We start from the raw sequence: 115,003 nt of genomic DNA, 5'->3' as shown, positions 1-115,003 counted from the left end.
GTCGTTGTCCACGGTCTTGGGCACGCCGATGCAGGTCAGCGGGTAGTCGTAGGCCCGGGCCAGTTGCGAGACCTTCCAGGCGGTGTCGGCCGAATCGTTGCCGCCGTTGTAGAGGAAATAACGCACGTCGTGGGCCCTGAACACTTCCAGCAGGCGCTCGTACTTGGCCGCATCGGCCTCCAGCGACTTGAGCTTGTAGCGACAGGAGCCGAAGGCGCCGCCTGGGGTGTGGGCCAGGGCGCGGATCGCGGCGGCGGACTCCTTGCTGGTATCGATCAGGTCCTCGCGCAAGGCGCCGAGGATGCCGTTGCGGGCGGCCAGGACCTTGACCTTGCGGGCCCGGGCCTCGGTGATGACGGCCGAAGCGGAGGCGTTGATGACGGCGGTGACGCCGCCGGACTGGGCGTACAAGAGGGTGCCTGCAACCATGGTCGGGTTCGTTCCGGAATGGGGGGATGCGGTAAGCTGCACTTATGGCGCGGTGCAGCGCTGGCGTGGGGAAAGTCTAACGCCGCCTGGAAGCCACTGGTTATTCATGTTCGGGAGTAAGTGGATGCGACTGGTTCTATTGGGCCCGCCCGGGTCAGGCAAGGGCACGCAAGCGGCGCGGCTCAAGGAATATCTGCAGGTTCCGCACATCTCCACCGGAGACCTGTTGCGGGCCGAAGTGGCCGCCGGCAGCCCGCTGGGCATGCAGGCCAAGGAAGTGATGGCACGCGGCGATTTCGTCAGCGATGCGATCCTGCTGGGCATGCTGGAAGACCGTTTCGCCCGCCCGGATACCGCCGGCGGTTTCATCCTGGATGGTTACCCGCGCAACCTGGCCCAGGCCGACGCGCTGGGCGTGCTGTTGAACAAGCTCGGCCAGCCGATGGATTACGCGGTGCAGCTGGAGGTCCCCGACGAGTTGCTGGTGGAACGCATCGCCGGCCGCGCCGCCGCCGAGGGCCGCGCCGACGACACGCCGGAAGTGGTGCGCAACCGGCTGCGGAAGTACAACAACGAAACCGCGCCGGTGATCGATTATTACCGCCAGCATGGGCAGTTGACCGTGGTCAATGGCGTCGGTTCGCTGGACGAAGTCCTGAGCCGCCTGATCGAGGCGTTGTCGCCGGCCAAAGAGGTCGGTTGAGCGGATTGATCAGCGCTATCCATGAAAAAAACGCCCCGGCTTACCGGGGCGTTTTTTCATGCGCCAGCTGGAGCCGTCAGGGACTGGTGACCAGCGTCAGGCCATAGGCCGACAACAGCGGATTGATGGGCTGGAAGTAGCTGTTGCCACCGCCCGGCTTGCCGCCCTTGCCCTTGCAGTTGCCGCTGCCGCCTGACAGCACGCCCTGGGCTTGGCCCGGTGCGGTGATGAACGAGCCGCCCGAATCGCCGCCTTCCGAACAAGCGGTGGTCTGGGTCAGGCTGAGGATGGTTTCCCCGCTGGAGTAGTTGACGGTGACGTTCTTGGCCCGGATCGCGCCGCAGCGCCACTTGGAGGTGCGCCCCGAACGGCAGATCGCCGCGCCCACCGCCGCTTCAGTGCTGCCGTGCACCGTGACGTCGGCGCTGGTGTAGCCCTCGACGGTCGGACGCGGGGTGTGGCCGGCGTCCAGTCGGACCCAGGCGCGGTCCGGACCGGTCTGGCCGGGGTTCGGGAAGTTGGAGGCTGCGTAGGTGCCCAAGCGCACGCCGAGCGTCCACTGCGAGGGTTCGTAGTAGGTGATTTCGCCCGCATTGCCGCAGTGGCCGGCGGTGGCGAAGCCGGGTGCGCCGTTCTGGGTGACCGAGAACCCGACCGAACAGGCGTACAGGTAGCCATCGCCCGGATTGCGCAGGATGCCGTAGCCGCCCAGCACGTCCATGCGCAGGCTTGGTTGCTCGTCAAGGGTCTCGAAACGCACGGTGGCGGCATCGATGCCGCTGCGGGCCACGAAGTCGATACCGGCCTTCTCCGCGCCGCGGGCGATGCTGACGGTGACGCTGTTGGTGGGCAGATGCACCGACCATGCGTACACGTCCTTCGGCGCCTTGGCGCCCTGGGCGATGAACATGTCGAGCCGCGCCTTCGACGCATCGAGCTCGGCGAGGCTGCGGCGCGCCCGGCGCATTTCAACGCCGGCCGCGGACTTGCCGCTGCGGGTGCTGGCTACCACGAAGCTGTAGGAGCCATCGCCTTTGCGCTCGATCCAGCTACCGGCGTAGCTGGCGCCCAGTTGCTTCTGCAACGCCTTTTCCTGCTGCGCGGCGATCCGTTCGGTCTGCAGGTACTGCGCAAGCTGCTGGCCGGAAAGGCCCAGGTCGCGTTGCATCGCGGCTTGCAGGGCGGGTTCGACGTCGGCGGCGGAGGCGGAACCGGCGACCATTGCGACCGCAAGTGCGAGGGGGGCCGAAACAACACGTATCAAGGATTTGGTCTTTCGCATTCGAAGAACTCCTGATGGTTAAGGTTGGCTGGAACGGTCGATGCTGGCCGGTTGCGCGTCGACGGGCGGAAAGCTTTGTCGTCCTGTCAATGCCCCCCGGGACCGCGAGCCGACCCTATCACGGCGTCTGCTACTGGCCGGGAAATTATTGGGAGAGGGCCAAATCGGTCACAATCGCCGCATGAGCAAACTACACATCCTCGGCATCGCCGGGACTTTCATGGGTGGCGTGGCCGCACTGGCGCGAGAGCTTGGGCACGAGGTCGAAGGCAGCGACCAGGCGGTGTATCCGCCGATGTCGACCCAGCTGGAACGGTTGGGCATCGCATTGCAGCAAGGGTATGCGCCGGAAAATCTCTCGCCGGATTGCGATGAAATCGTGATCGGCAACGCGCTCTCGCGCGGCAACGCCGCGGTCGAAGCGGTGCTCGATGCAGGCCGCAAGTACACCTCCGGCGCGCAGTGGTTGGCCGAATACGTGCTGCCGGGCCGCGACACGCTCGCGGTTGCCGGTACCCACGGCAAGACCACCACCAGCACCATCCTCGCTTACCTGCTGGAAGCGGCGGGCCGCGATCCGGGTTTCCTGATCGGTGGCGTGGCGGAGGATTTCGGTGTGTCGGCGCGCGTCGGCAAGGGCCGCGAATTCGTGGTGGAAGCCGACGAATACGACACCGCGTTCTTCGACAAGCGCAGCAAGTTCGTGCACTACCGGCCGCTGGTGGCGATCCTCAACAACCTGGAATACGACCACGCCGACATCTTCCCCGACATCGCCGCGATCCAGCGCCAGTTCCACCACCTGGTGCGCACGGTGCCGCGTCGCGGCCGGCTGATCGTCAATGGCGAGGACCAGCGCCTGGCCGAAGTGCTGGCGATGGGTTGCTGGACGCCGGTGGAACGCTTCGGCCTCGATCAATCGCTGGAATGGAGTGCGCGCCTGGTCAACGAAGACGGCAGCGCTTTCGCCGTGCTCCACAACGGCACCGAAATCGGCGAAGTGCAGTGGCCCATGCTGGGCAACCACAACGTGCTCAACGGACTTGCGGCGCTCGCCGCTGCGCATGCAGTGGGTGTGGATATCGCGATGGTGATTCCATCGCTGTCCGAATTCCACAGCGTCAAGCGTCGACTTGAAGTCATCGGCACAGCCCACGGCATCACCATCTACGACGACTTCGCCCATCACCCGACCGCGATCCAGACCACGCTGCACGGCCTGCGGGCGAAAGTGGGCGCCGCACGCATCGTGGTGGCGATGGAGCCGCGCAGCAATTCCATGCGCCTGGGCGCGCATGCCGAGGCGCTGGCGCCTTCGCTCGACGGCGCCGATGCGGTGGTGTTCCTGCATCGTCCGGAACTGGCCTGGGATGCGGGCAAGGTGGTGTCGGCGATCCGTGGCGATGCCCGCACCGTCGCCGACGCGGACACGCTGATCGAGGCGCTGCGTTCGATCGCGCGACCCGGCGACCATGTGGTGTTCATGTCCAACGGCGGCTTCGACGGCGCGCCGCGGCGGTTCCTGGCGGCCCTGGGCTCCGGCTAGCGTCGCTCGCTGGCGCTGGCCGCGTAGCCCATCGCTGCGGAAATACTCGCCGAGGTGCGCAACAGGGCTTCGACGTGCTCCGGGTGGGGCGTGCTCGGCAGGTAATGGATGGAGCCGATGATGGCCACGGTGCCGAACAGCTCGCCATTGGCTTGCAGCAACGGCGCGGCCAGCGCATTGACGCCTATATAAAGCTCCTCGGGAGCGTCGGCCCAGCCACGGCGGCGGACCAGCTCGATCTCGCTTCTCAGCCGCTCCGGATCGGTGATGGTGCGTGGCGTGCAGGTCGGCAAGGCATTGGCCATGAAGTTGTCGCGCAGACGGGCAGGGCCGAAGGCCAGCACGATCTTTCCCTGCGCCACGGTGTTGTGATGGAAGCGGGTGCCCGGACGCAGGCTGATCTCCACTGGCGCGGTGCCGCGCAACAGATCGATGACCACCACCTCGTCATCCGAGAAGGTGGAAATGACGATGGTCTGGCCGACCTCGCCACGCAATTGTTCCAGGATGGGTTTGGCCAGGGCCATGACGTCGAAACGGCTGGTGCAGGCGCGCGCCAGCAGGAACATCTCCCAACCCACCCGGTAATGGTTGGAACTGCTTTCCTGATCCACGTAACCATGTTCGCGCAGCGCACTGAGGTGGCGGTGTACGCGTGCCTTGGGCATTCCCAGGATCTGCGCCAGGCGGGTTACCCCCAGCCCCGCCGGCGCGCCCGCCAGGGCTTCGATCACCTTCAGGGTGACGATCGCAGTGGGGAGCCCATGATCCGATTGCTCTTCAAGTCCCTCCAGCGCGGCGTCGGCGTCGGCGGCGGCGGCGGGTGGCAGGGGGCTGGAGATTTCGCGCGGCATGGATGCCTGGTAGGTAAGGGTGGGAGGCCGGTCTGGCTTAAGGTTAACCCACTGATCCAGTGGATCGGCCCAGGTCGATGTATCGCTCTGCAAAAACCTTGTATTGCTGAACCTTCTGAGCGGCGGCGTCTTCCGGTCGCACATAACGGATCGAGCTGCGGCCCTTCAATTGTCGTGGCAGCAGGAAGCAACGGACGAAGGCGGTTTCTTCCGACTCCGTGGTGGGGGCCAGCACGGGCGCGTGGCCCAGCTCGAACCATGCCTCGCCGGCTGCGTAGTCATGGCGGTGCCCGAGCGTGTCGATGGTGATCTGGCCATGCAGGCAAATGCGGATGCCCGGCCCCTGGTGGACATGGGTCAGGGCAACGCCGCCTTTGGGGAAATCCACCCGGTCGCAGCGCATCAGCCATTCGAAGCGATCGTCCAGGACCAGGGCCGATTCCAGTTTCAGTTCGCTGCGCGCGAAGGGCGCCGAAGGCAGGCCATCGCTCACCGGCGCGGCATCGTCAGTCAATTCCCAGCGCCACAACACCGTATCGCCGCGGCCGTTATGCAAGGCGACGGCCGACTGCGCCACCCGGGCTTCGCCCTCGCGCACGCACTGACCATCTTCCGGGCCTTCTGCTGTCAGTTCGCCATGGCGCACATACAGGCTGCGGGGGCAGGCCGGCAGGTACACCGGCGGACAGGCGGCAGGCAGCAGGTCTTCATAGAGGCGCAGTGTGAGGTTGGGCATGGGCGGGACTCGGGTGTTGGGGGTAATGTTTGTATCGTACATCGATACAAAGTTAATTTATATGATCTATTTGTAGTAATACTGGTATATTGTGATACAAGAGTATCGATGATCGATACGATATCCACATCGCCAATATTCCGGAAGGGGAACGCAATGGCTCAGAGTGGCAAGGCTGAAAGGGTGACGGGCGCAGCAGGCGGTCGCTGGTGGCAGGGTGCCAGCAAGCAGCAATGGGGAACGTTCCGCTCGGCCTATCTGGGCTGGATGCTGGACATCATGGATCTGATGCTGTTTGCGATGGTCATCAAGTACATCAGTGCCGATCTTGGCCTCGACAAGTCGACCGCCGGCATGGTGATGTCGGCCACGTTGATGGCCACCGCGTTCGGCGGCCTGATCTTCGGCTTCCTGGCCGACCGCATCGGGCGCGCCAAGTCGATGATGCTGAGCATCATCTGTTACTCGATCGGCACCGCACTGTGCGGCCTGTCCGACACTCTCGGCCAGTTGATGGTGTTCCGCATCATCGTTGGGCTCGGTGTCGGTGGCGAATGGTCGGCCGGCTCGGCGCTGGTCAGCGAAACCTGGCCTGCCAAGCACCGCGGCAAGATCCTGGCGTGGGTCCAGAGCGCATTCGCCGCCGGCTATGCGGCGGCGGCGATCGTGGCGGCGGTGGTGGTGCCCATCGCCGGCTGGCGCTGGGTGTTCGCCGTAGGTCTGCTGCCGGCGCTGCTGGCGTTCTACGTGCGTCGCCATGTCAAAGAGCCCGCGATCTGGGTCAACCAGAAGGCGCGACTCGGCTTCATCGAAACCCTGCGCACGCTGTTCATCTCGCACGGACGCAACACCACCATCGGCCTGGCCTTCACCACGGCGGCGATGTGCGGTTACTGGGGTCTGTTCACCTGGATTCCGACCTATCTGGCCACGCCGGTGGCGGAAGGCGGCCCGGGCCTGGATCTGGTCAAGTCGACCATCTGGATCGTGATCATGCAGGTCGGCGCGGCATTGGGTTTCATCACCTTCGGCTACATCGCCGACCGTCTGGGCCGCAAGTCCGCCTTCCTGATTTTCTTCGCCGGTTCGGCTCTGTCGGTGCCGCTGTTCGTGATGATCCAGTCGCCGCTGCTGCTGATGGGGTTCGGCATCGTCGTGGCCTATTTCGGTACCGGTTTCTACAGCGGCTTTGCCCCGACCTTCGCCGAGATGTTCCCGACTTCGGTGCGCGCCACCGCGCAGGGTTTCGTCTACAACGGCGGCCGTGCGATCGCGGCCATTGCCCCGGCACTGATCGGTTTCCTGGCCAACGGCTATGGCGTCGGCAGTGGCTTGTTGGCCACTTCCGGGTTCTTCGCCCTGGCCGGCCTGATCGTGCTGCTGTTCCTGCCTGAAACCAAGGGCGCGGAGCTCACCTGATTCAACTACAGAGGAAGCTGGAATGCCCATCATCAATGTAACGCTGGTCGAAGGACGCGACGAACAGCGCGTGCGGGATTTCATCAGGGAAGTAGCCCGCGTGGCCAGCGCCACACTGGATGCGCCGATGAGCAGCATCCGGGTGATGGTCACCGAACTGCCGCCGCAACGCTTCGCCGTTGGCGATGTGCTGAAGAGCGACAACGACAACGGAGCCGCACGATGACGGCAACGGTCGTGTCGATGGCGCTGGAAGAGGTGCAGCGCCATGCCGCCGAACTGCATGTCGCCTTGCGCAGCGGCCAGCCGCTGCCGCCGCTGAGCGAACGCGTTCCCGGCATCACCCTGGCGGATGCCTACGCGATTTCCAATGATTTTTTGCGCCGCCGGTTGGCCGAGGGCGAGCGCGTGGTGGGCAAGAAGGTGGGCGCCACCAGCGTGGCGGTGCAGAACATGCTGAAGGTCGACCAGCCGGATTTCGGTTTCCTGACCGATCGCATGGAAGTCGCCAATGGCGCCTCGTTATCGGTAGCCGGCCTGATCGCGCCACGCGCCGAGGGCGAGATCGCTTTCCACCTCAAGCATGACCTGTGCGGGCCGGGCATCACCCACCACGACGTGCTGGCGGCGACCGAGTCGGTGTCGGTGTGCTTCGAGATCGTCGATTCGCGCATCCGCGACTGGAAGATCGGCATCGCCGACACCGTGGCCGACAACGCCTCGGCCGCAGCCTATGTGCTCGGCGGCGATCGGGTTTCGCCCAAAGGCCTGGACCTGGGCACGCTGGGCATGGTGGTCGAGAAAAACGGCGAGCTGGTGGCCACCGGCGCCGGTGCCGCCGCGCTCGGTTCGCCGGTCAATTGCGTGGTCTGGCTGGCCAATACCCTGGGCCGCCTCGGCACCTCGCTCAAGGCCGGCGAAGTGATCCTTTCGGGTGCGCTGGTGCCATTGATTCCGGTCGCTGCCGGCGACCGCATGCGCGTACGCATGGGCGCGTTGGGCAGTGCGGAAGTGCACTTCGTATGAACCTGTCCACCTTATCCGATCCAGCAACATCCAATTCAGCATCATCCAATCCAGCAACAAGGAGCTGTCAATGTCCCTGAAAGCCGTCATCGTCGGGCCGGGCAATATCGGCACCGACCTGATGATCAAGATCCTGCGCCATGGCAAGCACCTGAGCATGGCGGGCCTGGTCGGTATCGATCCCGCGTCCGATGGTCTGGCGCGCGCGTTGAAGATGGGCGTGCCCATCTGCGCCACCGGTGTCGCGGGCCTGGTCGAATCCGAGATGTTTGCCGATGTGGACATCGTGTTCGACGCCACGTCCGCCTCGGCGCATGTGCACAACGATGCGTTGTTGCGCAAGGCCAGGCCCGGCATCAGGATGATCGATCTGACCCCGGCGGCGATCGGTCCGTACTGCGTGCCGACGGTCAACCTGGAAGCCAACCTGGAGGCGCTGAACGTCAACATGGTGACCTGTGGCGGCCAGGCCACCATTCCGATGGTGGCGGCGGTGGCCTCGGTGGCCAAGGTGCGATATGCCGAAATCGTGGCTTCGATCTCCAGCCGTTCGGCCGGCCCCGGCACGCGCGCCAACATCGACGAATTCACCGAGACCACCGCGCGCGCGATCGAAAGCGTCGGCGGTGCCAGGGTGGGCAAGGCCATCATCGTGATGAATCCGGCCGAGCCGCCGCCGTTGATGCGCGACACGGTTTACGTATTGTCCGATTTTGCCGATACCGACAAGATCCGGGCCGCAGTGGAAGCGATGGTGGCCAAGGTCGCGGCCTACGTTCCCGGCTATCGGCTCAAGCAGCAGGTGCAGTTCGAGCGCATCGAACAGCCGACCCATGTGCCGGGCGTGGGCCCGGTCACCGGTCTGAAGACTTCGATCTTCCTGGAGGTGGAAGGCGCGGCGCATTACCTGCCTGCGTATGCAGGCAACCTGGACATCATGACTTCGGCGGCATTGGCCACCGGCGAGCGCATCGCCGAAGCCCTGCTGGCCACGCGCCAGCCCGCCTGAGGAACCGGCCATGACAGACAAGAAACTCTATATTTCCGACGTGACCCTGCGCGATGGTTCGCACGCGATCCGCCATCAGTACAGTCTCGAACAGGTGCGGGTCATCGCCTCGGCGCTGGACGCCGCAAACGTCGACTCGATCGAAGTTGCCCACGGCGACGGCTTGAAGGGCTCGTCGTTCAACTATGGTTTCGGCGCGCACAGCGACCTGGAATGGATCGCGGCGGCGGCCGAATCGGTCGAGCATGCGAAGATCGCCACGCTGCTGCTGCCCGGTATCGGCACCGTGCACGACCTGAAGGATGCCTATCAGGCGGGCGCGCGCATCGTGCGCGTGGCGACGCATTGCACCGAGGCCGATATTTCCCGCCAGCACCTGGAGGCGGCCAACGCCCTGGGCATGGATGCGGTGGGCTTCCTGATGATGAGCCACATGATTGCGCCCGCAGCGCTGGCCGAGCAGGCCAGGCTGATGGAAAGCTACGGCGCTTCGTGCGTGTACGTGGTGGACTCGGGCGGCGCACTGGGCATGATCGATGTGCGTGAACGCGTGCGCGCGCTGCGCGACGCGCTCAATGCCGATACCCAGATCGGTATCCACGCGCACCACAACCTGTCGCTGGGTGTGGCCAATTCCATTGTCGCTGTCGAAGAAGGCGCGATCCGCATCGATGCCAGTCTGGCTGGCATGGGCGCCGGTGCCGGTAACGCACCGCTGGAGGTATTCATTGCCGCCGCCACGCGCCTGGGCTGGAACCATGGCTGCGATCTGTACACGTTGATGGATGCCGCCGACGACATCGTGCGTCCGCTGCAGGATCGCCCGGTGCGGGTCGATCGCGAAACCCTGGCGCTGGGTTATGCCGGGGTCTATTCCAGCTTCCTGCGGCATGCCGAGGCCGCTTCGAAGCGCTTCGGTATCAACACCGTCGACATCCTGGTCGAGCTGGGCAAGCGCCGCATGGTCGGCGGCCAGGAAGACATGATCGTGGATGTGGCATTGGACATGCTGCGGCAGCGTGATGCCGCGGCCAATAACGAAGAGGCAACCGCATGACGCTGGAACAGAATGTCGTGGAGCAGTGCGCGCAGCTGCTGTACGCGGCCGAGCAGGAAGTACGCGAGGTCCCTAGAATCACCGATGACCACCCACAAATGAATGTGGCCGACGCCTATCGCATCCAGGAGCGTCTGCGTGAACTGAAGCAAGCGCAGGGTTTGCGCATCGTGGGCATGAAGATGGGTCTGACTTCGCACGCCAAGATGCAGCAGATGGGCGTGGATACGCCGATCTACGGCTTCCTCGCCGAAGACAATGCGGTGCCCGATGGGGGGGTGGTCGAGGTCAAGCACCTGATCCATCCCAAGGTGGAGGCGGAAATCGCCTTCGTGATGCGCGAGCCGCTGTCCGGGCCGGATTGCGACGCAGCCAAGGTGCTGGCGGCGACCGACTTCGTGCTGGCGGCGATCGAGTTGATCGACTCGCGCTACGAAAATTTCCGCTTCGACCTGCCCAGCGTGATCGCCGACAACACTTCCGCCTCCCGCTACGTGCTGGGCTCGCGCGCCACTGCCGTGGCCGGGCTGGATCTGGAAACGCTGGGCGTGGTGCTGGAGCGCAACGGCCAGGTGGTGGAAGTAGGTGCGGGCGCTGCCGTGCTCGGCAATCCCGCCCAGGCCGTGGCCATGCTGGTGAACATGCTGGCCGCTCGCGGGCAGACATTGCCGGCAGGCAGCGTGGTGCTCTCCGGGGCGATTACCGCCGCTATTCCGGTAGCCGCGGGCGACAACGTACAGGTGCGCGCCGACGGTATCGGCACGGTGTCGATGCGGTTCGTCTGACCGGCATCGTTTGATCGGGATCGTTTGATCCGGTTTTTTCTTATTGACCGGCCCTTCGCAGGAAGTGCCGGAACGGTTTTCTATGCCCTGGGAGGGACAAAATGGTTTTCAAGAGATATTTGAGAGCAGGCGTGGCGACGGCAATGCTGGCAGCGGCAGTGATGCCGGCGACGGTGCTGGCACAGGCGGTGAGCAATGAAGTGCTGCAGGCGCGCATGGCGGAACTGGAGCAGGAAGTCGGCCAGATGCGCGCGATGCTGCAGCAGTACCAGGAACGCGAGCAGCGGGTGGTCGCCACGCCGGCCATGGCCGAGGCGCCGGTGGCCGGTTCGATGCAAAAGACCACGATCATGCCGGCCGCCAATCCAGGCACCCGGTTTTCCTTCGGTGGTTTCATCAAGCTCGATGCGATGTACACCCGGACCAGCGACGGTGCCATTGCCGACGGTTCCGCCGGTCGGTTGTTCTATTTCCCCGGCGCCACCCCGGTGGCTGCCGATGGCAATGGCCGCAGCGCCAGTTACAACGACATGCACGCCCAGTTCTCGCGTTTCTGGTTCGGCGTCGATACCACCACCGAGGGCGGCGACAAGCTGAAGGCCTACATCGAGGCGGATATGTACGGCGGCGGCAGCAATGCGTTCGCCGGCAACGAGGTGATCACCAATACCTACGCGGTGACCTTGCGCCAGGCCTACGTCAGCTGGAACGGCTGGCTGGCCGGCCAGACCTGGTCCAACTTCCAGGATGTGGCCGCGCTGCCGGACACGGTTGATTTCACCGGTCCGTCCGAAGGCACGGTGTTCTCGCGCCAGGCGCAGTTGCGTTACACCCGCGGCCCCTGGTCGTTCTCGCTCGAGAATCCGCAAACCACCATCACTCCGTATCTGGGCGCCGGTGCGCGCATCAACAGCGGCGATGACACGGTTCCCGACCTGACCGCACGCTGGATCAAGCGCGGCGACTGGGGTCACTTCACCGTGGGTGGCCTGCTGCGCCAGTTCAAGTACGACGATCGTTCGGAAACCGGCGGTTCGCTCAGTGTGTCCGGGCGTTACAACTTCGGCAGCAATGATGATCTGCGTTACATGGTCAGTGGCGGCAGTGGCATCGGCCGCTATCTCGGCTTCGCATTGGGCAGCGATACGGTGCTGGGTGAGGACGGGCGTCTGCAGGCGCTGGATGGCTACGGCGGGTTTGCCGCCTGGCGCCACAGTTTCAGCCCGAAGTTGCGTGGCAACGTGGTCTATTCGGCGGCCTGGCTGGATAACGACATGGCCTTGACCGGCAACTTGTTGACCGAGCGTTCGCAGTCGTGGCGCGTGAACCTGATCTATTCGCCGTTCCCGAAGCTGGATCTGGGTGCCGAACTGAGCCATGCGGAACGCAGGCTGGACAACGGCCAGGAAGGCGACTTGAACCGTCTGCACACCCACGTCAAATACAGTTTCTGAGGTGCGGTCGATGCCATGACCGCAGCCCGCGCGGTCGTGGCGTCAGCTTCGGTCTACGGGTCAGGACGATGGGTCGGCTGGGGTAATATCGCTGCTGTCCAATGCGATGGCGCGCGCCGCCTGGCCTGCAGGAATGATTTCGACCTTTGACTTGCCCCTGTTCCCGCTACCTACGATATTGCTGCCGGGGGCCGCACTGGGACTGCGGCTGTTCGAGCGGCGCTACCTGGACATGGTCGGCGATTGCGGCCGCAACGGCCGCGGCTTCGGCGTTTGCCTGATCCTGGAAGGCAGCGAAGCCGGCACGCCGGCGACCCCCGCCGCGTTCGGCACCGAAGCGGTGATCGAGGATTTCGACACCGGCGATGATGGGCTGCTGACCCTGCAGGTACGCGGAGCCCGGCGTTTCCATGTGCAGCGCACACGGGTGCGCGACAACGGCCTGGTCGTGGGTGACGTGCGCTGGCGCGAAGCCGACCTGGACGATTCCCTGCGCCCGGAACATGCGCTGCTGGCCACGGTGCTGCAGCACTTCCTGGAGAAGGCCGGCGGCGAACACAGCAAGGTCAGCAACGCGCGTTTCGACGATGCCGCCTGGGTCGGCTGGCGCCTGGCCGAGTTCCTGCCGCTGGACGATGCGCAGCGGCTCACGATCCTGCAGGAAGACGATGTGCATGAGCGCCTGGAGCTGCTGTTGCGGATGATGCCTTGAGGCGATCGACCGCAAGCGCAAAAAAAGCGGTGTGGTCTGGTCGAATCGTGAGCGCTCCAGGGGCGCGAGCTTTTGGGGTCTCCGCGATCGGATCGAAGAGCTCGCGCCCATGGGCGCTCCTACGGGACTATCGATCCGTGCGGATCCGCAGCACCGGCCATTGGGTTTCCGGATGCGGCTCAAGCTGGTGTTGCAGCGGGCCGATGTCCGCGGACAAGGCCTGCAGCGACGAACCGGCTTCGCGCAGCGGTCGCCACATGCCGACGAACTCCAGCGCGCGTTGGTGCTGCAGGGTCTGCACGCTGCCGATCCACAGCGGCATGTCGCCGGGTTGCAGGTGGGTCGGCGCGGCCCACAGGCGCAACGCCAGCATTTCGCCGGGCCGTCCACCCGCGCGCAGCATCAGCAGGCTTTCCGCGCGCGTCTCCAGGGTGGCCGGCAGCACCGGCTGCTGTTGCTCGGGCAGGTCGTTGTCGAGCAGGTTCAGGACCTGTTCCCATCCCGCCTGCGGTTGCAGCCGCCAGCCTTCCGCTTCGAGTTGCGCGCGCAACGGCGCCAGTGGGCCGGCGACCTGCACATCCAGCGGCCAGCGTTGTTGGTCGTCGAATTCGTTGCGCCGTGCCGGTTGCCGTCGCCAATCGTGTTGCCACCAGTCTTCCAGTGCCACAGAGTCGTGGATCTGCAACACCTCGAACTGCGCCAGCAGCGGCTCGATGTTGCGCGGCGCGTGCCACAGCGCGGCCACCGCGATCGCGCCATAGAACAGCGATGCCAGCGGTTTCATCCACAGCGAGCGCACCGTGCGGCGCCGATAGGCGATGCCCAGCACCAGCAGCCAGAAGATCCCGAACAGCATTCCGCCGATCACGTCGCTCAGCCAGTGCGCGCCCAGGTAGATGCGGGCGAAACCGATCAGCGCGACCACCACGCCCGACACCAGATACGGCCAGATGCGCCGGCGCCCCGGCAGTTCGCGCGCGATCAGCACGGCGAAGAAGCCGAACGTGATCGTGGACATGGTGATGGTGATGGAAGGAAAGCTGAAACCGCTGGCCACCGCGGGCGGACGCGGGAAATCCACCGACGCACCCAGCCACGCGGTCAACGCCAGACCGAACGCCAGCGCCGCCAGCCAGTGCGCCGCCGCCATCCAGCGCTTGCGCCAAGCCAGGTACAGCAGCACGAGTATCGAGGCCGGGGCCAGCACTTCGACATCGCCCAGCGAGGCCAGCGCCGCCATCGGGTAGTCCGCCAGCGGATTGCGCAGGGCCTGCATGAAGCCGTGGATGGCCAGGTCCACGCCCAGCGGTTCGCCATGGCCGAGCACCAGCGCCAGGAAAGCGAACCAGATCCAGCCGAAGGCCAGCAGCATCACCGCCAGCAGGGCCAGCGACACCGACTCGCGGCGTTGCGGGTCGAACACCGCCATCGAATAGCGACCGAGCACCGGATGCTCGTGCGACCACGCCAGCGCGCGCGCGAGCAGGGAGTCGGCATGCGTGGCGAACCAGCGATAGGTGTACAGCACCATCGCCCAGGCCAGGGCCATCACCACCAGCAGCAGGCCCAGCACCAGGGCCAGGCGCCCGGCCACCGCCGCCACCGCATCGTAGGCTTCGCCCAGCACCCAGCCCGGGAGCAGGAACAAGGCCGCCCAGCTCACCGCCGCCAGCGCGCTGGCCGGCAGGTAGCGGCGCCAGGGCATCTTCAGCATGCCGGCGATGGCCGGGACGAAGGGGCGGATCGGGCCGACGTAACGCGCGATCAGGATGCTCTTCAAGGCGTTGCGGCGGAACATGGTTTCGCCGCGGTCCAGCAGTTGCGGGAACTTGCGGAACGGCCAGTGCGTGCGCAATTGCGGGCCCCAGCGCCTGCCGATCTGGAAGCTGAGTCCATCGCCGACGAAAGCGCCCAGCGCGGCGCAGGCCAGTGCGTACGGTCCCGACAGTTCGCCCAGGCCGATCAGCATGCCCACCGCGAACAGCAACGGCAGCGCCGGCACGATCGCTCCCAGGACGATGACCGCATCGCAGAACGCGATGGCGAAGATCACCGCACCCGCGGCCACGGGATGCGCTGTGATCCAGGCCAGCAGGGTGTCGAACCAGGAGGGATTCATTGCTGCCGATTATAGGGGGGGCGAGCATGCAGTGACGCGCATGGGCGACGCGCGCAGGACCGGGCACAAGGAAGGGCAAGGGCCGAAGCCTTGAGAGCAGGAGTGAGTGGAGAGGAGCGAGAAGTGAGTAAAATCCGGGCATCTGCTCTTGCTCACTCCTCACTCCTCTCCACTCACTCCTCCTATGGCCACCCTCGCAGGCAAGACCCTCTTCATCACCGGCGCCTCGCGCGGCATCGGCCTGGCCATCGCCCTGCGCGCGGCGCGTGACGGCGCCAATGTCGCCATCGCCGCCAAATCGGCGGTGCCCAATCCCAAGCTGGCCGGCACCATTCATACCGCAGCCGACGCGGTGACCGCGGCGGGTGGACAGGGCTTGGCGCTGAAGTGCGACATCCGCGAGGAGGATGAAGTGAAGACGGCGGTCGCCGCGACCGTGGACCGGTTCGGCGGCATCGACATCCTGGTCAACAACGCCAGCGCCATCTGGTTGCGCGGCGCGCTGGACACGCCGATGAAGCGTTTCGACCTGATGAGCCAGGTCAACTCGCGCGGCAGTTTCCTGTGCGCGCAGATCTGCCTGCCGCATCTGTTGCGGTCGTCCAATCCGCACATCCTGACCCTGGCGCCGCCGCCGTCGCTGGATCCCAAGTGGTGGGCGCCGCATACCGGCTACACCCTGGCGAAGATGGGCATGAGCTTCGTCACCCTGGGCCTCGCCGCCGAATTCGGTCCGCAAGGCGTTGCCATCAATGCCTTGTGGCCGCGCACGTTGATCGCCACCGAAGCCTTGAACATGATCCCCGGCGTCAGCGCCGGCAACGGCCGCAAGCCGGAGATCATGGCCGACGCCGCGCATGCGGTGCTGACGCGTTCGGCGAAGGGTTTCTCCGGCAATTTCCTGATCGATGACGAAGTGCTGGCGGAAGCCGGCGTCACCGATCTTTCGGGCTACGCAGTCGATCCGTCGCAGCCGCTGCTGCCGGATCTGTTCCTCGATTAGCTGGGTTTTGCTCGTCATTCCCGCGAAGGCGGGAATCGCTCTTGCTTTGCAGTTGTTTGGCAAGGCAAGAGCCAGGAGCGATTCCCGCCTTCGCGGGAATGACGAGCAAAAGCGAGTACGCTTTTCTCACTCCTCACTCCTCACTCCCCATGAAATACCTCCACGCCATGATCCGCGTCCACGACCTGGACGCCACCAGCAAGTTCTTCACCGATGGCCTGGGCCTGCGCGAGACCCGGCGCATCGACAACCCGGCCGGCAAGTTCACCCTGGTCTACTTCGGCGCGCCGGCCAACCCGGAAGCGGAGATCGAGCTGACCCATAACTGGGGCTCGGACGAGGACTATGGCAGCGCGCGCAACTTCGGCCATCTCGCCTTCGAGGTGGACGACATCTACGCCACCTGCGCGCACCTGCAAGCGCAGGGCATCGTCATCAACCGGCCGCCGCGCGACGGACGCATGGCCTTCGTGCGCTCGCCGGACCTGATCTCCATCGAGCTGCTGCAGAAGGGCGCAAGCCTGCCGCCGCAGGAGCCGTGGTCGTCGATGCCGAACACCGGCGTCTGGTAAATCCGCAGCCCACGCCTCCCGCGTAGGAGCGACGTGAGTCGCGAATGGACCGCCCATATCCTTCGCGACTCACGTCGCTCCTACGCCAGGTTGGCCCGCGACCACAGTCGGACTATTCGCCGCCCTTATAATTTCTCCGTCTTCCGCAGGAAACCACGCATGTCCACCTCCGCCGAACTGCTCGCCACCGGGCAGCAGTACTATCTGCCGGTATACAAGCCGCGCGAAGTGATCCTCGAGCACGGCCAGGGCGCGCGCGTCTGGGACCATGAGGGCAGGGAGTACATCGACCTGTCCGCCGGCATCGCCGTCTGCGGCCTGGGCCACAACGATCCCGACCTGGTCGCGGCGTTGACCGAACAGGCCGGCAAGCTGTGGCACACCAGCAACGTGTTCTACAGCGAGCCGCCGCTGCGGCTGGCCGAGGAGCTGGTCGTCGCCTCGCGTTTCGCCAGCCGCGTGTTCCTGTGCAACTCCGGCGCCGAGGCCAACGAAGCGGCGATCAAGCTGATCCGCAAGTGGGCGACGGCGCAAGGCCGCGCACCCGACCGGCGCGTGATCGTCACCTTCCGTGGCAGTTTCCATGGCCGCACGATGGCCACGGTCACCGCGACCGCGCAACCGAAATACCAGGAAGGCTACGAGCCGCTGCCCGGCGGTTTCCGCTACGTCGATTTCAACGATTTCGGGCAGCTCGAACAGGCGATGGCCGATGGCGATGTCGCTGCGGTGCTGGTGGAACCGATCCAGGGCGAGGGCGGGGTGATGCCGGCGGCCGAGGGTTTCCTGCGCGGCGTGCGCGAGCTCTGCGACCGCCATGGCGCGCTGCTGGCGCTGGACGAGATCCAGTGCGGCATGGGCCGCACCGGGACCCTGTTCGCGCACTGGCAGGATGGGGTGGTGCCGGACATCGTGACCCTGGCCAAGGCCCTGGGCGGCGGCTTTCCGATCGGGGCGATGCTCGCGGGGCCGAAGGTCGCCGAAACCATGCAATTCGGCGCGCATGGCACCACCTTCGGCGGCAATCCGCTGGCCGCGGCGGTGGCGCGGGTCGCGCTGCGCAAGCTGGCTTCGGAGGAGATCGCGGCCAATGTCGTGAAGCAGTCAACGGCATTGCGCGATGGATTGGCGGCGATCAACGGCGAATTGCAGTTGTTTTCGCAGGTGCGCGGGCGCGGACTGATGCTCGGCGCGGTGCTGAAGCCCGAGTACGCCGGACGCGCCGGCGAGATCCTCGATCATGCCGCGGCGAACGGCTTGCTGTTGCTGCAGGCGGGGCCGGACGTGCTGCGTTTCGTGCCGGCGTTGAATATCAGCGACGAGGAAATTGCTGAAGGTCTGCGCCGGCTGCATGCGGCGCTGCATGCCTTCGTCGCCTGAATCGGATTCCCTCCCTTGTGGGAGCGACGTAAGTCGCGAAAGGGTATCGATACTCCTTCGCGACTTACGTCGCTCCCACAAGATCAGGCTTGGAACCACTCAACCTTTCGCGACGACCTTGAACGCCTCGCGTGCCGCGGCCACGGTCTCGGCGATGATCGCTTCGTCGTGCGCGCTGGACATGAAGCCGGCCTCGTATGCGGAGGGCGCCAGGTACACGCCGCGTTCCAGCATCGCATGGAAGAAGCGGTTGAACGCGGCGCTGTCGCAGGCGATCGCCTGGGCGTAGGTATCGACCTGTTCCGAAGTGAAGAACAGGCCGAACATGCCGCCGACGCGGGTAGTGGTCAGGGCGACGCCCGCTTCGCGCGCGGCGGCTTCGAGTCCGTCGCACAGCGCGTTGGTCGCGGCGGCGAGCCTGTCGTGGAAACCCGGCGCCTGCACCAGTTCCAGCATCGACAGTCCCGCGGCCATGGCAACGGGATTGCCGCTGAGCGTGCCGGCCTGGTAGATCGGGCCGCTGGGCGCGATCTGCGCCATCAGGTCGCGGCGTCCGCCATACGCGCCGACCGGCATGCCGCCGCCGATGATCTTGCCGAAGGTGGTCAGGTCCGGGACGATGCCGTAATGCGCCTGCGCGCCACCCAGGGCGACGCGGAAGCCGGTCATCACCTCGTCGAAGACCAGCAGCGCGCCATGCTTCGTGCACAGCTCGCGCAGGTGCTGCAGGTAGCCCGTGCGCGGCGGCAGGCAGTTGGCGTTGCCGACCACCGGCTCGATGATCACGCAGGCCACTTCGCTGCCGATGTCATCGAACAATTTCGTCGCGCCTTCGAAATCGTTGTAGCTCAGCGTCGAAGTCAGCTCGCTCAAGCCGGCCGGCACGCCCGGCGAAGTCGGCACGCCCAGGGTCAGCATTCCCGAACCGGCCTTCACCAGGAACGAATCGCCGTGGCCGTGGTAGCAGCCCTCGAACTTGACGATGCGCATGCGCCCGGTCGCGCCGCGCGCCAGGCGGATCGCCGACAGCGTGGCTTCGGTGCCGGAGTTGACCATGCGCACCATTTCGCATGAGGGAACCAGCCGGGTGATGGTTTCGGCCATCGCGACTTCGGCCGGACACGGCGCGCCGAACGACAGGCCGTCGCCGATCGCGCGCTGCACCGCCTCGCGCACCTGCGGGTGGTTGTGGCCGACGATCATCGGTCCCCATGAACCCACGTAGTCGATATAGCGATTGCCATCCACGTCGAACAGGTACGGGCCATCGGCGCGCTGGACGAAGAACGGCTCGCCGCCGACCGACTTGAACGCACGCACCGGCGAATTGACCCCGCCGGGCAGCAGCTCCTGGGCGCGTGAAAAAAGGGCGTGGGATTTTTCGTGGTTCATGGTGTTCTACATCCAGGGAAGTGGTGTCCGTAGGAGCGGGCCTTGCCCGCGATGCTCTTCGTGCAGGTCGCGGGAAAGCATCGCGGGCAAGGCCCGCTCCTACAAAAAGGATCGGCGGTAGGCGTGCACGGCGGCGACCGGGTCCGCTGCGTCGTAGACGCCGGAAATCACCGCGACCAGGTCCGCTCCGGCTTCGGCCAGCGAACGCGCATTGTCCGGGGTAATGCCGCCTATCGCCACCCGCGGCACGCCCAGCGACGCGGCCTCGCCCAGCAGGCGCGGATCCGCGTGGCGGGTGCCGCTCTTGCTGCGCGTGGGGAAGAAAGCGCCGAAGGCCACGTAATCCGCGCCCGCGGCGACGGCGGCTTCGGCCAAAGCCAGCTGGTCGTAGCAAGAGGAGCCGATGATCGCGTCGGTGCCCAGCATGGCGCGCGCCGCGGCGATGTCGCCATCGTCTTCACCCAGGTGCACGCCCGCCGCGCCCACGGCCTTGGCCAGGCGCACCTCGTCGTTGACGATCAGCGGCACGCTGGCCTGCAGGCAAAGCTCCTGCAGGGCCGAGGCCTGTTCGTGCCGCAAGGCATCGCCCGCGCGCTTGTTGCGGTATTGCAGCCAGGCCGCGCCCGCGACCAGCAACGGCGCCGTGCGCGCCAGCAGGCGCGCGGTATCGGCTTCATCCGGGGTGATCAGATACAGGCCATGGGGAGCAGGACCGGGATGCGGCCAGCGGCAATTCATCGGCAAACTTCCGGTGCGAGGTGAGGAATGGGACAATGGCGGCCCGCTTCCCCGACATTATCCCCCGATGACCGACGCCACCGACACCCGCTACCAGACCTGGATGTGCGTCGTCTGCGGCTTCATCTACGACGAGGCCAAGGGACTGCCGGAGGAAGGGCTGGCGCCCGGCACGCGCTGGAAGGACATCCCGGACACCTGGACCTGCCCGGATTGCGGCGTGGGCAAGGACGATTTCGAGATGATCGAAGTCGATTGACCCGTAGGAGCGCCCCTTGGGCGCGATGCTTTCCGGCCAGATCGCAGAAGAGCATCGCGCCCAAGGGGCGCTCCTACAGATCAGTGCATCCGCGACCGGCTGGTGTTCAATTCCACCAGGCGTTCGCGCATGGCGCCCGCATCGGCCGCCTCGGGCGCGAGTTGCAGGTAGCGGGCCAGGTCATGGCGTGCGCCGTGCTGATGATCCATGTTCAGGTAGGCCAGGCCGCGATCGCGCAGCGCCTCGGGTTGTTCCGGCGACAGCTTCAGCACGCGGTCGGCGCTGCGCGCGGCGCGATCCCACTCGTCGCGTTCGGCATACACGCCATGCAGGTTGCGCAGCATGCGGATCAGGATGGCGCGGTGAGAAGCCGGGTCCAGGATGTGCATCAGCGCGTTGTCGTCGGGAATATCGCCGCCCAGGTGCGGCTTGGCCCGTTCGCGCAGCTCGTCGGCGCCCAGCGGGCGGCCGCCGTTGAACGGATCCATCACCAGGATGCCGTCGTCCACCGGCAATCGCACCAGGAAATGCCCGGGGAAGGACACCCCGTCCAACGGCACGCCCAGCCGGCGTGCCACTTCCATCTGCACCATCGCCAGTGAAATCGGATTGCCCAGCCGGCGCTCGAACACCTCGTTCAGGTAGCTGTTGCGCGGATCGTAATATTCGTCATGGTTGCCGGTATAGCCCAGTTCGTCGAACAGGTGCCGGTTGATCGCCGCCATCTTCAGCGGCCAGGCATCGATCGCCTCGATTTCCGGGCGCAGGTGTTCGGCGTGGCTTTGCGCCAGGGTGTCGTAGAGGTCGGCGTCGAGGCCGGGATACTCGTCGCGCGCGATCAGCAACGCGGTTTCCAGCAGGGGCACGGATTCGTCGGCCTGCGCCGCCAGCGAACTCCAGTCCGGCAATGTCAGTCGTTCCCCCATGGCTCAAGATTGGCGCCGATCGCCACCACAATCAAGCCCGATGCAGGAGCGGTTTTCCGCTGCGAGTTCCTCGGGCTCTTGTGGGAGCGGCGTCAGCCGCGAGCAAGAGCCCACCGGCGCCATAGCGAATCGATGCTTCGGGAGGGTCGCCTTCGCGGCTGACGCCGCTCCCACAAGAGGCTATGGCAGTTTGGGAATCCCACCGCCCAGCTTGAGCTCGGCGCCATTCTCCAGCTTCAGTTTCGCCGCCTCGCCGGCGTTCAGTTCCAGCACGTAGCGCGCGGGCGCATTGCTGGGGTAGGGCGGGCAGGCGTCGCCGGCGGAGCAGGGCGGCACGTCGCGTTGTTGCGCGACCAGCTTGCGCGCGTCGTCGAAGTACAGGATGTCCAGCGGGATCTTGGTGTTCTTCATCCAGTAGGCCTGCGGCTCCTCGCGGTCGTGGATGAAGATCATGCCGCTGCCGGCCGCCAGTTCGTCGCGGAACATCAGCCCGCGCGCGCGTTCGGCATCGTCGTCGGCGACTTCCACCTTGTAGCGCTGTCCGCCCAGCTCCACCCAGCTGCCGGCGCTGGCGCAGCCGCTGAGCAACGACAACAGGACAAGTGGCAACAGGCGCGATACGGACATGGAAGGCTCCGGGCAAAAGACAGGATTTAGGGAAGACATGAACAATTCTCGTCATCCCCGCGAAGGCGGGGACCCAGTGACTTCAAACCATTGAAAGCAAAGACGCTGGGTTGACCGGCTTGCGCCGTTGAAAAGCACTTCCGCCTTCGCGGGGCTTTCAACAGCCGGATGGCTGGTCATGACGAGAGCGAATTGTTCAGGGGCTCCCTAGTGTATCGGCAAGCCGGCCCGGTTCAGAACAGGGGCCGGGTTTCGCCGATCGCGGGTTCGGTGTCGCGCTTCCTGGCCTGGTTCCAGCCGCCCGCGCCGGCCTTGAAGGGTTCGGCCTTGTCGCCGGACGCGGAAGGACGCTTGCGCTTCTGCACCTCGCGGTGCGCGTTCTCGGCCAGGACCTTGAATTGGCGTTCCCGCTTCAGGAACAGCTCGTCCGCGGTTTCGGGTTTCCGTGCGTTGCCTTTCCGGTGGGTGGCGACGTCTTTCTCCCGCGCGGTTTCCGGGATCTGCGAAAAGGGGATGCGCATCGGCGCCGCATCGTGGGCCAGGGCGTGCTGCATGGCGCCGAAATAGATCGAATTGTTGCCGTACTTCTGGTTGATCCGGTCGACCACGCGGCTCATGTCGCGGTCGCGCTGGCGATTGGCCATCAGGTCCCCGGTGACGCTGTCGCCCTGCTGCAGGCCGACCAGGGTGACCGCCACCGACAAGGGTGGGTTGCGTCGTGGATTCCAGCGTCCGCGCTGGATCGCGGTTTCCAGTTGCGCCAGTTGTTCGCCCAGCTGGTGCAGGAAGGTCGACGTATCGTCGATCGGCGCGAAGGCCAGGTCGCGTTCGAAGCGGTGCTCCAGGCCCACGAAGCGGATCCGGATCGACAGACCGCTGGCCTGGAATCCATCCTTGCGCAGGCGCATCGCCGCCTTGGCCAGCAGTTTGAACAACACCGAGCGCGCGCCTTCGAAGCTGCGCAGTTCCGGCCCCAGCACGTGCGAGTGGCCGATCGAGCCGCGCTGGGTGATGCGGTCGGGCACATCCTGGCCGCGCAGTTGCAACCAGAAGCGCTCGCCATCGCGGCTGCCCCAGGCCGCGCGCAGATGCTCGCGCGTCGCGCCGCAGAGTTGCTGCACGGTGTGGATGCCGGTGTGGATCAGGCGCTGTTCCATCGACGGGCCGATGCCGCAGAAGTCGCGCAATTCCAGCGCATGCAGCTTGTGCGGCAGGTCGTCCATCTCCAGCACGGTCAGGCCGTCGGGTTTGTGCATGTCCGAAGCGGTCTTGGCCAGGAACCGGTTGGGCGCGATGCCGATGGAGCAGCGGATCCAGTCGAATTCCTTCGCGATCCGCCGCTTGATGTTTTCCGCAATGACGATGGCGTTGCCGCGTTGGCGTTCGCGGCCGATCAAATAGCAGGGCACTTCATCGATGGAATCGGGCTTGGCATGGGGGATGCAGTCCTCGATGGCGTTCATCAGTTGATGGTGGACTTCGACATAACGCGCCGGCCGCGCCTCGACCAGCTCAAAATCCGGACATCGGTCCAGCGCTTCCCAAACCGGCGTGCCGGTACCGATGCCGTACTGCTTCTTGGCCTCGATGCTGGCGGCGATGCAACAGGTGGTGGCCGCAACCACCGGCACCACGCCCACCGGCTTGCCGCGCAGGGCAGGATTGTCCTGTTGCTCCACCGAAGCGAAGAACGAGTTGAAGTCGACGAAGAGGCAGCGCAGGGTCATGGCGGGGAAATTATCGCGCCGACCGTTCTCATCGGGGGAGAAACAAGCTCAATCAACAACTTGGAATTCATCGGTCGCCAGCCGTGGGGCGACGTAGGAGCGACGTAAGTCGCGAAGGATAAAGCGGCCGTCAATCGCGACTCACGTCGCTCCTGCGTGCAGCTTGCAATTGACGCCATTGCAACACGTATGAATATTGTTCATGGTGTCGGGAAGAAATTCACCGATTTGAGAATCGAATCATGTCCATCCCTGCTATCAAAAACGGCATGCCACCGATCCATCCCGGAGAATTCCTCCAGGAAATTCTCGAAGATCGCGGAATGAGCCGAGCGGCCTTCGCCCGTGCTATCGACGTCTCGCCAATGCGCATTTCGCATGTTGTCCGCGAAGAGCGCCCGGTGACGGCAGATCTCGCGCTGCGGTTCGGTCGCGCCTTTGGCCAGAGCCCGCAACTCTGGCTGAACCTGCAGTCCGGCTACGACCTCAAGATCGCCGAGCGCGAAATCAAGGACAGTCTGCGGAAGGTGCGCCAATTCGCGGCGTAGGAGCGACGTGAGTCGCGATGGTGGATAACGCCTGAATTAAGCCGTCCAATGCGGGTTTGGCTTGAAGGAATTGCTAAGCTTCAGCGCCCGTGTGTGGTGCAAGGAGCTCACTTGCTAGCCTTAAGCTTCGGAACCTCGGTTTGAACGAGTTGTTAGGCCCACCCCTGCCAGTTGACCATGAGCCCGCAGGCCGATAGATTGTCTGCAGGTGCTCAACACACCTTTACTAGGCGGTCAGCCGCACCCGAAAGCAACGCGGTTTTTTGTGCCTAGGGTTTTACACCTATGGCCGGGTGGCGCGCAGCTATACAACACCCGAAAGGGAAAATCTGCGGGCGGACCTAGTACCGTGTTGAAGCACCCGGCCGCCTCTCTCAACAGGAGGCGAAGTTGGTTACTCAACGAATGCTAGGAGATTGCCATGGCTAAACAGGCCAAAGTTTTACTCAAGCCGCGCGTTTTGAAGGTGGGCTATCAATACTATGAGAGCCAGCACAAAAATAGCGAACTCCGCTACAGACCAAGACAGGTTCCGCTCTTGCGCCTGAGTGGTGACTGGTTACAGGCAGCAGGCTTTGTGGTTGGACAGAAAGCACGAGTCGAAGTTACAGGGCGCGGTATCACGATTGTGGTTGAAGAGTAATGCAAACCATGCAGTGAGCGGATAAAAATCCGCTCACTGTATTTTGTTTTTTTACGGGCCTAGCGCCAGATTTAAGCCGTGCCGCGAAGCGGCATCGACTTGAACGAATTGTTACGCCCCACCGCCGTTCTTGTATCCGGTATTGCAGTATGGGTGCGTCATACCGCAATTGCCCACGTCCCCAATGCCGCCAAGCTTTTTGTCCTTTACGTGGTCGTAAGATACCGACTTAGTCGGGTCTAGGTATCCGTCGCAAACTGTGCAGCGTTGTGCGGAGCTAATCGCTGATGCGATGAAAGCTTTGCTTTTCACATCGTCGCTGAACTCGGTTCCTGATGTGGCCGGGGTGCCGACCACAATCTTCCCCTCTAGATTGGCAATCGAGACGAGGTCTGTGTCGGTCGGAACCTGTCCATCGCGTAGTTTTTTGACGATGAACTCGAGCACGGTAGCGTGAACGCTTACGCGGCGGCCGCTGATGTGTCGCTGAATAATTGTCGACAGGAGGTCCTTCTTCTCGATCAGGATCTTCTCTAGATCACGGCGAACACTAGTGAACTTCTTGAAGAACTCCGAGTCGTTATTGATGGCCTTCTTGGCAATCAATTCCATTGTGCCCATGAACATATAGCTGGAGTGCCTTCCGCTCGGACCGTAGAAGTAAATCGCGGGGTGCAAACCGAGGCTGCCAGGCGCGTTGCCTGTAACTCTCTCTACTAGCGACTTTGTCTTCTGTAGAGCCTTGAGAGTGCCGCTGCCATCACTATCGTCAAGTGTGTCGCTTAGCTTGACCGGCTTTCCGCTCTGGTCGCGATTGGCAATGATGCACAAGTCAATAAGAGTTTGAATTGCAGTGCGCATGCCCCGTGATCCGCCCAATGGAAGGTCAAGCGTTTTGATCGGGCTTTGGATCTCGGGATCAAAAAGTAGTTCATTGATTTGCTTTGCGGAGCGTTCGATCTTCTCCGCAATCTCGTCGTCGAAGCTGGACCAGTATTTATGTCCTTTGCCGGAGCGAATGATTGCTCTTGCTGCAATAGCTATCGGCTTGTGACGATTCTTGAGCAGAAGTTCTTCAATGTTATCTAGTGGCGTCCCTTTTGTGTTGATTTTGAAGAATGACGCTTCGGCCTTGTCTACGTCTCCATTGACCCACTGAATCGGCAGCGCACGCGTTGAGATGATGTGCAGTCGCTTCTTCTCCTCTTCAGCAAGCGAATCCTTAGCTTTCTTCTGTAAGGTGGACCAGCGCCCGATTCTTGATTCGACCAGTTGTCTCGTGCGATGAGCTACGCGCTTTTGTTCTTTAGAAAGTTCTGTCCCGAAGTAGGAGAGTGAAAGGTGTCCGTCTCCGTAGTCGTCCTCAATCCAAGCGCGCAAGACACTGAGGCGGTGCCCGCCATCAATCACAAATGTTGCCATCTCGGATTGCCAGAGGATCACCGAAGGGATCAGGTCGCCATCAACGTAACACTCAAGCAGTGAGACGACTTGCTCCGGCGTCCAGTGATTGGTTTCCCGTTGAAAGTCCGGCTTGCGTAGCAGGGAGCCAAGAAGTCCATCCGCAGTGAAGTCACGAACTGAAATCTTGTCTTGCTTGTCGTAATGCGGAGATGTCTGCGATGACTTGGCGGCGAAATCCTCGCGCGTGATCATTGCATCAAGATTGACGAGATTTGCTCTGTTAGCCATAAACTTCCCCGTGGGTATAACGCCTGAGTTAAGCCGACCCGCATCGGGATGGCGACTGGGTGCTAGCGTAGCGGAAAAGTACCCAGGCGGCGCCCCGATGCGGGTCAGGCTTGAACGAATTGTTAGGCGTCACCCTTGATAGCCTGAAGCTGTTGCTCAAGAAGTAGTTCCCCGGCAGCAACAATTTGATTTGCATAGCCCATGAACTCATGTAGATCGTCTGTACGAATTACGGAATTTCCATCTTCCGTCCAGCCGCAGTTATACGGTGGCGTGCCCAATCGAGCTCTCTCAAAGCCGTACTGGAGCGATGAGAATTGGCCGAGGCAAGTCATCACCGCGCGGCCATCAACAGAATCGTGTACTGGCTTGGAAGACCAGTGATGCTTATCGTGCTTATGAGTTCTGTAGAGAGAATTGAGTCCATGCCTGACCTTGTACCCTCTTGATTCAAGGTCTAGTAACGACATTGAGATTGCGTGATCTGCTGTTAGCTCGCGAAGCCCGTCCAGATCGGTAAGCGTGATGTTTGTGTTCTCAGTGCACTTGATGGCGCCGGCTTGAAATCCTGACGTCGAAACGATCACTGCTCTGTCAGCGCCTAGATCATCTGAGATTGCCTTAAGTGCTAGGACTTTTTCCTTAGTGACGTTACTTTTCCAGTGCTTGCACTCAATGAGCCATGTGGTCGGTATCCCGAACGATCTAAACTCAACGAAGACATCCACGACATGCGTGCCACGTGCACCGCTAATGCTGTGCTCCACGGAAACAGCACAGCCAAGCTGTCGGAATAGATCGGCGGTTTCTTCCTGCAGGTCTTGCCAGTTCATCATGTGACGCCTAACGCCTGAGTTAAGCCGGCCCGAAGCGAGGCGGCGACTGCATGCTAGCGTAGCGTAGGCACGTAGGCGCTGCCACGATTTGGGCTCGGCTTGAACGAATTGTTAGAGGGCGGCGGCTTTATCACCCTCTCCGCCGGAATTTGCGCGCCACCATTGTGATTACAGCTGCTCCGCCTGTGACTATTGTCATGCAACCAACGATAACGCCTGTGAAGCCAAGCCAGCGCCACCCAAAGTGATCTGCCAGCATCACAATGCCAAAGCAAAGTAATGCACCCAAGAACGCCGCCGAGAAAAGCGTGTACGCCTTGGAAGGTGCAGTGTTTGCTTTTGACGGCTGCATGGATGCTTGGATCGCCCTCTAACGCCTGAGTTAAGCCGACCCGCAGCGGGGCGGCGACTGGATGCAAATATAGCCGAAGGCGTGCAGTCAGGCGCCGCCCCGATGCGGGTTCGGCTTGAACGAATTGTTAGGCCGCATACTCAATTACCTAAAAAAGCGAGCTTTTAGAAGCATAACTATCAGCGCAAGCCCAGCGGAAACCCATAGCAGCCCGAAAATAAGGTTGTATAGCGGCTGACCAAGCATTGTCAGGAGTGCCTGCTCAAGACCACAGTTAGTCCTGCAGGGGCCAATACCAGCCGGACGAAGAACTAGCATGATCGATCCGTAGCCGATCGCCATAAGTCCAAGCAACGAGCCAAGACCAACAACAAACAATGAGACTCGCTTCTTGGCAACGGTCGCGCGTTTTTTTCTCATGCGGCCTAACTCTAAATAGACCCCTTAACTGGGGTGCTGCGAGATGTTGCGGTTCGGGCTTGGCTTTCGTCAACGATTCTTTACTGCCTTGGTTCGTTTTTCCAAATATCCCTTACGAATGGGACGGGTGGGGAAAAGAAAAGGCCTCAAATAAGAGGCCTTTTCTTGTTATTACTTACTGGCTTGCCGCCGGGTCTTCAGGAGGGGCGGCAGGCGACCGCCTTGAAAACCTGGCTGCAAGCATCTTCTTCAATTCGTCGAGGCCTTTGCCCTTTCCGGCGACCTTGAGGAAGGCATAGCCTTCCAGCGAACCGGTCATCAGGTCGCTGCCCAGGGCCATGTCGGTGTCCTGCATACGCTTGTACAACTTGGTGAAACGGATCATCCGGGGTCGCAATGCATCCAACGTTGCCAAGTCCCGTTGCAAGCCTTCCAGGTCGAAGTCGCGCGGGAGGATGCCGGGGTTCTCACTCAGGATATTCACCGCCTGCCGGCAGAACGCCTCCGACTTGTCACCCATCTTGCTTAGCTCCCGCCGCTTGGCTGGCGTCAATGCCAGCAGACCGGTGAGCTGGGTTTCGAGTTGGGTGAAAGCAGTGTCGATGGCGGACAGGTTCTCCGCGGTGAGGTTCATGTCGATCAGATTCTGACTCATAGTTCGCTCCTTGATTCCTTGTCAGTTAACCGGCCCGCATGGCCGGCAACTCGACTCTATACCCAGAATCCGGTTCGGTTCCAGAGCGTCGACCCCGGCAAGGTAGCCACCGTCCCTCCGGCACGCTCGCGCAAGCATCCCGATACCCAGGCACGGAATGCGGCATACCCGCGCGCGACTTCCAAAGCCTTGCGCGCGAGGGGGTGCATGTCGCTGGCGAATATCGGTAACGTCGCCACCGACTCTCCGAGACTCGCGCACAAGGACGCATAGCCTTGGCGCCAACCTTCCGAGTGTCGAACGCGAGCCTCTGGAGCATCGCGCCCGACACAGAAAGCCGTGCGTCCGAACCTGCAAAGCCTTGCGCGCGAGTATCCAGAGTGTCGCGCGCGACACTGCACTTGCTTGCGGCCGGGTATCGGGATGCCTGCGCACCCGGTGGGATGCTTGGTCGGCTTGATCGGATCGTTCAAGGCCGGGCCGCCGCCCGACTTGTCTTCAGTCCGAGTGACAAACAGTGGCGTTTCGGCGATTCCGCCACGGCTGTTCACTATTCTGCTACCAAGCGGATATCCAAGAACTTGCATATAATCCGGATAAATGGATAGTCGCGGCCATGTAGGCAGGTGGATGCGATGAAAGAGAACAAAATCATGAAATCCGGCGGAAACGTGTTTTCCGATCTTGGATTCGATGACGCGGATGCGCAGGTGCTGGCATTGCGCGTCGACCTGATGGCGCAGCTCGATAAGAAGATCAAGGCTGGCAAGATGACCCAGGTGGCTGTCTCCAAAGTGCTGGGCGTCAGCCAGGGTCGCGTGTCGGACCTGACCCGCGGCAAGGTCGAGAAATTCAGCCTGGATATGCTGATCACATTCGCCGCAAGGCTGGGATCGCCCGCCAGGATCGAATTGTCGCGCTGATCCGGAACAGGGTCGTGGGAGCGGCGTCCCGCCGCGAGCTTTTCAGCTTGTTGCCTTCATCCAGCCCCGGGCGCGATCAAGAGCTCGCGGCGGGACACCGCTCCCACGGACTTACAGCACCTGCGGCGGCTCGCCGCCGACGATGACCACGTCGGCGGGGCGGCGGGCGAACAGGCCCACGCTGACCACGCCGGGGATCTGGTTGAGTTCCTTCTCCATCGCCACCGGGTCGATGATCGACAGGTTGTGCACGTCGAGGACCACGTTGCCGTTGTCGGTGACCACGCCGTCGCGCCAGACCGGCTGGCCGCCGGTCAGCGCCAGGATCCGGCGCGCGACCAGGCTGCGCGCCATCGGGATCACTTCGACAGGCAAGGGGAATCTGCCGAGTATCGGCACCTGCTTGCTCGGGTCGATCAGGCAGACGAACTTTTCGCTGGCTTCGGCGATGATCTTCTCGCGGGTCAGCGCGGCGCCGCCGCCCTTGATCAGGCGCTTGTGCGGGTCGCATTCGTCGGCGCCGTCCACGTACAAGGCCAGCTCGCCGGTGTCGTTGAGTTCCATGACCTCGATGCCGTGGCCGCGCAGGCGCGCGGTGCTCTGCTCGGAACTGGAGACGGCGCCGGCGATGCGGTGCTTGATCCGGCCCAGCGCATCGATGAAGAAGGCGACCGTGGAACCGGTGCCGACGCCGACGATCATGCCGTCTTCGACGTATTCGATGGCTTTCTCGGCGGCCAGGCGTTTTGCTTCGTTCTGCGGCACGTGAAGATTCCTGTGGGTTAAGTTGGCAACTGTAGGAGCGCCCCTTGGGCGCGATGCTTTTTGCGATGGGGCTTGAAGCAAAAGCATCGCGCCCAAGGGGCGCTCCTACGGGGGATCTATTCCAGGGACAGCAGCAGCTTCCATTGCGCGGCGGTGACCGGCATCACCGACAGGCGGGTGCCCTTGCTGGTCAGGGCGAAACCTTCGCCCAGCGCTTCGGTGTGCTGCCTGATTTCTTCCAGCGGGATGACGCGCTTGAGCTTACGTTCGAAGGCGACGTCGACCAGCATCCAGCGCGGTTCCTCGCGGGTGGCCTTGGGGTCGTAGTAGTCGCTCTTGCGGTCGAACTGGGTTTCGTCCGGATAGGCCTTGCTCGCCACCTTGGCGATGCCGGAAATCCCGGGCACGGCGCAATTGGAGTGGTAGAACAGGATGCCGTCGCCGACCTGCATGCCGTCGCGCATGAAATTGCGCGCCTGGTAGTTGCGCACGCCATTCCAGGGTTCGATGCCGACTTTTTGCAGATCATCGATGGAGAAGGCATCCGGTTCGGACTTCATCAGCCAATAGCGTTTGCGGTTACTCATGACGGGGGGCGGCCACCAGGGTTCGGGTTTCGGTGCAGATCGCGTCGGGCACTACGTCCCAGGATTCGGTATCCAGCGCATCCACGCATTGCGCATCGAAGCCGACGCCCACCAGCCAGGGCGGTGGCATCGCGGTATGGCGGAAAGCGAAAGTGCGATCGTACCAGCCGCCTCCCATGCCCAGGCGGCGCCCGCCGGGATCGAAGCCGACCAGCGGCATGACCACCAGCGACATTGCCTCGGGTGGCAACGCCGAGGCCGGTCCCACGTCCGGTTCCGGGATGCCGAAGCGGTTGGTCACCAGTGGATCGCCCGGTCGCCAGGGCGCGAAACGCAACTGGTTTTCTTCGTGCAGCACCGGCAGGCAATAAACCAGTTCGCGCGGTAGCCGCAGTTGCCAGCTGTGCAGGGCGATCTCGCCATCCATCGCCCAGTAGCCGGCGACGTAGCCGCTGGCGGGCGCGAACGCGAGCTGCAGCAGGCGATTGCCCAGCGCGTCGGCGGCGGCGATGCGTTGCGGGGCGGGGATGGCACGGCGTTGCGCGCGCAATCCGCTGCGCAGGCTGGTGCGGTCCGGGGTCATGCAGCGTTCCGCGTGATGGATTCCATGCGCGGATTATAGAGAGGTAGGAGCAGGAGACGTAGGAGCGGGCCTTGCCCGCGATGCTCTTGGGATCTGTAGGTACTACAAGGCATCGCGGGCAAGGCCCGCTCCTACAGGGAATCGAAGAAAAATACATCCTCCGCCATGACGATGCTTGCGAAACGACCTTGAACCCGGGGTTCAAGTGGGAAGAGTTGGGGGCCTTCGGGCTTTCCGCTGCGAGGCGGACTTGCGCTCCTGGCTTCCGTTCCCTTCCCGTGGTCGTATTTAAGGGACAAGGCGAATGTTTTGCACGCCGTCGTTCACGGCAGAGGATGCGCGGCCAGTATAGCGATGGCGACGGAAATGCAAAGTCCGTTCGTCGGTGGGATTCATTTTGCAGTGCGCATCGATGTGCTGCGTCCCGGTTCCACGCAGGGCTACGCGATCCGTGGAACCGGGTTCAGCGCGGCGCGTCGAGCACGCTGTCGAGCTTGCGGTGCAATTCGCCCAGGGTGCGCGACAATTCCAGTTCGCGCGCGCTGCTTTCATCGCGCAACTGCTGCAGTTCATGCGCCAGGTTGAGTGCGGCCAGCACCGCGACGCGATCGACCGCGGCCATCTTGTTGCTGCCGCGGACTTCGCGCATCTTGCCGTCCAGCAGCTTGGCCGCGGCCATCAGGCTGCTGCGCTCGCCGGCTTCGACGCCGACGGTGTATTCGCGGTCCAGGATGTGGACGCTGCCCGGTTCGTTGCCGCTCATGTGTGCTGCTCCAACGATTTCAGCCGCGTGATCATGGCTTCGACCCGCGAGCGGGCCTGCTCGTTCTTGGCCAGCAGTTGCGAGCGTTCGCTGGCAAGCTGCTCCTGCTGGGTGCGCAGGCTGCGGTTTTCGTCGGCCAGGCGCTGGCAACGGTCGGCCAGTTCCTGGATACGCGCGGCAAGGCTGCGGAGCGGGTCGATGGCTTCGTTGTCCATGGCGCCACGATAGGCATGGCCCCGGCGGGCGGTCAAGCATGATGTGGGAGCGGCGTAAGCCGCGAGCTTTTATCCAGGTATCCGGCAGGTTGAGATCCAAAACCAAAGCTCGCGGCTTACGCCGCTCCCACAGGGCTTGTCAGGAAGCGACCTTCAGGCCGTACTCGCGGATGAAACGCAGGCAGGCCTCGGGCGGCAGGGCGTGGGAGATCCAGTGGCCCTGGATCTCGTCGCAACCATGGTCGTGCAGGAACTGCAATTGCGCGGCCGTTTCCACGCCTTCGGCGATCACGTTGAGCGACAGCGAGTGGCCCATGTTGATGATGGTGCTGGTGATGGCCTCGTCGTCGCTGTCGTGGGTCAGGTCGCCGACGAATTCCTGGTCGATCTTGAGCGTGGTCAGCGGCAACCGCTTGAGGTAGGCCAGCGAGGAGTAGCCGGTGCCGAAGTCGTCGATGGCCAGGAACACCCCGAGCCGGCGGCAGGCGCGCAGCGTATCGGCGTTCTTCTCCGGATTGGCCATGATCACGCTTTCGGTCAGTTCCAGCTCCAGGCAATGCGCAGGTACCCCGGTCTCCTCCAGGACCCGGGCCACGACGTCGGCCAGGTCGCCGCGCTGCAGTTGCAGCGCCGAGACGTTGACCGCGACGGTCAGGCACGGCAGTCCCAGTTCGTGCCATTGGCGCAGGGTCATGCAGGCCTGGCGCAGCGCCCAGGCGCCGATTTCGAGGATCAGTCCGGATTCCTCGGCCAACGGGATGAACTGGCCGGGGGAAACTTCACCGAAGTCCTTGCTTTGCCAACGCAGCAGCGCTTCGACGCCGGTGATGCGCTGCTGGGTCAACGAAAGACGCGGCTGGAATACCAGCGAAAGCTCGTCGCGTTCCAGCGCACGGCGCAGCGCGCTGGCCAGGATGGCGCGGTGCCGGGTCTTCTCGTCCATCGATTCGGAATACACCTGGTAGGTGTGCCGTCCGGCGGACTTGGCCTGGTACATGGCGGTGTCGGCGTGCTTGAGCAGGTCGGTCGGCACTTGCGCGTGGTCCGGGTACAGGCTGATCCCGATCGAGGGCGACACCGACAATTCCAGGCGTTCGCCGAAGCTGAGCGGCAGCATGAACGCATCGATGATCCGCTGGGCGATGTTCTCCGCATCGCCCAGCGAGCCGATGTCCTCCAGGACCACGGTGAATTCATCGCCGCTCAACCGCGCCACCGTGTGCTGGGCGCCCACGGTCTGCTGCACGCGCGCGGCCGCGGCGCGCAGGATCCGGTCGCCGGTGGCGTGGCCCAGCGAGTCGTTGATGTCCTTGAACCGGTCCAGGTCGATGAACAGCACCGCGACCTTGCCGTTCTCGCGCCGCGCCCGGACGATGGCGCGCGACAGGCGCTCGGACAGCAGCGAGCGGTTGGGCAGGCTGGTCAGGGTGTCGTAATTGGCCAGGTAGCGCAGCTCCTGCTCGGCGCGCTTCTGTTCGGTGATGTCGTTGAGCACCATCACGTACAGGCGGCGCTGGCCGCTGGCGTCGGGGACCACGTTGGTTTCGATCTTGCAGAGGATTTCCTCGCCGTCCTTGCGCACCTTCCAGACCTCGCCCGACCAGCGGCCGTCGCGGTGCAGGTCCGCGCGCATGTGCTCGAAGAAGGCCTCGTCGTGCTGGCTGCTGTCGAGCAGGGTCACCGACTGGCCGATCACCTCCACGTCGGCGTAGCCGCTGATCCGGGTGAAGGACTGGTTGACGGCGATGAAGTTGTAGTCCCAGTCCAGCACCGCCACGGCCTCGCTCATGCTGCGCATGACCTCGCTGGCGATGCGGTGCTCGTATTCGGCGTTGCGGCTGGCGGTGATGTCGCGCGCGGTGCCGGCGATGCGCAGCGGGCGGCCTTCGGAGTCGCGTTCGACCACGCGGCCGCGGGCCCGGATCCAGGTCCAGGAACCGTTGCCGGCCAGGTCCATGCGGTGCTCGGACATGAACAGCGGCGTCTCGCCCTGCAGGTGGCCGCGCAGGCGCTCCATCACCAGCGGCATGTCCTGTTCGTGGATCGTGGGCACGTCGCCCTGGCCGGTGAGCACGGTGATTTCGGCCGAATGCGGGGCGCCTTCGTTGGCGCGCATGTGGTGCATGCGGCGCCGTACCAGGTCGTAATCCCAGAAATGCTCGCCCGAGGCCCACAGCGCCAGCTTGAGGTGCTCGTCGCGTTCGCGCAGGGATTCGGTGCGGGGTGTTTCCGGCAGGGCAGGCCGCCAGGATTGCCAATAGCGCCGGCTGGCGATCGCCAGCACCGCCACCAGTACGGCCAGCGCAAGCAAGGCAAGCAGGATCACCGGCAGTCGCGAGGAAGACAGCGCTGCCGGGAAAGCCATGGCGATGGGAGCTGCGGATAGCATGAAATGGTTTCAAGCCCTCGCTGCGGCGCCTGGCCGGGTCCTGCGAGTGTAGGCATGCAGCGGACCGGACAACAAGTCGTAGCGCAGGTTTTCGTTGCTACACTTCCGCCCCGGGTTTGATTGTCCTGCCCGTCGTGCGGAATACGTTCAATGGCCGAACTGCCCTCCATCGTCGATATCGCCGAGGCCTCGCGGCGCTCCGGCCTGGCTGTCGATCCCTCCGAACTGCATGGCGCGCTGTGCGGCTGGCTGTCCGGTGGCGGTGAAAACACGGGGAACTGGCCGGCGAAAGTGCTGGCCGACGATGGCCTTCCGGCGCCGGAACCGGGTGGCCCGCTGGATGAACTGCGCAAGGCCAGCGCTTCGCAACTGGATGATCGCGGCTTCGGTTTCGAGTTGCTGCTGCCCGAGGTGGAGGATTCGCTCGACGACCGCGCCGAGGCCCTGTTCGACTGGTGCCGTGGTTTCCTCGGCGGCTTCGGGCTCGCGGCCGGCGCCCGTCCGCCCTTGTCGGAAGAAGCCGAAGAGGCGTTGCACGACCTGGCCCGCCTGGCCCAGGCCGCGCCGGAAAGCAGCGGCGACGACGAGGATGAGCACGCCCTGGCCGAGATCGAGGAATTCGTGCGTGTCGCGGTGCTGTTGCTGCATGGGGATTGCGTACTGGGGCCGCGCCACCGCCAGAGCCTGAACTGATGAAGCAGTCGACGGGCATCTCCGCCGCGGAATTCGCGCGGCGCCGCAGGCAGCTGATGCGGATGTCCACCGACGACGCGATCCTGATCCTGGCGGCCGCGCCCGAGCGCATCCGCAGCAACGACACCCACTATCCGTATCGCCAGGATTCCGATTTCTGGTACCTCAGCGGCTTCCCGGAACCGGAAGCGGTGCTGGTCCTGGTGCCGGGCCGAAAGCACGGCGAGACCCTGTTGTTCTGTCGCGAGCGCGACCTGGAACGCGAGGCCTGGGATGGCCCGCGCGCCGGGCAGGAAGGCGCGGTCGAGCAGTTCGGCATGGACGACGCCTATCCGATCGAGGATCTGGACGAGATCCTGCCGGGCCTGCTGGAAGGCCGTTCGCGGGTGTACTACCACTTCGGCCGCGATGCCGAGTTCGACCTCAAGCTGATCGGCTGGGTCAACCGGGTGCGCGAGCAGGTCCGGCATGGCGCGCAACCGCCGCATGAATTCCTCGAACTGGGGCATCTGCTGCACGAATTGCGGCTGTTCAAGTCGAAGGACGAGCTGAAGCTGATGCAGCGCGCGGCCGACATCAGCGTCGAGGCGCACCAGCTGGCCATGCGTGCCTCGCGCGCCGGCATCCACGAATACGAACTGCAGGCGGAGATCGAGCGCGTGTTCCGCGCCAACGACGCGTGGCCGGCCTATGGCAGCATCGTCGGCGCTGGCAACAACGCCTGCGTGCTGCACTACCGCGCCAACAACGCGCGTGCCGCCGATGGCGAGCTGGTGCTGATCGATGCCGGTGCCGAGTTCCGTGGTTATGCTTCGGACATCACCCGCACCTTCCCGGTCAACGGCCGTTTCAGCAAGGAGCAGCGCGCGTTGCACGACCTGGTCGGCGCTGCGCAGGCCGCCGCGCTGGCGCAGGCGAAGCCGGGCGTGGCCTACGAAGCTGGACACGCTGCTGCGGTGGAGACGCTGACGGAAGGACTGCTCAAGCTCGGCCTGTTGAAAGGCAAGCTGGAGAAGAACATCGCCGGCGGCCAGTACAAGCGCTTCTACCGGCACAAGACCGGCCACTGGCTGGGACTGGACGTGCACGACGTGGGCGAATACCGGCTTTCCGGCGAATCGCGCATGCTGGAACCGGGGATGGTCTTCACCATCGAACCGGGTCTCTACGTTTCCCCGGACGACACCAGCGTCGATGCGAAATGGCGCGGCATCGGCATCCGCATCGAGGATGACGTGCTGGTCACCGCGGATGGGCACCGGGTGTTGACGGACCGCCTCGCCCGGTCGGCGGACGAAATCGAAGCCTTGATGGTCGCGTGAAGACCCATTGAAGGACTGCCTTCAAATATCGGGCATGCGGGCCTACCCGTGCCCCGTTTTCTATTTTCTTACTTATTGGACGAATGATGGAATCGCTGGCAAATCCGGAAATCTGGATCGCACTGGCCACGCTCACCGCGCTGGAGCTGGTGCTGGGTATCGACAACATCATCTTCATCTCGATCCTGGCCGGCAAACTTCCCGAGCATCAGCGCGACAAGGCTCGCAAGCTCGGCATCGCGCTGGCCGCCATCACGCGCCTGGCGCTGCTGTTCGTGATCTCGTGGATCATCGGACTGACTGCGCCGCTGTTCGGTCTGTTCGGCAACGAGTTTTCATGGCGCGACCTGATCCTGATCGGTGGCGGCCTGTTCCTGATCGGCAAGGCCACGCATGAGATCCACCAGAAACTGGAGGGTGCGTCAGAGCAAGCGACATTAGGCGCGGCAGGGAGTTTCATGGGCGTGATCGTGCAGATCATGCTGCTGGACGTGGTGTTCTCGCTGGATTCCATCATCACCGCGGTGGGCATGGTCGAGGAACGCTGGGTCATGGTGACCGCGATCCTCATCTCCATCGCTTTCATGATCGGCTTCGCCAAGCCCATCGGCGACTTCGTCGAGCGCCACCCCACGGTCAAGGTGCTGGCGCTGAGCTTCCTGATCATGATCGGCCTGGTGCTTATCGCCGATGGTTTCGGCCAGCACATCCCGAAGGGCTACATCTATGCGGCGATGGCATTCTCGGTGTTCGTCGAGCTGATCAACCTGTGGATCCGCAGGCGCAGTGCGGCTGCGCGGACCAAGCCGGTGAAACTGCACGAGAAGTACCTGCCACCCGGAGATGGACGGTAACTGCACGAGCGTGTCCGCAGTCCGGCATGCGGTGGCGGCTATCCGGGCCGGCTCTTGTAAAGAGGCGGACCTCGGAGAATTTCTTCAGGCGTAGGAGCGACGTGAGTCGCGAAAGTTCATGACTTCCAACGGTTCATGGCTTCGCGACTCACGTCGCTCCTACGCCAGGTTATGCCTATGCCAGGTCAGGCGCTGGCTGCGAAGGCCGGGCGGGTCAGGTTCTCGGCCTCGCCGTCGGTGCACATCACTTCATCCTCGATGCGGATGCCGCCATACGGCCGGAACGCCTCCACGCGCGCCCAGTCGACGCTGGCGGCGTGGCCGTTCTTCTTCACTTCATCCAGCAGCATGTCGATGAAGTAGAGGCCGGGTTCGATGGTCACCACCATGCCCGGTTCCAGCACCCGGGTCATGCGCAGGTAGGGATGTCCGGCAGGACGGGCGATCTTGCCGCCGCGGTCGCTTTCGGCGAAGCCGGCGACGTCGTGGACCTGCAGGCCGATCGGATGGCCGAGGCCGTGCGGGAAGAACGCGGCGCTGACTCCGGTTTCCAGTGCGGCTTCCGGCGACACCTTGATTACGCCGAAATCCTTAAGGATGCCCATCAGCGACACGTGGGCATCGATGTGCAGCTGTTTGTAGTCCGTGCCCGCGCGGACGCCTTCCCCCATCTTGATCTGCGCCGTGTCGACCGCATCGATCAGCGCCTGGAACTCGCCTGAAGTATCGGCGGCGTAGGAGCGGGTGATATCGCTGGCGTAACCGTGGAAGCTGGCGCCGGCATCGATCAGGAAACTGCGCGACTGCGCGGGTGCGGTGCGGCCGAGTTCGGTGTAGTGCAGCACCGCGCCGTGTTCGTTCAAGGCCACGATGTTGTTGTAGGGAAGTTCGCCCAGGTCCTGGCCCACGGCGCCGCAGTACGCCATGTGGATGGCGAATTCGCTCTTGCCTTCGCGGAACGCCGCCTCGGCGGCGCGATGCCCACGCACGCCCAGGCGTTGCGCTTCGCGCATCAGCGCGATCTCGTACGGCGTCTTGTAGGACCGCTGGTATTCCAGGTAATCGACTACCGGTTGCGGATTGTTCGGCGCGTAGTCCCCCAGCGTGCTTTGCGCCTCACCCAGGATCGCGCAGCGGGCGGCGGTTTTGGGCAGCAACGCCAGCGCCTCTTCCGGCTTGCGGATGATGTGGATGTCGAAATGTTCCACCCACCAGCCGCTTGGCGCGTCCGGCACCACGTGCCAGTAGTCGAAGGGCTGGTGGAAGAGCACCTTCGGCCGTTGTCCCGGCGTATACACCAGCCAGCTGTTGGGCACCCGGGTCAACGGCAGCCAGGCCTTGAACTGCGGATTGACCGCGTACGGATAGTCGCGGTCGTCGAAGAGCTGGTAATGCAGGGTGCCGCTGGGCACGACCAGATGGTCGAAGCCGCCGCGCGCCAGCGCTTCGTCGGCGCGACGTTTCATCGCGGCCAGGTGATCGGCGTACAGGGCCTGGAAATCGGGAACGGTCATCGCGGGCACTCGTTTCGGAATCCCGTGATTTTGCCGCAAGTGGCGTCACGACGCATTGACCGTAGGAGCGGGCCTTGCCCGCGATGCTTTTATGGCGATGCGATGAAGAGCATCGCGGGCAAGGCCCGCTCCTACAAAAGCAACATCCGCTACAAAGGCCCGCTCCTACGTGCGGGGATCGGACCGCGCTATCCACTGGCGCAACACGGCCAGTTGGCTTTCCTCGAGGGTCAGGAAGCGCAATCCGGCCCAGCTCTGGCCGGGGGTGTTGGCGCTGCCGAGCCAGATCAGGTGCGCGCCCACGTCGATCGGCACCACCCGGCCGGTGCGATCGATGATCTCGAAACGCAACTGGTACAGAGCGTCCTCGCAGAGCGGCGCGCTGGCGACCAGCAACATGCCGGATTCCGAGATATTGCCGACCCGGCCGATGGCCTGCTCGGTCATCGTGTCGAAAACGATCACCGATTCGTGGACATTGCGGCGTTGCGAGCGGCGCGATTCGTTGATCATGCGCCGGCTCCCGCGCTGGCGGCGTCGCCTGCGCCGGCATTTCCGGAGAAGTTGCGCAGGGCATTGACCGTGGCCTGCCAGGCGCGATCGATCAGGCGGCCCTTGCCCTGGGTGACCACGCGCACCTGGTCGCGGGCCATCAAGCGCGCCAGGCTGTCGAGCGACTGTTCGCCGAGGCGCTGGCCGCGCTGGTTGACGAACAGGGCGTTGTCGGTGACCGGGCTGTACCAGGACAGGCGCTGGCGGGTCATGTCGCCTTGCTGGTTGATGGCGAACTCGAACCAGGTGCCGAACGGCAGCGTGCGCAGGTAGTCATGGCATTCCTGTTCCTTCGGCGTGCGTGGAACATGTACTTTCTTCTTGACCTCGGTCTGCTCGCCGAGCCGCGCACGCGCCTTCAGCCGCGCGGTCAGTTCGGTGCGCGAAGTGGTTTCGTCCTCGCCGTCCGCGCTGGACAGGCGCCGGGCGATGGCCGCGGCCTCGTCGCCGTGGTAGCCCACCTGGACCAGGGCGGCCTCGACCTTCGAGGTGAGTTCCGGATCGATGGCCGCGACATCCTCGTCTTGCACCGGCCCGCTGGTGCTGGCGACGATGTGGCGGGTGATCTCGACCTGCTCGCGCCACTCCTCCGAATCCTCGCCGTTGCGCAGCTGGCTGAGGGGGAGCACGTCGGCCCAGGCCTGGTTCAACAGGGCCTGCACGAATTTCTGCGGGGCATGTCCCTGCAGCGCGGTTTCGATGGTTTCGGCGGCGCGGTTCTTGGCCGTTTCCAGCCGGTCCTTGCCGCGCGCCGCTTCCACGTGCCTGCGCTCGGCGACTTCGGCTTTGCGCGCCATGGCCCGGAAGTGGGCCTGCACGTCGTTGTTGGCGCTCTCGAAGACCTCGTCGTCGCCCTGGTAATCGGCGACCACGCGCTCCACCGCGTGATGCAGCTTCTGCACCAGTTGCGGATCGCCGTCGCCATCGCCCAGCCAGGTGGCGCCGGATTCGGCCACCGAGTTCAGCAGCTCGCGCGCCGGATGCTGCGGACGCAGGAAGAATTCCCGGTCGTGCAATGCGGCCTGGGCCACCGGTACCTGCAGCCGCACCAGCAGATCGACCGCGGGCGCGTCGCGCTGCACTTCGCGTTCCATCTCGTTGTACAGCAGGCCCAGCAGCTCGAAGGTGTCGGCATCCTGCTGTACCAGGGTGGCGCCCGGCCCGTGCTTTTCGCGACCCTGGGCGAGCAGGGTGTCCTGCACGTCCAGCATGGTGCGGCGGGGGTTGCCGGGGGCGACCGCCGGTATCGGCTGGGGTTGCAGCAGGCGCAGGCCGGACAGCACGGCCTGGGTCGGGAGCGGGACGGCCGGGCCACCTCCGCGGGCTTGCGTGGGAGGCGAGTGGGCGGATGCCTGCCTGGCGGGTCCGGCCATCGTCGCCACACGGCGACCGGACAGCAATTGCTGAAGCGTGGCGAAAGACGATGCATCGTCGGCGGTCATCGCGACCCGGGTGTCGCCTCCGCCGTCTGCCGGGGTGGCGGCTGCATCGGGCGCGCGACTGGCCGCGCCCGCAGTGCCGCCGTCGGCGCCCATGACCGTCCATGCCGAGGGCGATGACTGGCCATACCAGTCGGTCATCGGCCGCGAGGCGGCAGAAGAATGCGCGTGCGCTTCGGCCATGTTCCTGCGCCCGGCCGGCTTGTCGATACGCGCCAATTGCGGGGCATAGACCAGGCCTGGCAACACGCCCTGGCGCGCCAGCAGATCGTTGAGCACTTCGATCCAGCCGGTATATTCCGCCATCACCTTCTGGTCGAAGGACTTGTACAGCATCAGTTGCGAATCCAGGTCGATCTCGAAGGTCGCCCCGGCCGCCGCGCGCAATATCCGGCACAACGCCTGCGGTCCGACCGGCAACAGTGCGGCATCGAAGGCGGGGGAACCGGCGAGTACGCCGAAACGCTGGCCCAACAGGTGCAGCGGCGTCTGGGTACGGGCGTCATGGCGCCGCGCGATCTCGCGCAACACGATGTCCTGGTCCATTTCCGCGTCTTCGACCAGGGTCATGGTCTGGTATTCGATGCGCTCGTGGGCTTCGGCCGGGGCGCGGCGCATATCGCGGATGCTGGCGATTTCCGCCTCCAGTCCGGCCAGGAACATCGGCAGCAGGTCGCTGCGGCTCTTGCGCAGCGCATGCAGGTTGGCGAACTGTTCCGACTGCTTCTCGTTGCTGCGCGCGCGCTCGGCCGACTTGAACAACTGCTGCTCGAATTCCACCAGCATCAGGTTGATGCGTTCGCCCAGATCGGTCGCTACATGGGCGAAGAAGGTCGCAAGGATGCGGCGGACACGGGGTGGCAGCAACGGCGCGGACGCGATCGTCGCCGGAGTCGTGGAAGGCGCTGCGTGTGGTGGTTTGGACATGTGTTGCGGTCACTCCCCTGACGCGATATTAAACACATTCCCCGGTGGGCATGCTTTGTCCATAACGCCGGTAGCGCCGGTTACAGGCCCAGGAACAGTTCCACCACGTCGTTGGTGAAGCGACGGCCCAGGCCGGTGGGCACGACCCGATCATCGGCGACGGCCAGCCAGCCGCGGGCCTGGGCCTGTTCGAGCTGCGCGCGGATTCCCGCAGCCGGCAAGCCGGTCCAGGCCTCGAAGTCGGCCAAGGCGAAGCCCTCGTTGAGCCGCAGCGCGTTCAACATGAACTCGAAGGGCCGCCGTTCCGGGGCGATGCGCTCGTCGCCGCCCCACGATTCCGGCGTGCCCGCTTCGGCCTGGAAGACCGTCGGGTGCTTGGTCTTCCAGCGCCGCAGGATGTCCTGCTCCGCGCCCAGGGTGAGCTTGCCGTGGGCGCCGGCGCCGATGCCCAGGTAGTCGCCGAAGCGCCAGTAATTGAGGTTGTGCGCGCACTGGCGCCCGGACCGCGCATAGGCGCTGACCTCGTATTGGGCATAGCCGGCGTCCGCGAGCAGGGCCTGGCAATGCTCCTGCATGTCCCAGGCGCTGTCGTCGTCCGGCAGGCCTTGCGGCGGCCGGGCGAAGAACATCGTGTTCGGCTCCAGGGTCAGCTGGTAATGCGAGATATGGGTCGGCTGCAGGGCGAAGGCGCGTTGCAGGTCGTATTCGGCCATCGCCAGGTCCTGGCCGGGCAGGGCGTACATCAGGTCCAGGTTGAAATTGTCGAAGCCCGCGTCCTGGGCCAGTTTCACCGCGCGTTCGGCCTCGGCGCTGTCATGGATGCGACCCAGGCGTTTCAGGCAACCGTCGTCGAAGCTCTGGATGCCGAAGCTGATGCGGTTGACGCCAGCGTCGCGGTATTGGTCGAAACGGCCGTGCTCGGCGGTGCCCGGGTTGGTTTCCAGGGTGATCTCGAGACTCGGCGCGAAACGCAGGCGGCTGCTCGCCGCCTGCAGAAAGCGATCGATCTGCTCGGGCGGGAACAGGCTGGGCGTGCCGCCGCCGAAGAACACGCTGTGGATCGTGCGGCCCCAGACCAGCGGCAGGTCCTGGTCCAGATCGCGGATCAGGGCGTCCACGTAGCCTGCGAACGGCAACGCGCCCTTGCCCTCGTGCGAATTGAAATCGCAATACGGACATTTGCGCACGCACCAGGGCAGGTGCACGTATAGCGACAAGGGCGGTGGGGTCAGCATGTGCCTATTGTAGGAGCGCCCATGGGCGCGAGCTTTCCGGTGGGATCCTTGATGCGGGACGAAGAGCTCGCGCCCATGGGCGCTCCTACAGGGCCGCGAGGCGCTTTTTCAGCGCAGCCAGGGCCTTGCCGCGATGGCTGATGCCGTTCTTGAACGGCAGCTCCATCTCCGCTGCCGACTGGCCATGGACCGGATCGAAGAACACCGGATCGTAGCCATGGCCGCCGCTGCCGCGCGGTTCGTGCAGGATGCGGCCGTTCCATTGGCCTTCCACGATCAGCGGTTGCGGATCGTCGGCATGGCGTAGCAGCACCAGTACGCAGTAGAAGTGCGCGGTGCGGCGTTCGTCCGGAACGCCGTCGAGTTCTTCCAGCAGCTTGTCGATATTGCGCGAGGCATTGCCGTGCTCGCCGGCGTAGCGCGCCGAATAAAGCCCGGGTGCGCCGTCCAGGGCGTCGACGCAGATGCCGGAATCGTCGGCCAGCGCCGGCAGGCCGGTGATGCGGGTGGCGTGGCGGGCCTTGAGCAGCGCGTTCTCGACGAAGGTGATGCCGGTTTCATCCGCATCCTCCACGCCCAGGTCGGACTGGGCGATCAGTTCGGTGCCGTTGCCGGACAACAGGCCGCGCAGTTCTTCGAGCTTGCCGTGGTTGGAGGAGGCCAGGACCAGTTTCATGCCTCGCCCCGTGGTTGCAGCAGGTCCCAGCGATTGCCGTAGCGGTCGCGGAAAACGGCGACGGTGGCGTAAGGTTCCTCGCGCGGATCTTCCAGGAACTCGATGCCGTTCGCCTTCATCGCAGCGTGGTCGCGCCAGAAATCGTCGGTCTGCAGGAAGAAGCCCACCCGCCCGCCATGCTGGTCGCCGATGCGCGCGCGCTGCGCGTCATCGCCGGCCTTGGCCAGCAGCAGGCCGGTTTCGCTGCTGCCGCGCGGCGCGACCCGCACCCAGCGCTTGCCGTTGCCGCGATCGGTGTCTTCCAGCAAGTCGAAACCCAGTGCGCCCGTGTAATGGGCGATGGCTTCGTCGTAGTCGTCTACGACCAGGGCGACCAGGCTGAGGGTTTGTTTCATGGCTCGATATCCGGCTGTTCGTAGGAGCGGGCCTTGCCCGCGATGCTCTTCAGGATTTCCGGCAAATACAAAAGCATCGCGGGCAAGGCCCGCTCCTACGTGTTATTGGTCTGCCAACGCAGCGCGCTGAGCGGCGAACAATTCACCGATGCCTTTTTCGCCCAGCGCCAGCAATGCGTCCAGTTCGTCGCGGCGGAAGGCATGGCCTTCGGCCGTGCCCTGCAGCTCGATGAAACCGCCGCCGTCGTTCATCACCAGGTTCATGTCGGTGTCGCAGTCGCTGTCTTCCGGATAATCCAGGTCCAGCACAGGCACGCCGCGATAGATGCCGACCGAGACCGCGGCGACCGCGCCGTGGATCGGATCGCGCTTGAGCTCGTTCTTCTTCTTCAGCCAGTTGACCGCATCCACCAGGGCCACGTAGGCGCCGGTGATGGCTGCCGTGCGGGTACCACCGTCGGCCTGCAGCACGTCGCAGTCCAGGGTGATGGTGCGTTCGCCCAGCGCATTGCGGTCCACGCAGGCGCGCAGCGCACGGCCGATCAGGCGCTGGATCTCCAGCGTGCGTCCGCCCTGCTTGCCGCGCGAGGCCTCGCGATCGCTGCGGGTATGGGTGGAGCGCGGCAGCATGCCGTATTCGGCGGTGACCCAGCCTTCGCCTTTGCCGCGCAGGAAGCCCGGCACGCGATTTTCCACGCTGGCTGTGCACAGCACGCGGGTCTCGCCGAAGGAAACCAGCACCGAGCCCTCGGCATGGCGGGTGTAGCCGCGCTGGATGCTCACTTCGCGCATCTGTTCGGGGAGGCGGCCACTGGGGCGGGCAACTGTCATGCGCGAATCCGTAAAAAGGGCGGGCTAGGGTACCATTCGCCTCCCGCAGCTCAGGTCCAACCGATGATCCGCAGCATGACCGCTTACGCCACCGCCGAACGCGCCACCGATGGCGGCACCCTGGCGTGCGAGCTGCGCGCGGTGAACCATCGCTTCCTGGAACTGGGTCTGCGCCTGCCGGAAGAACTGCGCGTCCTGGAGCCGGTACTGCGAGAACGCATCGCCGCGCGCATCGCCCGCGGCAAGCTGGACTTCTCCCTGCGCCTGCGTTCGCCGGAAGGCGAGGGCGCGGTGCGGGTCAACCAGGACCTGATCAAGCAACTGGCCGCGGTCGCGCTGGAACTGGACGCGCATTTTCCGCAATTGCGCGCCGAGTTCGTCGATCTGCTGCAGTACCCGGGCGTGCTGCAGAGCAGGGCGGTCGATGCCGAGGCCCTGCAGGCGCATGCGCTGGCGCTGCTGGACGCCTTGCTGGACCAGTTCGTCGCCGCGCGCGAACGCGAAGGCGAGAAGCTTGCGCAGGCGATCGGCGAACGCGTCGATGCGCTGTCCGCGCGCGCCGCCGAGGTGCGCGAGCTGATCCCGCTGATCCGCGCCGGCCAGCGCCTGAAGCTGGAAACGCGCCTCGCCGACCTGGCCCATCCCGCCGATCCGGGACGGGTCGAACAGGAACTGGTGCTGGGACTGCAGAAACTCGACGTGGACGAGGAACTGGACCGGCTGGACAGCCACATCAAGGAAATCCGCCGGGTGCTGAAGCAGACCGAGCCGGTCGGCCGCCGCCTGGATTTCCTGCTGCAGGAATTCAACCGCGAAGCCAACACGCTCGGTTCCAAGTCGGTCGACGTGCGCACCACCAATATCGCGGTGGAGCTCAAGGTGCTGATCGACCAGATCCGCGAACAAGTGCAGAACATCGAGTGAAGAGTGGAGAGAAACGAGGAACGAGTGGCGAATCAATGCCGGCGATGCCGGCCGTGACCACTCGTTCCTCGTTCCTTTACACTCGTTCCTGACCTTATGCGCGGAACCCTCTACATCGTCGCGGCGCCCTCGGGCGCCGGCAAGAGCAGCATCGTCAACGCGGTGCTGGCGCGCGACCCGCAGATCGCGTTGTCGATCTCGTTCACCTCGCGCCAGCCACGGCCGGGCGAGCGCCATGCCCAGCACTACAACTTCGTCACCGAAGACGAATTCCAGCAGATGATCGGCGCCGGCGACTTCTTCGAGTACGCGCGCGTCCACGGCGACTGGAAGGGCACCGCACGGCAGTCGGTGGAACCGCAGCTGGCCGCCGGCAAGGACGTGCTGCTGGAAATCGACTGGCAGGGCGCGCGCCAGGTGCGCGACAAGCTGCCCAATGCGGTCAGCGTGTTCATCCTGCCGCCCTCGCGCCAGGCGCTGGAACAGCGCATGCGCAACCGCGGCCAGGACAGCGAGGCGGTGATCCAGCAACGGCTGGCCGCCGCGCGCGAGGAGATGTCGCATTACGGCGAGTTCGATTACGTCATCGTCAACGAGGTCTTCGACACCGCGGTGGACGAGATGTGCTCCATCTTCACCGCCAGCCGGCTGCGCCGGGAACCCCAGGTGGCGCGCCACGGGAAATTGATCTCGAACCTTCTGGCCGATTGAGCCGCGCAACCATGAGCCTGCTTCCTCTTGGGGGAGGGGCTTCAGCCCCGACAGGCCGCGGGCATCGAGGCCGAAGCCCGTCCCACAAGGCCCGGTGGAAGCCCATGAGGTAACGCCCGGGGTGCCAGATCTGGCGCATAACTGGCTGATTTACAAGGGAAGTGTTGCTTCTGGCGGGCGCAGGCCCTACAATCCGCGCCCCCTCGTATCAATTCGCGCGACCCCGCCGGTCGCCGGGAGCCCGCATGGCCCGCATCACCGTAGAAGATTGCCTGGAAGTCGTTGGAAACCGTTTCGAGCTGGTCATGATGGCCTCCAAGCGCGCCCGCCAGCTGGCCAATGGCGTGGAGCCGCTCATCGACAACCACGAAAGCGGCGACAAGCCGACCGTGCTGGCGCTGCGCGAGATCGCCGCCCGCAAGATCGACAACGAGCTGATCAACAAGGTCGAGAAGGCCGAGCGCGAGCGCGCCGAGCGCGAAGCCCTGGAATGGGCCGCGGCGGAAGTGGTGGCCGACGACGATCTGTCGAAGGGCGACGACTGAGCGATTCCCGGTTCAAAGGCTTCACATCTAACAGCCCGCTTACGCGGGCTGTTTGCTTTTCAGCGACCATCCCGTAGTCGTTGTCGTTAGCCACAGCCACAGCCACAGCCACAGCCACAGCAGAGCAACGGCAACGGCCCGCGCATCTGCTTCCCGCAATCAACGCCAATTTGCCGTTATTACCCCGCTGGCATAGGCTTGCGGCATGACTTCAAGACGTAACGTCGAGACCCTCGATCACCCGCCATCGCCGGATGGGGTAGTGCCGGATTACGTCCATCAACTGGAACGGGCCGCCAGTTACCTGCCGGCCGAACAATTACCGCTGCTGCGCCGCGCCTGGGAAGTGGGGGCCGCCGCGCACATTGGCCAGATCCGCAAGTCCGGCGAGCCTTACATCACCCATCCGGTCGCGGTGGCCCAGGTCCTGGCCGAGCTGGGGCTGGACGTGGAGACCCTGATCGCGGCGATCCTGCACGACACCATCGAGGACACGCCGCTGACCCAGGCCGAGATCACCGCCGAATTCGGCGAATCGGTCGCCGAACTGGTCGATGGCGTCACCAAGCTGGACAAGCTGCATTTCCGCGATCGCCAGGAAGCCGCGGCCGAGAGCTTCCGCAAGATGCTGCTGGCCATGTCGCGCGACCTGCGCGTGATCATGATCAAGCTCGCCGACCGCCTGCACAACATGCGCACGCTGGGCGCGCAGAGCATCGATGCGCGCAAGCGCATCGCCAAGGAGACCCTGGACATCTACGCGCCCATCGCCCAGCGCCTGGGCATGGGCCTGGTCAAGTCGGAGCTGCAGGACCTGGGCTTCCGCGCGCTGTATCCGTGGCGCCACGCGATCATCGAGAAGCACATCCGCAGCCAGCCGGTGGTGCGCCGCGAGTCGATGGCGGAGATCGAGGCGCACCTGTCGCAGCGCCTGGCCAAGGAAGGCCTGCAGCATCGTCTGGTCAGCCGCATCAAGACGCCATGGAGCATCTACAACAAGATGCGCGGCGAAGGAAAAAGCTTCGACCAGGTCATGGACGTGTTCGGTTTCCGCGTGGTCGCCTCGACCGTGCCGGACTGCTACCACGCGCTGGGCGCGGTGCATGCGGTGTACAAGCCGCTGGATTCGCGGTTCCGCGATTTCATCGCCATCCCCAAGGCCAACGGCTACCAGTCGCTGCATACGGTGCTGTTCGGGCCTTACGGTTCGCCGATCGAAGTGCAGATCCGCACCGAGGAAATGGACCTGATCGCCGAGCGCGGCATCGCCGCGCACTGGACCTACAAATACGGCGCGCAGACCCCGAACAGCGCGCAGAGCCGCGCCCATGCCTGGATCATCGAGCTGATCGAGAACCAGCGCGCGGCGGGCTCGTCGCTGGAGTTCCTCGACAACGTCAAGGTCGATCTGTTCCCGGACGAGGTCTACCTGTTCACCCCAAAGGGCAAGATCCTGTCGCTGCCGCGCAACTCGACCGCGCTGGATTTCGCCTACGCCGTGCATACCGACGTCGGCAACCAGGCGGTGGCTTCGCGCGTGGACAGGAAACTGGTGCCGTTGCGGACCAAGCTGGCCAGCGGCCAGAGCGTGGAGATCATCACCGCCAAGTCGGCCGCGCCCAAGCCGCAGTGGCTGGAGTTCGTGGTCAGCAGCAAGGCCCGCACCGCGATCCGCCACCAGCTCAAGCAACTGGTGCACGAGGACGCGGTGCAGCTCGGTCATCGCATGCTCGACCGCGCGCTGGAAGATCTGGACAGTTCGCTGGAACGCCTGCCGCAGCAGCGGCTCGAGGCGTTCCTGGCCGAGCATCGCTATCCGCGCCTGGAAGCGCTGCTCGCCGACGTCGCCCTGGGCAACTGGATGCCGGCGCAGGCGGCGCAGGCGCTGACCGCCTTCGCCGAGTTGCGCGGCGGCGGCCATTCCCGGCATTCGCAGGAAAAGATCCTGATCAACGGCACCGAGCGCGGGGTGATCAGTTTCGCCAACTGCTGCCAGCCGATCCCCGGCGACGAGATCATGGGTTACCACACCGCCGGCAAGGGCATCGTGGTCCACCGCCTGGACTGCCCCAACGTGGTCGAATTCCGCAAGTCGCCGGAACGCTGGATTCCTATCGGCTGGGATACGAATGTCAGCGGCGACTACGACGCGTCGTTGTTGATCGATGTCGAGAATCGCCCGGGTGTGTTGGCGCAGGTCGCCGCGGCCGTAGCCCAGGCCAAGTCCAACATCGACCGGGTCGAATACCTGGAACGCGACATCAACGCGGCGGTGTTGCGCTTCTCCATCCAGGTGCGCGACCGCAACCACCTGGCCGAAGTGATGCGCAGGCTGCGGCGGTTGAGCGTGGTCCACGGCGTACGCCGGCAATAGCGCCCTTGTGTAGGAGCGGGCCTTGCCCGCGATGCTTTGGGCGATGATCTTAAAATCAAAAGCATCGCGGGCAAGGCCCGCTCCTACGCGTTAGAATTCCGGCCGCCTCGTTACCTGGAATCGCCATGACCCGCCAGATCATCCATACCGACCACGCCCCCGCGGCCATCGGCCCCTATTCGCAGGCGGTACGCAGCGGCAACACCGTGTATTTCTCCGGACAGATCCCGCTCGATCCGGCTACCGGCAACCTGGTGGAAGGCGATATCACGGCGCAGGCGCGGCGCGCCTTCGACAACCTGAAGGCCGTGGCCGAAACGGCCGGCGGTTCGCTGGCGCAGATCGTGCGCCTGGGCCTGTACCTGACCGACCTGGGCCAGTTCGCCGCGGTCAATGCGGTGATGCAGGAATACTTCGCCGCGCCGTTCCCGGCGCGTTCGACCATCGAAGTCTCCGGGTTGCCGAAAGGGGCCATATTCGAGGTCGATGCGGTGATGGTGCTCGACTGAGGGCCTACGGGACGGGCGGCTTATAGGGGCGACGTCCCCCAAGGGGACTTCCTTCGGGGCGTAAGTCGCGAAGGATCCTCGGCCGGCTTCGCGACTTGCGTCGCTTCTACGCTCAGGCGATCTGCTCGCGCGCTTCGCTGGGCGTATGTCCGGTCCAGCGCTTGAAGGCGCGGCGGAATTCCCGTGCGTCGGCGAAACCGACCTGGCTGCCGACCTGGCCGATGGTGAGGTTGTGGTCGTGCAGCAGTTCCAGCGCGCGTTCCGCACGGATCCGGTCGTGCAGGCGGCTGAAGCTGACCCCGTCGGCGGCGAGCTGGCGGCGCAGGGTGCGCTCGCTCAGGTGCATGACCCCGGCGATGGCCGACAGCGGCGGGTTCTCGCGCACGTGCTGGCGCAGGAAACGCTCCACGGTGGCGGTGATTTCGCTTTGCGGCGCGGCGATGTCGGCCAGCTGCCGGCGACACAGTTCCAATACCTGGCGCGCGTTGACCGCGTTGTAGGTCGGGAACTTCCATTCCATCCATGCGCCGTCGATCACCATCGCATTGCGTGGCCGGTCGAAACGCAGTTCGCACTGGAACAGGTCGGCATAGGCGTCGGCGTAGGCGGGCGCGGGATAGGACAGCTCCAGCCGCAGCGGACGGAACGCGGCGCCGACCAGCTCCCGGGCCACCATCAGCGAGCTGGCGAACATCTCCTCGCACAGGAACGGCAGGATCGCGGGTATCGCCACCGGCGCGCGCGCGATCATCGCCACTTCGCCCGGAATCTCGGCTTCGGTGTCGATGTCCAGCATCGCCCCGGTGGTGCGCTGGTAGGTCATGCCCAGCAGTACCGCCTCGCCGAAGGTGGAGGCGGTCTTCATCGCCAGGCCGAGCAGGCCGAAGTTGCCCACGTCCTGCCTGCAACCCACGACCAGGCCCAGGTGCGGCACGGCCAGCGCCGACAGTGCGCGGACGACCACTTCGCTGGCCTGGCGGTAGGACACGCGGGTAGCGGGGTCGTCGATCTCCCGTGGATCCAGGCGCAGGCCCTTGAACCACGGCGCGCTGTCGAGCTGTCGCTCACGCGCCAGCTGCATCAAGTGGCACAGCATATTGGTCGGGATGACCGCCGCCGCAAGACGAGGCTCGCTGACCGGCTCGATGGTGACGTGCATTCAAGCCCCTCCAGCTTGTCCGCTTTGCCCCCCCAAGTATGCCGCTCCCGCCCTCACCCGAGTCAAGGGCGACGAACCAGACTGCATCACCACGCCGGGCGTGGATACGCGGGCGTATCGCACCGCAACCGTCGATATTCCAGGAGATCCCAGATGCGACAACACGTCGTGGTAGCCGCCTTGTTGCTTGTCCTCGCCGCCTGCCAGAAGACCGGGACGGCGCCGGAAAGCGCTGCCGTCGCCGCCGGCGACGCGGATTTCTCCGCGAAGCTCCACGAGCGCCTGCTCGATGCCAAGCTGGGCGACGTGATCGAGATCCCGGCGGGCAAGTTCTCCTTCGACCGCAGCCTGACCCTGCGCGCCGATGGCGTGACCATTCGCGGCGCGGGCATCGACCAGAGCGTGCTCAGCTTCAAGGGCCAGAAGGCCGGTGCCGAAGGCCTGCTGGTCAATGGCGACGATTTCACCATCGAGAACCTGACCATCGAGGACTCCAAGGGCGATGGCCTGAAGATCAGCGAATCGAAGAACGTCACCATCCGCAAGGTGAAAGTGCAGTGGACCGGCGGACCGAGCACCAAGAACGGCGCTTACGGGCTGTATCCGGTATTGACCAAGAATGTGCTGATCGAGGACTCGGTCGCCATTGGCGCATCCGATGCGGGCATCTACGTGGGTCAGTCCGACGGCGTCATCGTGCGCCGCAGCCGCGCCGAATCCAACGTGGCCGGGATCGAGATCGAGAACACCATCAACGCCGACGTGTACGAGAACGTCGCGACCAAGAACACCGGTGGCATCCTGGTCTTCAACATGCCCAACCTGACCCAGCAGGGCGGCAACATCCGCGTTTACAACAACAAGGTGATCGGCAACAACACCGGCAACTTCGGCGCCAAGGGCACGCCGGTGGCCAGCGTGCCGGCGGGTTCGGGGATCGTGATCAACGCCAACGACGACGTGGAGATCTTCGACAACGAGGTCGCCGACAACGCCACCGCCAACTTCATCATCTCCAGCGTGTACTCGACCGGCTACAAGGATTCGAGCATGGCCAAGGACTTCGATCCTTATCCGGAACGCATCTATGTGCACGGCAACAAGGTGTCCGGCGGCGGCGATTCGCCCGACGGCCTTGACCTGAAGACGCTGAAGGTGGCGTTGTACGGGCTGGGCGGCAGCTTCCCCGACGTGTTGTGGGATGGCTACTACAACAAGGACCGCAAGATCGACGGCCAGCCGGCCGGTGGTCCGCAGATCTGCCTGCGCGACGTCAATGGCGTGATCAATGCCGACGGCCCCGGCGGCTACAAGAATCCGAGCAAGGACGCCAAGCAGTTCGCATGCGACCTGCCGCGCCTGCCGGCAGTGGATCTGGGCCGCGGCTGATAAACCGATGATGCCGTTGCGCGGTTTTTTCCTGGTCTGCCTGCTGCTGTTGCTGGTGTCGTGCAAACGCGAAGAGGCGGGAGTGCAATTCTTCGCCGAGGGCCAGCCCCAATCGTTGAGCGAATGGCGGGTGCTCAAGATCGAGGGCGCGCGCCTGTCCTTGAACCAGGGCGTGGTGCCGTACGACCTCAACACGCCCTTGTTCAGCGATTACGCGCACAAGCTGCGCACGATCTGGATGCCGAGGGGCAAGCCGGCGCGCTACGACGCGCAGGACGCCTTCGATTTCCCGGTCGGCACGATCATCAGCAAGACTTTCTATTACCCGTTGCCGGCAGGTGGCAAGTGGGACGGGAAGTCGGTGGCGCGCACCGATCCCGCACACGACTCCTTCCATGAAGGATCGCTGGATCTGTCCAAGGTGCGCCTGGTCGAAACCCGCCTGCTGGTGCGCCGCGAGGCCGGCTGGGAAGCGATTCCCTACGTCTGGAACGAGACCCAGACCGAAGCCACGCTGAAGCGGGCCGGCGCGCTGGTTGCGCTGGAACTGGTGGACGCCGACGGCAGCCGCGAGGCCGTGGACTACCAGGTGCCCGACCAGAACCAGTGCGCCAGTTGCCATGCCACCGACAACAAGACCCGCGCGCTGCATCCGATCGGGCCTAAGGCGCGTCACCTCAATCGCGATTTCGCCTATGCCGACGGCAGCGAGAACCAGCTCGTCCACCTTTCGCGCATCGGTTACCTGGCCGGCGCGCCGGATCCGCAACAGGCGCCGCGCAACGCCAACTCGCAGGACCCGGCCCATGCCGCGATCGAGGATCGCGCGCGCGCCTATCTGGACGTCAATTGCGGCCATTGCCATAGCCCGACCGGGCCGGCGATCACCTCGGGCCTGTGGCTGGAAGCATCGGTCGGCGACCGCCTGAAGCTGGGTTTCTGCAAGCAGCCGGTGGCCGCGGGCAAGGGCACCGGCAACCGCTTGTACGATATCGCGCCGGGCCATGCCGATGCTTCGGTACTGGTATTCCGCATGGACAGCGACGATCCTTCGGTGATGATGCCGGAACTGGGGCGTTCGGTGGTGCATCGGGAAGGAGTGCGGCTGATACGCCAATGGATCGATGCGCAACACGGGACGTGCGATTCGTGAACACACTCGGGAATGACAGGCTTGGGAATGGCGGGCCTCGGCCAGCCGGTTTTGGGGAAAACATGACGGCGCGACCGCAATGGCGTGCCGCACCAGGGTTCAACGGGAGAGAACTATGAAACTGATCCAACGTGGTCTGGTAGTGGGAATGCGGCGCGCCTTGTTTGGCGGTTGCCTGCTGGCGGCGTCGGCGGGGACGGCATGGGCGCAGCAGGCAGGGGCCGCGCCGGCCGGACCGACGCCGCCAGCGGACACCGAGGCCACCACGCTGGACCGCATCCTGGTCACGGCGCAGAGTCGCGAACAGGAATTGCAGGACGTGCCGATCGCGCTGCAGGTGCTGAACGATCAGATCATCCAGGACGTGGCGGCGGAAGACCTCGGCGACCTGGACAGTTTCGTCCCCGGCCTGCAGATCAACAGCGTGCAGCCCACGCAACCTTCGATCGCGCTGCGCGGCATCAGCACCGACGACTTCGGCATCGGCACCGATCCGGCCGTGGGCGTATTCATCGATGGCGTCTACACCGGGCGCAGCGGCGGCATATTGCTGCCGCTGACCGACGTGGAACGCATCGAGGTGCTGAAGGGTCCGCAGGGCACCCTGTTCGGCCGCAACACGGCGGCGGGCGCGGTATCTGTGATCACCAAAAAACCCAGCAACGAAATGGAAGCCGCGGCCAAGTTGCGGCTGGGCAACTACGGCAAACAGTACCTGGAGGCGATGACCAATATCCCGCTCAACGATCGCGCGGCCTTGCGCCTCAACGGCCTGCTCAACCATAGCGACGGTTGGGTGGAAGATGGGGAAACCGGGCAAGACCTGGGCGGCGACAATGTCTGGGCCACCCGTGCCGCCTTGCAGCTCGGCATCACCGACAACACCACCGCGTTGCTGAGCTGGGACCATGAAAGCCTGGACCAGCGCGGGCGGCCCACCACGGGCATCGTTCCATTGCCTCCGGCCCCCGGGCTGCCGGTCGCGCCCGCCGATCCGCTGACCTATCTCGATCCGCGCGACATCGATACTTTCAACGACACCAATGCCAGCGCCGAGTGGCGCACCTTCGATGGCGTGACCCTGATCGTCGACCACGGCTTCGAATGGGGGCATCTGACTTCCACCACCGCCTGGCGTCAGTTCGATGCGCTCAACCGGGTCGAGGAGGATGGCACCAACCGGCCCAACCTCTATCTTGATTCCACCAACAGCGAGTCCAACGAAACCAGGTACCAGGAATTCAAGTTCAGCGGCGCCACCGATCGGCTGGATTGGGTGGCGGGGGCGAGCTATTACGAAGAGGAAGCCAGCCAGACCAGCGAAATCAACACCACCACCACGGCGGTGGATACGGCGGTGTCCAACCTGGGCCTGGCGCCGACGCCGGATGGCACCCTGTTCGGATATTTCTCGCAGGTGCTGGGCTCCTTCGGCATTCCGCTGACGCTGATGGACCATGCCTGGAACGAGCAGTTCTACAACACGCTGAAGACAAAATCGTACGCGGGTTTCGGCGATGTGATCTGGCATGTCAACGACAAGCTCAACCTGACCTTCGGCCTGCGCTATACGCGGGACGAGAAGGATTTCAGCTGGTTCAACGACATCCGCAACGCGCCCACGCTCGATGCCACGCTCGATGCGCTGGAGGCCATGGGTGTCTTTGCCTTGGCCGGAGTGCCGAGGGAGTCCTTCGTCTTCGACCTGGCCTTCATCGATCCGCCCGCGATGATCAACAAGGGGCTGACCAACCGTGCCAACCGGTCCTGGAGCGACTGGAGCCCGCGCCTGGTCGCGGACTACCACTTCAGCGACAACCTGATGGGCTTCGCTTCGCTGGCCAAGGGCTACAAGGCCGGCGGTTACAACGCCCTGCAGATCGGCAGCGAATTCGACAACGAAAACGTGTGGAATGCCGAAGTAGGCATCAAGCATTCCCTGCCGGAAGCGCGGCTGGCCTACAACGCCTCGGTGTTCTCCTATCGCTACGACAACCGCCAGTCGATCCGGCTGGACAACACCACCACCATTCCGCGGTTCGTGGTGGATACCGGCGACGTGGAAGCCTACGGCGTGGATTTCGACCTGCGTTGGCAGATCAGCAATGCCTTCGGCATCGACTTCAATGCCGAATACATCAATTCCAAGTACAAGAACTACAGCGTCAACACCAACGCGGGGTTGCTCGACCTCAACGGCCAGGCCACCGGCGAGCCGTCATGGTCGGCGGCGCTGGGCGGCCATTACACCTGGAGCCTTGGCGATGCCGGCGACCTGCGCCTGGCCCTGCGCCACGCCTATCGTGGCGCCTGTCGCAGCAACGACTTCAACCGCGATTCTGGCGATTGCACCAGCCTTCCCAATTTCTCGACGGGAGAGTCGCAGAACCGTACCGACCTGCGCCTGGGCTGGTCCGCGGCCAACGGTCATTGGACCTGGGCGGTGTATGGGAACAATGTGTTCGACAACCAGTACGTCGGCCAGTTGAACGTATACGGCCGCGAGGCGTTCGGCACGGTAGGCGCGGTGGTCAGCGAGCCTCGCACCTACGGCATGGAAGTCGGGGTGAAGTTCTGATCCGCGCTCGCGGCAAATCCTGACTGGCAATAAGCCGGGGCGGTCGGCATCCTAGACGGATGTCGTCCGCGCCACGCAGCGAAGAATCCGTTTTCAACCAGCCCATCGCCGGGCAGCTCGCCGGCGTGGGCCCGCGCGTCGCGGAAAAACTCGCGGCGCGCGGGCTGCTGACCTTGCAGGACCTGTGGCTGCATCTGCCGCTGCGTTACGAGGACCGCACGCGGCTCACGCCGATCCGCGATTTGCGGCCCGGCGTGCCGGCGCAGGTGGAAGGCCGGGTGGAGGCGGTGGAACGCGGCTTCCGTTACCGGCCGGTGCTGCGGGTGGCGATCGGCGACGCTTCGCAGGCGACGCTGGTATTGCGCTTCTTCCACTTCCGCGCCGCGCAGGTGGCGCAATTCGCGCCGGGCGCGCTGATCCGTTGCTACGGCACGCCGAAGCCGGGACAAAACGGTCTGGAGATCGTGCATCCCAGCTACCGGGTGCTGGGCGACGCCGATGCGGGTTCGCTGGGCGACGAGCTGGACCCGGTCTATCCCACGGTCGAGGGTATCGGTCCGGCCTCGATGCGCAAGCTGATCGGACAGGCGCTGGATCGTCTGCCCGGGGATGCCGCGCTGGAACTGCTGCCGACGGAGATGCTGCGCGGCCTGCACCTGCCGTCGCTGCGCCAGGCCTTGCTCGGCATGCACCGGCCCGCGCGCGATGCGGATCTTGCAGCGCTCGCGACCGGCACGCACCCGGCCCAGCGGCGCCTGGCCCTGGAGGAATTGCTGGCCCACAACCTCAGCCTGCGCCGGCAACGCATCGCCTTGCAGCGGCATCGCGCGCCGGTACTCGCCGGCAAGGGCAAGCTGGCCGCGCGACTGCAATCCGCCTTGCCGTTCTCGTTGACCGGCGCCCAGCAACGCGTGTTCGCGCAGATCCGCACCGACCTGGCGCAGCCGTCGCCGATGATGCGCCTGGTCCAGGGCGACGTCGGCAGCGGCAAGACCGTGGTTGCGGCGCTGGCGGCGATGCTGGCGGTGGAGGCCGGCAAACAGGCGGCGCTGGCGGCCCCGACCGAACTTCTGGCCGAACAGCATCTCGCCAACCTGCGGCAGTGGCTGGAACCGCTCGGTATCCGCGTCGCCTGGCTGGCCGGCAAGGTCACCGGCAAGGCGCGCGGCGAAGTGCTGGCGGAAATCGCTTCGGGCGCGGCGCAGGTGGTGGTCGGGACCCATGCGCTGATGCAGGAAGCGGTGGTCTTCCACGACCTGGCCCTGGCCATCATCGACGAGCAGCACCGCTTCGGCGTGCACCAGCGCCTGGCCCTGCGCGACAAGGGCGCATCGGGCCAATCGGTTCCGCATCAATTGATCATGACCGCCACGCCGATTCCACGCACGCTGGCGATGGCCGCCTATGCCGATCTGGATGTTTCAGCGATCGATGAGTTGCCGCCGGGACGCACGCCGGTGCAGACGATCGCGCTGAGCGGCGAGCGCCGGCCCGAACTGGTGGAACGCATCCGCGCCGCCTGCGCCGAAGGCCGGCAGGCGTATTGGGTCTGCACCCTGATCGACGACAGCGATGACGTGGTGGCGCAGGCGGCGCAGGGGACGTTCGAATCACTATCGGCGCAGTTGCCCGAATTGCGCATCGGCCTGGTTCATGGGCGCATGGCCTCCGCGGTCAAACAGTCGACCATGCGTACTTTCAAGGCGGGCGAGATCGATCTGCTGGTGGCCACGACGGTGATAGAGGTCGGCGTCGATGTGCCCAACGCCTCGCTGATGATCGTGGAGAACGCGGAGCGTTTGGGCCTGGCGCAACTGCATCAGTTGCGCGGACGGGTAGGGCGCGGGGCTGCGGCCTCGAATTGCGTGCTGCTGTACCAGCCGCCGTTGTCGCAGATGGCCCGACAGCGTTTGGCGACCATGCGCGAAACCAGCGATGGCTTCGTCATCGCGGAGAAGGACCTGGAATTGCGCGGCCCCGGCGAATTGCTCGGTACTCGCCAGACCGGACTGGCCGCATTCCGTGTCGCCGACCTGGCGCGCGATGCCGGTCTGCTGCCGCAGGTGCGCGAACTGGCGGACCGGTTGCTGGCCGATTCGCCCGACATCGCCGACCGCATCATCGCGCGCTGGGTGGGTGGGGCCGCACGGTATGCCAGCGCATAGCGATTGTAGAGCCGAGCTTGCTCGGCTGCTCCTGGTGCGGAATCAAAAGCAGCCGAGCAAGCTCGGCTCTACAAAACCGGGTGACGACAGTCCATAGTGCGGAGCTTGGGTTTGCACGGAGCAAGATGACGATGACGAAGAAAATCCCCCTGCTGATCGACACCGATCCCGGCGTGGACGACGCCCTGGCGTTGCTGATGGCCTTCAGCGACCCCGGCCACCAGCTGGTCGGCCTGACCATCGCCGCCGGCAACGTCGGTCTGGAACACACCGTGCGCAACGCGCTCAAATTGTGCGAGGTCGCGGGGCGCGAAGACGTGCCGATCTACGCCGGTTGCGCCGATCCGCTGTTGCATCCGGCGGCCGATGCCGCCTATGTGCATGGACGCGATGGTTTCGGCGATATCGGATACACGCCGGCGTCGCGCACCGCGGAAACGGAACACGCCGCACTCGCGATCCTGCGCCTATCGCACGAACACGCCGGTGAGCTGCTGCTGGTCGCGCTTGGCCCGCTGACCAACATCGCCCTGGCGCTGAAGCTCGATCCCACCCTGCCGCAGCGGATCAAGCGCTTCGTGGTCATGGGCGGCGCGGTCAGCGCGCACGGCAACATCACCGCGGCGGCGGAATTCAACATCGCCTTCGACCCGGAAGCGGCGCACATCGTGTTCCTGGCCTTCCCGCACATCGACCTGGCCGATTGGGAGGCGGTGATCGCCCATGGGTTCCTGCACGTCGAAGCCGAGCAGTGGCTGCAGGCGGACTCGCCCCGCGCCCGCTTCTACGAGCGGATCTCGCTGCAGACCCGCCACTGGTCGGCCGATCGCCGTGGCGACCACTGGCATTCGGCCGATGCCCTGGCCATGGCCTACGCCCTGCAACCGGAAGGCGCACTTGAGCTGCTGGAGCGCCCGGTCGCGGTCGAAATGGCCGGCACCCTGACCCGCGGCGCCACCGTGGTCGACTGGAACCGGCAGGAGGGCAGGCCGGACAACGCCACCCTGCTGATGCGCTACGACCAGGCCCGTTTCGAGGGCCTGATCCGGGCCGCCCTGGCGGCCACCTGACTGGCGGCTTGCGTTGGGCCGGCGGTGCAGGCTAAAATGCCGCTCTTCACTTCCCAAGATATCTGGTGCCGCCATGAAGGCCGACATCCATCCCGAATACCGCGACGTCGTTTTCCAGGACGTCACTTCCGAATTCAAGATCCTGAGCCGCTCCACCCTGTCCTCCAAGGAGACGGTGAAGTGGGAAGACGGCAATGAATATCCGTTGATCAAGCTGGATATCTCCTCGGCCTCGCACCCGTTCTACACGGGCCAGCACAAGGTCATGGACACCGGCGGCCGCATCGACAAGTTCCAGAAGCGCTACCAGCAGAAGTAATCCGCTGCGGTGCCCGCGATACCCGACGGCTGCGCCTGGCGCGGCCGTTTTTATTGGCGCCTTCACCGGCGCCGATTTCCCCCTCATCCTTTGGTCTGAAGCCACGTTCTTTCGAGCGACGGCTCCAAAACGCGTATGCGATAATACGGGTTATCCATGGCTCAAGTCGTGGACTCCCGTTACGCATCGTCGGCCATGGGCAGGCGGTGCATCCCCACGAAGGAGCGCAACTGTGTCAGAACTCGACCAGGTCACGCTGGCCGCCGGCGACAAGTCGGTGGTCATGCCGGTAATCAAACCCACGCTCGGCAACGATTGCGTCGACATTTCCAAGTTGACCAAGGAAACCGGCCTTTTCACCTACGATTCGGGCTTCACCGCGACCGCGGCCTGCAAGTCCGCCGTCACCTATATCGACGGCGATGCCGGCGTGCTGCTGTATCGCGGCTACCCGATCGAGCAACTGGCCAAGCAGTCCAGCTTCCTCGAAGTGGCCTACCTGCTGATGAACGGCGAACTGCCCACGCAGTCCGAGTTCGCCGCATTCGACCATGAAGTCACCCATCACACGATGATGCATGAGTCGTTGAAGAACTTCCTGGGCGGCTTCAACCACGATGCGCATCCGATGGCCATGCTGTGCGCCTCGGTCGCTTCGCTGTCCGCGTTCTACCACGACACCCTGGACCTCAACGATCCGGAGCAGCGCCGCCTGGCCGCGATCCGCCTGATCGCCAAGGTGCCGACGATCGCCGCCGCCGCCTACCGTTATTCGATCGGCTGGCCGGTGCGCTATCCGCGCAACAACCTCGAATACGTCGATCGTTTCCTGCACATGATGTTCGAGGTGCCGAGCGAGCCGCTGGAGTTGAACCCGGTGGTGCGCCGCGCCCTGGACCTGCTGTTCATCCTACACGCCGACCACGAGCAGAACGCCTCGACCTCGACGGTCCGCCTGGTCGGTTCCACCGGCGCCAATCCATACGCTTCGGTCGCCGCCGGCATCGCCGCGCTGTGGGGCCCGGCGCACGGCGGCGCCAACGAGGCGGTGCTGAAGCAGCTGGCCGAGATCGGCGATGCGAAGAACGTCGAGAAGGCGGTGCTGCGGGCCAAGGACAAGAACGACAACTTCCGCCTGATGGGCTTCGGCCACCGCGTGTACAAGAACTTCGACCCGCGCGCCAAGATCATCCGCGAGATGACCCATGAGGTACTGGGCGAGCTGGGGGTCAACGACCCGATGCTGGAAGTCGCGCTTAAACTCGAGCAGGCCGCGTTGAAGGACGAGTACTTCGTCGAACGCAAGCTGTACCCGAACGTCGATTTCTATTCCGGCATCATCTACAAGGCGCTCAACATCCCCACCGAGATGTTCACGGTGATGTTCGCCATCGCCCGCACCGCCGGCTGGGTCGCCCACTGGCTGGAGCAACAGGTCGATCCCGAAGCCAAGATCGGCCGCCCGCGCCAGATCTACACCGGTTACGCCGAACGCGATTACCAGGGCATCGACAAGCGCTGACCGGCGGCATCGCTGCGAAACAGGAACGCCCCGCATCGCGGGGCGTTTTTCGTGGTGGCGTGGAAGCCGTTCAGCGCGCCTCGGATTGGTACGCGCTTATTTCCTCGTCCGCGATGAGTTGCTGCAGGTTGGCGAGTGAGGCCCGTTTCAAGGGTTTCTCGTCGACCCCGGACAGCGGCGCCTGGCGCAATGCGTCCAGCGGCAGCACGGTCAGATCGAAGGTCAGTTCCTCCGCGCTGAACAACCACACCGGGAAGTCGCCATCGCGTTTGCGATCCAGCCTGACATGCCGGGTGCGGGCGTCGGCCGGGATGCGATGCTCTTCCAGAAAGCGCGCCACCGCATCGGCATCGTCGGTGTGCAGTTGCAGGAGCACCGGCGAATTGGCGTCGGCGGTACCGTCGAGCACGGGCCCGACCAGTCGCGGTGAAAAACCGGCCAGGAATTCCAGTGCCCGAACCGCCGCCTGGCGGCGCGAATGCACGGCCTGGAGCTGGGATTCGCCGGCGAACAGGCGCTGGTACTCGCGCAACGCCTGCTCGATCTCGCGATTGCGCGGCAGCGAGGCATCGTCGTGGAAGCCGAGACGCTCGGCGGCTTTCAGTTTCGCCTGGTGGTAATCGCGGAAACCGCCTTCGGCCATCAGCCTCGCGGCTTCATGCGCCAGGCGGTGGCGGCGTTCGCGGGCGCGGGTTTCGGCATGTTGGCGGGCGTGGTGCATGGGAAGCCTCCGCGTCGAAACCTGAAGAGACGAAGAGACTGTACCCGATCGATGCGAGGATTGTAGGAGCGGGCCTTGCCCGCGATGCTCTTGATTCAATTATCGAAAGCATCGCGGGCAAGGCCCGCTCCTACGGGAATCAGAAGATATCGAACGCCGCCTCGTCTGCGGCCTCGTCCTGGGTGCTGTAGTCGGTGTAGCTCTGCATGCGCTCCAGGTCTTCGGTCTTCACGTATTCGACGATGCCGCCCGAGCCCTCGGTCATCAGGTTGCCGCCCGCGCCGACGTAAACCTTGACCATGCCATCCGGCGGATCGTTCTGCGCGATCGGCTGGTCCTTCAATGCTTGGCGCATGAACTCGATCCAGATCGGCAGCGCCGCCTTGCCGCCGTATTCGCGGTAACCGAGGCTGCGGAAATCGTCGCGGCCGACCCAGACCACGGTGGCGTAGGCGCCGCCGAAACCGCCGAACCAGGCATCGCGATGGTCGTTGGTCGAGCCGGTCTTGCCGCCCACGTCCTCGCGGTTCAATACCTTGGCCGCGGTGCCGGTGCCCCGTTGCACCACATCGCGCATCATCGACACCAGTTGATAGGCGATACGTTCGTCGACGGCGCGCGGAGCGACGACCATGCCGGGATCGACCGCCTTCGGCTCCTCGGCCGGCTTCTTCGGCGCAGTGGCTTCGGGCGGCTTGGGTTTGCCGTCATTGGCGGGACCGAAATCGAAACCATCGACCACGCTGCTTGCGGGAGCCGCACTGCCTCCGCGCTGGCCGCAGGTACGGCAGGCGATGGCCGGTTTTTCCTTGAAGATGAGGTTGCCTTCGCGATCCTTCACTTCATCGATGAACCAAGGCGTGATCAACGAGCCGCCATTGGCGAGCACCGAGTAGCCACGGGCCATGGACAGCGGCGTCAGCGAGGCCGTGCCCAGCGACATCGACAGGTTGGGCGGCAACTCGGCCTCGTTGAAGCCGAACTGGCTGATGTACTTGCGCGCGAAGTCCACGCCGATGCTGTCCAGCAGGCGCACCGAAACCAGGTTGCGCGATTGCACCAGCGCTTCGCGCAGCCGCATCGGGCCGCGGAAACCGCCGCCATCGTTCTGGGGGCGCCACATGTGTCCGCGGCGGTCACGGAACACCACCGGCGCGTCCAGCACGATCGAGGCGGGGTTGAAGCCGTGTTCGAACGCGGCCGCGTACACGAACGGCTTGAAGCTGGAGCCGGGCTGGCGCCGCGCCTGGGTGGCGCGGTTGAACTTGTTGCCGGCGAAGCTGTAGCCGCCAATGATCGCCTTCACCGCGCCGGTGCTGGCGTCCAGCGACACCAGTGCCGCCTGCCCGCGCGGAATCTGGTCGATCTGATAGGTAGTGGCCGCTACTGCAGGGGCGGGCTGGTCGGGCTTGGTGGGGTCGGGCTTGGATGCGTCCTTCACGATCCGGGCCAGGTCGCCGCGCTTGAACAGCGAAGCCGGGCTCTTGCCGGTCCAGCGACTGGCCGATGCCGGCAGGGTCACTTCGCTGCCATCGGCCAACACCACGGTGATCCCGCCATCGCCATTGGTCCTGGCCACCACCGTCGGGATCATTCCGTTCTGGACCGGAATTCCGGCCAGGTGGCCGGCGAGGGCGGCGGCATCGGCATCGGCGGTGACTTCGAAATGCCGCTCGGTCCCGTTCCAGCCATGGCGGTGGTCGTACAGGCGCAAGCCATCGCGCACCGCCGCGTCCGCGGCGAGTTGCATCGTCGGGTCGATGGTGGTGGTGACGTGATAGCCCTTGGTCAGGACCTCGCCGCCGAAGCGCGCGATCATTTCCTGGCGCACCATTTCCGCGACATAGGGCGCATAGACTTCCACCGGGCGCTCATGCGGCTTGGCATGCAGCGGTTCGGCCTTGGCCGCGGCCGCCTGCGCGGAGGTGATGTACTTGTCCTCGAGCATGCGCTGGATGACATAGACGCTGCGCTGGTGGTTGCGCTCCGGGTTGCTGATCGGATTGCCGCTGGAAGGGAATTTGAGCGCGCTGACCAGGGTGGCCGTCTCGCCCAGCGTCAGCTGGTCAAGCGGCTTGCCATAGTAGTACTCGGCTGCGGCCGCCACGCCATAGGCGCGATTGCCGAAGAAGCTCTTGTTGAGATACAGCTCCAGGATCTCGTCCTTGCTCAGCATCCGCTCGATCTTCATCGCGAGCATCATCTCGACCAGCTTGCGGCTGTAGCTGTACTCGGAACTCAGGAACCACTGCCGCGCCACTTGCTGGGTAATGGTGCTGCCACCGGCCACCCGGCCCTCCTTGAGCGTGGCGGTCTGCCACAGCGCCCGCGAGATGCCCTTGGGATCGATGCCGTTGTGCTTGAGGAAATTGGAGTCCTCGGCGGCGATGAAGGCCTGCCGGACCGGTTGCGGCACGTTCTTGATGTCGACCGGATAGCGCCGGGTCTCTCCGAACAGGCCGATCAGGCGGCCGTCGCTGGCATAGACGTAGAGGGGTTCCTGGAGTTCGACGTTGCGCAGGGACTGCACATCGGGCAGTTTCGAGGAGACCACGTAATAGAGGATGCCCAGACCGATGGCGCCAAGCAGGAACAGGAGGGTGAAGGCGATAAGTGCCCAGCGGAGCAGGCGGCGGAAACGGGACATCCGGTCATTTTCCGATTGCGGAATACGTAGCGGCGGAGTATAGATGACCCGGGGTTTGGCGGTTGCGTTCCGGGGGGAAACAGTAACTTGGCCGATATCTTTAGTGAACCGTGACAAGCCGCACAGGCTGCATCATGGGTATTGCAAGTGGTGAAAACTTCGTTATTAATGTGCGTCGGGGCCAGGGCTGCATGTTGTGCCCGTCGGAAGGGGAGATACCGTGGGGCTTATACCTAAAAGCCAGTCGCCGCTCATTGGCGTCGACATAAGTTCGACTGCGGTAAAGCTGCTTCAGCTTTCCCGGGTCGGCAACCGCTTTCGCGTAGACCACTACGCCGTGGAGCCGTTGCCGCCCAATGCCGTTGTCGAGAAGAACATCGTCGAGGTCGAGGCGGTCGGCGAAGCCATCCGCCGGGCCGTGACCCGCGCCGGGAGCAAGGCCAAATACGCGGCTGCCGCCGTCGCCGGCTCCGCGGTGATCACGAAGATCATCCCGATGCCCGCCGAACTGGACGACAACGACCTGGAGGCCCAGGTCGAACTCGAGGCGGTCAACTACATCCCGTACCCGATCGAGGAAGTGAATCTCGATTTCGAGGTGCTGGGGCCGATGCCCAACAACCCCGAAATGGTCCAGGTGCTGCTGGCCGCTTCCCGTTCGGAGAACGTCGAATTGCGGCAGTCTGCGCTTGAGCTGGGCGGCCTGACCGCCCGGATCATGGATGTGGAAGCTTTCGCGGTCGAAAACGCCTTCGCCCTGTTGTCCAGCGAGCTGCCGATTCCGCACGATGGCGTGGTGGCCCTGGTCGACATCGGCGCCACCATGACCACGCTCAACGTATTGCGCACGGGCCGCAGCCTCTACAGCCGCGAACAGGTGTTCGGCGGCAAGCAGCTCACCGACGAGGTCATGCGCCGCTACGGCCTGACCTACGAGGAAGCCGGCATGGCCAAGCGCCAGGGCGGCTTGCCGGAAAGTTACGAGGTGGAAGTGCTCGAGCCGTTCAAGGAAGCCACGGTCCAGCAGATCAGCCGACTTTTGCAGTTCTTCTATGCCGGCAGCGAATTCAATCGGGTCGACCAGATCGTGCTGGCGGGCGGCTGCGCGGCTCTGCTGGGACTTCCGGAAATGGTCGAAGAGCAACTGGGCGTACCGACCGTGGTCGCCAATCCGCTGGCGCAGATGACCCTGGGGCCGCGCGTGCAAGCGCATGCCCTGGCCCAGGATGCGCCGGCGCTGATGATCGCCACCGGCCTGGCCCTGAGGAGCTTTGACTGATGGCGAAGATCAACCTGCTCCCGTGGCGCGCGGAACGGCGGGCCAACCGGCAAAGGGAGTTCTACGGCATGCTGGGCCTGGCCGCCGCCGCCGGCCTGGTGCTCTCGTTCCTGCTCTGGTTCTACTACAGCCAGCAGATCAGCGGCCAGAACACGCGCAATCAGTTCCTGCAGGGCGAGATCGCCAAGGTCGAAGGCAAGATCAAGGAGATCGAGGTCCTCGACAAGCAGAAGGACCGCCTGCTGGCCCGCAAGAAGGTGATCGAGGAACTGCAGGCCAATCGTTCGCAGATGGTCCATCTCTTCGATTCGCTGGTGCGCACCATTCCCGACGGCGTGGCCTTGGCCGGGATCAAGCAGGAAGGCGACATCCTGACCCTGGAGGGACGCTCCCAGTCCAATGCCCGCGTCAGTACCTACATGCGCAACCTCGAAAGCTCGGGCTGGATGACCAATCCGGACCTGTCCATCATCGAGGCCAAGGCCGAAGAGAAGGGTCCCGCCGCGCTTTCCGGCGAATCCCGTTCGCTTCCTTATGCGTTCACGCTGAAAGTGAAGCTGGCCAATCCCAACGAAGCCGACCAGAAGAGCGGTGCGACGGGCGCGGCGATCGGCCCCGGGGCAGCTGATGCGGCCGCCGCTGCCGCTGCGACCCCGGCCGGTCCGGCAGTGGAGAAAGCCGCGAGCCCGGTGGCAACGCCGACCGCGGCTCCCGCTGCGGCGCCGGTCGAGAAGCCTGCGCCTGCAACCCAAGAGAGGCCGGCGTCATGAGCCAGAAAAAGAAAGTCAAACTCAGCGATCTCGATTTCAACAACATCGGCAACTGGCCGCAGAACTACAAGATCGGTTTCTGCGTGTTGATCGCGGCGTTGATCCTGCTCCTGGCCTACTTCCTGCTGGTCAAGGGCAAGCGCGAAGAGCTCGCGAATCTGGAACGCCAGGAATCCGATCTGCGCCGGGATTTCGAAGACAAGGCCGGGCGCGCCGCCAATCTGGAGCCGCTGAAACAGCAGCTGGCGCAGATGGAGCAGGTGCTGCAGCAGATGCTCAGGCAGCTTCCCAGCAAGACCGAAATGCCCGACCTGATCGTGGATATCTCGCAAACGGCGCTGTCCAGCGGCCTGGCCAACGAGCTCTTCCAGCCGGGGCCGGAGACGCCCAAAGAGTTCTATGCCGAGAAGCCGATCAAGCTGCGCATGGTCGGCAGCTACCACCAGTTCGGCGCGTTCGTGAGCGGCGTGGCATCGTTGCCGCGCGTGGTGATCCTGACCATGCACGATATTTCATTGAAGCCCAAGCCGGGCAAAGGCGGCATCACCGCCGGCAATGGCGCTTTGGAACTCTCGGGCACGGTCAAGACTTACCGCTACCTCGATGAAGAGGAAACCGCGATCCAGGAAAAGAAGTCCGCCGAGGCGACTGCAAAGAATAAAGGTGGTGGCGCATGATTTCGCAATCGACCGCACCGCTGCGGAAAGCGACGCGGGCATTCGGCGTCGTGGCGTTGGTCCTGTTTTCGGCAGGTTGCGCTCGCGGGATCACCAGCTCACCGGGCGACGCGCCGAATCTCGAGAAATGGATTGCGGATGTCCAGGCGCGGCCTGCTCCGGCACTGGAACCCTTGCCTGTCATGCAGCAGTTCGAGACTTTCGAATACGCGGCACAGTCTCTGCGCGACCCGTTCAGCGACGCCTGGAGCAACGCCGACAGCGGCGGCCTGCGCCCGGATCCGAACCGGCGCAAGGAAACGCTGGAGCAATATCCGCTGGACAGCCTGGACATGGTCGGTACGATCGGCAAGGGCGGGGCGCTGGTGGCATTGGTGATGGCCCCCGACAAGGTCACCTACAAGGTGCGGCCGGGTGCTTACTTGGGGCAAAGCGATGGCCGCATCACCGGCGTCCATGAAGATCGCATTGAACTTGTCGAACTTGTGCCGGACGGTGCGGGCGGCTGGCTGGAAAGGCCGGCGTCGATTGCGCTTGAAGATCAATGATTAGGGGATACACGATGACCGCTTCGAACGCTCACAGCCCGCTGCCTTTCCGGCGCCTGGCCACGACACGGGTCTGCAGTCTGGGGCTCGCGATCGGCTTGCTGGCCGCCGCCGGTTCCGTCACTGCCGCTACCGCAATCCCATCGCCGGCAAGCGCCGCGGTCGTCGGCAATGCCGACCCAGCCAGACAGGCGGTCGGCGCCCTCGAGATTTCCAAGATCGATTTCAAGCGGGGCGATGACGGCGCGGGTCGGCTGATTCTCCGCTTCAATGGCAAGGGCGCGATGCCGGACCTGCGCAACCAGGGTTCTTCGGTCATCGTCGATGTCGGCAACGCGGCATTGCCTGCCGCCCTGCAACGGCCGCTCAACGTGGTCGATTTCGCCACGCCGGTCCAGCGTGTCGATGCGCATAGCGCCGGCGCCGGCAGCCAACTGGTGCTGAGCACCAACGGCGCATTCGAGTCGCTGGCCTACCAGACCGGCGATGAGTACGTGGTCGAAATCGTTCCGCGCACAGCTCAATCCGCGGTGGGATCCACGTCGCCGGCGGCGATCGCTGGCGGCTCGGCCAAGGTGGCCACGGCCGCGCGCGCTTACAGCGGGCGTCCGGTCACCTTCAACTTCCAGGACGTGCCGGTGCGCACGGTGCTGCAGCTGATCGCGGAAGAGTCGAACCTCAATATCGTCGCCTCCGATACCGTCCAGGGCAACGTCACCCTGCGCCTGGTCAATGTGCCGTGGGACCAGGCCCTGGAGATCGTGCTGCGCGCCAAGGGCCTGGACCAGCGCCGCGATGGTGGCGTGGTCTGGGTCGCGCCGCAACCGGAATTGGCCAAGTTCGAGCAGGACAAGGAAGACGCGCGCATCGCCATCGACAATCGCGTGGACCTGATCACCGACTACGTGCAGATCAACTATCACAGCGCTTCCGCCATCTTCAAGGCCTTGACCGAGGCCAAGGGCATCGGTGGCAGCAGCGGTGGCGGCAGTGGCAGCAGCCAGCAGGAAAACGGCTTCCTGTCCCCGCGTGGCCGCCTGGTCGCGGATGAGCGCACCAACACCTTGATGATCAGCGACATCCCGAAGAAGGTCGCGCAGATGCGCGAACTGATCAATGTGATCGATCGCCCGGTGGACCAGGTCCTGATCGAAGGCCGTATCGTCATCGCCACGGATACTTTCGCCCGCGATCTGGGCGCCCGTTTCGGCGTGGCCGGCACTCGTACCGGCGATCGCACGCAGATAATCGGCGGCAATATCGAAGACAACGTCAACATAGGCAACGGCGATGATCGCGTGCTGCCTGGCGGTCTGAACGTCAATATGCCCGCGGGAAGCTTCACCTCGGGGGGCGTAATTCCGAGCCTTGCCTACACCCTCCTCGGCCGCAATTTCAACCTCGACCTTGAGCTCTCCGCATTGCAGGAAGAGGGCCGTGGCGAAGTCATATCCAACCCGCGCATCATCACCGCCAACCAGCGCGAGGGATATATCCGCCAGGGCAAGGAAATCGGCTACGTAACGATCACTGGCGGTACCGCGGGCCAGGCGGCCACGCCCAATGTGCAGTTCAAGGATGTCCTGCTTGAGCTGAAGGTCACCCCGACGATCACCAACGACGGCCGGGTGTTCCTCAACCTCAATGTCAAGAAAGACGAGGTCGAGCGCTATATCGAATTGGCGGACTACGGCACGGTTCCGGAGATCAGCAAGCGGGAAATCAACACTGCGGTACTGGTAGAGGACGGCCAGACCGTCGTCATAGGCGGCGTCTATGAATTCACGGATCGATCGAGCGTTGCCAAGGTGCCTTTCCTGGGCGATATCCCGTTCCTCGGCAACCTGTTCAAGAAGAAGGGTCGCTTGAAGGACAAGGCCGAGTTGTTGATCTTCATCACCCCGAAGATATTGACGGTCGCCAAGCGCTGACCGCCACGCGATTCGAACCGGAAAGGGCCGCTTGCGGCCCTTTTCTTTTGGATTCGCGAATTACAGAGAAGGTCGTCATCCCGTGGGAGCGCCCCATGGGCGCGAGCTCCTGCGTTCTCGATTGCATGACGAAGAGCTCGCGCCCATGGGCGCTCCTACGGGGAAGGCCCTTTTCCACTGCGATCTCGGCCAGGCCAGAGGCTGAACCACTGCGAGCAGTGGATGCATCTTCATGAACCAATGGACGTGCTGTTCGGTCAAACTCGCCCCGATGCCACTTCCGGATCCTTCCCGATGGATACCCAGATCGCGCGCCAACCCGCAAACGGCCCCGTGGACCCGAATGTCTCGCGTCTCCACGACGCTTTCAACAGATTGCGTGAAGGCTTGTCCGAAACCATCGTCGGCCAGGCCGCGCTGGTCGAGCGCCTGCTGATCGCCCTGCTGGCCGATGGCCATCTGCTGGTCGAAGGCGCGCCCGGCCTGGCCAAGACCACTGCGATACGGGCATTGGCTTCGCGCCTGCAGGCCGAGTTCGCCCGCGTGCAGTTCACCCCGGATCTGTTGCCCGCCGACCTGACCGGCACCGAGGTCTGGCGCCCGCAGGATGGGCGTTTCGAATTCCTGCCCGGGCCGATCTTCCATCCCATCCTGCTTGCCGACGAGATCAACCGCGCGCCTGCCAAGGTGCAGTCGGCACTGCTTGAAGCCATGGGCGAACGCCAGGTCACCGTGGGGCGGCATACCTATCCGTTGCCGCAGCTGTTCCTGGTCATGGCCACGCAGAACCCGATCGAACAGGAAGGCACCTTCCCTTTGCCCGAGGCCCAGCTCGACCGCTTCCTGATGCATGTGCGCATCGGCTACCCCGAAGCGGAGGCGGAAGCGGAGATCCTGCGACTAGCGCGTGAACGCGCGCGCGACACCTTGCAGCACACGGCCGAAGCCGTGGCCAGGCTGCCGATCGAGGACGTCTTCGCCGCGCGCGCCGCGGTGCTCGATCTGCACGTCGCGCCGCAACTGGAACGCTATCTGATCGAACTGGTGCTGGCTTCGCGCGATGCGCGCCGTTACGACCCGCAACTGGCGCGGCGCATCGCCTGGGGCGCGAGCCCGCGTGGATCGATAGCACTGGAGCGATGCGCGCGCGCGCGCGCCTGGTTGGCGGGGCGCGACTACGTGACTCCCGACGATGTGCGGGCCATCGCTGCGGACGTCCTGCGCCATCGCGTGCTGCCCAGTTACGAAGCCACCGCCGAAGGCTGGGATGGCGACAGGCTGGTCGCGGCGTTGCTTGATGTGGTGCCGTTGCCGTGAAAGCGGGTGGCGGCGATTACCGTGGGAGCCGCGTCAGCCGCGATGATGGTTTGGCTGGGCGTGAAGCATCGGCTGCTTGTTGGCATTCCGTGGCTGCCTGCGCGAAAGGCATCGCGGCTGACGCGGCTCCCACGCAGGCTGCTCCCATACGGCAACTTCCCCTGAGAGGTGTGCGGTGGCCGACGGATTGAAGCCGACGTTGGCGGAATTGGTTGCTTTGCGGGCTACGGCGCAGCGCCGGCCGCCTGCGCGCAAGGGGCGGCACAACATCGCCGGCCCTGCGCAGTCCAACCAGCGTGGGCGCGGCATGGAGTACGCGGAATCGCGCGAATACGTGGCTGGCGACGATGTGCGCCACATCGATTGGCGGCTGACCGCGCGCAGCGGCCGCACCCACACCAAACTGTTCCAGGCCGAACGCGAGCGCCTGACCCTGGTCGTCGCCGATACCTCACCGGCCCTGTATTTCGGTACGCGGGTGCGCTTCAAGTCGGTGCAGGCCGCGCGCGCGGCCGCGGTCGCGGTGTGGGCCGCGGTTCGCGAAGGCGATCGCGTGGCCATCCTGCGCGGCAGCACGCAGGAGGCCCCGGTGCCTCCGGCTTCGGGCGCACGCGGCGCATTGCGGGTGCTGGATGCCCTGGTTCGCTGGTATTCGCAGGCGCCTGCCGATGATGCGGGGCTGTCGGTCGCGCTGGACAATGCGGCCCGCCTGCTGCGTCCGGGTTCGCGCCTGATCGTATTGGCCGATCCGCGCAGCCTCGCCTCGATCGCCGAGTCGCGCTGGCCTGCGCTCGCCGTGCACCATGAAGTCACGGTGCTGTTGTTGACCGATGCATTGGAAAGCGAACCGCCCAGGACGACGTTGCCGTTCTCGTCGGGCAGCCATCGGCTTGAACTCGACCTCGGCGATGCCGGACAGCGCCAGCGCTGGCAGGACGAATTCAACCGTCCGGTCGAACGCGCGCTGGAAACCCTGCCACGCCGAGGCGTGCGGGTCTATTCCCTGCAGGGCGACGCGCCCAGCGAATCCTGGCTGCCGCTGCTGGGCCGGGCGCAATCGCAGGTGGCGTGATGCAGGCGCAAGAACTGGTCCTGCGCGATGTGCATGTGCCGCCGGCGCCTTCGCTGTGGCCACCGGCGCCCGGCTGGTGGTTGCTTGCCGTTGCAGTGCTGTTGCTGCTTGCGGCGGCCTGCGCAGTTGGACTATGGCGCAAGCGCCGCCGGCAGGCCTGGCAGAAATTGTTCGATGAGGCTTGTGCGCAGGCTTCGCCGCCGGCGCGGATCGCTGCGATATCCGGACTCCTTCGCCGCGCCGCACGCCGTGTCGACAGGCACGCCGATCGATTGCGAGGCGAGGACTGGCTGCGTTTCCTCGATGGGAAGAAGGGCAGCGATTTCAGCATGGGACCAGGTCGTCTACTGCTGGAAGGCGGCTACCGGCGGGAAGTGGAAGCGAGTGCATGGGAAGCGGTTCGCGATCTCGCCCGCAAGCGTTTCCTCGAGCTGATGGCCGGGCGCAAATGAGCGGCGACTGGCTCGAATGGCTGAAGACCGCATTCGGCGGATTCGCCTGGCCGTGGATGTGGCTGGCGTTTCCGCTGCCGTGGCTGGCCGGCTGGCTGCTGCCGCCACGACGCAGCAGTTCCGCAGCGCTGCGGGTGCCGTATGGCGGGCGCCTCGATGCCATCGCCAGCCCAAGTGGCCGGCCCAGGCTCATGCATGCGGCGGCACTGGCCTGGCTGGCGTGGTTCCTGCTTTGCGCCGCCGCCGCGCGTCCGCAGCAACTCGGCGAAGCGGTCGCGCCGCCGCAGAGTGGACGCAACCTGATGCTGGCGGTGGACCTGTCCGGCAGCATGAGCCGCCCGGACATGGAACTGGGCGGCGATGTGGTCGATCGGCTCACGGCCGCCAAGGCGGTGCTGGCCGACTTCCTCGACCGTCGCGTGGGCGACCGTGTCGGTCTGCTGGTCTTCGGCCAGCAAGCCTACGCACTTACTCCACAAACGATGGACCGCGACACGGTGCGCGAACAACTCGGCGACAGCGTGGTCGGACTGGCCGGCCAGGACACCGCGATCGGCGATGCCATCGGCCTGGCGGTCAAGCGCCTGCGCGAACAGCCGCAAGGCCAGCGCGTATTGATCCTGCTGACCGACGGCGTCAACACCGCCGGCGTGCTCGATCCGCTGAAGGCGGCGGAACTGGCGAAATCCGAAAACGTGCGCATCCATACCATCGCCTTCGGCGGGTCGGGCGGTGCGTTCTCGCTGTTCGGCTTGTCGGTTCCGATGCCGGGCGGCGATGACGATATCGACGAAACCACGCTGAAGAAGATCGCCAGTGAAACCGGCGGGCAGGCGTTCCGCGCGCGCGATACCGAACAGCTCGCCGGCATCTATGCGGAACTGGACCGGATCGAACCGGTGAAGCAGGAAGGCCAGCGCGTGCGGCCGCGCATCGAACGTTACTGGTGGCCGCTGGCCGCCGCCCTGCTGGTCGCACTGTTCGCCTTCCTGCTGCCAGGGCGCAGGCGATGAACGCCTGGTTGCACGTGCTGCATTTCCTGCGTCCGCATTGGCTGTGGGCGCTGCTTGCCTTGCCGATGTTGTGGGGGTTATGGCGAGTGCGGCAGCGTCGCAGCAACGTCTGGCGCAACGTGGTCGATGCGCATTTGCTGCCGCACCTGCTGGAGGCCGGCGGCAAGGCCGCGCGCGGTACGATTTGGCTGGGCGCGCTCGGTTATGCGCTCGCCGTGCTTGCGCTCGCCGGCCCCAGCTGGCGCCAGACCGAACAGCCGTTGTGGCAAACGCAGACGCCACTGGTGGTCGCGCTGGATCTCTCCAGCAGCAGCACCGCGTCCGATCTGCCGCCGTCGCGCCTGCTGCAGGCGCGGGCCAAGCTCGCGACCCTGCTGCGCGAACGCGCGGGCGGACAGGTCGCGCTGGTCGCTTATGCGGACGAGGCTTTCACCGTCGCTCCGTTGACCGACGATGTCGCCAACGTCGCCCTGTTTCTGGATGCCCTGGAGCCCGGAGTGATGCCGATGGATGGACAGCAGGCCGATCGCGCCATCGCCTGGTCGGCGCGCCTGCTGCGACAGGCGGGATTCGAGCATGGCGACATCCTGGTATTGAGCGACCATGCCGATGCCGCGGCCGACAACGCCGCACGTGCCGCATTGCGCCAGGGTTTCCGCGTTTCCGCACTGGGTCTGGGTACGGCTTCCGGCGCGCCTTACCGCGATGGCGAGGGCCGCATCCTGCATGCGAAGCTGGATGCCGGCTCGCTGCGAGCGTTGGCGACCGCTGGCGGTGGCGACTATCAGGCGCTGGCGGCGGACGACAGCGATCTACGTGCACTGGGCGTGCTGGATCCGGATGAAGCAGGCGCAAGCGCGCAACGTGGCGAGAAGGGTCTGGCCTGGCAGGACGGAGGCTACTGGTTGTTGCCGCCGCTGATGCTGCTGGCGTTGCTCGCATTCCGGCGCGGCGGGGCATTCGCGGTGGTCCTGTTGTGCGTTTGCCTACCCATGGCCATGCCCGCGAATGCAGCGGAAAGCAGCCTGTGGAAGCGCGCCGACCAGCAACAGCACGAGCGTATCCAACAGGGAGCCGATGCCTATCGCAAGGGCGATTTCGCCGCAGCCGAAAAAGACTTCGCCGATATCGACAGCGCTGAAGCGCTCTACAACCAGGGTAATGCGCTGGCCAAGCAAGGCCATTACGACGAGGCCATCGCCGCCTACGATCGCGCACTCAAGCTGCAGCCGAAGATGGAAGACGCGATCGAGAACCGCAAGGTGGTCGATGCCGCACGCAAGCGCAAGGCGGCACAGAACCAGCAGCAACAACAGAAGAAATCCGGCGGCCAGGATTCGCCGCAGGACAACAAGGGCAAGCCGCGACCTGGCCAGCAAGACAAGCAGCAGGCGCAACCAGGTTCTCCGCAACCGGATTCCCCAAAGCAGCGACAATCGCCGCCGCAACAATCGCAAAGCGCGCAATCGCCGCAACAGAAAGCTGCCGACGCCAAGGCCCAGCAGGCCGCCGACGCAGCGCAACGCGAACGCATGGCCCAGGCCATGGCCCAGGCAGGCAAGGGCGGACAGAAGGACGAAAGCGCCCGCCAGGCCACGGAGGCCAGGGAAACCCCCGCACAGCGCGAACACCGACAGGCGGTGGAAGCCTGGTTGCGGCGCGTGCCCGACGAGCCGGGCAACCTGTTGAAGACCAAGTTCCGGCTGGAATACGAACGCCGGCAGAAGGAAGGACGATGAAGCGCGATTTCTGTTCCGCACTGGCGTTGTTGCTGCTGGCGGCATGGGCCGGATCCACACAGGCGGCCACGCGCGCCTCGCTGGATCGCAACCAGGTCGCGCTGGGTGGATCCGTCACCCTCAGCATCGACAGCGACCAAGGCGGCACCGCGCCGGACCTGTCGCCGCTACTGGCCGATTTCAGCATCGAAGGGCAGTCGGTCAATCGATCGATGCAATGGATCAATGGCAGTGCGCAATCCACGACGACCTATGTGCTGCAACTGGCGCCAAAACGCGAGGGTGCCCTAGTCGTTCCCGCGATCAAGCTGGGCGGCGACCTGACCACACCCTTGCCGCTGCGGGTCGCTGCCGGCGCACCAACGCCTGCGGGCGAGGGCTCCGACGCTTTCTTCGAGACTGTAGTCGACGATCCGGAACCCTACGTGCAGCAAAGCGTCGGCGTGGTGGTGCGGCTGAAATACAGCGCCCGGGTCGCCAGTGGCGCATTCGGGTTGGAGGCGCCGCAGGACGCATCGATGCAGCAGTTGGGCCAGGATCGCTATTACACGCAACAGATCGGCGACACCCAGTACAAGGTCGCGGAGCGCCATTACGTACTGATCCCGGACCGCAGCGGACCGCTGGTCATTCCAGGCGCGCGCTTCGAAGGTCGCGGCGCCAGCAACTGGATGGACAGCCTGATGGGCGGTGGTGGCCGCGACATCCGCGCGCAGGGCGCGCCACGCACGATCAATGTGCGCGCCCAGCCGGCCAATGCGCCGCAACCCTGGCTGCCGTTGCGCGATCTGCGATTGCGCTACGTGTCCGCACCGCAGTCGCTGCAGGCGGGGCAGGCGGCGGCCCTGTTGGTGGAGGCCGTCGCCCGCGGCGCCACCCGCGCGCAGATGCCGGAACTGCCGACACCGTCGCTGGCCGGCGCGCAGGTATTCGCCGAACCCGCGCAGTACGACGAAACCGTGGTGGACGGAACGCCGCAGGTCACGATGACCCGGCGCTATTCCCTGGTGCCCAATGGCGCCGGCACGCTGCTCGTGCCGGGCCTGAAACTGGCGTGGTGGGATGTGCGCGCCAGTGTGGCCAGGACCGCTTCGCTGCCGGACCTGGAACTGAAAGTCGCGCGTGGCGTGGGTGGGTTCGCCTCCAACACCTTGCCGGACGTGGCTGCCGCGAACGGTTCCCCGGTGGGCGCGCCAGCCGCAGCTGCTACCACGGCGGGGCGCATTCCCAGCCATGTCTGGGCCTGGCTGGCCGTGGCTTTCGCCGGCTTGTGGCTGCTGACCCTGATCTGGGCCTTGCAACGGCGCACGGCCGTGGCGGCACGGCAGCCTCCGGCGCAATCCGGCGAAGGCATCATCGTTGCAGCCTTGCCGACGCGGACCCTGGCCGACCTGCGTCGCGCGCTGGACAGCGGCAGCCTGGATGAAGTCGGCGACACGCTGCGCGGCATGTCCGCGCCGCCCTGCGCCGATCTCGACCAGTTGCTGCAGCGTCTCGCCGTGCCCGCACAGCGCGAGGCGGTGGAACAGTTGCGGCGGGCACGCTGGGCCGATGGCGATGGTAGCCACGCGCGCGCGGCATTGCGCGAGGCATTCCGCAGCGGCCCGGTGTGGCGCACGACGAAAAAAGCGGCGAAGGAAGCGTTGCCGCCGCTGTATCCACAACCTTAGCCGGCCTGTAGGAGCGGGCCTTGCCCGCGATGCTCTTCGTGAGGATCGTGGATGCATACAGAAGAGCATCGCGGGCAAGGCCCGCTCCTACAAACCGGTGCAGGGGCATCGCGCCCATAGGGGCGCTCCTACGGGTTTTGGGGTTTGCTAAGCTGCGGCCTTATCCTTGAAGGAACCGCGCATGAGCCAATCGACCCCTGCCGGCAAGAAAAAACTTCCCCTGCACTGGAAGATGGCCATCGGCTTCGCCCTCGGCCTGCTGTTCGGGCTGGTCGTGCATGCGACGGGGGCCGATGCCGAATGGGTGAAGCTGGCGACCGCCTACGTCACCACGCCGTTCTCCAAGATATTCCTCAACCTGATCTTCATGCTGATCGTGCCGCTGCTGTTCTCGGCGCTGGTGGTCGGCATCGCCGAAATGGGCGACATCCGCGCGCTGGGACGGATCGGCTGGAAGACCCTGGCCTACACCGTGGTCCTGTCGTCGATCGCGGTGGTGATCGGGCTGGTGCTGGTCAATCTGTTGAAGCCCGGCGCAGGCGTGGATCCCGCACTGGCGCAAAGCCTGCTCACCGAGAACGCCGAGCGCGCCAGGGAAATCGTCGCCAGCGTGCACACCCAGCCGCGCGGCATCGACATGCTGCTGTCGATCGTTCCGGACAACGTGTTGAGTGCGGCGTCGAACAACGGTTCGATCCTGGCGCTGATGTTCTTCGCGGTGATGTTCGGCGTGGGCATGGTCCTGACTCCGTCGAAGAACACCGACACGCTCAAGCGCGGCATCGAAGGCGTGTTCGAGATCTCCATGACCCTGATCGGGCTGGTGATCCGGCTGGCGCCGTATGCGGTGTTCTGCTTCATGTTCAACCTGGCCGCGATCTTCGGTTTCGACCTGCTGGTGCGGCTGGGTGCGTACGTGGGTGTGGTCGTGCTGGCATTGGCGTTGCACATGTTCGGCGTCTATTCGCTGGCGTTGAAGGCGGTGGGCAAGTCGCCGCTGGCGTTCTTCCGCGCCACCCAGGAAGCCAGTGTGATGGCGTTCTCCACCGCTTCCAGCAACGCCACGCTGCCCACCTCGCTGCGCGTGGCCGAAGAGAAACTGCATTTGCCGAACCGGGTGTCGCGGTTCGTGCTGACCGTGGGCGCCACCGCCAACCAGAACGGCACCGCGCTTTTCGAGGGCGTCACCGTATTGTTCCTGGCCCAGTTCTTCGGCGTGGACCTGACGATCTGGCAGCAGGTGATGGTGATGCTGGTCTGCATCCTCGGCGGTATCGGCACTGCCGGTGTGCCTTCGGGGTCGTTGCCGGTGGTGGCGCTGATCTGCGCCATGGTCGGTGTGGATCCGGTCGGCATCGGCATGATCCTGGGCGTCAACCACTTCCTCGACATGTGCCGCACCACCCTGAACGTGACCGGCGACCTGACCCTGGCCACGCTGGTGGCGCATGGGGAAACCGAGAGCATGCCCGTGCTTGATCCAGTCCGGAAATCGTAGGAGCGGGCCTTGTCCGCGATGCCCTTCGCCGGGATCGTGGATGCGGGCTGGAAGGCATCGCGCCCGAGGGGCGCTCCTACGGGTTTGGTCGGTAGCATCGGCTTCGGAATGATTCAACCGCGACAGGCGGGCTTCCGGATGGGACAATAGGCCGCCCGAGTCACGGGCGACATCACTGAATTCGCCCTCATGACGACGCCCGCCTCGATCAAGCCTGGCCGCCGCCAGCTCGCCAACGCCATCCGTTTCCTCGCTGCCGATGCGGTGGAAGCCGCCAAATCCGGCCATCCCGGCATGCCCATGGGCATGGCCGATATCGCCGAAGTGCTGTGGAACGACTACCTCAGCCACAACCCCAACAACCCCAAGTGGTTCAACCGCGACCGCTTCGTGCTGTCCAACGGCCACGGCTCGATGCTGCAGTACGCGCTGTTGCATCTCAGCGGCTACGACCTGCCACTGGACGAGCTGAAGCATTTCCGCCAGTTGCACAGCAGGACCGCCGGCCATCCCGAGCACAGCGAAACCCCGGGCGTGGAAGCCACCACCGGGCCGCTGGGGCAGGGTATCGCCAACGCGGTCGGTTTCGCCCTCGCCGAGAAATTGCTGGCGCAGCGCTACAACCGTCCCGGGCTCGACCTCGTCGACCACCGCACCTGGGTGTTCATGGGCGACGGCTGCCTGATGGAAGGCATCTCGCATGAAGCCGCCTCGCTGGCCGGCACCTGGGGCCTGCACAAGCTGGTCGCGTTCTGGGACGACAACCGCATCTCCATCGACGGCAACACCGATGGCTGGTTCACCGACGACACCCCGGCACGCTTCGAGGCCTACGGCTGGCAGGTGGTCCGCAACGTCAACGGCCAGGATGCGGTCGAGATCAAGACCGCGATCGAAACCGCGCTGAAGAACCAGGAAAAGCCGACCCTGATCTGCTGCCGGACCACGATCGGTTTCGGCGCGCCGAACAAACAGGGCAAGGAGTCCAGCCATGGCGCACCCCTGGGCAAGGACGAGCTGGCCGCCGCGCGGGTGCAACTGGAATGGCCGTATGGTCCGTTCGAGATTCCCGAGGAGATCTACGCCGGCTGGCGCGCCGGCAACGCCGGCAACGTGCGCGAGGACCAGTGGAATTCGCTGTTCGACCAATATGCCGCTCAATACGCCAGCGAAGCGGCCGAACTGTCGCGCCGTTCGCAGGGCGACCTGCCGGAAGGCTTCATCGCATCGGCCGACGCGTTCATCGCCAAGCTGCAGGCCGAAGGCCCGGTCGTGGCTTCGCGCAAGGCTTCGCAGATGGCCATCGAGGCGTTCGCGCCGCTGCTGCCGGAACTGATCGGCGGTTCGGCCGACCTGGCCCATTCCAACCTCACCTTGTGGAAGGCCAGCAAGTCGGTGGCCACGGACGATCCGGACGCCAACTACGTCTATTACGGCGTGCGCGAATTCGCCATGACCGCGATCAGCAACGGCCTGGCCCTGCATGGCGGCTTCATTCCGTTCGACGCCACCTTCCTGGTGTTCAGCGACTACGCACGCAATGCGGTGCGCATGAGCGCGCTCAATCCGGCGCATGCGATCCATGTGTACACGCACGATTCCATCGGCCTGGGCGAAGACGGCCCCACCCACCAACCGGTCGAGCACCTGGCCTCGCTGCGCTACATCCCCAACAACGATGTGTGGCGTCCGTGCGATGCGGTGGAATCGGCGGTGTCCTGGCGTGCGGCGATCGGACGCAAGGAGGGCCCCAGCTGCCTCATCTTCAGCCGCCAGAACCTCGCGCACCAGCCGCGCGACGAAGCGCAGGTCGCCGCCATCGCGCGCGGCGGCTACGTGCTGGCCGATGCCGAAGGCGGCCAGCCGGACGTGATCCTGATCGCCACGGGTTCCGAAGTCGGCTTGGCCACGCAGGCCAAGGCCACGCTGGACGCCGAGGGCATCAAGACGCGCGTGGTCTCCATGCCGTCCACCGACGTGTTCGACCGCCAGCCGGCCGAGTACCGCGAATCGGTGTTGCCCAACGCCGTGCGCAAGCGCGTGGCGGTGGAAGCGGCGGTCACCGATTTCTGGCGCAAGTACGTAGGCCTGGACGGCGCGGTGATCGGCATCGACACCTTCGGCGCCTCCGCGCCGGCCGAAGCGCTGTACCCGTACTTCGGCATCACCGCCGAGAAAGTGGTGGAAGCGGCGAAGTCGCTGTAATAACGTAAGAGCGCCCCTTGGGCGCGATGCTCTTCCGCGTCGTGAAACGAAAGCATCGCGCCCAAGGGGCGCTCCTACGCTTCGGTCGCTGTCCTCGATAGTGCCAGCGACAGCAGTTTTGCGTACAACCACGCGTTGAAACCGGTCGCTTTTTCCAGCGCCATGCGCTGCATGGCTTCGTCATCGGCTCTGGCGCTCGAGAAGACCGCTTTCCCAATCGTGCGGAGCTTCTTCGGAAGCGTCGCGGTTTCTGCCTTCAACCACCCCAGCGCCTTCACCAGCCGCTGCTCCACTTCGGTGAAATCGCTGCCGAGCGGATAGTCGGGCAAGGTGCCGTCCTTGCGGAAAGGGGCCAGTGTCTCGCGCAGCCGCTGGGGCGTGTTGCGCGCCCACTCGGGCTCGCCATCGAAATCGGCACGCAATTTCCTCGACTGCTTCGCCGTCTCCAGCAACCGGGCCTGGAAGCGCGCATCAGTGATGCCGATCATGGCGATCACGCATTCCTCGTCGGTCTGGTTCAACAGGTCGGCGATGCCGTATTCGTCGATGTAGATATCGCGCAGGTGGCGCGGGATGGTGGTGTGGCCGTAATTCCAGCGCACGTTGGATTCCGCCTTCGTACCTTCGCCGCGCTGCGAGCGGAACATCAGTACGCTGCGCGCATCGTCCAGGGCATGGGCCATGGCCACGAAGTTGTACTGGCCGCCGACGCCGGAGACGATGCGCCCGTCCTCCAGGCCGTCGGACACCGCATCGCCCAGCGCGGTCGCCATCATGCAGCTGTTGAAGAAGCGCGAGCCCGTGCGCTGCAAACGCTCCAGCGATTCGTGGCCGCCATAGAGCTGGTTGATCTCGCTGATCCGGCGCATGCCGATCGCATGGCGCCCGTCGTCGGGCAGGCGGCGCAACCAGTCGTAGAACGCGGGGGAACCCAGATAGAACGCGCCGTGCAGGTATTCGCCGTCGCGCTCAAGCCGCGCCTGGTCGCCTAGGTTGGCGGTGCCCCGCGCGATGCGCGCCATCAACGCTTCGTCGTCCACCACCTTGCGCCGGATCACCCCGGCTTCGACCAGGCGCTTGAAGCCTTCGTTGAGCATCTCGCTGCAGCCGTACAGGCCGATGGCGAACGGACCCATGCCGCCGCTGGCTATCACCGCCGGGTGGTGGGCCAGCTCAGGGTCCAGCGCATGCAGCACTTCGCGATACCTGTCGTTGTCGGTGTGGCGCAACACCAGCGCATGCGACAGGGCATCGGCCAGCGCGCCGATGCCGATCTGCAGGGTGCCGCCATCGCGCACCAGGGCGCTGGCGTACAGGCCGATGGCATAGTCGGCATCGTTCACCGGCTGGCGCGGCAGCGCGAACAGTTTCGGGTACGGTCCCGGTGGGGCGACGACGATGTCGAAGAAGTCTTCCTCGACCGCGGCGGTGCCGCCGATCCACGGCAGCTCGGGATCGACCTCGGCCACCAGCAACGGACGCGGCAATCCCAATGCATGGATCGCATCGAGGGTGTCCTGGGTGGTGTCGGTGTTGCACGACAGCGACAGTCGCGGCGCCTTGCCCTGGATCGGCTCCGGCTCGCGCGCCACCTTCTGCAGGATCGCGTTGGCGCCGCGCTGGGCCACGCCCGCGGCTGCCTGCGTGTAATTGAGGCTGGTGTAGTGGCGCTGCGCCTGCGATGAACGCAGCAGCGCGCCGGACTGCATGTAGAACTCCTCCACCTGGATGTGCGCGGGCAGCGCATCGCGCTTCATCGCCTCGGCGTAGAGCAGCCTGGGGAAATCGTCGCCGAAATGCCGCTGCGCGAAGGGTTCCAGGAAGCGCTGCTCCAGTCCGGGCGCTGCGCTCGGCGGGTCCAGCGACAAGGCGGTGTAGATCTGCATCGGACGTGACGGATCGTTCTCGATCCGCCGGTATAGCGCGTTCAACAACCGATGCGGCTTGCCCAGCGCCAATGGCGCGCCGATGCGCAGAGTGCCGGGGATGCGTTTCAGCAGCAGTTCGACGGCGTCGTCGATATTTTCGAAATGGAGGGCCATGGCCACAGCTTAGGCGATGGAGCGTCAGACGATGGAATGGGGCAACCGATAGACGGTCGTGCGAGCGCTTGACATCGGGGCCGATTACAGGCGTAATCAATTTACATTTACGGATGTAATCGATATGCAGATCAGTGAAGCCGAAGCCATGGTGATGGAAGTGCTGTGGAAGCACAGTCCGCAGGGAGCCGATGAAGTCGTGGCGGCCCTGTCCGCACGCACCGATTGGGCCGAACCGACGGTCAAGACCCTGCTCAACCGTCTGCTCAACAAGGGCGCCATCCAGGCCGAGAAAGAGGGCAGGCGTTACCTCTATTCCCCGGTGCTGGCGCGCGAGTCGTGGATCGGCCAGCAAAGCGAGGGAATGCTGGAGCGGCTGTTCGGCGGTCGGGTGGCCCCGCTGGTGGCACATTTCAGCGAGCGCGGGAAGTTGTCGGCGGCGGATATCGCCGAGCTGCGCAAGTTGATCGAGGAGCTGGGCGATGAACGCGGCTGATCTGCTGAACGGAATCATCGAAGCGACCATAGCGATCACCCTGGCCTTGCTGCTGGTGCTGCCGTTGCGCAAGCCGTTGCGGGACGCATTCGGCGCGGGCGTCGCCTACAAGGCATGGGTCATGGTGCCGATCGCGATGATCGCGGTGTTGCTTCCTGCGAGGACCGTAGCGACCGCTTCGTCACCGGGTTTCCATGTCCTGGGTACGCAGTCGATGTCGCTTCCGGCCCTCGCCGGGGCGATGCCCGCGCAAGGCGCGCAATGGCTGTGCGGGATCTGGCTTGCGGGAATGCTGCTGATGGCATTGCGCCTGCGCTGGCTCGAGCGCAGCTTCCGCCATTCGCTGGGGAGCCTGCATCGGCGGGCGGACGGCATGCTGCAAGCCGAGGTATCGGCGGGCCTGCCCGCGGTGTACGGGTTGTGGCGTCCGACGATCGTGGTGCCGGCCGATTTCGACCTGCGCTATTCCGGGGAAGAGCGACGGCTGATGCAGGCGCATGAGCGCAGCCATGTGGCCAGTGGCGATCTGCTCGTCAATGCCATGGTCGCGGTGCTGCGCAGCCTGTTCTGGTTCAACCCGCTGCTGCATGCCGTGGCCCGCCGTTTCAGGCACGACCAGGAGCTGGCGTGCGACCAGCGGGTGATCTCAAGCCATCCGCAATCGCGCCGCAGCTACGGCGAAGCGATGTTCAAGACCCAGCTTGCGGCGAGGCCGTTGCCGCTGGGATGCCACTGGGGCTACGGCCATCCACTGAAGGAGAGAATCGCAATGCTCAAACAACCCATTCCCACCCGTGCCCGCGTGTTGACCGGCAGTGCGCTGATGCTTGCGCTGTCGCTGGGCGTCGGATTGACCGCGTGGGCGACGCAACCTGCGCAGGAGCAGGCCAAGTCGCAGGTCGCGCCAGGGGCGACCGGCGAGCCGTCCATGCCCGAAGACGTGCAGGGAACGCCGCCCCTGTATCCCAAGCTTGCAGTGGATCAGAAGCTGAGCGGGAAGGTCGTGTTGCTGGTCGATGTGGCGGCCGATGGCAGGGTCACGGGGATCGTGGTCGAAAGCTCCAGGCCCGCCGGCGTGTTCGATGCCGCGGCGATCGAAGCCGCCTGGCAATGGAAGTTCAAGCCGAATCTCGAGAGTGGCAAGGCGGTCGCGGGCAGGGTCAGGGTGCCCGTGGATTTCAGGATACCGGCGAACGGTGACGGTGCGGGCGAGAAGCCGCTGGGTACGCCCCTGGCCTCACGTTGATCGCATTGCGGAAGAGGCCGAACTCCCTTCCGCAAGAATCGATTTCCTCCGGCGCGCCGGATCCAACATTGATAAGAGGCTCGTCCGGCAGCGAAAGCGCCGGACTGCATGCAGAACCCCTTACAGGTTCTGCGGCTTGAACCGGCTGCGTCGGGATATCTCCTTGCCGGACACCATGAACTTGCCGTCGCCGCGGTAATGCACGGTTTTCGGCAACTTCGGCGAAGCCGCCACGTGCGCCTTGACCACTTCCCAGATGAACAGGTTGTATTGCGCGGTGTTGCGCGACTCGAACAACCGACACTCGAAATTGGCATGGCACTCGCCGATCAATGGCGCCGACACGTGGGTGGCGGGCAGGGCGGTCAGGCCGAAGCGCTGGAATTTGTCGACCTGCGCACCGCTGCAGTTGCCGATGTCGACGACCGTGTCGAGCAGGTCGGCGGTCGGCAGGTTGATCACGCATTCGCGGCTGCGCTTGATCAGGCCGTGGCTGTGGTTGCCTTCCCAGAGGTAGCAGCCGAACAGCGCCGGTTCGAAGCCCATCATCATGTGCCAGCCCATGGTCATGATGTTGGTTTCGTCCTTCCAGGCCGAACTCACCAGGACGATGGGGCCGGGGTTCCAGGAAACGGCGGATGCTGTCGAGCGGAAAATCGCGCTTGCGGAACTGCTTCATGGCGTCTCGCCTCAACCGATTGGATCGAGTTTCGGAATCTACGCGCCCAACCCGGAACGCGGCGTCATGGCGTGGATTCTCCCGCCCACAAGGCTCAATCCAGCACGTGCACCGCATCGGTCAACCGCTTCACTTCATCGGCGGAGTGGCTGACATAGACGATGGGCAGCGAGGTTTCGTCGCGGACGCGTTGCAGGTAGGGGATCAACTCCTCGCGACGTGCCTGGTCCAGCATCGACAGTGGTTCATCCAGCAACAGCAGCGCCGGTTGCGAGAGCAGGGCGCGGCCCAGGGCGATCCGCTGGGTTTCGCCGCCGGAGAGGTTGGCGATGCGCCGCTGCAGCAGCGGTTCGATCCCCAGCAGCGCCACCACCGCATCGAAGCCGAATGCGCTGGCGGCATCACCAATGTGGCGCCCGTATTGCAGGTTGCGGCGCACATCGAGATGCGGGAACAGGCGGGTGTCCTGGAACACATAACCGACACGACGGCGGTGCGGGGCGACATCGATGCCGCGGGCACTGTCGTACAGGCGTCGGCCATCGATCTCGATATGGCCCGACAGCGGCTTCACCAATCCGGCGATGGCGTGCAGCACGCTGGTCTTGCCCGCGCCGGAATGGCCGCTAAGCGCGATGACACGGGCACCATCCTCGATGCGAACCCGTCGCTCGAACGCGCCTCGTCGCAACTGCACGTCAAGCGACAGCATCAATGCACCTCGTCTTCGCGCTGACGGCGCGTCAGCCATTCCGACAGCAGCAAGGCCAGCAGCGAGATGGCCACCGCGACCATGGCCAGGCGCCAGATGCTGGTTTCGCCACCCGGCACCTGCAACAGGCCGTAGATCGCAGAAGACAACGTCTGGGTTTCGCCGGGGATGTTGGAAACGAAGGTGATGGTGGCGCCGAATTCGCCCAACGCCTTGGCGAAGGCCAGCACCGCGCCGGCGACGATGCCGGGCCAGGCCAATGGCAAGGTGATGCTGCGAAACACGCGCCACGGACTGGCACCCAGCGTCGATGCCGCCTGTTCCAGACGTCGGTCGGTGGCCTCGATGGAAAGCCGGATCGCCCGCACCATCAGCGGGAAACCCATGATCGCGCTGGCCAGCGCCGCTCCGGTCCAGCGGAACGCGAATTCGATGCCGAACGAGGCAAGGAACTTGCCGATCGCGCCCTGGCTGCCGAAATTCACCAGCAGCACGTAACCGACAACCACCGGCGGCAACACCAGTGGCAGGTGTACCAGCGCGTCGAGCAGCGACTTTCCGGGAAAGCGCTTGCGCGCCAGCAGCCAGCCCAGCGCGATGCCGAACGGCAGGCTGGCCAGCGCGGCCACGCTGGCGACCTTCAGGCTGAGCGCGATCGCAGTCAGTTCATCGGCGGTGAAGAGAGACATCGGGGATGCGGACGCTCAGAGGGCCTTGAAGCCATGCGTGCGAAAGATCTTCGTCGCCGCAGGCATGCCCAGCCAGTGCACGAACGCCGTGGCCCGCGGATTCCCGCTCGCGGCGACACGCGCGACCGGATAGACGATCGGCGCGTGCGTGTCCTCCGGGAAAACCCCGACCACCCGCACCTTCGGTTCGGCTTGCGCATCGCTGCCGTAGACGACTCCCAGCGGCGCTTCGCCGCGCGCGACCAGCATCAGCGCCGCGCGCACGTTTTCGGCCGCGGCCACCCGTGGTTCCAGCGATTTCCACACGCCCAGCGACACGAAGGAAGCCTTCGCATATTTGCCCGCGGGCACGCTGGCGGGCAGGCCCAGCGCAATGCGCCCGTTTCCGCCCAACCGCGGGAGCAGGTCGACGCCGGACTTCAGCTCCACCGGCGCGATGTTGCCGGTGGTCGGCGCCACCAACACCAGTGTGTTGCCGAGCAGGTTGTGCCGGGTCGCGGGATCGATGAGCTTGCGTTCCTGCAGATAGTCCATCCACTCCAGATCGGCGGACAGGAACACGTCGGCGGGCGCGCCCTGTTCGATCTGTCGCGCCAGCGCGGAACTGGCCGCATAGGAAATGCGGATCGTCCGACCGCTCGCCTTCTGGTACGCGGTGGCGGCTTCGTCCAGCGATTCCTTCAGGCTGGCGGCGGCGAACACGGTCAGCGGTGCGTCCGTTTCGGCAGCGTTTGCGGCGCTCGCCGGACAAGCCAGCACCAGCGCGCACAGCCATGCAAGGAAAAACCTGCTCGGGATCTTCATGGGGCGGTTACCACGGTGATGGATTGGACTTGCCTGACCCAGCGCGCGGGTCGCGACTCTTCCGGCGCGATCAGGCGCAGTGGACCGTCGTCGCCGTCGAGCGGCTGGCCATCGCAGCGATCCACCAGCAGTACCTTTCGATTGCTGAGGCTGGGTTCCAGTTCGGCCAGCGAGAACACCGCGCGATAACCGTCGCGTGCGGTGACCAGTACGTAATTGGCCAGTTGCCCGCCGCGCAGAGGTTCGGCCGGCAGGGCGTTGGCGGCGCGCAGCACTGCCGGCAAGGCGACGCCTTCGCATTGCAGGGTCTTCCCGTGCGCGTTGGCGGTGACCGCTTCGCGCGGCAGTGCCGCCAGGGTGGCGGCATCGATTGGAACGGTTTGCGGAGAGGTAGGGGGCGGTGGCGAAGCATGGCCCTGCGCGATTTCCTCGCCGGCGACGGCATGCGTTGCCGATGCAGCGGCGAGAAGTGCGAAAACGAGAATCCAGCGATGCGATGCGGAGGTCATGGCGTTCTCACAATGAATCGAGCGGGAGCCTGAGGTAGCGCACGCCATTGCGCTCGGGTTCTGGCAGCGCACCGCCGCGCAGGTTGACCTGCAACGCCGGCAGGATCAATGCCGGCATGGCCAGTGTCGCATCGCGCGCGCGGCGCAGGGCCACGAATTCCTCTTCGCCGGTGCCATCGCGGACGTGCAGATTGGCGCGCTTCTGTTCGCCGATGCTGGTTTCGCAGGCGACCGCGCGGCCACCGGGGCCGTAATCGTGGCAGACGAATACGCGCGTGTCGTCGGGCAAGGTGTCGTAAAGACGGCGGATCGAACGATACAGCGTGGCCGCGTCGCCGCCGGGGAAATCGCAGCGCGCGGTGCCGGCGTCGGGCATGAACAGCGAGTCGCCGGGGAACAGGGCGTCGCCGATCAGGTAGGCCAGGCTGTCGCGAGTATGTCCGGGCACCGGGATGGCGCGAGCCTGCACCGAGCCGACTTCGAAAACATCGTCGTCGTTGAACAGGCGATCGAATTGCGAGCCATCGGTGGCGATCGCCCCATCGGGGTCCAGGCGTGCGGCGAAGGTGTGCTGCACTTCGCGGATGCCGGCGCCGATGGCCAGCGTGGCGCCGGGAAGTTTGCCCTTCAGCCAGTGCGCCGCGGAGAGATGGTCGGCATGGGCGTGGGTTTCCAGCAGCCAACGCACGTCGTAGCCCCGCTCGGCAACGATATCCAGCAAAGCCTGCGCTGAAGCCGTGGCGATCCGCGCGGACTTGGCATCGAAGTCCAGCACCGGGTCGATGATCGCCGCCACGCGCGTATGCGCATCGGCGACCACGTAGCTCCAGGTACCGGTTTCGGCGTGATGCCGCGAATGGACGGTGGGTTGCATGGTGCGTGTCACCTTGATCTGGCCGAATCGCACAGAAGCACAGGCTTGGGCGAGCTTCCAGGCCCGAATACGGTGCCATGTATTCCTGCATGCCTGATGTGCCATGCAAGTTGCCTGCAGTAACCGCCAATGCAAAAGCCCAGGGGATAAAAAACGTATCCGGTGGCACTCCGGATCCAGCGCTTGCAGGCGTGACGCGAGAATGGCGCCAGCAAATCCCTGAATTCCAGGACCAATTGGGTCCCCATGAGGTAGAGCAATACATCCAGTCCAAACGCATCCAGCATGGGGACAAACGCGGCAAGCTCCGGGTTCGAGGCAATGCCGACGATCAAGGCCGTTGTCGCCAGAAGGAACGCGCGACGGCGCCAGCCCGAATTTGTCCAGTCCAACCATTTCATGATTTTTTGCCTAGCAACCATCTCGGAATTGTGGGCGCGATTTTTTTGGAATGCAGAGGCGGAGGATTCTATTTCGGGACAAGTTCTAATCCGTGAGCGTGGCATTGAGCAAATCCGCCAGCCGCTTCGCGGCCACTTCCACCTGCCGCTCGGCCAGTGGCCGTTGTGCGTCCAGGTAGCGACTGTCCATCTTGTGCGACTTCGGATACAGGCGTTGCGCATCCACCAGCTTGCAGGATTCGCCGGCCCACGCCGCGGGATCCGGCGATTTCCTGCCCGCGGCTTTCGGCGGCCACGGCAGCGCCGCCAGCCGGTTGGCGTAGAGCGGGGCGGAAAGACCGGTGGAAGCCAGCAGGTAGTAGTCCCACACCGAATGCAGGTTGGTACCCATCACCCCATCGACATAATCCTTCTGCGCATACGCCTCCGGCTTCAGGTCGGTGCGCAGGCTGATCTGGAAACCGTTGCCGCCCTTGTCGGGGCGATTGCCGGAATGCAGGGGCTGGTGCACGTCGCCGACCAGGTGGACCAGGAACTTGAGCGCATCGCGGCGCGTCGCCAGCGGCAGGGTGCGATCGGCCAGGATCGCGCGTTGGCGCTCGATCTGGCCGACCACGCAATTCCCGTCCGGGCAATCGCGTTCGGGTCGATAGGCGCAGGTACCGACCGGGAAATTGATGTAGTGCCAGGAGGCGGTCTTCTTGAACGCGTCGGCATCGCTGCGACGCAGGTCGTCGGCCCACGAGGCCACGCCGGCCAGGCTGGGCTCGGCTTCGCCGGCCAGCAGTTCGGCGACCCGCGCATTGGCGGCCGGGGTCAGGTGGCGCTGGGCGAGATCGCCGACCAGGCGATGGCCGAGGTTGCTCCAGGCCAGCGCGGAAGGGGCCAACAGGGACGACAACAGGGACAAAAACACGAGTAATGGCAGGCGGCGCATTCAGAAACCTTGTCCTGGGGCTTAAAGCGGGTGTGGGAAGCGGCTAAAATAGCGGTCTTTCCCGTTCCCGTCTCCACAGGAGTGCTTCATGGCGATCAAGGTAGGCATCAATGGCTTCGGCCGCATCGGCCGCAACGTGTTGCGTTCGGCGGTGCAGAACTTCGGCAACGACATCGAGATCGTGGCCATCAACGACCTGCTGGAACCGGATTACCTGGCCTACATGCTGAAGTACGACTCGGTGCACGGCCGCTTCAAGGGCGACGTGTCCATCGACGGCAACCACCTGGTCATCAACGGCAAGAAGATCCGCCTGACCCAGGAACGCGACCCGGCCGCCCTGAAGTGGGACGAAGTCGGCGCCGAGGTGGTCATCGAATCCACCGGCCTGTTCCTGGACAAGGCCAGCGCGCAGAAACACCTGGATGCGGGCGCGAAGAAGGTGATCCTGTCGGCCCCGTCCAAGGACGATACGCCGATGTTCGTGTTCGGCGTCAACGACAGGAAGTACAACGGCGAGGCGATCATCTCCAACGCCAGCTGCACCACCAACTGCCTGGCGCCCATCGCGAAGGTGCTGCATGACAAGTGGGGCATCAAGCGCGGCCTGATGACCACCGTGCACGCGGCCACCGCCACCCAGAAGACCGTGGATGGCCCGAGCAACAAGGACTGGCGCGGCGGGCGCGGCATCCTGGAGAACATCATTCCCTCCAGCACCGGCGCGGCCAAGGCGGTGGGCGTGGTGATCCCGGAATTGAACAAGAAGCTCACCGGCATGTCGTTCCGCGTGCCGACTTCCGACGTCTCCGTGGTCGACCTGGTCGTGGAGCTGGAAAAGGACGCCAGCTATGCCGAGATCTGCGCGGAAATGAAGGCGCAGAGCGAAGGCGCGCTGAAGGGCATCCTCGGCTACACGGAAGACAAGGTGGTCGCCACCGATTTCCGCGGCGATGCGCGCACCTCGATCTTCGACGCCGACGCCGGCATCGCCCTGGACAGCACCTTCGTCAAGCTGGTCAGCTGGTACGACAACGAATGGGGCTACTCCAACAAGTGCCTGGAAATGGTGCGGGTGGTCGCAGCGAAGTAAGAAGCCGTCGTCTCCGCGTAGGCGGGGACCCAGCGCCTTTGCTCGCCGATGGCTTGAAGTCACTAGGTTCCCGCCTGCGCGGGAATGACGAAGAAGAGGAGCGCCCATGTGGCGCTCCTGTCGTATCGGGGGTATAGCAATCGGCTACTGCGGGGTGCGCGGCGGCCTACCTGCCGCCGCCGTATTGCAAATGCATCGCGATTGACTGAGGCTGCGCCAGCACACATGGGGAAACGACGCGATGGATGATCTGGCGGGCGTACTGGTTCTGCTTGGCCTGGTGGTACTGGCGGTGCCGATCCTGCTCATCGTGGCGCTGGTGTCGATCAGCGGGCTCAAGCGACGCGTCGGCGATCTGGAGGGCGAGGTTTACCGCCTGCGGGCTTCCGAGCCGGCACCTGCCGCGGCAAGGCCGGCCTATCAACGCGCGCCCGCTGCTGCGGTTGCGGACGACATGCCTTCCGATGAAGCCATGGCCCGCGAACCGACCCTGGCCGAACTGACCCGCAAGCCGAGCGTGCAAGAACCGGAGGCCACGATCCGGCTAGCGGAAGTGCCCGATCCGACGGTGGCGTCGCCCTTGCCGGTGATGCCGCGCGCTCCAGCGCCGCCGCCCCTGCCCCCACGCCCCTCGGTGCCGCCACCACCTTCCACTCCCGATGTTTTCACCGTGGCAGCGCGCGCGATCAAGCGCTGGTTCACCGTGGGCAACGTGCCGGTGAAGATCGGCATGCTGGTGCTGCTGGCCGGCGTGGCAGCGTTGCTGAAATACGCCAGCGACCAGGGCTGGCTGACCATGCCGATCGAGTTGCGCCTGGCCGGCATCTCCGCTGCCGCGCTGGCGGGCCTGGTGTTCGGTTGGCGTCAGCGCGAAGAAAAGCGCTCGTTCGCGCTGGCGGTGCAGGGCGGTGCGATCGGCGTGTTGCTGCTGACCGTGTTCGCCGCGTTCAAGATGTACCACCTGATCCCGGCCGCGGCCGCGTTCGGCATCAGCGTCGTGCTGATCGCAGGCGTCTGCGTGCTGGCGGTGGTGCAGAACTCGAAGACGCTGGCGGTGCTCGGCATCCTCGCCGGTTTCATGGCCCCGATCTGGCTGTCCACCGACAGCGGCAACCACGTGGCGTTGTTCTCGTATTACGCGGTGTTGAACGCAGCGATCCTGGCCATCGCCTGGTTCCGGCCGTGGCGGATCCTCAACCTGCTGGGTTTCGTCTTCACCTTCGGTATCGGCACGCTGTGGGGCGTGCTGCAGTACCGGGCCGAAAAGTTCGCCAGCACCGAGCCCTTCCTGCTGCTGTTCTTCGCCTTCTACCTGCTAATTCCGATCCTGTACGCGCGCAAGCAGCCGGCCAGCCGCGGCGATTTCATCGACGGCTGCCTGGTGTTCGGCACGCCGCTGGTCGTGTTCTCGCTGCAGGCGGCGTTGCTGATGCCGAACGATGAAAGTCCGCGCATGCCGCTGGCCTTGTGCGCGCTCGGATTGGGCGCGCTGTACGCAGTGCTGGCGAAACTGTTCATCCACCGCGAGCGTTATGCCGCGCTCGGTACGTCGTACGCCTTGCTCGCGGTCGGCTTCGCCACGCTGGCGGTACCGTTGGCCTTGTCGGCGCGCGCGACCGCGTCGGTGTTCGCCCTGGAAGGCGCGGCGCTGGCCTGGCTCGGACTGCGCCAGCAACGCTGGCTGCCGCAGCTCACCGGCGCAGGTCTGCAACTGGCCGCCGCCGCCGCGCTGTCCATCGGCGTCGCGCAGTACTGGCCGAACGAGCAGGCCATCGCCAATCCCACCTTCATGGGCACGCTGCTGATCGCCCTGGCCGGGTTCGCCAGCGCCTGGGCGTACCGCCGGGAAGAGCGGACGCCGTTCGCATTGCCGTACTACCTGTGGGGCTTGTTGTGGTGGTGCGGCAACGGGATCAACGAGATCACCCGCTTCGTTCCTTCGCACAGTATTGCCGACGCCTTGCTCGCTTTCGCCGCCGTGACCGGCTGGCTGGCCGCGGAAGTGCACCGCAAGCGTCCGGCTTCCGCGCTGGCGCTGACCACGCTGGCCGGCTTCGTGGTCGCGCTGCCGCTGGCACTGGCGCAGATGGACGCGCACCAGCAGCCGTTCGCCGATTACGGATTGTGGGCATGGCTCGCCTTCGCGGTGCTCGGTATCCGCAGCCTGCTGTGCCTGCGCGCAAGTGAAGACCGTTTCGCCGGTTGGGCGCAGTTCGCCTGGTGGCTGGTGTGGCCAGCGGTGGCGTCGCTGCTGTTCTCCTGGCTGGCCGATCGTTTCGATCTGGCGCAGGGCTGGCAGGTGGCGTTGCTGTCGTTGCCATGGCTGGCGGCGATCATGCTGTCGATCTTCCGCTGGTCGTGGCTGGCCGCACCGCAAGGCGAGCGCTTTGATCCTTATCGCACCGCCTTGCAGACGACGTACTTCACCGTGCTGGGGCTGTGGTGGCTGGTTGCCTTGTCCTTGCCCGGCGACAGCGCGCCGCTGCCGTGGATTCCCTTGCTCAATCCGATGGAGCTGGCGCAGCTCGCACTGCTGGCCCTGGCCGCGCGCTGGTTGTGGTCGGAACAGGCGCCGGCCTGGCTGCAACGCCTGCGCATCTTCAAGATGTCGGCGGCCGGCTTCCTCATGGTCACCTTCGTCACCTTGCGCGCCGTGCACCACTGGGGTGGCGTGGAATGGAACCCGGACATGCTTTCGACCAGCCTGGCGCAGACCAGCCTGACCGTGGTCTGGAGCGTGCTGGGCGTGCTGGGCTGGGTCATCGGCTCGCGCCGCGGCCAGCGCGGGTTGTGGCTGGCCGGTGCGGTGCTGATGGGGGTGGTGCTGGCCAAGCTGGTGTTCGTCGATCGCCAGCACCTGGGCAACCTGCTCGGCATCGGTTCGTTCATCGCCTACGGCCTGCTGTGCACGCTGGTCGGTTATTTCGCGCCTGCGCCGCCGCGCGCCGCCACCGAGGAAGTCTCCACATGAAACATCTCGCCTGGATCGCACTCCTGCCGCTGGCCGCCTTCGCTGGCGCGCGCGACGACTATGCGCAGCAATGGCCCTTGGCCTTGTCGAATGCCGATGCGGGCGCCTACCGGGTGGTACTGGATCGGACGGTGTACCGGCAGCTGCAGTCGCCAGATTTGAAAGACCTGGTGGTGGTGAATGCCGATGGCGTCGCGGTGGCGGCATCGCTTTTCGACGCCGCGCAACCGTTGGCGCGACCGGCGAACGCGGTGCAGGTGCCGTGGTTCCCCCTGCCTTCCGGCAGCGCTTCGCCGTCGCGCGACATCGCTTCGATCAGCGAGATCGCCGCGGATGGAAGTTTGCGCCGGGTGGTGATGACCGATGCCGGCGCCACCGGTGGTGGCTCGAGCAACGAATACCTCGTCGATACCAGCCGTTTGCGTGAACCGGTGCAGGCATTGCAAGTCACCTGGGCCGTGGGGCAGGCGCCGTTCGACCGGCCGTACCGGGTGAGCGCCTCGGACGACCTGAAGAACTGGCGGGTCGTGCAGGAAGAGGGGCATCTGGTCGAACTGGAGAACAACGGCGCACGCGTGTTCAAGGACAGGATCGAACTGGAGGGTGTCCAGGCGAAATACCTGCGACTGGCGCCGTTGCAGAAAAACCAGGGTGCGCTCTCGTTGACGACAGTGCGTGCCGAGCTGGCACCTGCGCCCGCATCGGAAAGCTGGCAGTGGGAGGAAATCGCCGGCAAGCGCGTGGCAGAGAAGGACGGCACCTACTCATTCCAGTTCCAGTTGGAGGGCCGCTTCCCATTCGAGCGCGCCGACGTGGTGTTGCCCGGCAACAGCAGCAACCAATGGACGCTGCAATCGCGCGACGACGAGGAAGCCGCATGGCGTCCTGCCAGCGCACCATGGATCGCGTTCCAGTTGGAGGGCGGCGCGACAGCCAACCGTTCCGCGCCGCAATCGCTCGGCCAGCTGGATCGCGACCGTTACTGGCGCCTGATTCCTGGCAATGAGGTGGGCGATGCCCTGCCGACGCTGCGGCTGGGCTATCGTCCGGAAGTGGTCGTGTTCCTCGCCCAGGGCAGGGCGCCTTACGCGCTGCTGGCGGGAAGCGCACGCGGCAAGCGCGCCGATGCGCCGTTGCCGCAACTGGTCGATGCCTTGCGCGCGCAGCGTGGCCAGGATTGGCAGCCGGCGGACGCCACGCTAGGCCCGATGCAGGCGCTGGCGGGTGCGGCGGCATTGACGCCCGCGCCGGTCGAGCGCGACTGGAAGGCCTGGCTGCTGTGGGCGCTGCTGGTAGGCGGCGCGCTGATCGTGGCGGGGTTCGCCTTCAGCCTGCTGAAGAAGCCGGCGAACAAATAGGTTCCGCGACTGTGGGAGCTGTGGGAGCGGCGTAAGCCGCGAATGCTCTTCGATTGATCGGCTTCGCGGCTTACGTCGCTCCCACATTCACCATTACAGCTTTGCGCGTTGCTCGCGCAGGCCGGACAACTGGGTGTTCCAGTCGACCAGGCGCTTGCGCTCCTGCTCGACCACGGCGGCGGGCGCGTTCTGCACGAAGGTGTCGCTGGCCAGCTTGCCGCTGCACTTGGCGATCTCGATTTCCACGCGCTTGATCTCCTTGTCCAGGCGCGTGCGTTCCGCATCCAGGTCGACCAGGCCTTCCAGCGGCACCAGCAGCTTGAGCTCGCCGACGATGGCCACGGCCGAGGCGGGGGCTTGTCCATCGGCCGACAGCCATTCGATGGCTTCGAGCTTCAGCAGGAACGACAGCTGCGAAGCGTAGCGATCCGCCAGCTTGCGATCGTTGTCGCTGCCGTCCTGCAGCAGCAGGCGGACCTGCTTGCCCGGCGACACGCCCAGTTCGCTGCGCACGCGGCGCAACGCGGAGACCATGTCCTTGAGCCATTCCACGTCGACGCCGGCCTGGACGTAATCCTGCGTGGCGTAGTCGGAAGCGATGGGGTAAGGCTGCAGTGAAATCGTCGCCGCTTCGATGCCCAGGCGCGGCGCGACCTGCCGCCAGAGCTCCTCGGTGACGAACGGCACCAGCGGATGCAGCAGCCGCAGCAGCGATTCGAGGACGTACAGGGAGGTGTGGCGCGTGCTGTCCGCGGCTTCGGTGTCCTCGCCATTGAGCGCCGGCTTGGACAATTCCAGGAACCAGTCGCAGAATTCGTTCCAGGCGAATTCGTACAAGGCCTGCGCGAGCAGGTCGAAGCGGTAATCTGCGTAATGGGTTTCGGCTTCGGCAGCGACCTTGGCGAGACGGGAAAGGATCCACTTTTCGGCGTCGGTGACGGGCTTGCCAAGAGCGCCCCCATCTGCCCTGCGGGCGTCTTCCCCCGCAAGCGGGGGAAGGGTGAACGTTTCCGTGTTCATCAGCACGAAGCGCGTGGCGTTCCACAACTTGTTGCAGAAATTCTTGTAGCCCTCGGCGCGGCCCATGTCGAACTTGATGTCGCGGCCGTGGTTGGCCAGCGCGGCGATGGTGAAGCGCAGCGCGTCGGCGCCGTGGGCGGCGATGCCGTCGGGGAATTCCTTGCGCGTGGCCTTCTCGATCTTGGGCGCGTCGGTCGGCTTCATCAGCCCGGTGGTGCGCTTGGCGACCAGGTCTTCCAGGGCGATGCCGTCGATGATGTCCAGCGGATCCAGCACGTTGCCCTTGGACTTGGACATCTTCTGGCCGTGGGCATCACGGATCAGGCCGGTCATGTAGACGTCCTTGAACGGGATCTTGCCGGTGAAATGATCGGTCGCCATGACCATCCGCGCGACCCAGAAGAAGATGATGTCGAAGCCGGTGACCAGTACGCTGCTGGGCAGATAACGGTCGAAACCGCGTTCGGCCATCGCCTGTTCGTCGGGCCAGCCCAGGGTGCTGAACGGCCACAGTTGCGAGCTGAACCAGGTTTCCAGCACGTCGTTGTCCTGGCGTAGAGCGGAGCTCGCTCCGCTGCCGTCGCCAAGCGGAGCAAGCTCCGCTCTACGGAGGGCGACCTTTGCGTACGCTTCTTCCTCGGTGCGTGCGACGTAACAGTTGCCCGCTTCATCGAACCACGCCGGGATGCGATGCCCCCACCACAGCTGGCGGCTGATGCACCAGTCCTGGATGTTCTCCATCCAGTGGCGATAGGTGTTGATCCAGTTGCCGGGAACGAACCTGACGCCGCCGCTCTCCACCAGTTCGAGGCCGCGGGCCGCAAGGCCGTCCATCTTCACGAACCACTGGTCGGTCAGGTACGGCTCGATCACCTGGCCGGTGCGGTCGCCCTTCGGCACCTGCAGCTTGTGCGGCCTGGTTTCGACCAGCAGGCCTTCGCTTTCCAGGTCGGCGAGGATTTGCTTGCGGGCTTCGTAGCGGTCGAGCCCGCGATATCTTTCCGGCGCGGTGTCGTTGATCGCCGCGGTCGGGGTGAGGATGTTGATCAGCGGCAGGTCGTGGCGCTGCCCGACCTGGTAATCGTTGAAGTCGTGCGCCGGGGTGATCTTGACCACGCCGGTGCCGAAATCGCGCTCGACATAGGTGTCGGCGATGATCGGGATCTCGCGCCCGGTCAACGGCAGCTTCACCGTCCTGCCGACCAGGTGCGCGTAACGCTCGTCTTCCGGATGCACGGCCAAGGCGGAGTCGCCGAGCATGGTTTCCGGGCGCGTGGTCGCCACCGTGAGCGTTCCGCTGCCGTCGCTGAGCGGATAGGCGATCGACCAGAGGAAACCATCCTGCTCCACGTTCTCCACTTCCAGGTCGGAGATCGCGGTCTTCAGCACCGGGTCCCAGTTGACCAGGCGCTGGCCGCGGTAGATCAGGCCTTCCTCGTGCATTCGAACGAAGGCCTCGATCACCGCCTTCGACGCCATCGGATCCATGGTGAAAGCGCTGCGCGACCAGTCGCCGGAGGTGCCGATGCGGCGCATCTGCCGTTCGATGGTATCGCCGGATTGCGCCTTCCATTCCCAGACTTTTTCGATGAAACCGTCGCGGCCCAGCGAGTCGCGGGTCTCGCCCTTGCCTTCCAGCGCCAGATTGCGCGAGACCACCATTTCGGTGGCGATGCCGGCATGGTCGCTGCCCATCTGCCACAGGGTGTCGTAGCCGCGCATGCGGTGATAGCGGACCAGCGCGTCCATCAGCGTCTGCTGGAAGGCATGGCCCATGTGCAGGGTGCCGGTGACGTTGGGCGGCGGCAGCAGGATGGTGTACGGCTCGCCCTTGCCGCTGGGCTTGAAATAGCCGGCGCTTTCCCACTCCGCGTAGAGGCGGGTTTCGAAGGACTTGGGGTCGTAGCTGGAGGCGAGTTCGGTCATGAGGTTCCAGATCATTTCGATCGTCATCCCAGCGAAAGCTGGGATCCATCCTGCTTTTTTGCCGGATGCATCAAGTACAAGGCAACAGCAAGATCAAAATAGGTTCCGGCTTTCGCAGGGATGACGTTGTAACGGAGTGGTGTTGCTTTGGTGCTGGATTACATATCGTGCTTTTTGACGTCGTACCCACGCGCCTTGTACTGCTTCCAGCGCTCGCGAAGCGGTTCGCGCGCGGATTCGTCGGCGGGTACGACTTCCAGGATGCGTTCGCAGGGGCCGTCGAAGGCCGCGTCGCGCAAGTTGATCACCAGTGCACGCGCAGGCACATCGAGATCAGGCGTGGCGATCAGCACCGGCGCGAGTTCGTCCTCTTCATCGCCGGCGATCTGGTGCGGGATGTAGGCGTCGTCGTCCATTTCCCACAGCAGCGCGTCGATCTGTTCGGCCTGCTCCGCGTCGCGCGCCAGGATCAACGTCCACAGGCTGGCGTCGTAGGACTTGCGCGCCAGCTCGCAGACGAGCTTCAGCGGCTCCTCGAGGAAGCGCGGTTTGGCGATGAGGTAGAAGTCGGCGCGGGGCATAGGGGCAGGAGTTAGTGGAGAGGAGTGAGGAGTGAGTGACAAGCAAAGGCACTGCTCACTCCTCTGCGCTCACTTCTCGCTTCTATCCAGCAACCACTGCGCCAGCAAACCGACCGGCCGGCCGGTGGCCATGCCGCGCTTGCCTTCGTCGTTGGCCACGCCGGCGATGTCCAGGTGCGCCCAGCGCTGGTTCTCGGTGAAGCGCGAGAGGAAGCAGCCGGCGGTGACGGCGCCGGCCCAGCGGCCGCCGATGTTGTAGACGTCGGCGAAGGTGGAATCGAGCTGGGTCTGGTATTCGTCCCACAACGGCAGGCGCCAGGCGCGGTCGAATACGTGTTCGCCGGCGGCGACCAGTTCGTCGGCCAGGTCGTCGTGCTTGCTCATCAGGCCGGTGGCGTAGCGACCCAACGCCACGATGCAGGCGCCGGTCAGGGTGGCGACGTCGAGCAGCGCCTCGGGTTCGAAGCGCTGCGCGTAGGTCAGCGCGTCGCACAGGATCAGGCGGCCTTCGGCGTCGGTGTTGCCGACCTCGATGGTCTTGCCGGACATGCTGGTGATGACGTCGGAAGGGCGATAGGCGTCGCCGTCGATCGCGTTCTCGACCGCGGGCACGACCACGACCACGTTCAACGGCAGTTTCATCTTCACTGCGGCGACGAAGGTGCCGATCACGTTGGCCGCGCCGCACATGTCGTACTTCATTTCCTCGATGCCGCCCTGGGTCTTCAGGTTGACGCCGCCGGTGTCGAAGGTGATGCCCTTGCCGACCATGACGAACGGCTTGGCGTCGCCGCCACCGTTCCACTTGAGCACGATCAGGTGCGGCCGGTTGCTCGAGCCGCGGGCGACGGCCAGCAGCGAACCCATGCCCAGCGCTTCCATCTGCGCTTCATCGAGGATCTCGGACTCGGCGCCCGCGTGCTCGGTGGCGAACTTGCGCGCCTGTTCGGCCAGGTACGCGGGGTTGCAGATGTTCGGCGGCAGGTTGCCGAGCTCGCGGGCGAAGGTCACGCCCGCGGCGATGGCGACGCCACGCGCAAGCGCTTCTTCGTCATCGCCATTGATCGCCAGCGTGGCCAGGCCGGTGTCGTCGTTCTTCTTCTTGCCCAGGGTGGCGGTATAGCGGTAGCTGGCGTGGTCGGCGGCGATCACGGCCTGGCGGATGTTCCATGCGGCGTCGCGATCCTTCACTTCCAGTTCCGAAAGGGTGAACAGCGCATTGGCCGAAGGCCCGACCCTGAGCGCGCGGGCGGCGTCGGCGACCGCCTTGAGGTATTGCGGCACGCCGAACTTGGCGGTGTCGCCCAGGCCGATCACCAGCACGCGCGGCGCGGTGACGCCGGGCAGGTCGTGCAGCAGGGTGGTCTTGCCGGTCTTGCCGCCCACGTCGCCGCGCTGGACCAGCGCGTTGAGCTTGCCGCCGCTGGCCGCGTCGAGCGCACGCCCGGCGGGGCTGAGGGTCCTGTCGCCGAAGGCGCCTACCACGATGCAGTCGAAGCCGGCCGTGGCCGGCGCGTCGTGGTTCAGTGTGAATTCCAGTGACATTGAGCAGATTCCCGAATCGGTAGGTGACGTGTTCTGTACAAGTGTTCCGTACAATCGCTGGTCTCAGGGCAGCGGCATTACCCGCGCCAGGCCGTCAAAACGTGGCCCGGAACCCCAGCGAACGAACGCGAGATTGTAAACCAACCCCTTATGGCGAAGCTGGACCGCTACCTCTTCCGCGAATTCACCCAGAGCTTCCTGGCCACGTTGATCGTGTTGCTGGTGGTGAGCCTGGGCGGGGTCATGGCCGACCTCCTGGGCAATATCGCCGATGGCAGGCTGCCGGCCGGCCTGCTTTTGTCGCAGATGGGGCTGCAACTGCTCAATTATCTGCCGCTGATCCTGCCATTGGCGCTCATGCTGGGGCTGTTGCTGTCCTTTTCACGGTTGTACCGGGATTCGGAAATGCCGGTGCTGACCTCGATCGGGGTGGGCCCGAAGCGCCTGTTGAGGCCGATCCTGCTGCTGGTGGCGCCGGTGGTGGTGGTGATCGGGACCTTGTCGCTGTGGCTCGGGCCGTGGGCCGACCGCACCAGCGAACGCATGATCGAGCATGCCAACCGCAGCCTGGTGGTGGCGGGACTGGATGCGGGCAAGTTCACCATGCTGCCCAATGGCAGCGTGATCTACATCGGCGGCATTTCCGCCGACGGCACCCAATTGCGGAAGGTATTCGTGCAGCGCCAGCAGGACGACCGCCTGGATGTGGTGACTGCGCGCAGTGGCGAGATGTTCTTCGAGGGAGCACGTGACCGCTATATGCGTCTGAACGAAGGTTTCAGGGTGGAAGGGCCGCTGGAGCAGGGCCGCGATTACAACCTGATGCGTTTCGCCAGCAACGAGTTCGCCTTGCCCGACCGCGCCGATATCCGCGACGAAGCCGATCCCGAGTTGCTGCCTACCCTGGCCCTGCTGGGCGACAAGCGCCCCGACGCCAATGCGCAGCTGCATGCGCGAATCGCACCGCCGCTGTTGGCCCTGGCCTTCGCGCTGATGACCTTGCCGCTGGCGCGCAGTTCGCCACGCCAGGCGCGTTATGGACGGATCATGCTCGGCTTCCTCGCTTACCTGGTCGGCACCAACCTGATGTTCATCGGCACCAATGCGCTGTCGGAAGGCAAGATCCCGCCGCTGCTCGGCCTGTGGTGGCTGAGCCTGCCGCTGCTGGCCGCGGGCGCCTGGCTGTATTTCCGCGATGGGCGCATGACGCGGGCCAGGGTGAAGGCATGAGGCTGAGGCCGAACCTGCACGACCTGTACGTGGGCCGGGTGGTGCTGACCACGGTGCTGCTGGTCTGGGCGGTGCTGGTCGGGCTGGACGTGGTCAACACACTAGCCACCGAAGCCGGCGACCTGGGCAAGGGCAATTACACCTTCGGTCATGCCGTGGCGTATGTCGCCTATACCGTCCCGCGCCGCGCCTACACCATGTTCCCTACCGCGGCGGTGATCGGCGCGTTGATGGGGCTGGGCCAGTTGGCCACCAGTTCCGAACTGATCGCCTTGCGCGCGGTGGGACTGTCGCGGCGGCGCCTGAGCGTCTCGGTCGCGATCACCCTGGCCCTGCTGACCGGGCTGATGGTGCTGGGCATGGAAACCGTCGGTGCCTGGGGCCAGACCCAGGCCGACAACCTGAAGACCTCGGCCACTTCCAAGAACCTGGCGGTGGCCAAGTACTCAGGCTTGTGGGCGCGCGAGGGCAATGTCTTCCTCAACGCCCGCAATGGCGACGAGCGCATGGTCGACGGCCACCAATGGCTGCAGTTGCGCGACGTGCGCCTGTACGAGGTGGCCGACGACGGCAGGCTGGCTTCGATCGTCCATGCGGCCACGGCCGAGCACCTGCAGGGCAGTTGGGTACTGAAGAACGTGCTCCGCACCACCTTCAACGAACGCTCGGTCACCCAGCAGCAGAGCCTGGGCATGCGCTGGGAATCCGAGCTCGACCCGGTCGCGCTGGCGGCCACCATCGCCCGGCCGCGGTACATGGCGGCCAGCGACCTGGCCAGCAGCATCGATTACCGCGAACGCAACGGCCTGGACGCGCGCGAATACGAAGACGTCTACTGGGGCCGATGGTTCTATCCGCTGAACGTGCTGGCGTTGTGCCTGGCAGCGATCCCGTTCGCCTTCGGCAGCCTGCGCAGCGGCGGGTTGGGCAAGCAGCTGTTCTTCGGCATCCTGTTCGCCCTGGGGTTCTGGTTGCTGCAGTTGCAGTTCAGCCGTCTTGCCGGCGCGTTCAAGCTCGATTTCCGCATCGCCTACCTGCTGCCGCCGATATTGATGCTGGGAATATCGGCGTGGCTGTTCAGGCGAAGAAGCAGTTAGCGGCGCAGGAGCGATGTAGGAGCGACGTGAGTCGCGAATACCCCGGGTTCGTTGTGGGAGGGGCTTCGGCCCCGACGCTTTCGTCTGCCCCGCGTCGGGGCTGAAGCCCCTCCCACAAGACAACGCGAATCAAGTTTTTTTCTGTGACCGGACCATGCGCGTGCCGCTCGCCCGGTCATGCCATGTCAATCGCTCGCGATCCACCCACGCCCACCAGAAACCCAGCCCACCCAGCAGCAAGGAAACGGTAGCGACCGCGTAACGGACCCACAATGCACGCCACGACGGCGCGCCGCCGTCGGCCGCGATCACCTTCAATCGCCACGGGCGCATGCCCAGGGTCTGGCCGCCGCGGCGCCAGCTGGGCACGATGTACAGACCGGCCACGATCCAGCAGCTCAGCCAGAGCAGCCACCACAGCAGCGAGTAGGGAGGAATGTTCCGGTGCGGATCGTGGTGGCCGAGGAAGGTGTAGCCGGCGGTGAACGGCACCGCCACCAGGATCCACAGCGCCAGCACCGGCCACAGGTCATAGGCCAGCGCGAGCAGGCGCCAGCCGACCAGTGCGCGGGGTTTTCGGCCGATGGCGTTATTTTCGTCGGTATCCATCGCATCAGCATAGCTGGCCGATGCCGTCGTCGTTAAGCTGCCCGCATGAGTTCAAGCACTCCCGCCGAACGACGCTCGCTGGCCATGTCATTGCCGGAAGTGCCGGAGTCCGATGCGGATGACATCGCCGCTTTCCTGGATGCGATCTGGGCGGAAAACGGACTGGCCAAGCCGACCCTGGCCAGTTATCGCCGCGACCTGGAAGGCTTCGCGCGCTGGCGCAACATCCGCCAGGGCGGACTGGCGAAAGCCGACCGCGCCGGCTTGTTCGACTATCTGGCGATGCGCACGGGGCAGGGCTACTCGCAACGCAGCAATGCGCGTCTGCTGTCGTCGTTGCGCGCCTTCTATGCGTGGCTGTTGCGCCGGGGCGTGCGCAGCGACGATCCCACCGCCTTGCTCGATCCCCCCAAGTTGCCGCGCTCCCTGCCCAAGGCCTTGTCCGAAAGCCAGATCGACGCGCTGCTGGCCGCGCCGCAGGTCGACACGCCGCTGGGCCTGCGCGACCGGGCCATGTTCGAACTGATGTATGCCGCCGGATTGCGGGTCAGCGAACTGGTCGGCCTGCCCGCCAATGCGGTGAACCTGCGCCAGGGCGTGGTCCGGGTGACCGGCAAGGGCAGCAAGGAACGGCTGGTGCCGCTGGGCGAGGAATCCCAGTACTGGCTGGAAAAATACCTGGCCGAATCGCGCCCGCGACTGGCGGGAAAGCCCAACCCGGAGAGCCTGTTCCTGAACGGGAAATCCATCGATGGGAAATCCCTCGGCGGCGACCGCAGCCCACCCACTCGCCAGCAGTTCTGGGGGCTGGTCAAGCGTTACGCCGCCGCCGCCGGCATCGATCCCGGCAAGATCAGCCCGCACGGCCTGCGTCACAGTTTCGCCACCCACCTGCTCAATCGCGGCGCCGACCTGCGCGCCCTGCAGATGCTGCTCGGCCACAGTTCGCTGTCCACTACCCAGATATACACGCTGGTGGCGCGCGAACACCTGCAGCGACTGCACGCCAAACACCACCCGCGCGGGTGAGCCAAGGCGGGCCTTGCGCGGCATTGCCGCACAGCCCTGGAGGACGCCCGGCCATCGATGGCCGGGCCGGAGTATCCGAAGTCCCGATGTCTCGCCGGGGACGGCAACACGGATTCGTTCAGCAGCACCTGCTTCGCGCGGAAGCCTCGCATGGAGGGATATGCGAAAATTCCCCGTATCCGAGTGCGAACCCCGGCCGAATCCCGCGCCGCCCCCCGCATCGCCTCCAAAGGACTGCTTCATGAAGCATCTGCTCGTCATCGCCGCCTTGCTGGGCACCTCCAGCCTTTCCGCCTGTGCCCAGGCACCGCAACCCGGAGCAGCGACCGCCAAGCCCGCGACCACGCCTGCCCTCGCCAAGAATGATGTCGCCAAGGCCGATAGCGCCGATGGACGCACGCGCCAGGCCCTGCAGGCGCTCAATCCGCAGATCCAGATCGACTATGTCGGAGCCTCCGCGCTGCCGGGTTTCCGCGAGGCGATCGTCGGTGGGCAGGTCGTGCTGGTCAGCGATGACGGCAGGTACCTGGTCCAGGGCCAGGTACTGGACATGGAGACGAAGAACGAACTGACCCAGGGTAGCCCGGCGCTGGCCAAATACCGTCGTGGCCTGCTGGACAGCATCAAGGCCAAGGACCGCATCGTGTTCTCGCCGCCCAATCCCAAGTACACGATCGATGTCTTCACCGACGTGGAATGCGGCTACTGCCGCAAGTTGCACAGCGAAATCGCCGAATACAACCGGCTGGGCATCGAAGTCCAGTACATGGCGTTCCCGCGCATGGGCCTGGGCAGCCAGGATCACCGCGACATGATCTCGGTCTGGTGCGCCAGCGACCGCAAGCAGGCCCTGACCGACGCCAAGTCGGACAAGCCGATCGCGGCAAAGGACTGCAAGAGCCCGGTGGACATGGAATACCACATCGGCCAGCGCCTCGGTATTTCCGGCACGCCGGCGATCTTCGCGCCGGATGGCACCCAGCTCGGCGGTTACTTGCCGCCGCAACAGTTGCGCGAGGCCCTGGACAAGCTGGCCGCCGCGGGCCAGGCCGGCACGCCGGCCGGCATGCCGTGATCCCGGACTCTCCATCGAGACAAGAACGAAGCCGGCCCAGCGCCGGCTTCGTTACAATAGACGGCCCGTTCCTCACGGTTTGCCGGACATGATCGTCCTCGAGGGCCAGTCGGCCCTGTCGCAGTTCCGCCGCGCGCGGCTTGAATCCCGATTGCAGTCCCTGTCGCCCTCCGTGCTGGTGCGCGGCGCGTGGCATGTCTATTTCGTCCAGCCCGAAGCGGGCGCCGAAGTCGATGCCGCGACCCTGGGGCGCATCCTGCAGGCTTCCGCGGATCCGGTCGCCGCCGCGCCGGATACCCGGTCGCGCTTCATCGTGCCGCGCCTGGGCACCTTGTCGCCCTGGGCCAGCAAGGCCACCGAGTTGCTGCGCGGCGCCGGGCTGGCGGTGAAGCGGGTCGAACGCGGCACCCGCATCGACCTGCAGGGCTGGGAGGATTCCGCCGCCCTGGCGCGGTTGCTGCACGATCCCATGACCCAGTCGTTGCTGGGCGCGCGCGAACACGCCGCGACCTTGTTCGCCACGCCCGCCCGCGGCGCGCTGGAGCGCATCCCGCTGGCCACGCTGGAAGCGGCCAACACGCGTTTGGGGCTGGCCCTGGCCGAGGACGAGATCGAATACCTGCGCCTGCGCTACCGCGAACTCGGCCGCGATCCTTCCGACGTCGAGCTGATGATGTTCGCGCAGGCCAACTCGGAGCACTGCCGGCACAAGATCTTCAACGCGACCTGGACCATCGATGGCAAGGACATGCTCGTCAACGGCGGGCCGCAGTCCTTGTTCCGCATGATCAAGCACACCCACGCCCAGACCCCGCAGCACACCCTGTCCGCGTACAGCGACAACGCGGCGGTGGTGGAAGGCTACCCGTCGTCGCGCTTCCGCCCCGATGCCGGTGGCGCCTACCGCAACGAACCGGTGGTCGAGTCGGCGTTCTGCATCAAGGTCGAAACCCACAACCATCCGACCGCCATCGCCCCGTTTCCCGGCGCCAGCACCGGCGCCGGCGGCGAGATCCGCGACGAGGGCGCGACCGGCCGCGGCGGCAAGCCCAAGGCCGGATTGAGCGGTTTCAGTGTTTCCCACCTGCGCATCCCGACCCTGCCGCAGCCCTGGGAGGCGCCGCGCGGACTCAATCCGCGCATGGCCCCGGCCCTGGAAATCATGCTTGACGGTCCGCTGGGCGCGGCCGCGTTCAACAACGAATTCGGTCGCCCCAACCTGACCGGTTATTTCCGCAGCTTCGAACTGGCCGAAGGCAGCGGTCCTGAGGGGAGCCGACTGACCCGCGCCTACGACAAGCCGATCATGCTCGCCGGCGGCCTCGGCGCGATCGACCGCCTCCAGGTCGAAAAGATCCGCCTGCAGCCGGGCGACGCGGTGATCGTGCTCGGCGGGCCGGCGATGCTGATCGGCCTGGGTGGCGGCGCCGCCAGTTCGGTCGCCTCGGGCGACAGCGCCGAAGACCTGGATTTCGCCAGCGTGCAGCGCGACAACCCGGAAATGGAGCGCCGTTGCCAGGAAGTCATTGATCGCTGCGTGGCCCAGGGCGCGGACAATCCGATCCGCTGGTTCCACGACGTCGGCGCGGGCGGTCTGTCGAACGCGATTCCCGAGCTGTTGCACGATTCCGGCCGGGGCGGGGTGATCGACCTGGACAAGGTGCCCAGCGACGATCCCTCGCTGTCGCCGATGCAACTGTGGTGCAACGAATCGCAGGAGCGTTACGTGCTGGGCGTGGCCCAGGAGCGGCTGGCCGAATTCGCGGAAATCTGCGCGCGCGAGCGTTGTCCATTCGCGGCGGTGGGGGGGGCGACGGAGGAAGAGCGATTGGTGGTGGGTTACGGCGCGGCTATCGGCTCACTTCCACAAGAGCTGCCAATCGATCTCCCCATGGACGTCCTTTTCGGCAAGGCGCCGAAGATGCATCGCGATACCCGGCGTCCGTCGGCGCCGCGTTGGCCGGCGCTCGATACCGCCGGCCTGGACCTGCATGACGCGGCCCTGCGCGTGCTCGCGCATCCGTCGGTGGCGGCCAAGCAGTTCCTGGTCACCATCGGGGATCGCAGCGTCGGCGGCCTGACCGCGCGCGACCAGATGATCGGTCCGTGGCAACTGCCGCTGGCCGATTGCGCCATCACCCTGTCCGGCTTCGACGGATTCGGCGGCGAAGCCATGGCCATCGGCGAACGCGCGCCGCTCGCGTTGCTCGATGCCGCCGCCGCCGCGCGCATGGCCGTGGGCGAGGCGATCACCAACCTGTGCGCGGCGCCGGTCGAATCGCTGGAGCGCATCAAGCTGTCGGCCAACTGGATGGCCGCCGCCAATCATCCCGGCGAAGACGCGTTGCTGTTCGAGGCGGTGAAAGCGGTGGGCATGCAGCTGTGCCCGGAAATAGACCTCAGCATCCCGGTCGGCAAGGATTCGCTGTCGATGCAGGCGCAATGGCATGCGGACGATGGCGCGCAGAAATCCGTGTCCCCGGTATCGCTGGTCATCACCGCCTTCGCCCCGGTCGCCGATGCGCGCGCGCAACTCACTCCGTTGCTGTCCCGCGAGGAAGACAGCGAGCTGTGGCTGATCGGACTGGGCGCGGGCAAGAAGCGACTCGGTGGTTCGGTGCTGGCGCAATGCCATCCCGGTGCCGGCGGCAACGTGCTTCCCGCGTTCGCCGGCGAGGAAGCCGGGGATGGCGTGCCCGACCTGGACGATCCGCAGCGCCTGCGCGATTTCTTCGAACTGATCCGCGATGCGCGCGAGGCCGGCGTGTTGCTGGCCTACCACGACCGCAGCGACGGCGGCGCCTTCGCCACCTTGTGCGAAATGGCGTTCGCCGCGCACTGCGGGCTCGACATCCAGCTGGATGGCTGGGGCGACGATGCCTTCCGCACCCTGTTCGCCGAAGAACTCGGCGCGGTGGTGCAAGTCGCGGCCGAAGACCGCGCCGCGTTCGCCGACCTGGTCGAGCGCCACGCGCTGACCGAATGCGCGCAGCGCATCGCCAGGCCGACCAGTGCGCCGACCGTGCGCGTCCAGCAGGAAGGCGAAGTGCTGGCGCAATGGCGCTGGGAAGAACTGTACGATGCCTGGTGGTCGGTCACCCACGCCATGCAGAAGTTGCGCGACAACCCGGACGCGGCCGATGAGGAGCGCGAGCTTGCGCGAAACTTCGCTGCGTCCGGCCTGAGTCCGAAGCTGAGCTTCGATCCGGCCGAAGACATCGCTTTGCCGTATATCTCCAAAGGCGCCAGGCCGAAGGTCGCGATCCTGCGCGAGCAGGGCGTCAACGGCCAGGTCGAAATGGCGGCCGCGTTCGACCGGGCCGGTTTCGAAGCCCATGACGTGCACATGAGCGACCTGATCGCCGGTCGCGCGCGACTCGGCGACTTCAAGGGCCTCGCCGCGTGCGGCGGCTTCAGCTATGGCGACGTGCTCGGCGCGGGTCGCGGCTGGGCGACCTCGATCCTGGAGCGCGGCGCATTGCGCGACGCATTCGCGGAATTCTTCGCCCGTGACGATGCGTTCTCGCTGGGCGTGTGCAATGGTTGCCAGATGCTCAGCCAGTTGAAGGACATCATTCCCGGCGCCGCGCACTGGCCACGCTTCCTGCGCAACCGCAGCGAACAGTTCGAGGCGCGCCTGGCGTTGCTGGAAGTGCTCGAGTCGCCATCGATCCTGCTGCGGGGGATGGCGGGTTCGCGGATCCCGGTCGTGGTTTCGCATGGCGAGGGCCGTGCCGAGTTCGACAGTTCCGTCGACCAGGCCGCGGCAAGGGTGGCATTGCGCTACACCGATGGCGAAGGCCGTGTCGCCACGCACTATCCGCTCAACCCCAACGGCTCGCCCGACGGCATCACCGGCCTGACCAGCGACGACGGCCGTTGCACCATCCTGATGCCGCATCCGGAACGCACCTTGCGCAGCGTCAACCTGAGCTGGCATCCGCGCGAATGGCAGGACGACTCCCCGTGGCTGCGAATTTTCCGCAACGCACGAATTTGGGTCTCATAACCACGCATACCGAAAAAAGTTCGTTTTCTTTTCAAGCCCGCCGGAGTCAACAACGGCGGGCTTTCTTGTTTTCGGCGTACTCGCGCGTATGCAGTCACTCGACTTTGGAATGCGCTCTTAAGCACTTGTTTACTGAAGGGATGCAATTGCTTTTTTCAGCTTCGTGAAAAATTCGTGTAGTGCATCCACAAGATTTCGCATGGCTTGACTGTCGATAAACCTCTGGTGAATATCAAGACACAGTTGCAGTGTAAGGATGCATTCAGCTCGTGAACGACGTGAAGCGCAAAGGCCCGACCCTTCGTCGAGGCCATCCCCATGGGGGTTACACAATTTCCGACTAGGTCGTCCGGCCCCCGCCAGGCGATTTGGGTATCTCTTTGCCAAATTCAAAATAAGGAAGTGTCGATGAATCGCATTTATCGCAAGGTTTGGAGCCAGACGTTGGGCCAGTGGGTCGTGGCCTCGGAATTGGCAACGGGAGACAGCGCGGGTGCGCAAGGACAAGCCGTAACAGGCGCGCTGCACCGCTGTGCGCTTGTGGTGGCGTTGAGCACGTTGTTCGCCTCTGCGGCGTTGGCCCAGTCCGTGGAAGTAGGCGGCAATGCCGAATGCCTGGTTTGGAACAGTTGGCCTGCGATAGACCAGTGCCTGGTCGACGGCTCCGCCAACGCGAGCGGCGCCAATGCGGTCGCTATCGGCGCGCAAACCACCGCCAGCGGCAACCGCAGTTCCGCCCTCGGCACCGGCAGCAGCGCTACCGCGACCGGCGCCACTGCGTTGGGCGCCGACAGCGCCGCGCGCGCTGCCAACAGCGTCGCCGTCGGGCGCCAGTCTTCCAGCACATCGGTCAACGGCGTGGCGATCGGCTACACCGCCTTCGCCAGCAATGGCGCAAATGGCGTGGCCATCGGATTCAACGCCGGGGTTGCCGGCGCCAACGCAATTGCGATCGGCACCAACTCGCGCGCCACGGCGACCAGCGCGCTTGCGGTCGGCAACAACGCCAACGCCTCTGCGGCCAACAGCGTGGCGTTGGGCGCCGGCTCCGTCGCCACTCGCGCCAATACGGTATCGGTGGGCAGCGCGGGCGCCGAACGCCAGATCACCAACGTGGCCGCCGGCACCGAAGCCACCGATGCGGTGAACGTGGCGCAGTTGAACGAAGTGGCTGAAGTGGCCGAGAACACCGATGCCTATTTCAAAGCCGACGGTTTGCAGGACGGCAGCGACGACGCCCGGATCGGCGGCACTGGCGCGGTGGCGGCAGGCGCCGGGACGGTGGCCAGCGGTACCGAAGCGGCGGCGTTCGGTTCCGATGCGCTCGCCGAAGGCGACTACACCACCGCGATCGGTGCCACCAGCAGTGCGCTGGGCATGGGCGCATCTGCATTCGGCAGCGGCGCGGCCGCGGTCGGCGAATTCGCCACCGCCACCGGCTATAACGCGGTGGCGACGGAGAAGTGGAGCAGCGCCTACGGCGTCGGCAGCCAGGCGACCGGGCAGAGCGCCACCGCGATCGGTGGCCAGATGACCGTCATCAACGGCGAGACCTGGGAAGAGGAAACCTGGTCGACCGAAGCCTCCGGGCAGGAGTCGACCGCGATCGGCGTCGCCGCGCGTGCCACCAACTACGGTTCGGTCGCGATCGGAGCCGTATCCGAGGCCAGTGGCGAAAGCTCCACCGCGATCGGCCCGGCCAGCACTGCGAGAGGCGACTGGAGCGTGGCCATTGGCGAGCAGACCCGCAGCTACGGTGCCTTCAGTACCGCGGTCGGCAACTGGTCCGAAGCGCATGGCGACCGCAGCGTGGCGATCGGCGGCCTTGCCTATGGTGAGGAAAACACCGCGGTCGGGCAGAGGTCCGGCACCGACGGTGTCGGCGCCAGCGCATTCGGCCGGCAGGCACGTGCGCGGGTCGACTACAGCACCGGCCTTGGCTACGAAAGCGATGCGTATGGCGAGAACAGCGTCGCGCTCGGCGCGTATTCGGTCGCCGATCGCGCCAACAGCGTATCGGTCGGCAGTTCCGTCGCCGATCCGGCCAGCGGCGTAGCGCCGTTCGACCGACAGATCACCAACGTCGCGGCAGGCACCGAGGACACCGATGCGGTGAACAAGGCCCAGCTGGACGAAGTGGGCAAGACGGCAAGCAATACCGATCACTTCTTCAAGGCAAGCGACAGCGAAGACAGCGGCGCGGGTGCGTACGTGGAAGGCGACAACGCCACCGCGGCCGGTGAAGCGACCAATGCGATCGGCAACGGCGCCTCGGCCTTCGGCAGCGGAGCCAATGCGTATGCGGACGGGGCGACGGCGGTGGGCTTCAACGCGCTGGCTTCGGGCCAGAACAGTGCCGCATTCGGCCAGAACGCCCAGGCCACCGGCCCGGGTGCGGTGGCGGTGGGCGGCAATGCGGTGGATGAAGACGGCAATCCGCTGATCACCAATGGCGGGGTGCCGGTGGACACCGGCGCGACCAGCGCCGGTGTGGGCGGAACGGCGGTGGGCGCCAGCGCGCAGGCCGATGGATTTGCCGCGACCGCGGCCGGTGTCGGCGCCTTTGCGGAAGGCGCGCAATCTTCGGCGTTCGGTGCGGTGGCCAATGCAATCGGCGACTACTCCACGGCAGTGGGCACACAGAGCGCGGCCACCGGCGCCAGCAGCACGGCGGTGGGCGAGTCGTCGCAGGCGACGGGGCAGGAAAGCACAGCCGTGGGCGGTGCGACGTTCTTCGGCCTGATCCCGACGGAAGCCAGCGGGACCGGTTCGTCGGCGTTCGGCAACGGCGCCTGGGCGACGGGCGAGTACGCAACGGCGATTGGCTGGAATAGCTGGTCGAGCGGCGAGAGCAGCACGTCGCTGGGCGAGAGCGCGTTTGCGACGGCAGACGGCGCGACTGCGCTGGGCGCGGGCGCCAATGCCGATGCCCTGGGCAGCGTGGCGCTGGGTGCGGGTTCGATAGCCGATCGCGACAACAGCGTATCGGTGGGCAGCGCAGGCGGCGAGCGCCAGATCACCAACGTGGCGGCGGCTACCGAAGGCACCGATGCGGTGAACCTGGACCAGCTCAACGAAGTGGCGGCGACCGCAGATAACACGAGCAAGTATTTCCAGGCTTCGGGCAGTGCCGACAGCGATGCCGGTGCGTACGTGGAAGGCGACAACGCCACCGCGGCAGGCGAGGCGGCCAATGCGATCGGCAATGGCGCTTCGGCCCTCGGCAGCGGTGCCTCGGCCTACGCGGACAACGCGACGGCGGTGGGCTTCAATGCCTTGGCCTCGGGCCAGAACAGCGCGGCATTCGGCAACAATGCGCAGGCCCTGGGCCCGGCCAGCGTGGCGGTCGGCGGGGTGGCGGGGGACGAGAACGGCGATCCCCTGCTGACCATTGGTGGCGTGCCGGTCGATACGGGTGCGACCAGCGCCGGAGTCGGCGGAACCGCGGTGGGCGCCAGTTCGGAAGCCAGCGGCTTCGCCTCGTCGGCCTATGGCGTGGGCGCATTCGCCGGAGGTGCGGAGTCCTCCGCATTCGGTGCGGTCGCTACCGCCGCCGGCGATTATTCCACCGCGATGGGTGCCGAAAGCATCGCCACCGGCACCAGCAGCGTCGCCGTGGGCGGACCCGCGGACCTGATCCCGGGTTTCGGCTTCTTCGTGCCGACGCAGGCCACCGGCGAAAGCGCTTCGGCCTTTGGCGCAGGCGCGATCGCCTCGGGCGACTACAGCACGGTGGCCGGCAGCCTGGCGGAAGCTTCGGGCCTGGAAAGCACCGCGGTGGGCTTCTTCGCTTACGCGCCCGGCGACAATGCCAGCGCGCTCGGCGCGGAATCCTGGGCCAGCGGCGACAACAGCACCGCAGTGGGTTACTACAGCACCACGTACGGCGCCGACAGCGTGGCGGTGGGCGCGAATGCAACCGCGGATGCCGACAACAGCGTTGCCCTGGGCGCCGGTTCCATAGCCGATCGCGAGAACACGGTGTCGGTGGGCGATGCCGGTAGTGAGCGTCAGGTCACCAACGTGGCGGCCGGTACCGAAGACACGGATGCGGTGAACGTGGCGCAGCTGGATGAAGTCGCCTCGGTGGCGGAGAACACCGCCAAATATTTCCAGGCCAGCGGTAGCACCGACAGCGATGCCGGTGCGTATGTGGAAGGCGACAACGCCACCGCGGCCGGTGAAGCGACCAATGCGATCGGCAACGGCGCCTCGGCCTTCGGCAGCGGAGCCAATGCGTATGCCGATGGGGCGACGGCGGTGGGCTTCAACGCGCTGGCCTCGGGCCAGAACAGCGCTGCGTTCGGCCAGAACGCCCGGGCCACCGGCCCGGGTGCGGTGGCGGTGGGCGGCAATGCGGTGGATGAAGACGGCAATCCGCTGATCACCAATGGCGGGGTGCCGGTGGACACCGGCGCGACCAGCGCCGGTGTGGGCGGAACGGCGGTGGGCGCCAGCGCGCAGGCCGATGGATTTGCCGCGACCGCGGCCGGTGTCGGCGCCTTTGCGGAAGGCGCGCAATCTTCGGCGTTCGGTGCGGTGGCCAATGC

The 115,003-nt window shown here is 65.2% G+C and carries 97 protein-coding genes, 1 other RNA gene and 1 pseudogene (1 of these 99 cut by a window edge); 56 read left to right on the top strand and 43 right to left on the bottom strand.

What is annotated here, in order from left to right:
- Positions 1-429 carry the 5' end (the start) of a 6-phosphofructokinase gene (locus CSC74_RS10280; protein ID WP_162314375.1) on the bottom strand. 828 nt of this gene lie to the left of the window's left edge, so the window shows 429 of its 1,257 coding nt (coding positions 1-429); its start codon is at positions 427-429; the stop codon falls past the left edge of the window.
- 124 nt (positions 430-553) lie between these two features.
- Between CSC74_RS10280 and CSC74_RS10275 the strand changes: the two genes are divergently transcribed.
- Positions 554-1,132 (top strand): adenylate kinase, encoded by a 579-nt coding sequence (locus CSC74_RS10275; RefSeq protein WP_162314374.1) that lies wholly within the window; start codon positions 554-556, stop codon positions 1,130-1,132.
- Between the two features lie 76 nt (positions 1,133-1,208).
- Here the strand turns inward: CSC74_RS10275 and CSC74_RS10270 are convergent, their stop codons facing one another.
- Positions 1,209-2,354 (bottom strand): S1 family peptidase, encoded by a 1,146-nt coding sequence (locus CSC74_RS10270; protein WP_162314373.1) that lies wholly within the window; start codon positions 2,352-2,354, stop codon positions 1,209-1,211.
- A 241-nt stretch (positions 2,355-2,595) separates the two neighbouring features.
- Between CSC74_RS10270 and mpl the strand changes: the two genes are divergently transcribed.
- Positions 2,596-3,960, top strand: a complete 1,365-nt coding sequence (gene mpl, locus CSC74_RS10265; RefSeq protein WP_162314372.1) for a UDP-N-acetylmuramate:L-alanyl-gamma-D-glutamyl-meso-diaminopimelate ligase — start codon at positions 2,596-2,598, stop codon at positions 3,958-3,960.
- Here the strand turns inward: mpl and CSC74_RS10260 are convergent.
- On the bottom strand, positions 3,957-4,814 hold the full coding sequence (locus CSC74_RS10260; RefSeq protein WP_162314371.1) for an IclR family transcriptional regulator: 858 nt from the start codon (positions 4,812-4,814) through the stop codon (positions 3,957-3,959). The two genes, mpl and CSC74_RS10260, sit on opposite strands and share 4 nt — an antisense overlap.
- A gap of 43 nt (positions 4,815-4,857) precedes the next feature.
- Positions 4,858-5,550: a cupin domain-containing protein gene (locus CSC74_RS10255; RefSeq protein WP_162314370.1), complete on the bottom strand. Its 693-nt coding sequence runs from the start codon at positions 5,548-5,550 to the stop codon at positions 4,858-4,860.
- A gap of 183 nt (positions 5,551-5,733) precedes the next feature.
- On the opposite strand from CSC74_RS10255, the gene CSC74_RS10250 reads away from it, so the two are divergent.
- The 8 genes from CSC74_RS10250 (at position 5,734) to CSC74_RS10215 (ending at position 13,012) form a co-directional block, all read left to right on the top strand.
- Entirely contained in the window at positions 5,734-6,969 is a 1,236-nt protein-coding gene (locus tag CSC74_RS10250) for an MFS transporter (protein ID WP_211369617.1), read from the top strand.
- 22 nt (positions 6,970-6,991) lie between these two features.
- The gene (locus CSC74_RS10245) at positions 6,992-7,195 is read left to right on the top strand and encodes a tautomerase family protein (protein WP_162314368.1); all 204 of its coding nucleotides are present in this window, start codon (positions 6,992-6,994) and stop codon (positions 7,193-7,195) included.
- Complete coding sequence (locus CSC74_RS10240; protein WP_281349748.1) at positions 7,192-7,995, top strand: fumarylacetoacetate hydrolase family protein; 804 nt, start codon at positions 7,192-7,194, stop codon at positions 7,993-7,995. The genes CSC74_RS10245 and CSC74_RS10240 overlap by 4 nt, the downstream gene beginning before the upstream one ends.
- Positions 7,996-8,065: 70 nt before the next feature.
- Positions 8,066-9,004 (top strand): acetaldehyde dehydrogenase (acetylating), encoded by a 939-nt coding sequence (locus CSC74_RS10235; protein WP_162314367.1) that lies wholly within the window; start codon positions 8,066-8,068, stop codon positions 9,002-9,004.
- A gap of 10 nt (positions 9,005-9,014) precedes the next feature.
- Entirely contained in the window at positions 9,015-10,061 is a 1,047-nt protein-coding gene (gene dmpG, locus CSC74_RS10230; protein WP_162314366.1) for a 4-hydroxy-2-oxovalerate aldolase, read from the top strand.
- On the top strand, positions 10,058-10,846 hold the full coding sequence (gene dmpH, locus CSC74_RS10225) for a 2-oxo-3-hexenedioate decarboxylase (protein ID WP_162314365.1): 789 nt from the start codon (positions 10,058-10,060) through the stop codon (positions 10,844-10,846). The genes dmpG and dmpH overlap by 4 nt, the downstream gene beginning before the upstream one ends.
- A 101-nt stretch (positions 10,847-10,947) precedes the next feature.
- Positions 10,948-12,300 (top strand): DcaP family trimeric outer membrane transporter, encoded by a 1,353-nt coding sequence (locus CSC74_RS10220; RefSeq protein WP_246193147.1) that lies wholly within the window; start codon positions 10,948-10,950, stop codon positions 12,298-12,300.
- A 133-nt stretch (positions 12,301-12,433) separates the two neighbouring features.
- A complete protein-coding gene (locus CSC74_RS10215; protein WP_162314364.1) occupies positions 12,434-13,012 on the top strand; it encodes an LON peptidase substrate-binding domain-containing protein in 579 nt (192 codons plus the stop codon).
- A 127-nt stretch (positions 13,013-13,139) separates the two neighbouring features.
- On the opposite strand, the gene CSC74_RS10210 is transcribed toward CSC74_RS10215, so the two are convergent.
- Complete coding sequence (locus CSC74_RS10210; protein ID WP_162314363.1) at positions 13,140-15,131, bottom strand: bifunctional DedA family/phosphatase PAP2 family protein; 1,992 nt, start codon at positions 15,129-15,131, stop codon at positions 13,140-13,142.
- Positions 15,132-15,315: 184 nt separating this feature from the next.
- Here CSC74_RS10210 and CSC74_RS10205 point away from each other — a divergent pair, with 184 nt between their 5' ends.
- From CSC74_RS10205 to CSC74_RS10195, 3 genes are all read left to right on the top strand, one after another.
- Positions 15,316-16,134 (top strand): SDR family oxidoreductase, encoded by an 819-nt coding sequence (locus tag CSC74_RS10205; RefSeq protein WP_162314362.1) that lies wholly within the window; start codon positions 15,316-15,318, stop codon positions 16,132-16,134.
- Between the two features lie 149 nt (positions 16,135-16,283).
- The gene (locus tag CSC74_RS10200; RefSeq protein WP_162314361.1) at positions 16,284-16,706 is read left to right on the top strand and encodes a VOC family protein; all 423 of its coding nucleotides are present in this window, start codon (positions 16,284-16,286) and stop codon (positions 16,704-16,706) included.
- A 159-nt stretch (positions 16,707-16,865) separates the two neighbouring features.
- Positions 16,866-18,086, top strand: a complete 1,221-nt coding sequence (locus CSC74_RS10195; protein WP_162314360.1) for an acetylornithine transaminase — start codon at positions 16,866-16,868, stop codon at positions 18,084-18,086.
- A gap of 99 nt (positions 18,087-18,185) precedes the next feature.
- Here the strand turns inward: CSC74_RS10195 and hemL are convergent, their stop codons facing one another.
- The gene (gene hemL / locus CSC74_RS10190; RefSeq protein ID WP_162314359.1) at positions 18,186-19,478 is read right to left on the bottom strand and encodes a glutamate-1-semialdehyde 2,1-aminomutase; all 1,293 of its coding nucleotides are present in this window, start codon (positions 19,476-19,478) and stop codon (positions 18,186-18,188) included.
- A gap of 99 nt (positions 19,479-19,577) precedes the next feature.
- Positions 19,578-20,216 (bottom strand): thiamine phosphate synthase, encoded by a 639-nt coding sequence (gene thiE / locus CSC74_RS10185; protein WP_162314358.1) that lies wholly within the window; start codon positions 20,214-20,216, stop codon positions 19,578-19,580.
- 67 nt (positions 20,217-20,283) lie between these two features.
- Here thiE and CSC74_RS10180 point away from each other — a divergent pair, with 67 nt between their 5' ends.
- Positions 20,284-20,475 carry a rubredoxin gene (locus CSC74_RS10180; protein WP_162314357.1) on the top strand — a complete coding sequence of 64 codons (192 nt, stop codon included), beginning with the start codon at positions 20,284-20,286 and terminating at the stop codon, positions 20,473-20,475.
- Positions 20,476-20,555: 80 nt separating this feature from the next.
- Here CSC74_RS10180 and CSC74_RS10175 read toward each other — a convergent pair whose 3' ends face one another.
- The 3 genes from CSC74_RS10175 to CSC74_RS10165 form a co-directional block, all read right to left on the bottom strand.
- Positions 20,556-21,401, bottom strand: coding sequence for a SirB1 family protein (locus CSC74_RS10175; RefSeq protein ID WP_162314356.1), 846 nt, complete (start codon positions 21,399-21,401; stop codon positions 20,556-20,558).
- 180 nt (positions 21,402-21,581) lie between these two features.
- Positions 21,582-22,028, bottom strand: a complete 447-nt coding sequence (locus CSC74_RS10170) for a DUF192 domain-containing protein (protein ID WP_162314355.1) — start codon at positions 22,026-22,028, stop codon at positions 21,582-21,584.
- Between the two features lie 233 nt (positions 22,029-22,261).
- Positions 22,262-23,755, bottom strand: coding sequence for a DNA polymerase Y family protein (locus CSC74_RS10165; RefSeq protein WP_162314354.1), 1,494 nt, complete (start codon positions 23,753-23,755; stop codon positions 22,262-22,264).
- Between the two features lie 242 nt (positions 23,756-23,997).
- Between CSC74_RS10165 and CSC74_RS10160 the strand changes: the two genes are divergently transcribed.
- Positions 23,998-24,303, top strand: coding sequence for a HigA family addiction module antitoxin (locus tag CSC74_RS10160; RefSeq protein ID WP_162314353.1), 306 nt, complete (start codon positions 23,998-24,000; stop codon positions 24,301-24,303).
- Between the two features lie 421 nt (positions 24,304-24,724).
- Positions 24,725-24,946: a SymE family type I addiction module toxin gene (locus CSC74_RS10155; RefSeq protein WP_162314352.1), complete on the top strand. Its 222-nt coding sequence runs from the start codon at positions 24,725-24,727 to the stop codon at positions 24,944-24,946.
- Positions 24,947-25,057: 111 nt separating this feature from the next.
- Here the strand turns inward: CSC74_RS10155 and CSC74_RS10150 are convergent, their stop codons facing one another.
- The 3 genes from CSC74_RS10150 to CSC74_RS10140 form a co-directional block, all read right to left on the bottom strand.
- Positions 25,058-26,638, bottom strand: coding sequence for a GmrSD restriction endonuclease domain-containing protein (locus CSC74_RS10150; protein WP_162314351.1), 1,581 nt, complete (start codon positions 26,636-26,638; stop codon positions 25,058-25,060).
- Between the two features lie 122 nt (positions 26,639-26,760).
- A complete protein-coding gene (locus tag CSC74_RS10145; RefSeq protein ID WP_162314350.1) occupies positions 26,761-27,471 on the bottom strand; it encodes a restriction endonuclease in 711 nt (236 codons plus the stop codon).
- Between the two features lie 950 nt (positions 27,472-28,421).
- Positions 28,422-28,901 (bottom strand): hypothetical protein, encoded by a 480-nt coding sequence (locus tag CSC74_RS10140; RefSeq protein ID WP_162314349.1) that lies wholly within the window; start codon positions 28,899-28,901, stop codon positions 28,422-28,424.
- Between the two features lie 635 nt (positions 28,902-29,536).
- Here CSC74_RS10140 and CSC74_RS10135 point away from each other — a divergent pair.
- The gene (locus CSC74_RS10135) at positions 29,537-29,824 is read left to right on the top strand and encodes a helix-turn-helix domain-containing protein (protein WP_162314348.1); all 288 of its coding nucleotides are present in this window, start codon (positions 29,537-29,539) and stop codon (positions 29,822-29,824) included.
- 111 nt (positions 29,825-29,935) lie between these two features.
- Here CSC74_RS10135 and rpiA read toward each other — a convergent pair whose 3' ends face one another.
- From rpiA to CSC74_RS10100, 7 genes are all read right to left on the bottom strand, one after another.
- On the bottom strand, positions 29,936-30,589 hold the full coding sequence (gene rpiA / locus CSC74_RS10130) for a ribose-5-phosphate isomerase RpiA (RefSeq protein ID WP_281349747.1): 654 nt from the start codon (positions 30,587-30,589) through the stop codon (positions 29,936-29,938).
- 116 nt (positions 30,590-30,705) lie between these two features.
- The gene (locus CSC74_RS10125; RefSeq protein ID WP_162314346.1) at positions 30,706-31,176 is read right to left on the bottom strand and encodes an EVE domain-containing protein; all 471 of its coding nucleotides are present in this window, start codon (positions 31,174-31,176) and stop codon (positions 30,706-30,708) included.
- Positions 31,169-31,759 carry a 5-formyltetrahydrofolate cyclo-ligase gene (locus tag CSC74_RS10120; protein ID WP_162314345.1) on the bottom strand — a complete coding sequence of 197 codons (591 nt, stop codon included), beginning with the start codon at positions 31,757-31,759 and terminating at the stop codon, positions 31,169-31,171. Before CSC74_RS10120 ends, CSC74_RS10125 begins: the two co-directional genes overlap by 8 nt.
- A gap of 153 nt (positions 31,760-31,912) precedes the next feature.
- Positions 31,913-32,097, bottom strand: a non-coding RNA gene (gene ssrS / locus CSC74_RS10115) — 6S RNA.
- A 125-nt stretch (positions 32,098-32,222) separates the two neighbouring features.
- Positions 32,223-32,522 (bottom strand): cell division protein ZapA, encoded by a 300-nt coding sequence (locus tag CSC74_RS10110; RefSeq protein ID WP_162314344.1) that lies wholly within the window; start codon positions 32,520-32,522, stop codon positions 32,223-32,225.
- Complete coding sequence (locus tag CSC74_RS10105) at positions 32,519-32,737, bottom strand: TIGR02449 family protein (RefSeq protein WP_162314681.1); 219 nt, start codon at positions 32,735-32,737, stop codon at positions 32,519-32,521. Before CSC74_RS10105 ends, CSC74_RS10110 begins: the two co-directional genes overlap by 4 nt.
- A gap of 139 nt (positions 32,738-32,876) precedes the next feature.
- Positions 32,877-35,126: a putative bifunctional diguanylate cyclase/phosphodiesterase gene (locus tag CSC74_RS10100; RefSeq protein WP_246193145.1), complete on the bottom strand. Its 2,250-nt coding sequence runs from the start codon at positions 35,124-35,126 to the stop codon at positions 32,877-32,879.
- Between the two features lie 150 nt (positions 35,127-35,276).
- Between CSC74_RS10100 and CSC74_RS10095 the strand changes: the two genes are divergently transcribed.
- The 3 genes from CSC74_RS10095 (at position 35,277) to CSC74_RS10085 (ending at position 37,995) form a co-directional block, all read left to right on the top strand.
- Entirely contained in the window at positions 35,277-35,819 is a 543-nt protein-coding gene (locus tag CSC74_RS10095; RefSeq protein ID WP_162314343.1) for a UPF0149 family protein, read from the top strand.
- Positions 35,819-37,141, top strand: coding sequence for a Xaa-Pro aminopeptidase (gene pepP / locus CSC74_RS10090; protein ID WP_162314342.1), 1,323 nt, complete (start codon positions 35,819-35,821; stop codon positions 37,139-37,141). Before CSC74_RS10095 ends, pepP begins: the two co-directional genes overlap by 1 nt.
- Positions 37,142-37,227: 86 nt before the next feature.
- Positions 37,228-37,995, top strand: coding sequence for a TerC family protein (locus CSC74_RS10085; RefSeq protein ID WP_162314341.1), 768 nt, complete (start codon positions 37,228-37,230; stop codon positions 37,993-37,995).
- 185 nt (positions 37,996-38,180) lie between these two features.
- Here CSC74_RS10085 and pepQ read toward each other — a convergent pair whose 3' ends face one another.
- The 7 genes from pepQ to rph all read right to left on the bottom strand — a co-directional run bounded on the left by pepQ (position 38,181) and on the right by rph (position 45,564).
- The gene (gene pepQ / locus CSC74_RS10080) at positions 38,181-39,509 is read right to left on the bottom strand and encodes a Xaa-Pro dipeptidase (RefSeq protein ID WP_162314340.1); all 1,329 of its coding nucleotides are present in this window, start codon (positions 39,507-39,509) and stop codon (positions 38,181-38,183) included.
- Positions 39,510-39,674: 165 nt separating this feature from the next.
- A complete protein-coding gene (locus CSC74_RS10075) occupies positions 39,675-40,022 on the bottom strand; it encodes a PilZ domain-containing protein (protein ID WP_162314339.1) in 348 nt (115 codons plus the stop codon).
- A complete protein-coding gene (locus tag CSC74_RS10070) occupies positions 40,019-42,427 on the bottom strand; it encodes a DUF1631 domain-containing protein (RefSeq protein WP_162314338.1) in 2,409 nt (802 codons plus the stop codon). Before CSC74_RS10070 ends, CSC74_RS10075 begins: the two co-directional genes overlap by 4 nt.
- 80 nt (positions 42,428-42,507) lie before the next feature.
- A complete protein-coding gene (hemW, locus tag CSC74_RS10065; protein ID WP_162314337.1) occupies positions 42,508-43,662 on the bottom strand; it encodes a radical SAM family heme chaperone HemW in 1,155 nt (384 codons plus the stop codon).
- Positions 43,663-43,747: 85 nt separating this feature from the next.
- Positions 43,748-44,338 carry an RdgB/HAM1 family non-canonical purine NTP pyrophosphatase gene (rdgB, locus tag CSC74_RS10060; RefSeq protein WP_162314336.1) on the bottom strand — a complete coding sequence of 197 codons (591 nt, stop codon included), beginning with the start codon at positions 44,336-44,338 and terminating at the stop codon, positions 43,748-43,750.
- The gene (locus CSC74_RS10055) at positions 44,335-44,733 is read right to left on the bottom strand and encodes a VOC family protein (RefSeq protein ID WP_162314335.1); all 399 of its coding nucleotides are present in this window, start codon (positions 44,731-44,733) and stop codon (positions 44,335-44,337) included. Before CSC74_RS10055 ends, rdgB begins: the two co-directional genes overlap by 4 nt.
- A gap of 102 nt (positions 44,734-44,835) precedes the next feature.
- Positions 44,836-45,564 carry a ribonuclease PH gene (gene rph, locus CSC74_RS10050; RefSeq protein WP_162314334.1) on the bottom strand — a complete coding sequence of 243 codons (729 nt, stop codon included), beginning with the start codon at positions 45,562-45,564 and terminating at the stop codon, positions 44,836-44,838.
- A gap of 63 nt (positions 45,565-45,627) precedes the next feature.
- Here rph and CSC74_RS10045 point away from each other — a divergent pair, with 63 nt between their 5' ends.
- The 5 genes from CSC74_RS10045 to CSC74_RS10025 all read left to right on the top strand — a co-directional run bounded on the left by CSC74_RS10045 (position 45,628) and on the right by CSC74_RS10025 (position 50,627).
- Complete coding sequence (locus CSC74_RS10045) at positions 45,628-46,488, top strand: YicC/YloC family endoribonuclease (RefSeq protein ID WP_162314333.1); 861 nt, start codon at positions 45,628-45,630, stop codon at positions 46,486-46,488.
- Between the two features lie 96 nt (positions 46,489-46,584).
- A complete protein-coding gene (gene gmk, locus CSC74_RS10040; RefSeq protein ID WP_162314332.1) occupies positions 46,585-47,199 on the top strand; it encodes a guanylate kinase in 615 nt (204 codons plus the stop codon).
- A 245-nt stretch (positions 47,200-47,444) separates the two neighbouring features.
- Positions 47,445-47,744: a DNA-directed RNA polymerase subunit omega gene (rpoZ, locus tag CSC74_RS10035; protein ID WP_162314331.1), complete on the top strand. Its 300-nt coding sequence runs from the start codon at positions 47,445-47,447 to the stop codon at positions 47,742-47,744.
- Between the two features lie 205 nt (positions 47,745-47,949).
- Complete coding sequence (locus CSC74_RS10030; RefSeq protein ID WP_162314330.1) at positions 47,950-50,118, top strand: RelA/SpoT family protein; 2,169 nt, start codon at positions 47,950-47,952, stop codon at positions 50,116-50,118.
- Between the two features lie 125 nt (positions 50,119-50,243).
- On the top strand, positions 50,244-50,627 hold the full coding sequence (locus CSC74_RS10025; protein ID WP_162314329.1) for a RidA family protein: 384 nt from the start codon (positions 50,244-50,246) through the stop codon (positions 50,625-50,627).
- A 112-nt stretch (positions 50,628-50,739) separates the two neighbouring features.
- On the opposite strand, the gene CSC74_RS10020 is transcribed toward CSC74_RS10025, so the two are convergent.
- Positions 50,740-51,786, bottom strand: a complete 1,047-nt coding sequence (locus CSC74_RS10020; RefSeq protein WP_211369616.1) for an AraC family transcriptional regulator — start codon at positions 51,784-51,786, stop codon at positions 50,740-50,742.
- Between the two features lie 153 nt (positions 51,787-51,939).
- Here CSC74_RS10020 and CSC74_RS10015 point away from each other — a divergent pair, with 153 nt between their 5' ends.
- The 7 genes from CSC74_RS10015 to CSC74_RS09985 all read left to right on the top strand — a co-directional run bounded on the left by CSC74_RS10015 (position 51,940) and on the right by CSC74_RS09985 (position 61,982).
- Positions 51,940-53,175: a parallel beta-helix domain-containing protein gene (locus tag CSC74_RS10015; RefSeq protein ID WP_162314328.1), complete on the top strand. Its 1,236-nt coding sequence runs from the start codon at positions 51,940-51,942 to the stop codon at positions 53,173-53,175.
- Positions 53,176-53,182: 7 nt separating this feature from the next.
- Positions 53,183-54,328: an SO2930 family diheme c-type cytochrome gene (locus CSC74_RS10010; protein WP_211369615.1), complete on the top strand. Its 1,146-nt coding sequence runs from the start codon at positions 53,183-53,185 to the stop codon at positions 54,326-54,328.
- A gap of 115 nt (positions 54,329-54,443) precedes the next feature.
- Positions 54,444-56,906 carry a TonB-dependent receptor gene (locus CSC74_RS10005; RefSeq protein ID WP_162314327.1) on the top strand — a complete coding sequence of 821 codons (2,463 nt, stop codon included), beginning with the start codon at positions 54,444-54,446 and terminating at the stop codon, positions 56,904-56,906.
- A gap of 59 nt (positions 56,907-56,965) precedes the next feature.
- Positions 56,966-59,071: an ATP-dependent DNA helicase RecG gene (recG, locus tag CSC74_RS10000; RefSeq protein ID WP_162314326.1), complete on the top strand. Its 2,106-nt coding sequence runs from the start codon at positions 56,966-56,968 to the stop codon at positions 59,069-59,071.
- A gap of 131 nt (positions 59,072-59,202) precedes the next feature.
- Positions 59,203-60,141 carry a nucleoside hydrolase gene (locus CSC74_RS09995; protein WP_162314325.1) on the top strand — a complete coding sequence of 313 codons (939 nt, stop codon included), beginning with the start codon at positions 59,203-59,205 and terminating at the stop codon, positions 60,139-60,141.
- Between the two features lie 73 nt (positions 60,142-60,214).
- Positions 60,215-60,460 (top strand): type B 50S ribosomal protein L31, encoded by a 246-nt coding sequence (locus CSC74_RS09990; protein WP_162314324.1) that lies wholly within the window; start codon positions 60,215-60,217, stop codon positions 60,458-60,460.
- 232 nt (positions 60,461-60,692) lie between these two features.
- Positions 60,693-61,982 carry a citrate synthase gene (locus CSC74_RS09985; protein ID WP_162314323.1) on the top strand — a complete coding sequence of 430 codons (1,290 nt, stop codon included), beginning with the start codon at positions 60,693-60,695 and terminating at the stop codon, positions 61,980-61,982.
- Between the two features lie 70 nt (positions 61,983-62,052).
- Here CSC74_RS09985 and CSC74_RS09980 read toward each other — a convergent pair whose 3' ends face one another.
- Complete coding sequence (locus CSC74_RS09980; RefSeq protein WP_162314322.1) at positions 62,053-62,703, bottom strand: hypothetical protein; 651 nt, start codon at positions 62,701-62,703, stop codon at positions 62,053-62,055.
- Between the two features lie 139 nt (positions 62,704-62,842).
- A complete protein-coding gene (locus CSC74_RS09975) occupies positions 62,843-65,350 on the bottom strand; it encodes a penicillin-binding protein 1A (RefSeq protein WP_162314321.1) in 2,508 nt (835 codons plus the stop codon).
- A 220-nt stretch (positions 65,351-65,570) separates the two neighbouring features.
- On the opposite strand from CSC74_RS09975, the gene CSC74_RS09970 reads away from it, so the two are divergent.
- The 13 genes from CSC74_RS09970 (at position 65,571) to tkt (ending at position 81,521) form a co-directional block, all read left to right on the top strand.
- The gene (locus tag CSC74_RS09970; RefSeq protein ID WP_162314320.1) at positions 65,571-66,629 is read left to right on the top strand and encodes a pilus assembly protein PilM; all 1,059 of its coding nucleotides are present in this window, start codon (positions 65,571-65,573) and stop codon (positions 66,627-66,629) included.
- On the top strand, positions 66,629-67,399 hold the full coding sequence (locus tag CSC74_RS09965; RefSeq protein WP_162314319.1) for a PilN domain-containing protein: 771 nt from the start codon (positions 66,629-66,631) through the stop codon (positions 67,397-67,399). Before CSC74_RS09970 ends, CSC74_RS09965 begins: the two co-directional genes overlap by 1 nt.
- On the top strand, positions 67,396-68,076 hold the full coding sequence (locus CSC74_RS09960) for a type IV pilus inner membrane component PilO (protein ID WP_162314318.1): 681 nt from the start codon (positions 67,396-67,398) through the stop codon (positions 68,074-68,076). Before CSC74_RS09965 ends, CSC74_RS09960 begins: the two co-directional genes overlap by 4 nt.
- Positions 68,073-68,624 (top strand): pilus assembly protein PilP, encoded by a 552-nt coding sequence (locus CSC74_RS09955; RefSeq protein ID WP_162314317.1) that lies wholly within the window; start codon positions 68,073-68,075, stop codon positions 68,622-68,624. The genes CSC74_RS09960 and CSC74_RS09955 overlap by 4 nt, the downstream gene beginning before the upstream one ends.
- Positions 68,625-68,638: 14 nt before the next feature.
- Positions 68,639-70,555 carry a type IV pilus secretin PilQ gene (locus CSC74_RS09950; RefSeq protein WP_162314316.1) on the top strand — a complete coding sequence of 639 codons (1,917 nt, stop codon included), beginning with the start codon at positions 68,639-68,641 and terminating at the stop codon, positions 70,553-70,555.
- A 294-nt stretch (positions 70,556-70,849) separates the two neighbouring features.
- On the top strand, positions 70,850-71,872 hold the full coding sequence (locus CSC74_RS09945; RefSeq protein ID WP_162314315.1) for an AAA family ATPase: 1,023 nt from the start codon (positions 70,850-70,852) through the stop codon (positions 71,870-71,872).
- A 175-nt stretch (positions 71,873-72,047) separates the two neighbouring features.
- Positions 72,048-72,944 (top strand): DUF58 domain-containing protein, encoded by an 897-nt coding sequence (locus CSC74_RS09940; protein WP_246193142.1) that lies wholly within the window; start codon positions 72,048-72,050, stop codon positions 72,942-72,944.
- Positions 72,944-73,396, top strand: a complete 453-nt coding sequence (locus CSC74_RS09935) for a DUF4381 domain-containing protein (RefSeq protein WP_162314314.1) — start codon at positions 72,944-72,946, stop codon at positions 73,394-73,396. The genes CSC74_RS09940 and CSC74_RS09935 overlap by 1 nt, the downstream gene beginning before the upstream one ends.
- A complete protein-coding gene (locus CSC74_RS09930) occupies positions 73,393-74,409 on the top strand; it encodes a vWA domain-containing protein (protein WP_162314313.1) in 1,017 nt (338 codons plus the stop codon). The genes CSC74_RS09935 and CSC74_RS09930 overlap by 4 nt, the downstream gene beginning before the upstream one ends.
- Positions 74,406-76,148, top strand: coding sequence for a tetratricopeptide repeat protein (locus tag CSC74_RS09925; RefSeq protein WP_162314312.1), 1,743 nt, complete (start codon positions 74,406-74,408; stop codon positions 76,146-76,148). Before CSC74_RS09930 ends, CSC74_RS09925 begins: the two co-directional genes overlap by 4 nt.
- On the top strand, positions 76,145-77,818 hold the full coding sequence (locus tag CSC74_RS09920) for a BatD family protein (RefSeq protein ID WP_162314311.1): 1,674 nt from the start codon (positions 76,145-76,147) through the stop codon (positions 77,816-77,818). Before CSC74_RS09925 ends, CSC74_RS09920 begins: the two co-directional genes overlap by 4 nt.
- 181 nt (positions 77,819-77,999) lie before the next feature.
- Positions 78,000-79,316: a dicarboxylate/amino acid:cation symporter gene (locus CSC74_RS09915; RefSeq protein WP_162314310.1), complete on the top strand. Its 1,317-nt coding sequence runs from the start codon at positions 78,000-78,002 to the stop codon at positions 79,314-79,316.
- A gap of 189 nt (positions 79,317-79,505) precedes the next feature.
- A complete protein-coding gene (tkt, locus tag CSC74_RS09910; RefSeq protein ID WP_162314309.1) occupies positions 79,506-81,521 on the top strand; it encodes a transketolase in 2,016 nt (671 codons plus the stop codon).
- A 74-nt stretch (positions 81,522-81,595) separates the two neighbouring features.
- On the opposite strand, the gene CSC74_RS09905 is transcribed toward tkt, so the two are convergent.
- Positions 81,596-83,563, bottom strand: coding sequence for an acetyl-CoA hydrolase/transferase C-terminal domain-containing protein (locus tag CSC74_RS09905; RefSeq protein WP_211369613.1), 1,968 nt, complete (start codon positions 83,561-83,563; stop codon positions 81,596-81,598).
- 124 nt (positions 83,564-83,687) lie between these two features.
- On the opposite strand from CSC74_RS09905, the gene CSC74_RS09900 reads away from it, so the two are divergent.
- Both CSC74_RS09900 and CSC74_RS09895 read left to right on the top strand, forming a co-directional pair.
- On the top strand, positions 83,688-84,059 hold the full coding sequence (locus CSC74_RS09900) for a BlaI/MecI/CopY family transcriptional regulator (RefSeq protein ID WP_162314307.1): 372 nt from the start codon (positions 83,688-83,690) through the stop codon (positions 84,057-84,059).
- Complete coding sequence (locus tag CSC74_RS09895; protein ID WP_162314306.1) at positions 84,046-85,305, top strand: TonB family protein; 1,260 nt, start codon at positions 84,046-84,048, stop codon at positions 85,303-85,305. Before CSC74_RS09900 ends, CSC74_RS09895 begins: the two co-directional genes overlap by 14 nt.
- Before the next feature lie 120 nt (positions 85,306-85,425).
- Here CSC74_RS09895 and CSC74_RS09890 read toward each other — a convergent pair.
- The 8 genes and pseudogenes from CSC74_RS09890 to CSC74_RS09855 all read right to left on the bottom strand — a co-directional run bounded on the left by CSC74_RS09890 (position 85,426) and on the right by CSC74_RS09855 (position 90,910).
- Positions 85,426-85,984 (bottom strand): annotated as a pseudogene (locus CSC74_RS09890) (flavin reductase family protein).
- 94 nt (positions 85,985-86,078) lie between these two features.
- A complete protein-coding gene (locus tag CSC74_RS09885) occupies positions 86,079-86,696 on the bottom strand; it encodes an ATP-binding cassette domain-containing protein (RefSeq protein WP_162314305.1) in 618 nt (205 codons plus the stop codon).
- Entirely contained in the window at positions 86,696-87,385 is a 690-nt protein-coding gene (gene modB / locus CSC74_RS09880; RefSeq protein ID WP_162314304.1) for a molybdate ABC transporter permease subunit, read from the bottom strand. Before modB ends, CSC74_RS09885 begins: the two co-directional genes overlap by 1 nt.
- A gap of 15 nt (positions 87,386-87,400) precedes the next feature.
- On the bottom strand, positions 87,401-88,189 hold the full coding sequence (gene modA, locus CSC74_RS09875) for a molybdate ABC transporter substrate-binding protein (protein ID WP_162314303.1): 789 nt from the start codon (positions 88,187-88,189) through the stop codon (positions 87,401-87,403).
- On the bottom strand, positions 88,186-88,698 hold the full coding sequence (locus CSC74_RS09870; RefSeq protein WP_162314302.1) for a molybdopterin-binding protein: 513 nt from the start codon (positions 88,696-88,698) through the stop codon (positions 88,186-88,188). The genes modA and CSC74_RS09870 overlap by 4 nt, the downstream gene beginning before the upstream one ends.
- Before the next feature lie 7 nt (positions 88,699-88,705).
- On the bottom strand, positions 88,706-89,572 hold the full coding sequence (locus CSC74_RS09865; RefSeq protein WP_162314301.1) for an MBL fold metallo-hydrolase: 867 nt from the start codon (positions 89,570-89,572) through the stop codon (positions 88,706-88,708).
- A gap of 8 nt (positions 89,573-89,580) precedes the next feature.
- Positions 89,581-89,973 carry a hypothetical protein gene (locus CSC74_RS09860; protein WP_162314300.1) on the bottom strand — a complete coding sequence of 131 codons (393 nt, stop codon included), beginning with the start codon at positions 89,971-89,973 and terminating at the stop codon, positions 89,581-89,583.
- Positions 89,974-90,058: 85 nt separating this feature from the next.
- Positions 90,059-90,910: a S1/P1 nuclease gene (locus CSC74_RS09855; RefSeq protein WP_162314299.1), complete on the bottom strand. Its 852-nt coding sequence runs from the start codon at positions 90,908-90,910 to the stop codon at positions 90,059-90,061.
- 88 nt (positions 90,911-90,998) lie between these two features.
- On the opposite strand from CSC74_RS09855, the gene gap reads away from it, so the two are divergent.
- The 3 genes from gap (at position 90,999) to CSC74_RS09840 (ending at position 96,332) form a co-directional block, all read left to right on the top strand.
- Positions 90,999-92,003 carry a type I glyceraldehyde-3-phosphate dehydrogenase gene (gene gap, locus CSC74_RS09850; protein ID WP_162314298.1) on the top strand — a complete coding sequence of 335 codons (1,005 nt, stop codon included), beginning with the start codon at positions 90,999-91,001 and terminating at the stop codon, positions 92,001-92,003.
- A 250-nt stretch (positions 92,004-92,253) separates the two neighbouring features.
- On the top strand, positions 92,254-94,974 hold the full coding sequence (locus CSC74_RS09845; RefSeq protein WP_162314676.1) for a DUF2339 domain-containing protein: 2,721 nt from the start codon (positions 92,254-92,256) through the stop codon (positions 94,972-94,974).
- Positions 94,971-96,332: a DUF3999 domain-containing protein gene (locus tag CSC74_RS09840; protein WP_162314297.1), complete on the top strand. Its 1,362-nt coding sequence runs from the start codon at positions 94,971-94,973 to the stop codon at positions 96,330-96,332. Before CSC74_RS09845 ends, CSC74_RS09840 begins: the two co-directional genes overlap by 4 nt.
- Before the next feature lie 93 nt (positions 96,333-96,425).
- Here CSC74_RS09840 and CSC74_RS09835 read toward each other — a convergent pair whose 3' ends face one another.
- From CSC74_RS09835 to CSC74_RS09825, 3 genes are all read right to left on the bottom strand, one after another.
- Positions 96,426-99,278 (bottom strand): valine--tRNA ligase, encoded by a 2,853-nt coding sequence (locus CSC74_RS09835; RefSeq protein ID WP_162314675.1) that lies wholly within the window; start codon positions 99,276-99,278, stop codon positions 96,426-96,428.
- Between the two features lie 158 nt (positions 99,279-99,436).
- Complete coding sequence (locus CSC74_RS09830; RefSeq protein WP_162314296.1) at positions 99,437-99,859, bottom strand: DNA polymerase III subunit chi; 423 nt, start codon at positions 99,857-99,859, stop codon at positions 99,437-99,439.
- A gap of 69 nt (positions 99,860-99,928) precedes the next feature.
- A complete protein-coding gene (locus CSC74_RS09825) occupies positions 99,929-101,404 on the bottom strand; it encodes a leucyl aminopeptidase (protein WP_162314295.1) in 1,476 nt (491 codons plus the stop codon).
- A 150-nt stretch (positions 101,405-101,554) separates the two neighbouring features.
- On the opposite strand from CSC74_RS09825, the gene lptF reads away from it, so the two are divergent.
- Both lptF and lptG read left to right on the top strand, forming a co-directional pair.
- A complete protein-coding gene (gene lptF, locus CSC74_RS09820) occupies positions 101,555-102,634 on the top strand; it encodes an LPS export ABC transporter permease LptF (RefSeq protein WP_162314294.1) in 1,080 nt (359 codons plus the stop codon).
- On the top strand, positions 102,631-103,731 hold the full coding sequence (gene lptG / locus CSC74_RS09815; protein WP_162314293.1) for an LPS export ABC transporter permease LptG: 1,101 nt from the start codon (positions 102,631-102,633) through the stop codon (positions 103,729-103,731). The genes lptF and lptG overlap by 4 nt, the downstream gene beginning before the upstream one ends.
- A gap of 129 nt (positions 103,732-103,860) precedes the next feature.
- On the opposite strand, the gene CSC74_RS09810 is transcribed toward lptG, so the two are convergent.
- On the bottom strand, positions 103,861-104,340 hold the full coding sequence (locus CSC74_RS09810; RefSeq protein WP_162314292.1) for an RDD family protein: 480 nt from the start codon (positions 104,338-104,340) through the stop codon (positions 103,861-103,863).
- 45 nt (positions 104,341-104,385) lie between these two features.
- Between CSC74_RS09810 and xerD the strand changes: the two genes are divergently transcribed.
- From xerD to CSC74_RS09790, 4 genes are all read left to right on the top strand, one after another.
- Positions 104,386-105,369, top strand: a complete 984-nt coding sequence (gene xerD / locus CSC74_RS09805; RefSeq protein ID WP_162314291.1) for a site-specific tyrosine recombinase XerD — start codon at positions 104,386-104,388, stop codon at positions 105,367-105,369.
- 241 nt (positions 105,370-105,610) lie between these two features.
- Positions 105,611-106,444 (top strand): thioredoxin fold domain-containing protein, encoded by an 834-nt coding sequence (locus tag CSC74_RS09800; RefSeq protein WP_162314290.1) that lies wholly within the window; start codon positions 105,611-105,613, stop codon positions 106,442-106,444.
- Positions 106,445-106,532: 88 nt separating this feature from the next.
- Entirely contained in the window at positions 106,533-110,453 is a 3,921-nt protein-coding gene (purL, locus tag CSC74_RS09795; protein WP_162314289.1) for a phosphoribosylformylglycinamidine synthase, read from the top strand.
- A gap of 408 nt (positions 110,454-110,861) precedes the next feature.
- Positions 110,862-115,003 (top strand): ESPR-type extended signal peptide-containing protein (locus tag CSC74_RS09790; protein ID WP_281349743.1); only part of this gene is annotated, 4,142 nt, incomplete at its 3' end.

Source organism: Pseudoxanthomonas yeongjuensis (assembly GCF_010093345.1).
Taxonomy (GTDB): Bacteria; Pseudomonadota; Gammaproteobacteria; order Xanthomonadales; family Xanthomonadaceae; genus Pseudoxanthomonas_A; species Pseudoxanthomonas_A yeongjuensis.
This window is presented reverse-complemented; position numbering and strand designations above follow the sequence as displayed.

Bases quoted from the DNA above. Each gene is read 5' to 3' on its own strand.
- CSC74_RS10275 (WP_162314374.1), top strand. From the start codon at position 554: ATGCGACTGGTTCTATTGGGCCCGCCCGGGTCAGGCAAGGGCACGCAA.
- CSC74_RS10270 (WP_162314373.1), bottom strand. From the start codon at position 2,354: ATGGTCGCCGGTTCCGCCTCCGCCGCCGACGTCGAACCCGCCCTGCAA.
- mpl (WP_162314372.1), top strand. From the start codon at position 2,596: ATGAGCAAACTACACATCCTCGGCATCGCCGGGACTTTCATGGGTGGC.
- CSC74_RS10260 (WP_162314371.1), bottom strand. From the start codon at position 4,814: ATGCCGCGCGAAATCTCCAGCCCCCTGCCACCCGCCGCCGCCGCCGAC.
- CSC74_RS10255 (WP_162314370.1), bottom strand. From the start codon at position 5,550: ATGCCCAACCTCACACTGCGCCTCTATGAAGACCTGCTGCCTGCCGCC.
- CSC74_RS10245 (WP_162314368.1), top strand. From the start codon at position 6,992: ATGCCCATCATCAATGTAACGCTGGTCGAAGGACGCGACGAACAGCGC.
- CSC74_RS10240 (WP_281349748.1), top strand. From the start codon at position 7,192: ATGACGGCAACGGTCGTGTCGATGGCGCTGGAAGAGGTGCAGCGCCAT.
- CSC74_RS10235 (WP_162314367.1), top strand. From the start codon at position 8,066: ATGTCCCTGAAAGCCGTCATCGTCGGGCCGGGCAATATCGGCACCGAC.
- dmpG (WP_162314366.1), top strand. From the start codon at position 9,015: ATGACAGACAAGAAACTCTATATTTCCGACGTGACCCTGCGCGATGGT.
- dmpH (WP_162314365.1), top strand. From the start codon at position 10,058: ATGACGCTGGAACAGAATGTCGTGGAGCAGTGCGCGCAGCTGCTGTAC.
- CSC74_RS10220 (WP_246193147.1), top strand. From the start codon at position 10,948: ATGGTTTTCAAGAGATATTTGAGAGCAGGCGTGGCGACGGCAATGCTG.
- CSC74_RS10215 (WP_162314364.1), top strand. From the start codon at position 12,434: ATGATTTCGACCTTTGACTTGCCCCTGTTCCCGCTACCTACGATATTG.
- CSC74_RS10210 (WP_162314363.1), bottom strand. From the start codon at position 15,131: ATGAATCCCTCCTGGTTCGACACCCTGCTGGCCTGGATCACAGCGCAT.
- CSC74_RS10205 (WP_162314362.1), top strand. From the start codon at position 15,316: ATGGCCACCCTCGCAGGCAAGACCCTCTTCATCACCGGCGCCTCGCGC.
- CSC74_RS10200 (WP_162314361.1), top strand. From the start codon at position 16,284: ATGAAATACCTCCACGCCATGATCCGCGTCCACGACCTGGACGCCACC.
- CSC74_RS10195 (WP_162314360.1), top strand. From the start codon at position 16,866: ATGTCCACCTCCGCCGAACTGCTCGCCACCGGGCAGCAGTACTATCTG.
- hemL (WP_162314359.1), bottom strand. From the start codon at position 19,478: ATGAACCACGAAAAATCCCACGCCCTTTTTTCACGCGCCCAGGAGCTG.
- thiE (WP_162314358.1), bottom strand. From the start codon at position 20,216: ATGAATTGCCGCTGGCCGCATCCCGGTCCTGCTCCCCATGGCCTGTAT.
- CSC74_RS10180 (WP_162314357.1), top strand. From the start codon at position 20,284: ATGACCGACGCCACCGACACCCGCTACCAGACCTGGATGTGCGTCGTC.
- CSC74_RS10175 (WP_162314356.1), bottom strand. From the start codon at position 21,401: ATGGGGGAACGACTGACATTGCCGGACTGGAGTTCGCTGGCGGCGCAG.
- CSC74_RS10170 (WP_162314355.1), bottom strand. From the start codon at position 22,028: ATGTCCGTATCGCGCCTGTTGCCACTTGTCCTGTTGTCGTTGCTCAGC.
- CSC74_RS10165 (WP_162314354.1), bottom strand. From the start codon at position 23,755: ATGACCCTGCGCTGCCTCTTCGTCGACTTCAACTCGTTCTTCGCTTCG.
- CSC74_RS10160 (WP_162314353.1), top strand. From the start codon at position 23,998: ATGTCCATCCCTGCTATCAAAAACGGCATGCCACCGATCCATCCCGGA.
- CSC74_RS10155 (WP_162314352.1), top strand. From the start codon at position 24,725: ATGGCTAAACAGGCCAAAGTTTTACTCAAGCCGCGCGTTTTGAAGGTG.
- CSC74_RS10150 (WP_162314351.1), bottom strand. From the start codon at position 26,638: ATGGCTAACAGAGCAAATCTCGTCAATCTTGATGCAATGATCACGCGC.
- CSC74_RS10145 (WP_162314350.1), bottom strand. From the start codon at position 27,471: ATGAACTGGCAAGACCTGCAGGAAGAAACCGCCGATCTATTCCGACAG.
- CSC74_RS10140 (WP_162314349.1), bottom strand. From the start codon at position 28,901: ATGAGTCAGAATCTGATCGACATGAACCTCACCGCGGAGAACCTGTCC.
- CSC74_RS10135 (WP_162314348.1), top strand. From the start codon at position 29,537: ATGAAAGAGAACAAAATCATGAAATCCGGCGGAAACGTGTTTTCCGAT.
- CSC74_RS10125 (WP_162314346.1), bottom strand. From the start codon at position 31,176: ATGAGTAACCGCAAACGCTATTGGCTGATGAAGTCCGAACCGGATGCC.
- CSC74_RS10120 (WP_162314345.1), bottom strand. From the start codon at position 31,759: ATGACCCCGGACCGCACCAGCCTGCGCAGCGGATTGCGCGCGCAACGC.
- CSC74_RS10110 (WP_162314344.1), bottom strand. From the start codon at position 32,522: ATGAGCGGCAACGAACCGGGCAGCGTCCACATCCTGGACCGCGAATAC.
- CSC74_RS10105 (WP_162314681.1), bottom strand. From the start codon at position 32,737: ATGGACAACGAAGCCATCGACCCGCTCCGCAGCCTTGCCGCGCGTATC.
- CSC74_RS10100 (WP_246193145.1), bottom strand. From the start codon at position 35,126: ATGCTATCCGCAGCTCCCATCGCCATGGCTTTCCCGGCAGCGCTGTCT.
- CSC74_RS10095 (WP_162314343.1), top strand. From the start codon at position 35,277: ATGGCCGAACTGCCCTCCATCGTCGATATCGCCGAGGCCTCGCGGCGC.
- pepP (WP_162314342.1), top strand. From the start codon at position 35,819: ATGAAGCAGTCGACGGGCATCTCCGCCGCGGAATTCGCGCGGCGCCGC.
- CSC74_RS10085 (WP_162314341.1), top strand. From the start codon at position 37,228: ATGGAATCGCTGGCAAATCCGGAAATCTGGATCGCACTGGCCACGCTC.
- pepQ (WP_162314340.1), bottom strand. From the start codon at position 39,509: ATGACCGTTCCCGATTTCCAGGCCCTGTACGCCGATCACCTGGCCGCG.
- CSC74_RS10075 (WP_162314339.1), bottom strand. From the start codon at position 40,022: ATGATCAACGAATCGCGCCGCTCGCAACGCCGCAATGTCCACGAATCG.
- CSC74_RS10070 (WP_162314338.1), bottom strand. From the start codon at position 42,427: ATGTCCAAACCACCACACGCAGCGCCTTCCACGACTCCGGCGACGATC.
- hemW (WP_162314337.1), bottom strand. From the start codon at position 43,662: ATGCTGACCCCACCGCCCTTGTCGCTATACGTGCACCTGCCCTGGTGC.
- rdgB (WP_162314336.1), bottom strand. From the start codon at position 44,338: ATGAAACTGGTCCTGGCCTCCTCCAACCACGGCAAGCTCGAAGAACTG.
- CSC74_RS10055 (WP_162314335.1), bottom strand. From the start codon at position 44,733: ATGAAACAAACCCTCAGCCTGGTCGCCCTGGTCGTAGACGACTACGAC.
- rph (WP_162314334.1), bottom strand. From the start codon at position 45,564: ATGACAGTTGCCCGCCCCAGTGGCCGCCTCCCCGAACAGATGCGCGAA.
- CSC74_RS10045 (WP_162314333.1), top strand. From the start codon at position 45,628: ATGATCCGCAGCATGACCGCTTACGCCACCGCCGAACGCGCCACCGAT.
- gmk (WP_162314332.1), top strand. From the start codon at position 46,585: ATGCGCGGAACCCTCTACATCGTCGCGGCGCCCTCGGGCGCCGGCAAG.
- rpoZ (WP_162314331.1), top strand. From the start codon at position 47,445: ATGGCCCGCATCACCGTAGAAGATTGCCTGGAAGTCGTTGGAAACCGT.
- CSC74_RS10030 (WP_162314330.1), top strand. From the start codon at position 47,950: ATGACTTCAAGACGTAACGTCGAGACCCTCGATCACCCGCCATCGCCG.
- CSC74_RS10025 (WP_162314329.1), top strand. From the start codon at position 50,244: ATGACCCGCCAGATCATCCATACCGACCACGCCCCCGCGGCCATCGGC.
- CSC74_RS10020 (WP_211369616.1), bottom strand. From the start codon at position 51,786: ATGCACGTCACCATCGAGCCGGTCAGCGAGCCTCGTCTTGCGGCGGCG.
- CSC74_RS10015 (WP_162314328.1), top strand. From the start codon at position 51,940: ATGCGACAACACGTCGTGGTAGCCGCCTTGTTGCTTGTCCTCGCCGCC.
- CSC74_RS10010 (WP_211369615.1), top strand. From the start codon at position 53,183: ATGATGCCGTTGCGCGGTTTTTTCCTGGTCTGCCTGCTGCTGTTGCTG.
- CSC74_RS10005 (WP_162314327.1), top strand. From the start codon at position 54,444: ATGAAACTGATCCAACGTGGTCTGGTAGTGGGAATGCGGCGCGCCTTG.
- recG (WP_162314326.1), top strand. From the start codon at position 56,966: ATGTCGTCCGCGCCACGCAGCGAAGAATCCGTTTTCAACCAGCCCATC.
- CSC74_RS09995 (WP_162314325.1), top strand. From the start codon at position 59,203: ATGACGAAGAAAATCCCCCTGCTGATCGACACCGATCCCGGCGTGGAC.
- CSC74_RS09990 (WP_162314324.1), top strand. From the start codon at position 60,215: ATGAAGGCCGACATCCATCCCGAATACCGCGACGTCGTTTTCCAGGAC.
- CSC74_RS09980 (WP_162314322.1), bottom strand. From the start codon at position 62,703: ATGCACCACGCCCGCCAACATGCCGAAACCCGCGCCCGCGAACGCCGC.
- CSC74_RS09975 (WP_162314321.1), bottom strand. From the start codon at position 65,350: ATGTCCCGTTTCCGCCGCCTGCTCCGCTGGGCACTTATCGCCTTCACC.
- CSC74_RS09965 (WP_162314319.1), top strand. From the start codon at position 66,629: ATGGCGAAGATCAACCTGCTCCCGTGGCGCGCGGAACGGCGGGCCAAC.
- CSC74_RS09960 (WP_162314318.1), top strand. From the start codon at position 67,396: ATGAGCCAGAAAAAGAAAGTCAAACTCAGCGATCTCGATTTCAACAAC.
- CSC74_RS09955 (WP_162314317.1), top strand. From the start codon at position 68,073: ATGATTTCGCAATCGACCGCACCGCTGCGGAAAGCGACGCGGGCATTC.
- CSC74_RS09950 (WP_162314316.1), top strand. From the start codon at position 68,639: ATGACCGCTTCGAACGCTCACAGCCCGCTGCCTTTCCGGCGCCTGGCC.
- CSC74_RS09945 (WP_162314315.1), top strand. From the start codon at position 70,850: ATGGATACCCAGATCGCGCGCCAACCCGCAAACGGCCCCGTGGACCCG.
- CSC74_RS09935 (WP_162314314.1), top strand. From the start codon at position 72,944: ATGCAGGCGCAAGAACTGGTCCTGCGCGATGTGCATGTGCCGCCGGCG.
- CSC74_RS09930 (WP_162314313.1), top strand. From the start codon at position 73,393: ATGAGCGGCGACTGGCTCGAATGGCTGAAGACCGCATTCGGCGGATTC.
- CSC74_RS09925 (WP_162314312.1), top strand. From the start codon at position 74,406: ATGAACGCCTGGTTGCACGTGCTGCATTTCCTGCGTCCGCATTGGCTG.
- CSC74_RS09920 (WP_162314311.1), top strand. From the start codon at position 76,145: ATGAAGCGCGATTTCTGTTCCGCACTGGCGTTGTTGCTGCTGGCGGCA.
- CSC74_RS09915 (WP_162314310.1), top strand. From the start codon at position 78,000: ATGAGCCAATCGACCCCTGCCGGCAAGAAAAAACTTCCCCTGCACTGG.
- tkt (WP_162314309.1), top strand. From the start codon at position 79,506: ATGACGACGCCCGCCTCGATCAAGCCTGGCCGCCGCCAGCTCGCCAAC.
- CSC74_RS09905 (WP_211369613.1), bottom strand. From the start codon at position 83,563: ATGGCCCTCCATTTCGAAAATATCGACGACGCCGTCGAACTGCTGCTG.
- CSC74_RS09900 (WP_162314307.1), top strand. From the start codon at position 83,688: ATGCAGATCAGTGAAGCCGAAGCCATGGTGATGGAAGTGCTGTGGAAG.
- CSC74_RS09895 (WP_162314306.1), top strand. From the start codon at position 84,046: ATGAACGCGGCTGATCTGCTGAACGGAATCATCGAAGCGACCATAGCG.
- CSC74_RS09885 (WP_162314305.1), bottom strand. From the start codon at position 86,696: ATGCTGTCGCTTGACGTGCAGTTGCGACGAGGCGCGTTCGAGCGACGG.
- modB (WP_162314304.1), bottom strand. From the start codon at position 87,385: ATGTCTCTCTTCACCGCCGATGAACTGACTGCGATCGCGCTCAGCCTG.
- modA (WP_162314303.1), bottom strand. From the start codon at position 88,189: ATGAAGATCCCGAGCAGGTTTTTCCTTGCATGGCTGTGCGCGCTGGTG.
- CSC74_RS09870 (WP_162314302.1), bottom strand. From the start codon at position 88,698: ATGACCTCCGCATCGCATCGCTGGATTCTCGTTTTCGCACTTCTCGCC.
- CSC74_RS09865 (WP_162314301.1), bottom strand. From the start codon at position 89,572: ATGCAACCCACCGTCCATTCGCGGCATCACGCCGAAACCGGTACCTGG.
- CSC74_RS09860 (WP_162314300.1), bottom strand. From the start codon at position 89,973: ATGAAATGGTTGGACTGGACAAATTCGGGCTGGCGCCGTCGCGCGTTC.
- CSC74_RS09855 (WP_162314299.1), bottom strand. From the start codon at position 90,910: ATGCGCCGCCTGCCATTACTCGTGTTTTTGTCCCTGTTGTCGTCCCTG.
- gap (WP_162314298.1), top strand. From the start codon at position 90,999: ATGGCGATCAAGGTAGGCATCAATGGCTTCGGCCGCATCGGCCGCAAC.
- CSC74_RS09840 (WP_162314297.1), top strand. From the start codon at position 94,971: ATGAAACATCTCGCCTGGATCGCACTCCTGCCGCTGGCCGCCTTCGCT.
- CSC74_RS09835 (WP_162314675.1), bottom strand. From the start codon at position 99,278: ATGACCGAACTCGCCTCCAGCTACGACCCCAAGTCCTTCGAAACCCGC.
- CSC74_RS09830 (WP_162314296.1), bottom strand. From the start codon at position 99,859: ATGCCCCGCGCCGACTTCTACCTCATCGCCAAACCGCGCTTCCTCGAG.
- CSC74_RS09825 (WP_162314295.1), bottom strand. From the start codon at position 101,404: ATGTCACTGGAATTCACACTGAACCACGACGCGCCGGCCACGGCCGGC.
- lptF (WP_162314294.1), top strand. From the start codon at position 101,555: ATGGCGAAGCTGGACCGCTACCTCTTCCGCGAATTCACCCAGAGCTTC.
- lptG (WP_162314293.1), top strand. From the start codon at position 102,631: ATGAGGCTGAGGCCGAACCTGCACGACCTGTACGTGGGCCGGGTGGTG.
- CSC74_RS09810 (WP_162314292.1), bottom strand. From the start codon at position 104,340: ATGGATACCGACGAAAATAACGCCATCGGCCGAAAACCCCGCGCACTG.
- xerD (WP_162314291.1), top strand. From the start codon at position 104,386: ATGAGTTCAAGCACTCCCGCCGAACGACGCTCGCTGGCCATGTCATTG.
- CSC74_RS09800 (WP_162314290.1), top strand. From the start codon at position 105,611: ATGAAGCATCTGCTCGTCATCGCCGCCTTGCTGGGCACCTCCAGCCTT.
- purL (WP_162314289.1), top strand. From the start codon at position 106,533: ATGATCGTCCTCGAGGGCCAGTCGGCCCTGTCGCAGTTCCGCCGCGCG.